Annotated in this window: 105 protein-coding genes and 1 other annotated feature (2 of these 106 running past the window's edge); of the genes, 13 read left to right on the plus strand and 92 right to left on the minus strand. The window is 39.6% G+C overall.

The window, feature by feature from the left end:
* The 3 genes from trkA to QU661_RS04645 all read left to right on the plus strand — a co-directional run.
* Positions 1 to 474: the 3' portion of a Trk system potassium transporter TrkA gene (gene trkA, locus QU661_RS04635; protein WP_304989099.1), read on the plus strand. Its footprint begins 894 nt before the window's first position; the window shows 474 of its 1,368 coding nt (coding positions 895-1,368); its start codon lies beyond the left edge, outside the window; the stop codon is at positions 472 to 474.
* 62 nt (positions 475 to 536) lie between these two features.
* On the plus strand, positions 537 to 1,946 hold the full coding sequence (locus tag QU661_RS04640; RefSeq protein WP_304989100.1) for a TrkH family potassium uptake protein: 1,410 nt from the start codon (positions 537 to 539) through the stop codon (positions 1,944 to 1,946).
* A gap of 12 nt (positions 1,947 to 1,958) precedes the next feature.
* On the plus strand, positions 1,959 to 3,431 hold the full coding sequence (locus tag QU661_RS04645; protein WP_304989101.1) for a TrkH family potassium uptake protein: 1,473 nt from the start codon (positions 1,959 to 1,961) through the stop codon (positions 3,429 to 3,431).
* 93 nt (positions 3,432 to 3,524) lie between these two features.
* On the opposite strand, the gene rnr is transcribed toward QU661_RS04645, so the two are convergent.
* The 8 genes from rnr to nth form a co-directional block, all read right to left on the minus strand.
* Positions 3,525 to 5,489: a ribonuclease R gene (gene rnr / locus QU661_RS04650; RefSeq protein ID WP_304989102.1), complete on the minus strand. Its 1,965-nt coding sequence runs from the start codon at positions 5,487 to 5,489 to the stop codon at positions 3,525 to 3,527.
* A 64-nt stretch (positions 5,490 to 5,553) separates the two neighbouring features.
* Entirely contained in the window at positions 5,554 to 7,527 is a 1,974-nt protein-coding gene (locus QU661_RS04655; RefSeq protein ID WP_304989103.1) for a bifunctional 4-hydroxy-3-methylbut-2-enyl diphosphate reductase/30S ribosomal protein S1, read from the minus strand.
* Positions 7,528 to 7,546: 19 nt separating this feature from the next.
* Positions 7,547 to 8,827: a phosphopyruvate hydratase gene (gene eno, locus QU661_RS04660; protein ID WP_304989104.1), complete on the minus strand. Its 1,281-nt coding sequence runs from the start codon at positions 8,825 to 8,827 to the stop codon at positions 7,547 to 7,549.
* 62 nt (positions 8,828 to 8,889) lie between these two features.
* A complete protein-coding gene (gene tpiA, locus QU661_RS04665) occupies positions 8,890 to 9,651 on the minus strand; it encodes a triose-phosphate isomerase (protein WP_304989105.1) in 762 nt (253 codons plus the stop codon).
* Positions 9,652 to 9,672: 21 nt separating this feature from the next.
* Positions 9,673 to 10,857, minus strand: coding sequence for a phosphoglycerate kinase (locus tag QU661_RS04670; protein WP_304989106.1), 1,185 nt, complete (start codon positions 10,855 to 10,857; stop codon positions 9,673 to 9,675).
* Between the two features lie 71 nt (positions 10,858 to 10,928).
* Entirely contained in the window at positions 10,929 to 11,942 is a 1,014-nt protein-coding gene (gene gap / locus QU661_RS04675; protein WP_304989107.1) for a type I glyceraldehyde-3-phosphate dehydrogenase, read from the minus strand.
* Positions 11,943 to 11,990: 48 nt separating this feature from the next.
* On the minus strand, positions 11,991 to 12,461 hold the full coding sequence (gene trmL / locus QU661_RS04680) for a tRNA (uridine(34)/cytosine(34)/5-carboxymethylaminomethyluridine(34)-2'-O)-methyltransferase TrmL (protein WP_304989108.1): 471 nt from the start codon (positions 12,459 to 12,461) through the stop codon (positions 11,991 to 11,993).
* 81 nt (positions 12,462 to 12,542) lie between these two features.
* Entirely contained in the window at positions 12,543 to 13,208 is a 666-nt protein-coding gene (gene nth / locus QU661_RS04685; protein ID WP_304989109.1) for an endonuclease III, read from the minus strand.
* Between the two features lie 124 nt (positions 13,209 to 13,332).
* Here nth and QU661_RS04690 point away from each other — a divergent pair, with 124 nt between their 5' ends.
* Positions 13,333 to 13,992, plus strand: a complete 660-nt coding sequence (locus tag QU661_RS04690; protein ID WP_304989110.1) for a GntR family transcriptional regulator — start codon at positions 13,333 to 13,335, stop codon at positions 13,990 to 13,992.
* Positions 13,993 to 14,045: 53 nt separating this feature from the next.
* Here QU661_RS04690 and QU661_RS04695 read toward each other — a convergent pair whose 3' ends face one another.
* From QU661_RS04695 to QU661_RS04965, 55 genes are all read right to left on the minus strand, one after another.
* Positions 14,046 to 14,843, minus strand: a complete 798-nt coding sequence (locus QU661_RS04695; RefSeq protein ID WP_304989111.1) for a serine aminopeptidase domain-containing protein — start codon at positions 14,841 to 14,843, stop codon at positions 14,046 to 14,048.
* Between the two features lie 303 nt (positions 14,844 to 15,146).
* Positions 15,147 to 17,672, minus strand: a complete 2,526-nt coding sequence (gene clpB, locus QU661_RS04700) for an ATP-dependent chaperone ClpB (RefSeq protein ID WP_304989112.1) — start codon at positions 17,670 to 17,672, stop codon at positions 15,147 to 15,149.
* A gap of 162 nt (positions 17,673 to 17,834) precedes the next feature.
* Positions 17,835 to 18,572 carry a site-2 protease family protein gene (locus QU661_RS04705; RefSeq protein ID WP_304989113.1) on the minus strand — a complete coding sequence of 246 codons (738 nt, stop codon included), beginning with the start codon at positions 18,570 to 18,572 and terminating at the stop codon, positions 17,835 to 17,837.
* Positions 18,573 to 18,586: 14 nt separating this feature from the next.
* Positions 18,587 to 19,864, minus strand: a complete 1,278-nt coding sequence (gene miaB / locus QU661_RS04710; protein WP_304989114.1) for a tRNA (N6-isopentenyl adenosine(37)-C2)-methylthiotransferase MiaB — start codon at positions 19,862 to 19,864, stop codon at positions 18,587 to 18,589.
* A 39-nt stretch (positions 19,865 to 19,903) separates the two neighbouring features.
* Positions 19,904 to 21,874 (minus strand): glycerol-3-phosphate 1-O-acyltransferase PlsY, encoded by a 1,971-nt coding sequence (gene plsY, locus QU661_RS04715; protein WP_304989115.1) that lies wholly within the window; start codon positions 21,872 to 21,874, stop codon positions 19,904 to 19,906.
* Positions 21,874 to 23,193, minus strand: a complete 1,320-nt coding sequence (der, locus tag QU661_RS04720) for a ribosome biogenesis GTPase Der (RefSeq protein ID WP_304989116.1) — start codon at positions 23,191 to 23,193, stop codon at positions 21,874 to 21,876. The genes plsY and der overlap by 1 nt, the downstream gene beginning before the upstream one ends.
* On the minus strand, positions 23,186 to 24,082 hold the full coding sequence (gene ftsY, locus QU661_RS04725) for a signal recognition particle-docking protein FtsY (RefSeq protein ID WP_304989117.1): 897 nt from the start codon (positions 24,080 to 24,082) through the stop codon (positions 23,186 to 23,188). The genes der and ftsY overlap by 8 nt, the downstream gene beginning before the upstream one ends.
* A gap of 34 nt (positions 24,083 to 24,116) precedes the next feature.
* Complete coding sequence (smc, locus tag QU661_RS04730) at positions 24,117 to 27,683, minus strand: chromosome segregation protein SMC (protein ID WP_304989118.1); 3,567 nt, start codon at positions 27,681 to 27,683, stop codon at positions 24,117 to 24,119.
* A 1-nt stretch (position 27,684) separates the two neighbouring features.
* Positions 27,685 to 28,410, minus strand: coding sequence for a ribonuclease III (rnc, locus tag QU661_RS04735; protein WP_304989119.1), 726 nt, complete (start codon positions 28,408 to 28,410; stop codon positions 27,685 to 27,687).
* A gap of 19 nt (positions 28,411 to 28,429) precedes the next feature.
* Positions 28,430 to 29,464: a phosphate acyltransferase PlsX gene (plsX, locus tag QU661_RS04740; RefSeq protein ID WP_304989120.1), complete on the minus strand. Its 1,035-nt coding sequence runs from the start codon at positions 29,462 to 29,464 to the stop codon at positions 28,430 to 28,432.
* Positions 29,465 to 29,693: 229 nt separating this feature from the next.
* On the minus strand, positions 29,694 to 30,737 hold the full coding sequence (gene rlmN, locus QU661_RS04745; protein WP_304989121.1) for a dual-specificity RNA methyltransferase RlmN: 1,044 nt from the start codon (positions 30,735 to 30,737) through the stop codon (positions 29,694 to 29,696).
* 14 nt (positions 30,738 to 30,751) lie between these two features.
* Positions 30,752 to 33,880 (minus strand): isoleucine--tRNA ligase, encoded by a 3,129-nt coding sequence (gene ileS / locus QU661_RS04750; RefSeq protein WP_304989122.1) that lies wholly within the window; start codon positions 33,878 to 33,880, stop codon positions 30,752 to 30,754.
* Between the two features lie 119 nt (positions 33,881 to 33,999).
* The gene (locus QU661_RS04755) at positions 34,000 to 34,908 is read right to left on the minus strand and encodes a putative ABC transporter permease (protein WP_304989123.1); all 909 of its coding nucleotides are present in this window, start codon (positions 34,906 to 34,908) and stop codon (positions 34,000 to 34,002) included.
* Positions 34,909 to 34,919: 11 nt separating this feature from the next.
* On the minus strand, positions 34,920 to 36,983 hold the full coding sequence (gene ppk1, locus QU661_RS04760; RefSeq protein WP_304989124.1) for a polyphosphate kinase 1: 2,064 nt from the start codon (positions 36,981 to 36,983) through the stop codon (positions 34,920 to 34,922).
* 13 nt (positions 36,984 to 36,996) lie between these two features.
* Complete coding sequence (locus QU661_RS04765; protein WP_304989125.1) at positions 36,997 to 37,911, minus strand: Ppx/GppA phosphatase family protein; 915 nt, start codon at positions 37,909 to 37,911, stop codon at positions 36,997 to 36,999.
* Between the two features lie 163 nt (positions 37,912 to 38,074).
* Positions 38,075 to 38,638, minus strand: coding sequence for a LemA family protein (locus QU661_RS04770; RefSeq protein WP_304989126.1), 564 nt, complete (start codon positions 38,636 to 38,638; stop codon positions 38,075 to 38,077).
* Between the two features lie 122 nt (positions 38,639 to 38,760).
* Positions 38,761 to 40,791: a DUF2207 family protein gene (locus tag QU661_RS04775; RefSeq protein WP_304989127.1), complete on the minus strand. Its 2,031-nt coding sequence runs from the start codon at positions 40,789 to 40,791 to the stop codon at positions 38,761 to 38,763.
* A gap of 127 nt (positions 40,792 to 40,918) precedes the next feature.
* Positions 40,919 to 43,036 carry a polyribonucleotide nucleotidyltransferase gene (locus QU661_RS04780; RefSeq protein WP_304989128.1) on the minus strand — a complete coding sequence of 706 codons (2,118 nt, stop codon included), beginning with the start codon at positions 43,034 to 43,036 and terminating at the stop codon, positions 40,919 to 40,921.
* Positions 43,037 to 43,182: 146 nt separating this feature from the next.
* Positions 43,183 to 43,449: a 30S ribosomal protein S15 gene (gene rpsO, locus QU661_RS04785; protein WP_094234339.1), complete on the minus strand. Its 267-nt coding sequence runs from the start codon at positions 43,447 to 43,449 to the stop codon at positions 43,183 to 43,185.
* A gap of 131 nt (positions 43,450 to 43,580) precedes the next feature.
* Positions 43,581 to 44,264 (minus strand): DNA alkylation repair protein, encoded by a 684-nt coding sequence (locus QU661_RS04790; RefSeq protein ID WP_304989129.1) that lies wholly within the window; start codon positions 44,262 to 44,264, stop codon positions 43,581 to 43,583.
* On the minus strand, positions 44,245 to 44,943 hold the full coding sequence (locus tag QU661_RS04795) for a YoaK family protein (RefSeq protein ID WP_304989130.1): 699 nt from the start codon (positions 44,941 to 44,943) through the stop codon (positions 44,245 to 44,247). The genes QU661_RS04790 and QU661_RS04795 overlap by 20 nt, the downstream gene beginning before the upstream one ends.
* 13 nt (positions 44,944 to 44,956) lie before the next feature.
* The gene (locus tag QU661_RS04800) at positions 44,957 to 45,730 is read right to left on the minus strand and encodes a leucine-rich repeat domain-containing protein (protein WP_304989131.1); all 774 of its coding nucleotides are present in this window, start codon (positions 45,728 to 45,730) and stop codon (positions 44,957 to 44,959) included.
* A gap of 9 nt (positions 45,731 to 45,739) precedes the next feature.
* Positions 45,740 to 47,242, minus strand: a complete 1,503-nt coding sequence (locus tag QU661_RS04805; RefSeq protein ID WP_304989132.1) for an ATP-binding protein — start codon at positions 47,240 to 47,242, stop codon at positions 45,740 to 45,742.
* A 31-nt stretch (positions 47,243 to 47,273) separates the two neighbouring features.
* Entirely contained in the window at positions 47,274 to 48,752 is a 1,479-nt protein-coding gene (locus QU661_RS04810; protein ID WP_304989133.1) for a vWA domain-containing protein, read from the minus strand.
* Entirely contained in the window at positions 48,739 to 49,671 is a 933-nt protein-coding gene (locus QU661_RS04815) for a bifunctional riboflavin kinase/FAD synthetase (protein ID WP_304989134.1), read from the minus strand. Before QU661_RS04815 ends, QU661_RS04810 begins: the two co-directional genes overlap by 14 nt.
* A 1-nt stretch (position 49,672) precedes the next feature.
* Positions 49,673 to 50,662, minus strand: coding sequence for a tRNA pseudouridine(55) synthase TruB (truB, locus tag QU661_RS04820; protein WP_304989135.1), 990 nt, complete (start codon positions 50,660 to 50,662; stop codon positions 49,673 to 49,675).
* Positions 50,652 to 51,644: a DHH family phosphoesterase gene (locus tag QU661_RS04825; RefSeq protein ID WP_304989136.1), complete on the minus strand. Its 993-nt coding sequence runs from the start codon at positions 51,642 to 51,644 to the stop codon at positions 50,652 to 50,654. The genes truB and QU661_RS04825 overlap by 11 nt, the downstream gene beginning before the upstream one ends.
* Positions 51,645 to 51,648: 4 nt before the next feature.
* Positions 51,649 to 52,023, minus strand: coding sequence for a 30S ribosome-binding factor RbfA (gene rbfA / locus QU661_RS04830; RefSeq protein WP_304989137.1), 375 nt, complete (start codon positions 52,021 to 52,023; stop codon positions 51,649 to 51,651).
* 1 nt (position 52,024) lies between these two features.
* The gene (gene infB, locus QU661_RS04835; protein WP_304989138.1) at positions 52,025 to 54,814 is read right to left on the minus strand and encodes a translation initiation factor IF-2; all 2,790 of its coding nucleotides are present in this window, start codon (positions 54,812 to 54,814) and stop codon (positions 52,025 to 52,027) included.
* 3 nt (positions 54,815 to 54,817) lie between these two features.
* A complete protein-coding gene (locus tag QU661_RS04840) occupies positions 54,818 to 55,096 on the minus strand; it encodes a YlxR family protein (RefSeq protein ID WP_304989139.1) in 279 nt (92 codons plus the stop codon).
* A gap of 2 nt (positions 55,097 to 55,098) precedes the next feature.
* Entirely contained in the window at positions 55,099 to 56,280 is a 1,182-nt protein-coding gene (gene nusA / locus QU661_RS04845; RefSeq protein WP_304989140.1) for a transcription termination factor NusA, read from the minus strand.
* Between the two features lie 9 nt (positions 56,281 to 56,289).
* Positions 56,290 to 56,766 carry a ribosome maturation factor RimP gene (locus QU661_RS04850; protein ID WP_304989141.1) on the minus strand — a complete coding sequence of 159 codons (477 nt, stop codon included), beginning with the start codon at positions 56,764 to 56,766 and terminating at the stop codon, positions 56,290 to 56,292.
* A 112-nt stretch (positions 56,767 to 56,878) separates the two neighbouring features.
* Entirely contained in the window at positions 56,879 to 60,340 is a 3,462-nt protein-coding gene (locus QU661_RS04855; RefSeq protein WP_304989142.1) for a PolC-type DNA polymerase III, read from the minus strand.
* 24 nt (positions 60,341 to 60,364) lie between these two features.
* Positions 60,365 to 61,438, minus strand: coding sequence for a flavodoxin-dependent (E)-4-hydroxy-3-methylbut-2-enyl-diphosphate synthase (gene ispG / locus QU661_RS04860; RefSeq protein WP_304989143.1), 1,074 nt, complete (start codon positions 61,436 to 61,438; stop codon positions 60,365 to 60,367).
* A 19-nt stretch (positions 61,439 to 61,457) separates the two neighbouring features.
* Entirely contained in the window at positions 61,458 to 62,468 is a 1,011-nt protein-coding gene (rseP, locus tag QU661_RS04865; RefSeq protein ID WP_304989144.1) for an RIP metalloprotease RseP, read from the minus strand.
* Between the two features lie 10 nt (positions 62,469 to 62,478).
* Complete coding sequence (locus tag QU661_RS04870) at positions 62,479 to 63,627, minus strand: 1-deoxy-D-xylulose-5-phosphate reductoisomerase (RefSeq protein ID WP_304989145.1); 1,149 nt, start codon at positions 63,625 to 63,627, stop codon at positions 62,479 to 62,481.
* Positions 63,628 to 63,642: 15 nt separating this feature from the next.
* Positions 63,643 to 64,425 (minus strand): phosphatidate cytidylyltransferase, encoded by a 783-nt coding sequence (locus QU661_RS04875; protein WP_304989146.1) that lies wholly within the window; start codon positions 64,423 to 64,425, stop codon positions 63,643 to 63,645.
* Positions 64,425 to 65,168 carry an isoprenyl transferase gene (locus QU661_RS04880; protein WP_304989147.1) on the minus strand — a complete coding sequence of 248 codons (744 nt, stop codon included), beginning with the start codon at positions 65,166 to 65,168 and terminating at the stop codon, positions 64,425 to 64,427. Before QU661_RS04880 ends, QU661_RS04875 begins: the two co-directional genes overlap by 1 nt.
* 50 nt (positions 65,169 to 65,218) lie before the next feature.
* Positions 65,219 to 65,767: a ribosome recycling factor gene (frr, locus tag QU661_RS04885; protein WP_304989148.1), complete on the minus strand. Its 549-nt coding sequence runs from the start codon at positions 65,765 to 65,767 to the stop codon at positions 65,219 to 65,221.
* A 60-nt stretch (positions 65,768 to 65,827) separates the two neighbouring features.
* Positions 65,828 to 66,532: a UMP kinase gene (gene pyrH / locus QU661_RS04890; RefSeq protein ID WP_304989149.1), complete on the minus strand. Its 705-nt coding sequence runs from the start codon at positions 66,530 to 66,532 to the stop codon at positions 65,828 to 65,830.
* A gap of 18 nt (positions 66,533 to 66,550) precedes the next feature.
* A complete protein-coding gene (gene sppA, locus QU661_RS04895; protein ID WP_304989150.1) occupies positions 66,551 to 67,579 on the minus strand; it encodes a signal peptide peptidase SppA in 1,029 nt (342 codons plus the stop codon).
* A 78-nt stretch (positions 67,580 to 67,657) separates the two neighbouring features.
* Positions 67,658 to 68,842 (minus strand): tRNA uracil 4-sulfurtransferase ThiI, encoded by a 1,185-nt coding sequence (gene thiI / locus QU661_RS04900; RefSeq protein ID WP_304989151.1) that lies wholly within the window; start codon positions 68,840 to 68,842, stop codon positions 67,658 to 67,660.
* A gap of 8 nt (positions 68,843 to 68,850) precedes the next feature.
* Entirely contained in the window at positions 68,851 to 70,035 is a 1,185-nt protein-coding gene (locus tag QU661_RS04905; RefSeq protein ID WP_304989152.1) for a cysteine desulfurase family protein, read from the minus strand.
* 59 nt (positions 70,036 to 70,094) lie between these two features.
* Positions 70,095 to 71,639: a ribonuclease Y gene (gene rny, locus QU661_RS04910; protein ID WP_304989153.1), complete on the minus strand. Its 1,545-nt coding sequence runs from the start codon at positions 71,637 to 71,639 to the stop codon at positions 70,095 to 70,097.
* A 129-nt stretch (positions 71,640 to 71,768) separates the two neighbouring features.
* Positions 71,769 to 72,497, minus strand: a complete 729-nt coding sequence (locus tag QU661_RS04915; protein ID WP_304989154.1) for an AAA family ATPase — start codon at positions 72,495 to 72,497, stop codon at positions 71,769 to 71,771.
* 17 nt (positions 72,498 to 72,514) lie between these two features.
* A complete protein-coding gene (radC, locus tag QU661_RS04920) occupies positions 72,515 to 73,204 on the minus strand; it encodes a RadC family protein (protein ID WP_304989155.1) in 690 nt (229 codons plus the stop codon).
* A gap of 122 nt (positions 73,205 to 73,326) precedes the next feature.
* Positions 73,327 to 73,743 (minus strand): hypothetical protein, encoded by a 417-nt coding sequence (locus tag QU661_RS04925; protein ID WP_304989156.1) that lies wholly within the window; start codon positions 73,741 to 73,743, stop codon positions 73,327 to 73,329.
* Positions 73,744 to 73,755: 12 nt separating this feature from the next.
* Positions 73,756 to 74,415 (minus strand): (d)CMP kinase, encoded by a 660-nt coding sequence (cmk, locus tag QU661_RS04930; RefSeq protein ID WP_304989157.1) that lies wholly within the window; start codon positions 74,413 to 74,415, stop codon positions 73,756 to 73,758.
* A gap of 9 nt (positions 74,416 to 74,424) precedes the next feature.
* On the minus strand, positions 74,425 to 74,949 hold the full coding sequence (gene nrdR / locus QU661_RS04935; protein WP_330692423.1) for a transcriptional regulator NrdR: 525 nt from the start codon (positions 74,947 to 74,949) through the stop codon (positions 74,425 to 74,427).
* A gap of 124 nt (positions 74,950 to 75,073) precedes the next feature.
* Positions 75,074 to 76,165: a trigger factor gene (gene tig / locus QU661_RS04940; protein ID WP_304989158.1), complete on the minus strand. Its 1,092-nt coding sequence runs from the start codon at positions 76,163 to 76,165 to the stop codon at positions 75,074 to 75,076.
* Positions 76,166 to 76,340: 175 nt separating this feature from the next.
* Positions 76,341 to 76,517, minus strand: coding sequence for a hypothetical protein (locus QU661_RS04945; RefSeq protein ID WP_304989159.1), 177 nt, complete (start codon positions 76,515 to 76,517; stop codon positions 76,341 to 76,343).
* A gap of 2 nt (positions 76,518 to 76,519) precedes the next feature.
* Positions 76,520 to 76,873 (minus strand): 50S ribosomal protein L20, encoded by a 354-nt coding sequence (gene rplT, locus QU661_RS04950; RefSeq protein ID WP_304989160.1) that lies wholly within the window; start codon positions 76,871 to 76,873, stop codon positions 76,520 to 76,522.
* Between the two features lie 19 nt (positions 76,874 to 76,892).
* Positions 76,893 to 77,093, minus strand: a complete 201-nt coding sequence (gene rpmI, locus QU661_RS04955; RefSeq protein ID WP_106057012.1) for a 50S ribosomal protein L35 — start codon at positions 77,091 to 77,093, stop codon at positions 76,893 to 76,895.
* Positions 77,094 to 77,121: 28 nt separating this feature from the next.
* A complete protein-coding gene (gene infC, locus QU661_RS04960) occupies positions 77,122 to 77,586 on the minus strand; it encodes a translation initiation factor IF-3 (RefSeq protein ID WP_245905597.1) in 465 nt (154 codons plus the stop codon).
* A 66-nt stretch (positions 77,587 to 77,652) separates the two neighbouring features.
* Positions 77,653 to 77,770 (minus strand) — a sequence feature (ribosomal protein L20 leader region).
* Positions 77,771 to 77,823: 53 nt separating this feature from the next.
* The gene (locus tag QU661_RS04965) at positions 77,824 to 79,206 is read right to left on the minus strand and encodes a Na+/H+ antiporter NhaC family protein (RefSeq protein ID WP_304989161.1); all 1,383 of its coding nucleotides are present in this window, start codon (positions 79,204 to 79,206) and stop codon (positions 77,824 to 77,826) included.
* A gap of 491 nt (positions 79,207 to 79,697) precedes the next feature.
* Here QU661_RS04965 and thiT point away from each other — a divergent pair, with 491 nt between their 5' ends.
* Positions 79,698 to 80,336 (plus strand): energy-coupled thiamine transporter ThiT, encoded by a 639-nt coding sequence (gene thiT, locus QU661_RS04970; protein WP_304989162.1) that lies wholly within the window; start codon positions 79,698 to 79,700, stop codon positions 80,334 to 80,336.
* Entirely contained in the window at positions 80,326 to 80,949 is a 624-nt protein-coding gene (locus QU661_RS04975; protein WP_304989163.1) for a Maf family protein, read from the plus strand. The genes thiT and QU661_RS04975 overlap by 11 nt, the downstream gene beginning before the upstream one ends.
* 47 nt (positions 80,950 to 80,996) lie before the next feature.
* Here the strand turns inward: QU661_RS04975 and QU661_RS04980 are convergent, their stop codons facing one another.
* The 15 genes from QU661_RS04980 to QU661_RS05050 all read right to left on the minus strand — a co-directional run bounded on the left by QU661_RS04980 (position 80,997) and on the right by QU661_RS05050 (position 92,607).
* Complete coding sequence (locus QU661_RS04980) at positions 80,997 to 81,554, minus strand: thiamine phosphate synthase (protein WP_304989164.1); 558 nt, start codon at positions 81,552 to 81,554, stop codon at positions 80,997 to 80,999.
* On the minus strand, positions 81,541 to 82,764 hold the full coding sequence (gene thiH, locus QU661_RS04985; RefSeq protein ID WP_304989165.1) for a 2-iminoacetate synthase ThiH: 1,224 nt from the start codon (positions 82,762 to 82,764) through the stop codon (positions 81,541 to 81,543). Before thiH ends, QU661_RS04980 begins: the two co-directional genes overlap by 14 nt.
* 3 nt (positions 82,765 to 82,767) lie before the next feature.
* The gene (locus tag QU661_RS04990) at positions 82,768 to 83,532 is read right to left on the minus strand and encodes a thiazole synthase (RefSeq protein WP_304989166.1); all 765 of its coding nucleotides are present in this window, start codon (positions 83,530 to 83,532) and stop codon (positions 82,768 to 82,770) included.
* 102 nt (positions 83,533 to 83,634) lie between these two features.
* Positions 83,635 to 84,297 carry a sulfur carrier protein ThiS adenylyltransferase ThiF gene (gene thiF / locus QU661_RS04995; RefSeq protein WP_304989167.1) on the minus strand — a complete coding sequence of 221 codons (663 nt, stop codon included), beginning with the start codon at positions 84,295 to 84,297 and terminating at the stop codon, positions 83,635 to 83,637.
* A 3-nt stretch (positions 84,298 to 84,300) separates the two neighbouring features.
* Positions 84,301 to 84,498 carry a sulfur carrier protein ThiS gene (thiS, locus tag QU661_RS05000; RefSeq protein ID WP_304989168.1) on the minus strand — a complete coding sequence of 66 codons (198 nt, stop codon included), beginning with the start codon at positions 84,496 to 84,498 and terminating at the stop codon, positions 84,301 to 84,303.
* 638 nt (positions 84,499 to 85,136) lie between these two features.
* Complete coding sequence (locus QU661_RS05005) at positions 85,137 to 86,876, minus strand: proton-conducting transporter transmembrane domain-containing protein (RefSeq protein ID WP_304989169.1); 1,740 nt, start codon at positions 86,874 to 86,876, stop codon at positions 85,137 to 85,139.
* On the minus strand, positions 86,863 to 87,069 hold the full coding sequence (locus QU661_RS05010) for a hypothetical protein (RefSeq protein WP_304989170.1): 207 nt from the start codon (positions 87,067 to 87,069) through the stop codon (positions 86,863 to 86,865). The genes QU661_RS05005 and QU661_RS05010 overlap by 14 nt, the downstream gene beginning before the upstream one ends.
* Positions 87,063 to 88,580: a monovalent cation/H+ antiporter subunit D family protein gene (locus QU661_RS05015; RefSeq protein WP_304989171.1), complete on the minus strand. Its 1,518-nt coding sequence runs from the start codon at positions 88,578 to 88,580 to the stop codon at positions 87,063 to 87,065. The genes QU661_RS05010 and QU661_RS05015 overlap by 7 nt, the downstream gene beginning before the upstream one ends.
* Complete coding sequence (locus QU661_RS05020) at positions 88,577 to 90,052, minus strand: complex I subunit 5 family protein (protein WP_304989172.1); 1,476 nt, start codon at positions 90,050 to 90,052, stop codon at positions 88,577 to 88,579. Before QU661_RS05020 ends, QU661_RS05015 begins: the two co-directional genes overlap by 4 nt.
* Positions 90,049 to 90,432 (minus strand): sodium:proton antiporter, encoded by a 384-nt coding sequence (locus QU661_RS05025; protein ID WP_273138765.1) that lies wholly within the window; start codon positions 90,430 to 90,432, stop codon positions 90,049 to 90,051. The genes QU661_RS05020 and QU661_RS05025 overlap by 4 nt, the downstream gene beginning before the upstream one ends.
* Positions 90,398 to 91,201 (minus strand): hydrogen gas-evolving membrane-bound hydrogenase subunit E, encoded by an 804-nt coding sequence (gene mbhE, locus QU661_RS05030; protein WP_304989173.1) that lies wholly within the window; start codon positions 91,199 to 91,201, stop codon positions 90,398 to 90,400. Before mbhE ends, QU661_RS05025 begins: the two co-directional genes overlap by 35 nt.
* Positions 91,201 to 91,443, minus strand: coding sequence for a Na(+)/H(+) antiporter subunit B (locus tag QU661_RS05035; protein WP_273068191.1), 243 nt, complete (start codon positions 91,441 to 91,443; stop codon positions 91,201 to 91,203). The genes mbhE and QU661_RS05035 overlap by 1 nt, the downstream gene beginning before the upstream one ends.
* Positions 91,444 to 91,800 (minus strand): monovalent cation/H(+) antiporter subunit G, encoded by a 357-nt coding sequence (mnhG, locus tag QU661_RS05040; protein WP_304989174.1) that lies wholly within the window; start codon positions 91,798 to 91,800, stop codon positions 91,444 to 91,446.
* The gene (locus tag QU661_RS05045; RefSeq protein WP_304989175.1) at positions 91,800 to 92,060 is read right to left on the minus strand and encodes an MrpF/PhaF family protein; all 261 of its coding nucleotides are present in this window, start codon (positions 92,058 to 92,060) and stop codon (positions 91,800 to 91,802) included. Before QU661_RS05045 ends, mnhG begins: the two co-directional genes overlap by 1 nt.
* Positions 92,053 to 92,607, minus strand: a complete 555-nt coding sequence (locus QU661_RS05050) for a Na+/H+ antiporter subunit E (RefSeq protein WP_304989176.1) — start codon at positions 92,605 to 92,607, stop codon at positions 92,053 to 92,055. The genes QU661_RS05045 and QU661_RS05050 overlap by 8 nt, the downstream gene beginning before the upstream one ends.
* Before the next feature lie 326 nt (positions 92,608 to 92,933).
* Between QU661_RS05050 and QU661_RS05055 the strand changes: the two genes are divergently transcribed.
* The 4 genes from QU661_RS05055 (at position 92,934) to QU661_RS05070 (ending at position 96,660) form a co-directional block, all read left to right on the plus strand.
* Positions 92,934 to 93,749: a radical SAM protein gene (locus QU661_RS05055; protein ID WP_304989177.1), complete on the plus strand. Its 816-nt coding sequence runs from the start codon at positions 92,934 to 92,936 to the stop codon at positions 93,747 to 93,749.
* 10 nt (positions 93,750 to 93,759) lie between these two features.
* Positions 93,760 to 94,416, plus strand: a complete 657-nt coding sequence (gene lexA, locus QU661_RS05060; protein WP_304989178.1) for a transcriptional repressor LexA — start codon at positions 93,760 to 93,762, stop codon at positions 94,414 to 94,416.
* 33 nt (positions 94,417 to 94,449) lie between these two features.
* Positions 94,450 to 95,766 carry a uracil-xanthine permease family protein gene (locus QU661_RS05065; protein ID WP_304989179.1) on the plus strand — a complete coding sequence of 439 codons (1,317 nt, stop codon included), beginning with the start codon at positions 94,450 to 94,452 and terminating at the stop codon, positions 95,764 to 95,766.
* 81 nt (positions 95,767 to 95,847) lie between these two features.
* Positions 95,848 to 96,660 (plus strand): zinc dependent phospholipase C family protein, encoded by an 813-nt coding sequence (locus QU661_RS05070; protein ID WP_304989180.1) that lies wholly within the window; start codon positions 95,848 to 95,850, stop codon positions 96,658 to 96,660.
* Between the two features lie 5 nt (positions 96,661 to 96,665).
* On the opposite strand, the gene QU661_RS05075 is transcribed toward QU661_RS05070, so the two are convergent.
* A complete protein-coding gene (locus QU661_RS05075) occupies positions 96,666 to 97,112 on the minus strand; it encodes a COG2426 family protein (RefSeq protein ID WP_304989181.1) in 447 nt (148 codons plus the stop codon).
* A gap of 213 nt (positions 97,113 to 97,325) precedes the next feature.
* Between QU661_RS05075 and QU661_RS05080 the strand changes: the two genes are divergently transcribed.
* Positions 97,326 to 98,705: an aminopeptidase gene (locus tag QU661_RS05080; RefSeq protein ID WP_304989182.1), complete on the plus strand. Its 1,380-nt coding sequence runs from the start codon at positions 97,326 to 97,328 to the stop codon at positions 98,703 to 98,705.
* A gap of 146 nt (positions 98,706 to 98,851) precedes the next feature.
* Here the strand turns inward: QU661_RS05080 and QU661_RS05085 are convergent, their stop codons facing one another.
* Genes QU661_RS05085 through QU661_RS05095 form a run of 3 tightly spaced genes read right to left on the minus strand, consistent with a single transcriptional unit; the run spans position 98,852 to position 103,064 of the window.
* Complete coding sequence (locus QU661_RS05085; RefSeq protein ID WP_304989183.1) at positions 98,852 to 100,606, minus strand: NADH-dependent [FeFe] hydrogenase, group A6; 1,755 nt, start codon at positions 100,604 to 100,606, stop codon at positions 98,852 to 98,854.
* A gap of 13 nt (positions 100,607 to 100,619) precedes the next feature.
* Entirely contained in the window at positions 100,620 to 102,521 is a 1,902-nt protein-coding gene (gene nuoF / locus QU661_RS05090) for an NADH-quinone oxidoreductase subunit NuoF (RefSeq protein ID WP_304989184.1), read from the minus strand.
* A gap of 54 nt (positions 102,522 to 102,575) precedes the next feature.
* On the minus strand, positions 102,576 to 103,064 hold the full coding sequence (locus QU661_RS05095; RefSeq protein WP_304989185.1) for an NADH-quinone oxidoreductase subunit NuoE family protein: 489 nt from the start codon (positions 103,062 to 103,064) through the stop codon (positions 102,576 to 102,578).
* A gap of 258 nt (positions 103,065 to 103,322) precedes the next feature.
* On the opposite strand from QU661_RS05095, the gene QU661_RS05100 reads away from it, so the two are divergent.
* Both QU661_RS05100 and QU661_RS05105 read left to right on the plus strand, forming a co-directional pair.
* Positions 103,323 to 103,667: a DRTGG domain-containing protein gene (locus QU661_RS05100; protein ID WP_304989186.1), complete on the plus strand. Its 345-nt coding sequence runs from the start codon at positions 103,323 to 103,325 to the stop codon at positions 103,665 to 103,667.
* Between the two features lie 15 nt (positions 103,668 to 103,682).
* Positions 103,683 to 104,702, plus strand: coding sequence for an LD-carboxypeptidase (locus QU661_RS05105; RefSeq protein WP_304989187.1), 1,020 nt, complete (start codon positions 103,683 to 103,685; stop codon positions 104,700 to 104,702).
* A 136-nt stretch (positions 104,703 to 104,838) separates the two neighbouring features.
* Here the strand turns inward: QU661_RS05105 and QU661_RS05110 are convergent, their stop codons facing one another.
* From QU661_RS05110 to QU661_RS05155, 10 genes are all read right to left on the minus strand, one after another.
* The gene (locus QU661_RS05110; RefSeq protein WP_304989188.1) at positions 104,839 to 105,417 is read right to left on the minus strand and encodes a hypothetical protein; all 579 of its coding nucleotides are present in this window, start codon (positions 105,415 to 105,417) and stop codon (positions 104,839 to 104,841) included.
* Between the two features lie 6 nt (positions 105,418 to 105,423).
* Positions 105,424 to 105,873: a hypothetical protein gene (locus QU661_RS05115; RefSeq protein WP_304989189.1), complete on the minus strand. Its 450-nt coding sequence runs from the start codon at positions 105,871 to 105,873 to the stop codon at positions 105,424 to 105,426.
* Between the two features lie 323 nt (positions 105,874 to 106,196).
* Positions 106,197 to 107,123, minus strand: a complete 927-nt coding sequence (locus QU661_RS05120) for a YitT family protein (protein ID WP_304989190.1) — start codon at positions 107,121 to 107,123, stop codon at positions 106,197 to 106,199.
* A 27-nt stretch (positions 107,124 to 107,150) separates the two neighbouring features.
* A complete protein-coding gene (ppdK, locus tag QU661_RS05125; protein WP_304989191.1) occupies positions 107,151 to 109,775 on the minus strand; it encodes a pyruvate, phosphate dikinase in 2,625 nt (874 codons plus the stop codon).
* A gap of 15 nt (positions 109,776 to 109,790) precedes the next feature.
* Positions 109,791 to 111,221 (minus strand): glycine--tRNA ligase, encoded by a 1,431-nt coding sequence (locus tag QU661_RS05130; RefSeq protein WP_304989192.1) that lies wholly within the window; start codon positions 111,219 to 111,221, stop codon positions 109,791 to 109,793.
* A gap of 60 nt (positions 111,222 to 111,281) precedes the next feature.
* Positions 111,282 to 112,043: a DUF4342 domain-containing protein gene (locus tag QU661_RS05135; protein WP_304989193.1), complete on the minus strand. Its 762-nt coding sequence runs from the start codon at positions 112,041 to 112,043 to the stop codon at positions 111,282 to 111,284.
* Between the two features lie 32 nt (positions 112,044 to 112,075).
* The gene (recO, locus tag QU661_RS05140; RefSeq protein WP_304989194.1) at positions 112,076 to 112,846 is read right to left on the minus strand and encodes a DNA repair protein RecO; all 771 of its coding nucleotides are present in this window, start codon (positions 112,844 to 112,846) and stop codon (positions 112,076 to 112,078) included.
* A 2-nt stretch (positions 112,847 to 112,848) separates the two neighbouring features.
* Positions 112,849 to 113,748 carry a GTPase Era gene (era, locus tag QU661_RS05145; RefSeq protein ID WP_304989195.1) on the minus strand — a complete coding sequence of 300 codons (900 nt, stop codon included), beginning with the start codon at positions 113,746 to 113,748 and terminating at the stop codon, positions 112,849 to 112,851.
* 96 nt (positions 113,749 to 113,844) lie between these two features.
* The gene (gene ybeY, locus QU661_RS05150) at positions 113,845 to 114,372 is read right to left on the minus strand and encodes an rRNA maturation RNase YbeY (protein WP_304989196.1); all 528 of its coding nucleotides are present in this window, start codon (positions 114,370 to 114,372) and stop codon (positions 113,845 to 113,847) included.
* Positions 114,369 to 115,343 carry the 3' portion of a PhoH family protein gene (locus tag QU661_RS05155; protein WP_304989197.1) on the minus strand. It continues 27 nt past the right edge of the window, so the window shows 975 of its 1,002 coding nt (coding positions 28-1,002); its start codon lies off the right edge, out of view — the gene reads right to left on this strand; the stop codon is at positions 114,369 to 114,371. Before QU661_RS05155 ends, ybeY begins: the two co-directional genes overlap by 4 nt.

Raw genomic sequence — 115,343 nt, forward strand, 5'->3', positions numbered from 1 at the left:
TTTGTAACAGCAACAGGTTACGACGAAGAAAACCTCCTGCTCGCGCTCATGGCCAAGACACATGGTATAGAAGACGTAATTTCAAAGGTTAGTCACGACAGCTACACTGATTTGATTTCCAGGCTCGGAATAGATGTAGTTCTTAACCCACTTGATATAAGCTGTTCAACAGTTCTTAGGCTTATACGCGGAGCTAAAAAAGTTATATCATCCGTTCTTCTACAAGGTCAGGCCGAACTCATGGAGGTTTATGCTCAGGAAGGTATGGGTATGATAAATATTCCGCTCAAAAATATGAACCTACCTGATTATATAATCATCGCAGCTATTCATCGTGGGATGAATACCATAATTCCTGATGGAAATACAAAAATTAAACCTGGAGATCGAGTTACAATCGTCTGCATGATCTCAAACATCGGATACGTAGAGAAACTATTTAAGCCAAATATAAGGCTTAATATTTTGAAGTAAGCGCCATGTATAAACGAGTTATTAACATAATTGGAAAACTGCAATTTATTATCGGAGGTAGCATGATGCTACCTCTATTTGTCGCGGTGATTTACAAAGAATATAACTCTGTCGTTGCTTTTACTATAGCATGCACAATTTCTATTGGTTTAGGTATTATCACAACTAGCATTCTAGGTAGAGATGAGCAGGTAGAGTCTCTTCGCTATACGGATAGCTATTTCATCGTTTCCTTTGCGTGGATTATGTCCTCTGTTTTGGCAGCAATACCTTTCGTAATACAGGGGTCTATTCCAAATGTATTCGATGCATTTTTTGAAATGTGCTCTGGCTTCTCAACAACTGGAGCCACTATACTCACAGATGTTGAAGCTCTGCCAAAATCGATGTTACTTTGGCGTTCGGAAACCCAGTGGCTTGGTGGCATGGGAATTATCGTTTTAATGGTTGCACTCGTACCTAACTTAGGAGTAAAAGCTCAAAATGTTGCAAGTGCAGAAACTCCTGGTCCAACCGTGACGAAACTGACTTCTAGGTTCACTGATACGGCTAGAAATCTTTATATAGCGTACGTTATACTTACCGTTATTCTAATAGCTCTGTTGCTTTTTGGTGGTATGAATATGTTTGATGCTGTTGCTCACTCTTTCTCAACTATGGCTACTGGTGGTTTTGGTATATATAACGATAGTATTGCTCACTTCCATAGCTATTACATTACATGGATTATTACGATATTCATGATTATCGCAGGTACGAACTTCAATCTCTTTTTTACGATGATTGGTGGCAAGATTAAGACTGCCCTTGCTGATGAAGAATTGAGACTTTATGTTGCGATTTTGGTAATATCTACATCGCTTATTACAATTTCGCTTTTCTCCCAAGGAGGATATAAGAGCACATTTAAAGCAATTACTGATGCAGCTTTTCAAGTTGCAACGATGATATCCACTACTGGATATGCAACTATTGATTTCAACCTTTGGCCAGCTTTTTGTAAGATGGTCTTGATACTAGTTATGTTTACAGGAGCAATGAGTTCATCAACGGCTGGCGGAATAAAAATTATACGTGTGCTGTCTGTATTTAAGATGTTTAAGCGTGAAGTTAGGGTTAGACTTCATGACAATATTATTGACGATGTTAAATATAATGGCACAAAGATCTCCGGTGAGGTTATGATGTACATGCTATCATTTGTCATTACATTTCTGATGACGCTTGGCATTGGAACAATTTTGGTTTCTCTTCGATCCAACGCAGATTTAGTTACAGATTTTACTGCTGTTTTATCTTGTATAAGCAACGTTGGTCCGGGATTAGCTAAGGTAGGTCCGATAGAAAATTTCCATTTCTATTCCGACTTTTCAACATTTGTGCTTGCGCTAATAATGATAATCGGCAGACTTGAGCTGAGCACTTTCCTAATTATGTTCTCCAGGCATTACTGGAATAGACATAGAGTTTAAAGAGGATATCAAATGGTTAGTAAAGAAAAGAGATTTGTTCTTCATATAGTGTTTGCCTCCCTAATGATATTTGGGGCTTTCACGGTCCCAGCTGTTTTGTTATGCATTAGATATCAGGATTATAACGAACTAGCTCATATTGGGACGATATCAATATCAACATTAATTATAGGCTTTATAGGTCAGAAAGTGTTTTACTATGATGTAAATCGTATGAATTCGAGAATATGCTTTATGACGACTATTTTTACATGGCTCACTATGATCTTCATAACATCGATTTCCTTCTACCTCAGCAGTCTTAACTTATCTTATATAGATTCTTTGTATGAAGCGGTTGCATCTTGGACAACTACTGGTACTTCGGTCGTAAACTCTGATGTTATGCCTGTTGGTCTTCAAATGTTACGCGCTTCGTGTAACTGGATGGGCGCACTCGGAATTATTGTTATTGCTTTAAACTTCCTACCTACATGGCAGTTTGTAGGAAGATCTCTTGTCATCACAGAGATAGCTGGTCCTGGATTTATGAAAATAAATACCACTTTCAGAAAGACTTATCGAAGAGCTCTGGCAATATATATCTCTCTGACAGCAATTCAGTATGTTCTGCTTAGAATCTCGGGTCTGAAGAAAAGTGATTCCCTAATTACTTCCCTGAGCAACATCAGTACTGCCGGTTTAATGAATTTAAATAACGGTAATATTGTTGGTTATGGAATAGCTGTAAAGATAATAATAACAATTTTCGCATTCATAAGTTCACTCAACTTTTCTATTCTATTATTAGCAACTATGAAAAAATTCAAGGAACTATCTGAGGAACCAGAATTAAAATTCCACTCTGGAAGAATTATTATAACTGCTGGTTTTATTACGGCAATATTGTATATCACTTATAATAGAGGTCTTTCATTGCTCAAGGAATTCGGTAATGTACTCATGCAGGTTATTTCTTATTTTACTACTGCAGGATATCAAATTACCGACACTAGCCGATGGCCAGGGGCGGCTTGTGCAATTATATTAGTTCAAATGTTTATCGGGGCATGCGCGATATCTTCTGGTGGTGGAATAAAAGCTGCAAGAACTATAATTGCCGTTAAAACGGCTTCAAGAACGCTTTATCACCACATTCATAAGAATGCCATCAGACCCATTAAATATTCAGGAACACCGCTTAAACTCAACACACTGCTCCGTTGTAATTTGTACATTGTAATGTTTGTTGTAACGTATCTGTTTGGGACGTTAATATTATCTATTGATCTTGATCTTAATAGCGCTCTAAACACTTCTCTTGCAATGCTGACTAATACTGGTACTTATATTAATCAAACCGCAACAAATGGGATTATTGACGACTACTCTATATTGTCCAAGATAGTAATGATGTTTCTGATGCTTGCTGGAAGACTTGAAATCTACCCTGTTTTACTCGTATTCTTCAAAAACTTCTGGAAGAATGATAACGAATTTTTGTAAAAATAAAATGCTTCAGATAAGAATGAGTTCTATGTATCTCATCCTGATCTTAAGCTTATTTTTTAGCATCAACTCTTTTAGTGTTCAGTAATATCACTGCCCAACGAGATCAAAATTAATATATCCGTCTTCTAGACTAGCATCTATTACTATTATCTTAACAGGCTGACCGAGGGTAATTACTCTACCACTAACCTCATCAATAGCAGAGTAAGTCTTTTCATCAAGGATATATCTATTGCCAAGTAAATTGATATTTATAAATCCTTCTATAGTATTGTCTAGCTCAACATAAATACCGTGAGATTTTACACCGCTTACGACACCATTGAACTCTCTGCCAATATGATTACGCATATAGATAACTTGATAGTGCTTTGTGATCTTTCTCTCCAGTTCCATAGCCTTTCGCTCTGTCACTGATACATGTTTACAAGCATAATCCAAGAACGAATTATACTCTCTGTCAATAGAAAAAAATTCACCTAAATGAATTTGATTCTTAATTGTTCTATGTACTAGTAAATCAGCATATCTTCTTATTGGTGATGTAAAATGACAATAGTACTTAAACGCAAGTCCGTAATGTCCTAAGCATTCCGGTGAATAATATGCCTTCTGCATTGTTCTAATCATCACTCGACTTACTAGAGCTTCTTCTGGCTTGCCATCAAGCATACATAGAATATTGCTTAACTCTTTTGTCTTTATCGAATCTGATTTTCCATTGAGGCAAAAGCCTAGGTTCATCAAAACTTCTTTTAGCTCCATCATTTTAAGCGCATCAGGCTTCTCGTGAACTCTGTAAGCAAATGGCACTTTTGCCCAGAAATAGTGCTCTGCAACAGTCTTGTTGGCTACGAGCATAAATTCCTCTATCATGCGATTTGCTACTCTGCGCTCAGACAGCACAACATCTGTCGGCTCACCATCATCATTTAGGATTATCTTTGATTCAGGCAAATCAAATTCCAGACTTCCGTCACGTTTACGTCTTCTAGATAGGACATAATATAAATCAAATGCATCACTAAGCATCGGAAACACATCGCTATACTTTCTGATTAAATCTTCATCATGATCCTCTAGCATATTCGATACATCATCATATATAAGTCTATAGTTAGACTCTATTATAGATTCGCAAATATCGTAATTTACAACGTGCCCCTCATCGTCAATTTCCATTGCACAGGTAAGTGTAAGTCTTTCGACCCTAGGATTTAAACTGCACTCACCATTTGAAAGACGTTCAGGAAGCATAGGTAAAACTCGGTCTGGTAAATATACACTATTTCCTCGATTTAAAGCTTCTTTATCAAGCATACTACCTACACGAACATATTCTGCAACGTCTGCGATATGTACGAGCAATTCATAGTTTCCACTATCCAGCTGGCTAACGCTTATAGCATCGTCAAAATCCTTTGAATCAGCCCCATCAATAGTTACAGTCATGAGTTCTCTATAGTCCTTACGTCCAAGAGAAGGAGCAATTTTAACTTTATTAGCTACCGCATCAGCTTCGTTAATGACTCGATTAAAAAAATGAGGTTTTACGCCATAATCAGCCATTTGACTCAAAATAAATGCATCTCTATCTCCTGCCATAGCTACTACAGTTTTAATCCTACCTTCAGCAATATAATCACCTTTAGGATATCTAATAATCTTTGCTTTAACTACATCTCCAGTTTTTGCTGAGCCAATATTCTTTTTAGATATCATTATGTAGTCTTTGTTATTATTAATCGGATATACAAGATATAAGCCACGTTCCATAATTAAATGTCCGACAACATACTGACAGCTGCGCTCTATGATTTTAATTATATTGCCTTCAAAAGCTCCGCGCCGTCTGTTATTTTCACGTGCTTTCACTCGCACGATATCTCCATTCATAGCACCATTCATATCCCTACCAGATACAAATACATCATCCCCATTATTAGGACACACGAAACCAAACCCACGCTTGTTCTTCATGAGCTTACCTTCTACTATCACATATTTCCTAGTGCTTCTTTTTGGCTTTGTTATCTTTCTTTTTCTAGACATCTCACCCTGCTTGTAAATATAAAAATAGGCCGACAAAAGTCGGCCATGACAATCTATTTATTATTTATTCTTCTGTTGCTTCAGCTTCAGTTTCAGTTTCTTCATCACCAAGCAATGCCTTAATGCTTAGACTGATTCTCTTTCTATCTGCATCGATTTCCATAATCTTAGCAGTTATCGAATCTCCAAGCTCTAACTCGTCAGAAACATTCTCAACTCTTCTGTTAGCAATCTCAGAAATATGGACTAGCCCATCAAGACCAGCTTCTAGCTCAACAAATGCGCCATAGTCTTTAATCTGAACTACTTTACCTTCGATAATCTGTCCAATCTCATACTTGGAACCAACTAATGACCATGGTTCAGGCTGAGTCTGCTTTAGACCGAGTGAAATCTTTCCTTTCTCTTCATTTAATGCAAGAATCTTAACGTTGATAATGTCTCCGATATTAAGAACCTCCTTAGGATGCTTAAGTTTACCCCAAGAAATTTCAGAGATGTGAAGAAGTCCGTCAACACCACCGATGTCTACGAATGCACCGTAGTCAGTGAATCTCATTACTTTACCCTCAACAACATCGCCAACATTTAGGTTTGCCCAAATCTCTGCTACCTGCTTACGCTTTTCGTCAACTAGTACAGCCTTTCTTGAGAAAACTGCTCTGTTACGCTTGTTGTCAACCTTGATAACCTCAACATCTACTGTCTGTCCTAGGAATTCGTCGGCATTTTCAACATATCTATCAGATAGCTGAGAAAGAGGAATAAATCCTGAAATCTCCTTGTATGCTGCAATTACTCCGCTGTTAACAGATTTAACTAGCTTAACTGAAATGATTTCCTTATTAGTCTGTGCGGCAGCAAGTTCCTTGAAGTTCTCATTCATCTCGAGTCTCTTCTTGGAAAGAAGAATTCCACCCTCTCCATCATCTGACTTCATTACCTTGGCCTGGATTTCATCACCTTCCTTGAATAAGTCAGCTAGAGTCTGTCCTGGCTCCAGAGATACCTCATTCTCCAAAAGAATTCCATCCTTCTTGCATCCAATGTTAACGATTACCTCGTTATCCATTACCTGATGCACAGTTCCATCAACAATTTCTCCAGGTCTTGGTAGACGTAAAGAATTCTCAATGTCATCCATATAATCCAACATTGGATTATGATCCACATTAGCTGTGACATTTTCGCTCATACTAGCAATAACCTCCTTAATAATCCATTCGGGTGTTGAAGCACCCGCAGTTATCCCTATTTTATTATAATTGCCCAGTTCTTTCAACTCTAAATCTGAAATGTCCTGTATAAATAATGCATTTTTACAGGTTTTTTTTGCTATTTCATATAGTTTTTTTGAATTTGAGCTATTAGGGTCTCCAATAACAACCATAACGTCTACTTTTTCAGATAGTTTTGCACAGCTCTCTTGTCGATCTCTAGTCGCATTGCAGATGGTATTTTTTATCTCATATTTAAAAGATTTTTCATCGAAAACGCGAAGTATTGAATCCAGTAGTTCTCTTTTTATTGTTGTCTGACATACTATCAAAGGGATTTTGTCAGAATTAAAATTATTGACGAATTGCTCTGCCTTTTCTTCGTTCTCGAGAATTATACCTGCGTAATCACACCAGCCATTAGTAGCCTTAACTTCTTGATGATTTGCACTCCCAATGATTATGACTGGTCTACCGTCTTTATGAGCCGATAAAACCAAATTATGAATCTTAGTAACGAATACGCAAGTAGTGTCTATTAACTCTATATTCTTTAATTCTGCCTGATCGTAAAATTCCTTTGGTTCCCCATGAGAACGTACAATTACCACATCACCTTCTTTTGCTTCATCGAGAGATGAAATCGTTTTTACTCCCATAGATGCAACTTTGTCAATGACAGCGCTATTATGAATTAGATTGCCGCACGTGTATGTAGTGCGGCAATCTTTTTTAGCTCTATCTATTTGTTCAAAGGTCTTATCAATGGCTTTCTCTACGCCAAAACAAAACCCAGAATGATCAGCTCTTATTATTTCCAATTATCCCCCTTACCTGCTCTTAGAAACACTTTTTCCCAGGGAATTTAGCACCAGCGCCAAGTCCATCTTCAATTCTTAGAAGCTGATTATATTTAGCAACTCTATCTGTACGCGCAGGCGCTCCAGTTTTAATCTGTCTAGCATTGATACCAACTACCAAATCGGCAATAGTAGTATCTTCAGTCTCACCAGATCTGTGCGAAACGATAGCATTGTATCCGTTCTTTTTAGCAAGCTCAATCGCCTCTAGTGTCTCAGAGATGCTTCCAATCTGGTTAAGTTTAATTAAAATTGTATTCGCACAGCCTAACTCAATTCCCTTTGCCAATTTTTCTGGATTTGTAACAAATAGATCGTCACCAACAATCTGAACCTTGTTTCCAAGCTTCTCTGTCATAAGCTTCCAACCATCCCAATCATCTTCATCCATTCCATCCTCGATGGAAGCAATTGGGTACTTGTCACAGAATTCAGCCCAGTTTTGAACTAGTTCTGCTGCGCTGAACTCTCTGCCTGACTTTGGCATCTTATAGAACCCGGTCTTGTCAGTCTTCCAGCCGCTTGCCGCAGCATCAATTGCGATGACAAAATCATCGCCTGGTTTATAACCAGCATTCTTGATAGCTGCTAAAATATAGTCTAGCACTTCAAATTCATCTTTAAGATCTGGAGCAAATCCACCTTCATCACCAATTCCTACTGAATATCCTGCCTTTTTTAGATCTTTACCTAATTGGTGATATACTTCAGCACACCATCTTAAGCATTCTCTGAAGGAAGGGGCGCCTACAGGCATAATCATGAATTCCTGTACATCTACTGTATTTGATGCGTGCTCTCCTCCATTTAGGATATTCATCATTGGAACAGGTAGTGTATTGGCATTAATGCCGCCGAAAAATTTAAATAGCGGAATACCTAATGATTTAGCTGCCGCCTTAGAGCAAGCAAGCGAAACTGCAAGAATAGCATTAGCTCCAAAATTACTTTTTTCTTTTGTTCCATCTGCATCAATCATCAGTTTCTCTAATGTATATATATCCTGAGCATCCTTGCCAAGAAGTAAAGTTTTAATCTCATTGTTAACGTGATATACCGCTTTAGAAACGCCCTTGCCACCATATCGAGATTTATCACCATCTCTAAGCTCAAGAGCTTCATATATGCCTGTTGATGCACCACTTGGTGTATCTCCAACTGCAACAGTCCCATCTTCTAGCCATACCTCAGCTTCTACTGTAGGATTTCCTCTTGAATCAAGAATTTCTCTGCCAATTACATTTGTGATTTTAGATGACATACCATACCCTCCGTTTGAAAATAAATTCAATACAATATTATTCGCATAATATTTATCTGTAATTATTGTAGTTTGAAAGCTGCATTTGCAATTTCCATAAATGTACCAACCTCAAGGCTTGCGCCTCCTATCAATCCTCCGTTAATATCAGGCTTTTTTAGAAGTTCATCGGCATTTGAAGGCTTCATACTACCTCCATACTGAATTATTATTGCTTCAGCAGTTTCCCTTCCGTACATACCCTCTACCATTCCTCTGATAAATCCACACATCTCTTCTGCCTGATCTGGATTCGCCGTCTTACCTGTGCCTATTGCCCAAATTGGTTCATATGCTATAACAATCTGTTCTACCTCCGCTGGTGTGAATCCATCTAAATCTTCAGTGATCTGGCTACTAACAAACAGCATTGCATTACCAGCATCCCTAATCTCAAGACTTTCACCAACGCATAAAATAGGTGTGATTTCTTCGGTTAAAAGCGCTTTAAGTTTTCTATTTACCGTACTATCTGTCTCAGCAAAATATTCTCTTCTTTCAGAATGTCCCACTATACAAACGTCTATGTCAAGTTCCTTTAGCATAGGTACGGAGATTTCTCCCGTGTAAGCACCACTCTTCTCAAAATGAACATTCTGTGCACCTACCTTTATACCAGTACCATCAAATGCCCTCTTGAGTGTTTCAAGCTGTGTAAATGGTGCAATGATTGCTAATTGTTCTGGATGTGCAATATTCTCGCCTTTTAATTGATTAGCAAAGCTTTTTGCTTCAGCAATTGATTTATTCATCTTCCAATTACCAGCAATTAAAAATTTTTTCATCTAAACATCCTACCTCTTTTTTTATTTATCACTTAAGCAAGCTATTCCAGGAAGCTTTTTTCCCTCTAGGAATTCGAGACTTGCTCCACCTCCTGTGGAAATATGCGTCATCTTATCAGCTAATCCAAAAGAAGTAACTGCTGCAGCTGAATCTCCACCACCGATTATTGTAGTAGCATTAATTGATGCTAAGCATTCTGCAATAGCTCTTGTTCCAGAGGCAAAAGTTGGCATCTCAAAAACTCCCATCGGTCCATTCCAAACAATAGTCTTGCACTTCTCAAGTTCGCTGCAGTATAACTGCTCAGATTTTGGTCCAATATCCATCCCCATCATATCATCAGGAATCTCCGAAACACTGCAAACTTCATGCTCAGATTCATTTGAAAACTCTTTAGCTGCTACCACATCTACTGGTAGTACAAGCTTTACTCCCTTTGCACCAGCTTCTGCCTTTATCTTGTCTATAAGTTCAAAGCCTTCTTCATCGAAAAGAGATTTTCCAATGCTATAGCCTTCAGCTTTTAAGAATGTATAAACCATCCCTCCGCCTATAAATAAGTAATCTATCTTATCTAATAAGTTAATTATAACCGGGATTTTATCTTTTACTTTTGCACCACCCATTATTGCAGCTAGTGGTCTCTCTGGCTTTTCAATTGCAGCACCTAAAAATTTCAGTTCCTTCTCAATCAAGAATCCTGACACCGCAGGAATATAATCCGCAATACCTGTTGTTGAAGCATGCGCTCTATGCGCTGTTCCAAATGCATCCTGTACAAACACATCACCGAGAGATGCAAGCTCTCGTGCAAAACCAGGATCATTTTTCGTTTCTTCATTTCTATATCTTACATTTTCAAGAAGTGCAACTTCAGAAGGAGAAAGATTTTTCACTTCTTCGAAAACCTTTTCGTCCACCACTGAATCAGATTTTATGAAATTAACATGAGCTTCAAGTCTCTCACTAAGCCTTTCTGCTACTGAAGAGAGCGAGAATTCCTGATTAGGCTCACCTTTTGGTCTACCAAGATGCGATAAAATCACAACTTTTGCGCCATGATCACGTAGATACTTTATCGTAGGTAATGCAGCAACAATTCTAGTATCATCACTAATTCTACCATTTACAAGAGGAACATTGAAGTCACATCTTACAACCGCAGTTTTATCAGTCCAGTCAATATCCCTAATCGTCTTCTTCATGTCGTGTACCTCACTTGTACAAAATAAACGATATGCCGCGCAGAGTGCACGGCATCATATAGCTATAATTCTTATTTATTATCAACTTTTCCCATGTGCTGAATGAGTCTTAAAAGCTGTACGCTATATCCATACTCATTATCATAGAACATAATAAACTTGAAGAACTTGTCATTTAACTCGATTCCTTCTCTTGTATCGAATATGCAGGTGCAAGGATCTCCAATGAAATCACAGGAAACCACTTCATCATCAACGAATTCAATGATTCCCTTGAACTCATTTTCAGAAGCTTCTTTTACCTTAGCGCAAATATCATCGTAAGATGCTGAGTTCTTAAGGATAAGATTTAAATCGATAACCGATACATTAGCTGTCGGTACACGATAAGCTTTGCCAGTTAGTCTTCCTTCCAATTCTGGAATTACAAGAGATACAGCCTTTGCAGCACCTGTCGTTGTAGGAATTATATTGTTAAATACAGATCTCCCAGTTCTCCAATCCTTCATAGATCTTGCATCAACCACTTTCTGCTTAGCTGTCGCCGCATGGATAGTTGACATCAGCCCCTGATCAATTCCCCAGTTATCATTGATAACCTTGCAGAGAGGTGCCAGGCAGTTTGTAGTACAAGATGCATTAGAAACAACATTAAACTTACTGTCGTATTCATCATGATTAACACCATATACATATGTGGGTGTTGCCTTGTCCTTGGCAGGAGCAGAAATAATTACTTTCTTAGCACCAGCATCAAGATGCGCCTGAGCCTTCTCCGTTGTGTTATAAGCACCTGTACCTTCAACTATATATTCAGCTCCGCACTTAGCCCAAGGAATATTCTTAGCATCATCTTCCATAAATACTGGAATCTTCTTGCCATTTACAACGATTCCATCTTCATACTTCTCAACAGTTCCTGGGAATCTGCCGAACGTAGAATCGTATTTAAGCATATAGACGATATAATCCAGATCGGAGTTACGCCAGTTAATACCTACAATTTCGATATCTTCCATATCAAGAGCAGCTCTCATAACAACCCTTGAAATTCTTCCGAATCCGCTAATACCGACTTTAATCATTTTTTCCTCCTTAACATTCGAAAAAGATAGCCATTACATAAAATACTATTATAGAAGCCCGGGGAATCCGTTTTGACGGAGAGCCTCAAATAAAACAATATTGACTGAATTAGCAAGATTAAGAGATCTAAGCCTTGTGTTCTCACTCATAGGTATTCTGATAGCAGTGTCATTATATCTGCTAATCAGCTCCTTTGGAAGACCTCTTGTCTCTCTTCCAAATAAGAACATGTCTCCATCTTCATATTCAAAATCAGTGTAGCAATTCTCACCATGAGTGGTAGCAAGAAATAGTCTCGCATTTCCATATTCGAAGAGAAATTTATCTAAACTGTCGTGAACGATTAAATCTACGTATTTCCAGTAATCAAGTCCAGCTCTTCTAACTGATTTATCATCAATATTAAAACCAAGTGGTTTCACTAGATGAAGCGTAGTATTGGTTGCTGCGCAAGTTCTTGCGATATTACCAGTATTCTGTGGTATTTCTGGTTCAACTAAGACTACATGTAGCAACAATTTTATCTCCTTAAAACTAAAACTTTCAACAAAAATATAATATCAGTTAGATGTTGTATTTTCAATAATGCAATCCTAAATTTATTTTTGATTATTTTGATTATACTTACACACATTCTTTATACAGCATTCATGACATTTAGGATTTCTGGCAGTGCAACACCTTCTTCCATGAAAGATTAATACATGATGCATATGTGACCATCTGTTCTTCGGAATGACTTTCATAAGTGCCTTTTCAGTTTTTAAAACATCATCCTCATCAACTAGACCAATTCGATTAGATACCCGGAACACATGAGTATCAACAGCTATATGGGGTTCCCCAAATCCAACAGACATTACTACATTTGCTGTCTTACGTCCCACTCCTGGAAGTTTCTGAAGTTCCGAAAAATCACGAGGAACCTCCCCATCATATAGATCACAAAGCATTTTGCCTATTCCTACAAGGCTTTTTGCTTTATTTTTATATAGACCGAGAGTTTTAATCAAGGCCTCCACATCTTTACTATTTGCGGTTGCTAACTGGCTTGGATACTCATATGTGCTAAACAAATTGGGTGTTATCTTATTTACACTAGCATCTGTCGTCTGTGCAGATAAAACAACTGCTATAAGCAAATGAAAAATTGAGTCATAGTGAAGTGCGCAACCAGCATCTGGGTACTCTTCTTCTAATTTATCCAATACAGCTTTTACTTCTTCATCAGTTTTAAAATATTTTTTCGTTTTAAGTTTATTCATACTTTTAACCTTATAATTTAATCTTTAATCATTGACTTTATGCATACTTTTAATATAATTGTATACATAACATACATTATATATATTGTATACCTCATGCAATGGTCTAACATAGGAGGCATATATGGTAATTAATCCAGAACTAGAGAGCAATCAGTCTCTATCAAACAGTCTTTTCGTGAAGGTCCAGGAAGACATTCTTAGCGGAAAGATACCAGCTAATTCAAAGCTTACTGAACAGGCGATATGCAAGCGTTTCAACGTTAGCAGAACTCCTGTGCGAGAGGCATTTAGACAATTAGAATCAGATGGACTCATTGAAAATATTCCTAATCGCGGTGCATACGTAATCGGACTATCTAGCCGTGATATCTCAGACCTATTTGATCTTAGGAGCACGTTTGAAGTTCAAGCAGTTGAATGGGCTATCGAGCGAATGAATGATGATGAAGTAAGTACACTTAAAGAAAACATCGAATTTATGGAATTCTATACTCTAAAAAATGATGTCGATAAGGTTTTTCATTTCAATTCTGCATTCCACAATATAATCTACAAAGGGACGAAGAACAGAATGCTTTTTCTTACTCTATCGACCTATCAAACATACCTTAAGCATTCGGCACCTGCGAAAACATTCTCTGATGAATATCTAAAGACAATACTACAGGAGCACAAGAATATTTTTGAAGCCTTCGAAACAAAAAATGCAGCTGCTGGTAAAACTGCTATGGGCTACCATATGAAGCAAAGCAAGCTTCGTAGAATGTCTCATTTATTCTAAATAACATTTCAATGCGATATTTTATAATACTATCGCATTGAAATTGAATTAAACTATTTATTTAACTTGTGCTCTATCCAACCCAATATATCTTTTATAACCTGTTTCTTACATGCATCATGGAGTATATCATGATAACAATCCTTATATAACTTGTACGAAACCTCATTATGGCCTTTTGCGCTAAGCATATTAGCTATTCTCATTACCGAATTTCCGCAGTTTCCTCTCTGGTCTTCCGCACCTGCAAGTATATAGATAGGAATATCTGGCAACCTAACTATGCCATCCTTTCCCTTCAGTTGTTCAATTACATATATCATCTCTCTGTAGGCAGATGCTGCGAGCATAAAACCACAGCCTTCATCGTCTACGTATTTTCTTACCTCTTCTTCATCACTGCTTAACCAGAAGAATTCGTTATAAGGTGGTGCACCTGATGGTTTTCCCGTCTGATACATAGTATTATGAACACTCTCAGATACAGAGTTAAATCCCTTTTTCTTTATATGATTATTAGCATTCAACTTGATTAAACTTAGAGCTGCTGGGATCTCAAGATTTTCCATAGAAATAATCATTGATATGTTTCCATACTTAATCGTATATAGTTCACAAAGCATGGCTCCAAATCCAGCACCAATTAAAATACGCGGAATGTCATCACCAACTTCAGAAACGACTTCGTCGAAAAGTGAATCTATGTCACCGAGTAATCCCTCATATGAATTTTTCTTCAATCCAAAGCATCCTTGATGGCCCTGCTTGCTCATACCATGTCCTATTAGGTCATTTCCACATACGTAAAATCCAGAATCGTTAAGCGCTATAGCTAGTTCCTGATAACGCAAACTATGTTCGCTTATGTCGTGAACTATCTGAACTATTGCACGCGGATTTGCGCATGTGTATTTAAACGAAACAACCTGTCCTTCACCATTTGCTGCACGTCTATATATATATCTCTATATTCTGCCATGTGTCTACCTCACAACATTATAAGTGTACTAAATTATTCCGATGCCAGTAAATATGTGAATTTAATGTAGATCATCAGAATTAACACCGATTTATTAAAGTATAACATAAGAGATAGGTGCAAATAAAACACCTATCTCTATGCATAAATTTATATGAACTTTTGTAGCACTAGCTTAATGAACATCAAACTTTAGACTATCATCTGAAATAGTAATTTCAATAGTTTGACCATCGTTTACTTCGTTTGAAATAATCATCTCTGCAATTTGATTTTCGATGTTCTTCTGCACATACCTCTTAACTGGTCTTGCACCAAATTCTTCATCATAAGATTCTTTAGCGATAAAATGCCTTGCGTCTTCTGTAAGTTCAAGACCTATGCCTCGTTCTTCAAGTCTTTTTACGAGTGATTCAATAATTAAATCGACAATCTTTTCTATTTGTTCAACTGTAAGCGATTTAAATACTACTATATCGTCTATTCTATTGAGAAACTCTGGTCTAAAGAATGTCTTAAGCTGAGATTCGGGTAGATTAGAAGTCATGATAATGATCGTGTTCTTAAAATCCACTGTCCTTCCCTGATTGTCTGTAAGTCTTCCATCGTCTAGCAATTGAAGAAGTATATTAAATACATCTGGATGAGCTTTCTCGATTTCGTCAAACAGTATGACACTGTATGGCTTTCTTCTTACAGCTTCAGTTAGCTGTCCACCTTCATCATATCCTACATATCCTGGAGGAGATCCTACTAATCTTGAGACCGTGTGCTTCTCCATATATTCTGACATGTCAATTCTTATTAAATTCTTTTCAGTGTCAAAAAGTGTCTCTGTAAGCGCCTTAGCGAGCTCCGTCTTACCTACACCAGTAGGTCCTAAGAATATAAATGAGCCAACTGGACGGTTCTCATTCTTAAGCCCTGCACGAGCCCTCAAAATTGCCTCTGAAACAGCTCTTACACCTTCATCCTGACCGATTACCCTCTTATGAAGAATATCCTCTAGGTGAAGTAATTTTTCACGTTCAGATTCAGCGAGCTTACTTACCGGAATACCTGTCCACTCGGAGATTACTGCTTGAATTTCTTCTTCACCAACCTCTTCACGGAGCATTCTGCTCTCATTTGCCTGTTCTGTCTTATTCTTTAAATCTTCAATCTCTTTTTCTAGAGCTGGTAACTCACCATACTTTAACTTAGCAAGCTTCTCTAAATCATATTCACGCTCCGCACTCTCGATTTCATGGCGTAGCTCATCTAGCTTGAGCTTCTTATTTTTAAGCTCTTGAATCATATTTTTCTCATTTGACCATTTAGCCATGAGCTCGTCATTCTCAGTCTTAAGGTTTGCTAGCTCTTCGCTAATTGCATCTAATCTACTCTTGCTAGCCTTATCATCCTCTTTGGAAAGTGCTTGTTTCTCGATTTCAAGCTGCATGATTTTACGAGATATCTGATCAAGATCCGAAGGCATACTATCTATTTCAGTTCTAATTCTAGCAGCTGCTTCGTCCATCAAGTCAATTGCCTTATCTGGTAAATACCTATCACTTATGTATCTATTAGATAATGTTGCACACGCGATCAGTGCATTATCAGTGATTCTAACACCATGATGTATCTCAAACTTTTCTTTGAGCCCCCTTAAAATGGAAATGGTATCCTCAACAGATGGTTCATCGACCATAACCTTTTGGAATCGTCTTTCAAGCGCTGCATCTGTCTCAATATATTTTCTGTACTCATCAAGTGTCGTAGCACCTATGCAGTGCAGCTCACCTCTAGCAAGTTTTGGCTTGAGAAGATTTCCTGCATCCATCGAGCCTTCAGTTTTTCCAGCACCAACGATAGTATGAATCTCATCTATAAAGAGAATAATATTACCATCTGACTTATCTATTTCATTTAAAACAGCCTTCAGACGTTCTTCAAACTCACCTCTATATTTAGCACCAGCAATCAGCGACCCCATATCAAGAGAGAAGATTGTCTTTCCCTTGAGTCCATCAGGAACATCACCATTTACAATACGCTGAGCGAGTCCCTCTACAACAGCAGTCTTACCAACTCCAGGTTGACCAATCAAAACTGGATTATTTTTCGTCCTTCTAGAAATAATCTCTATAGCTCTTCTAATCTCGAGATCTCTTCCTATAACTGGGTCGAGTTTACCTTTTCTTGCAGCATCTACTAAATCTGTACCATATTTATTTAAAGCATCATAAGTATCCTCAGGATTCTGACTTGTAACTCTTTGATTTCCTCTAACCATAGTCAGAGCCTTCATAAATTCATCCTTGTTAATACCATACTTGCTCATTAATCCATTAACTTCTTGATTGTTAGACTCAAGAATTGCAAGATATAAATGCTCAACACTTACATAATCATCCTTAAAATCACTTGCAATTTTTTCGGCTTTAGTAAGCACGTTGTTAAGCTCAGAACTCATATATAATTGAGTGGAGCTGCCACTTACTTTTGGAAGCTTTTCAAGATTTGATTTCAAATCAGCTTTTAGTGACTTGACATCAACATTCATTGCCTCCAAAAGCTTAGGAATCAAACCATCACCGTCACTTATTACTGCATAATGAACATGTGCAATTTCTAATTGCTGGTGTCCATACGAATTAGCTATACTTTGCGAATCGAGAATGGCACCTTGCATTTTCTGAGTATATTTTTCAATATTCATTGCCTTCCTCCTTAATTAATTACTTTATTATAAACAATACATTTGCTTACAGTAATAATTTAGCACTCGTCTGTGACGAGTGCTAATAATTAACGTGATGATTGTGTGAAGATGTAAATCTTATTCTTTAATTTCTGTAGTTTATTCCTCATAGAACGAAGATTAGGCCAAGATAATACCATTGAGTATAGCTGAGTAAATACCACTAGTTAACGGATGAAGTATCTTGTTCACAAGACCGAATAGTAGCATTAACAGTAATATGATGCCACCATACTGATACACCGTACTGTACCAGCTTGTTTTGCGAAGATTAAAGAGTTCTGTAACTAATCCAAATCCATCAAGTGGCGGTACAGGAATAAGGTTAAATACCATCAGTGTTATATTAACCATTACAACATATAGGAATATCTTTGTTATTATCCCTTGCAACGAATCTTCTAGTATGACTTCTTTGCCCCACATATTAATCGAAAATCTCGTTATAAAGGAGAAAACTATCGCTATAAGAAAATTCATAGATACGCCTGCGATAGACACTATAAACTCATTTAATCTAGGATGTTTATAGTAACGATTATCAATCTGAACAGGAATCCCCCAACCAAATCCACAAAATACCAGTGCCGCGAATCCAAATGGATCAATATGTTTTGTAGGATTTACAGTTAATCTACCCTGCAGCCTTGGTGTAGGATCACCAAATGCATTAGATGCAAAAGCATGTGCAAATTCGTGAAAGGAAAGCCCTACTATAATGCCCGGCAAGGTAAGAAGCATGTCAAAGAAGTATTCCTTTGGATTTCTAAGTCCTCCATCTAAGAAATTCGTAACCAATAAAAGAATTAATATAATTCCTGGTCCGGAGCGAAGTAAATTTTTAAAATTATCTTTCATATCATCATCCTATTTTATACAAGTACACCATCGATGCTGAAAGTTTTACAATCAGTGATTTTAACATCTACAAGTTGGCCGGTTATGTTTCTTCCTGAAGAAACATTTACGAGTTTAAATCCATCTGTCCTGCCTGAATATGATTTATCATCTTTGCGGCTAGAACCATCAATAAGCACTTTGACGGTTTTATCTGAAAGTCGTTTATTCATCTCCAGCGAATATTTGTTTGTAACTTCATTTAATCGTTCAAATCTCTCGTGCTTAACATCGTATGGAATCTGCTCTGAAAATCCAGCAGCAGGCGTACCTTCTCGTGGCGAGTAAATAAAAGTAAAGGCAGAATCATATTTAACATATTCAACTAGTGATAATGTGTCCTCAAACTCCTGCTCTGTCTCCCCTGGAAAACCTACGATGATATCTGTAGTAATTGCAATATTTGGACATGTAGCTTTGAGCTTGTTGATAATATCGATATATTTTTCTCTATCGTATCTTCTGTTCATGCGCTTTAAGACTGAGCTACTGCCTGACTGGACAGGCAGATGTATGTGCTTACAAAGCCTTTCACACGTTCTATAACAGTCTATCAATTCGTCTGATAGGTCTTTAGGATTGGAGGTCATAAACCTAATTCGCGCAAGGCCTTCTATGTCATTGATTGCCCTTACGAGAGTAGGGAAAGTATTCCCTTTGTCATCAATAAATGAATTTACATTTTGTCCGAGAAGCATAACTTCAATTACACCATCTGCAACTAGCTCTTTTACTTCATTAACCACATCATCCAGGGAGCGACTCTTCTCTCTTCCACGAGTGTATGGAACTATACAGTATGTGCAGAAGTTGTTACATCCATACGTAATATTAACTAGTGCCTTGTGCTTATGCAGTCTCTTTGAATCCTTTTCGTCTGGTACGATAGAATTATTAGCAGTAATAGAAAACTGCTTTTTACCTGTTGATATTCTGTCGTTTAGAAGCCTTGGAAAATTGCAAATCGTCTGGGTTCCGAACACTACATCAACCCATGAAAAGCTCTTTTTTATCTCTTCTTGGACACGCGGTTGCTGTGGCATACATCCGCATACGCAAACAATTCTCGTATCCTTTTTTTCATCACGCCTTTTTTTAAACTGACCCAGCATTCCGTAAAATCTCTTATCAGCATGTTCACGGACACTGCACGTATTAAGAACGACGACTTCTGCTTCATAAGGGTCATTTGCTAGAACATATCCCATACCTTCTAGCATTCCCGCGATGTTCTCGGAATCATGTTCATTCATTTGACATCCGAAAGTTATAATGTGGTATTTTTTCATCTATTACTTGTTCTCTTGTTTTCTATCTCTATTCATAAGCATTTCAACGGCATCTCGTGGATTGAGTTTTCCATCGATTACTGCTTTAATAGCGTTTGTAATCGGCATATCAACCTTTAGTTTTTTTGCCAATTTACTTGCTGCTTCAACTGTATAAATTCCTTCTACAGTAGTCTTAATCTCCGTTACTGCTTCTTCTGGTGTCATTCCTCCGCCGATTAGTAACCCACATCTTCTATTTCTAGACAAATCAGATGAACATGTTACCATCAAATCACCAATTCCAGAAAGACCGGAAAAGGTCTCACCATTTGCGCCCATAGTTTCGCCGAGTCTTGATATCTCGTGAATTCCTCTGGTCATAAGTGCGGCTTTTGAATTGTCACCAAAATTCATTCCATCCGTAATTCCCGTACCTAAGGCGATTACATTTTTGAGTGCACCACCAAGCTCAACTCCAATAATATCGTTAGTGGTATAAACTCTAAATGTTTTGCTCATCATTATGTTTTGAATTTCTTTAGCAGCCTTCTCATCTTCAGAAGCCGCTACCACTGTAGTTGGATAATTACGAACAATTTCCTCCGCATGAGAAGGGCCAGAAACTGCAACATACTTATTTTTAATAAACTTCTTAGCAATTTGAGACATAGTCTTGAGAGATTTATTCTCTATTCCTTTAGCTAAGTTAACGATGATCGCATTCTTATCTATATACTTTGCATTCTTCTCGAGGAAGGATCCAAATTGCTGTGCAGGAATGGCAAATATAATTATATCTCTCTTTCCAACAGCTGTTCTGATGTTAGATGTGAATCTAATCTTGTCATAGAGCAAAGCTCCTGGTAAATACTTTTCGTTTACCCTGCTTTCTCGCGTATTATTTATGTCTTCTTTATTACGACCGTATATTGTTACACGGTGTCCATTATGTGCTATTACATTAGCAATCGCAGTACCAAAGCTCCCATTACCTATTACAGATACCACCCTCTTATCTTCTGATTTAAGGTGAGGAACTTCAACATCCATATAATAATCAACGGGTTCATCTGAAATCTCAATCTTATTGTGCTCTATAGCAGTTGCTTCATTGACGAGTTCGTTTTTAGAACCTGCAATCATTATATTATCTTTATTATAGCTGTTTTGCTCTTCTGCATTGATTTCGCTATTCGCATTTAATTTAGCTTTAGACTCTTCATGCTTAAGCTTGTTGTCGGCGTCAGATAATTTTAAACTATTTTTGCCGATTATAGACTTATCAGATGTATCGGAGTTTTTGGTATTATTGGTTTTATCACCATATACATCAGGGTTCTTGGTACTAATGGATTTATCAATATTCTCTGATTCATCTAGCTGCTCTCTTAGTTTCTCTTTTATTTTTGAACCGATGCTAAGTTCCTTCTCTTCTCCCTTCATCAGTCTCTTAATATTCCCACGATGAGTGAATAGAATAATAAATGTCATCACTACTGCAATCGGTAATCCTTTTGGATAGTAATAAAGCATCAAAAATGGATATATCATCGCTGCAGTTATTGACCCAAGAGACATCTTCTTTGATGCTACTGCAACAACAACGGCTATTAATGCCGCGGCAAACATGCTTGGCCAATTTAAAGCCATCGCAGCCCCTAGAAAAGTTGCAACTCCTTTGCCACCCCTGAATTTAAATATAATTGGATAGATATGTCCAATAACTACAGAAGCAAAGGCAAGCATTGCTCCAATATTGTTAAATCTTCCTTGCGCAATATAAACTGCTATAAATCCTTTAAACACGTCTATCAGCAAAGTGCAGACTGCTGCGTTAGTCCCCAGAACCCTTAGTACATTAGTTGTTCCAGCATTTCCACTTCCAACCTTCTTGATGTCAATCCCATAAAATCGACCTATTAAAGTTGCTGGTGATATATTACCGATAAGATATGCAAAAATTACAATGATTATAAGCGGTAAATATTTCATTACTGATCTCCCTTTTTCTCATTAAATAGGAACTTTATAGGTGTCCCTTCGAAGTCATAAGCCTCACGAAGCTTATTTTCAAGATATCTCGAATAAGAGAAATGCATGAGCTCACGTGAGTTTATATTGAATGAAAATAGTGGTGGTCTTGAACCTATCTGACTAGCATAATAAATCTTGAGACGTTTGCCCTTATCTGAAGGGGGCTGTCTCATCATTACAGCGTCTTCTATAATGCTGTTTAGCTTTCCTGTCGTTATTCTCCTCGACCTAATTTCCTCAATCTTTGAAGTCTTATCTATGATATCAAATATTCTCTTTTTCTCTAACACAGATGTAAATATTATAGGTGCATAGGATACAAACTGAAGATCCGCTCTGAGCGTGCGTTCATAGTCTTTCATAGTGTTGGTCTCCTTTGCAATGAGATCCCATTTATTAACCACTATCATTAGACCTTTACCCGCTTCATGTGCAAGACCAAGAATTTTCTTATCTTGTTCAGTCAGTCCCTCTGCTGCATCTATCATCATAATACATATATCGCATCGTTCAACAGCTGTGACGGCTCTTATAACACTGAAGTGCTCAATTGAATCGTTAATTTTGCTCTTACGTCTTAATCCCGCAGTATCGATAAGTGTGTATTCTCGACCCTTATATGTAAATGGTGTATCGATAGAGTCACGAGTAGTTCCGGCAATCGGTGAAACAATAACACGCTTCTCGCTGGTAAGTGCATTTACTAGGGATGATTTTCCTACATTTGGTTTTCCAATGATTGCAATCTTAGTCGATTCCTCATAACCATATATTTCATCTGGAAAACCCGCAACTATGGCATCTAGAAGATCTCCAATATTGAGCATGTTAACAGAACTGATTGCAATAGGCTCTCCTAATCCTAACTCATAGAAATCATAGATATTATCACCGAACTTATTTGGATTATCGACCTTGTTGACTACAAGTATAATCTCCTTGCCAGTTCTCCTGAGTATATTGGCAACGTCGTGATCTGCCGTAGTTAGTCCTTCTTTGCCATCTACCATAAAGACAATAACATCTGCAAGCTCCATAGCGGTCACAGCCTGTTCTCTCATCTGAGATAGGATTACGTCACTAGTATTTGCCTCTATTCCACCTGTATCAATAATAGCGAACTCTCTACCGTTCCATTCAGTCTCTGCATATATTCTGTCTCGTGTAACTCCTGGGGTATCTTGAACGATGGCCTTTCTCTCTCCGATTATTCTGTTAAAGAATGTGGATTTTCCAACGTTAGGTCTACCTACGACTGCAAGTATAGGTTTACTCATCGAAAATACCTCCTGCAAATTCCTTTGGGTCAAACTCTTTAAGGTCATGTATACCTTCACCAACGCCGATAAACTTAATTGGAAGATCGTATTCGTCAGTTACAGTGATTGAAATTCCTCCTCTAGCGGTGCCATCAAGCTTTGTAAGCACTATGCCCGTGATATCAGCAATCTCAGAGAATTCCTTCGCCTGGCTGATTGCGTTCTTACCAGTTGTCGAGTCGAGTACTATCAATGTCTCTCTTGATGCCTCTGGATACTCACGGCTGATGATTCTATCCATCTTTTCAAGTTCCTTCATAAGATTAGTCTTATTCTGAAGTCTGCCTGCGGTATCGCAGATTAGTACATCTATATCATTTGCTTTTGCAGACTGAACGGCATCATATATAACCGCAGCTGGATCTGTCCCTTCATCATGACGAATAACCCTTACACCAGAGCGATTCCCCCATTCTACAAGCTGATCTGCAGCTGCTGCACGGAATGTATCCGCAGCAGCAAGCAGAACGCTCTGACCGCGCTCTTTGAAGAGGTTTGCAAGTTTACCGATAGATGTAGTCTTGCCTCCACCATTAATACCTATCATCAGAATCACAAGTGGATAATCTGTCGAAATCTTGTTGCGCTCGCCTTTATCAACGATTTCAGCAATTACATCTGTAAGCGCCTTCTTAATATCTTCCGGCTTGGTAAGATACTTTGCGTTAATACGCTTCTTCAGCATATTCATTATCTTATCAGTTGTCTCAATACCGATATCAGATATTACGAGTGACTCCTCGAGTTCCTCATAAAATGACTCATCGATATTGGGGTTGCCAACGATTACATTGGTAACCTTTTCTGTAAATTTTTTGAATGTGCTTTTATCCTTAAAAAGTCCCATCTTTATCCTTTCCAGCTAGAGCTGTATAAGTTATCTATTCGTTTGAGTACTCATTTGGGTCAAATCCGTCTTCAAACTTGAGCGAAAGCACTCTGGAGATTCCTTGCTCCGGCATCGTTACTCCGTATAGAACATCCGCATGCTCCATAGTTGCTTTGTGGTGAGTAATAAGCGCAAACTGCACGTCTTCAAAGCGTTTAAGATAATTTGAGAATCTCTCAATATTCGCTTCATCAAGCGCTGCCTCTACCTCATCGAGAATGCAGAAAGGCGTTGGTTTTGCTTTAATTACAGCAAACATAAGCGCAATAGCTGTAAGGGTCTTCTCTCCACCTGACATCAAATTGATGTTCTTGAGCTTTTTGCCAGGAGGCTGTGCGATAATCTCAATTCCTGATGACAGCGGATTTGATTCATCCTCAAGTCTTAGCTCAGCGTGACCGCCTCCAAATAATTCTCTGAAGCTATGCTCAAAGTTTATAACCACCTTGTCGAAATTTTCTTTGAACTTATTCCTTATATTGCGCTCCATATTGGTAATAATAGATCTAAGCTCCTTCATCGCTGTAGATATATCGCTTTCCTGTGCTGTCATAAACTCGTATCTCTTACTAACCGACTTATACTCCTCAATGGAAGATATATTTACGTCGCCTAGTTCAGCCATACGAAGCTTGATTTCTTTGGCTTCTTTATTACCAGCAGTGATACCGAAATCATCATCTCTGAGGTCCTGTGCTTCTGCGAATGAAACTTCGAATTCATCCCATAACTTATCCTTCTGTGTATCGAGCAGCGTTTCGCTCTTAGCGCTCTTAACCTCCAGTTTATATTTATCATCCTGAAGTTCATTTAGCTCATGAGTGAGTTTCTTTTGATCTCTGATAGCCTCTTCGTAAGCTGCTTTATTTTCGTCGATAGATTCACCCAGAACCTTGATGCGATCTTCGAGCCCTTGCTTAAGTTCCGTAAGCTGTGCAATTTTCTCGCTCGATTCAGCATCACTGCTAGTAAGCATATGATGCTTCTCCTTAAGTTCTTTATAAGCTTCTGTAGATTCCTCCATCTCATTCTCAAGATCTGTAATATAGTCTCTAACACGTTCAATTAACTCGTTTAGCCCTAGAATCCTCGCATCCTGCTCACTTAGCTGAAGCTTATTTTCTAGTGTTATCTCACGAAGCTTATTTACACGAGCATCGTACTTCTCAGCCTCGCCCATGAGTTCTTCAATATGCTCATTGAGTCTGGTTATTTGTACTTCAGCATCAGCTATTTCATTTTTATGTTTCACGACCATCTCGGTTGCTCTATCGATATCTCCATCAAGCGTCTCAAGTTCACTTGCATACTGATCTTTATGTGCACCAGCATCGTCCGTAAGCTTTTTGATTCTCTCAAGTTCGCTACCGATTACACCCTTATCAACTTCTATCTGCTGAAGCTCATCATATGCCTTACCTCTGGACTCTTTAAGCTCTGAAATTTTAGTATTAGCCGATGTAATTTCTTCTCTAAGCGCGGCTATCTGATTCTTGTACTTCTCGGATGCATCGCTCAGTTCCTTGATTTCATTCTTTCGCTCTAAAATATTTGCAGATTTATTCTTAAATCTTCCACCTGTAATTGCACCACTAGCATTTATTACTTCACCATCTGTTGTAACAATTCTGTAACCCCTGCTGATCATCTTGGAAATCTTTACCGCATCATCCATGTTGCTAGTAAATATAACTCTCCCTAGCAAATACTCGAGAATACCATGGTATTTATCTTCTGTTTTAACAATTTCAGAGGCTACCCCAAGATACCCAGGAACATTCTCAATTTCACGCTCCGGATAATGCTTGTTATATCTTATAGATGAAAGTGGAAGAAATGTTGCTCTACCAGCTTTATTTTCCTTTAGCCATCTTACTGCAGACTTTGCCGAAGAATCATCATCGCAGATGATATTCTGCATCGCTGACCCCAGTGCAGTTTCGGTTGCAACTTCGTAACCTGATGGAACCTTTATTAAATCTGAAACTGTACCAATAATGCCGCTAGTATGTTGCTTCATAAGGAGTCTGACAGCATTGTTATACCCCTCGTAATTACTCTCCATCTCTTCGATGGTGTTTTTACGAGCAAGGGTTCTGTTGTACCTATTGCTTAGATCTTCTATCTGTTTAGCACTATCGCTTGTCTGCTCTTCTAGCGACTTGACGCTTGCGATAATCTCATTAATATGACTAGCTACACTGCTCTGCCTACTCTCTGCTTCTCTATACTGTTCTTCTAGCTGCTTAAGCTGACGATTATTCTCTGCATCGATCTCATCCTTTCCGCTATACTCTTCGCTCAATTTTTCTTTTCGCTCATTAAGCGTTGTTACATAATTCTCCAAAGTTGAGATATCTGCTTTTCTAGTGATATTCTTGTTGCTCAGGCTGATAATATCATCCTTACTGGTATCTATCTCAGAATTAATAGCTTCCAGCTTTCTCTTGCTCTCATTGAAATCAGCTTCTGCATCCTGTAGTGCAGCTTGAGCTTGTTCTTTCTCAGCTCTATATGATTTTTCATTTGACTCGAGTTCAGCAAAATTGTTATTTTCTATCTCAAGTTTATTTTTCGTCTCTTCGATAACAGATTCGAGTCTTGATAACTCACGTTCAATACCCTGAATCTTTTCTTCATTTACCTGCCCGCGACTCGTAATAGTATTGAGCTCCTCGATTTTATTTAAAAGCTCAGTATTTGCATCCTCATATGATTGGTCAAGCTCAGAAGATTTATCTCTAATTCTCTCTATCTGAAAGTCGAGCTCAGAAGATTTTTTATCCATAGCTCTAAGCTTCTCTTCCATATCGATAAGCTCATTGCGAGAATTTTCAACCGTACGAATTAAACCATCAATATTGTGTATAATGATGTTAATACCTACGTATTTGTATCTGTCACGGAGAACGATATATTCACTTGCTCTTTCTGACTCATCCTTAAGAGTTTCGATACGGCCTTCAATCTCAGATATGATGTCCTTAACACGTTCGAGATTGTCAGATGCAGCTGACAGCTTCCTTTCCGCCTCTGCTTTCCTGCTCTTATATAACACTACTCCGGCCGCTTCTTCAAATATTTCTCTGCGATTCTCCGGTTTTGTACTTACAATCTCTTGAATCTTTCCTTGCCCAATAATTGAGTATCCGTCAACACCTATTCCGGTGTCCATGAATAGCTCTTTAATATCTTTCAACCTACACTGATTGCCATTTATCAGATATTCACTCTCACCAGATCTATACATACGGCGTGTAACCTGTACTTCGCTATACTCGAGAGGCAAGATGAATAGTGAATTATCTATAACAAGAGAAACTTCGGCCATACCCTTAGGTTTTCTGGTCGCAGTTCCGGCAAATATAACATCGTCCATCTTACCGCCTCGAAGCGACTTTGGACTCTGTTCACCAAGCACCCAACGTAGCGCATCGCTGATGTTGCTCTTGCCACTTCCGTTAGGTCCAACAATGCATGTTATTCCGTCATTTAAGTCGATGGTTACGGGATCTGCAAATGACTTGAATCCCTGTAGCTCTATTCGTTTAAAATACAAGCTATATATCTCCCTTCGTAAGCGCATTATATGCTGCTGCCTGTTCTGATTCTTTCTTGCTTTTTCCTATGCCACGCCCGTGTTCTTCACCATTCACAAAAACAGCAGTGACGAATTCCTTTCTGTGATCAGGGCCGTCTTCACGTATTAGCCTATATTCTATGTGAACACCTTTTATGTGCTCCTGCAATTTCTCCTGAAGTTTAGTCTTATGGTCCTTATGCAGTTCCCCTTTGATTGCGAGCCTAATCTTATCCGAGAACAAATCTAGAACTATTCTCTCAGCCCTTTCATATCCACCATCAATTATCATCGCACCTATCAATGCTTCTACTGCATCTCCGACAATAGATGGTTTCTGCCTTCCACCACCGTTTTCCTCGCCTTTGCCGAGTCTGAGATAGTCGCCTAAATCTAAAGTTTGCGCTACATCAGCGAGAGATTTTTCACACACTACGTCAGCTCTCGTTTTAGACAGAACACCTTCATTAGCCTCTTGCATGATAACAAACACTTTTTTACCGACAATGGCATCGAGAAATGCATCTCCGAGAAACTCAAGTCGTTCGTTGTTGAACTCATAGCTTTTTCCATGCTCGGATGCATAGGAGCTATGAGTAAGTGCTATCTCAAGAAGCTTTCTATTATTAAATTTATACCCTAGTTTCTTTTCTAAGCTCTCCATAAACCTAACATCCATATTCTGAAGAATTAAAATCTTGCCCATTCCAAACTTTTGCTATTTTTTACGCTTCTGCTTTTGCTTTATCATCGCTGCCAATCTCGTCGCTTTCAGCAATTGCTTTCTCAATCTGTCCAGTTACATCAGACTCAACGTAAGCTCTAGCCTTTAGAATAGCGTTATATACAGCATATGCTTTTGAGCTACCATGAATTTTGAGAACTGGCCCTCTTAAGCCAAGAATAGGAGCTCCTCCTTCTTCGGAGTAATCGAAGTCCTTCTTCATACCTTTTAGCTGCTTTGCAAGCAGCAGTGCTGCAATCTTGGAGATAGTTCCGCCCATAAGAACGTCCTTAAGTCTCCCCATTATTGATAGAGCAAGTCCCTCAGAGCTCTTAAGAAATATATTTCCAGAAAACCCATCAGTTACTACAACGTCGCACACACCCGATACTACCTCACGGCCTTCGATATTACCCTGGAAATTAATCGAGCTATTTGCTAGTAGTTCGTAAGCTTCCTTATGAAGCTCATCGCCTTTCTCAGCCTCAGCACCGACGTTTAGAAGTCTAACATCTGGGCATTCCTTGCCTTTGACGTTCTGTACGAAAATACTTCCCATCACACCGAATTGATATAAAAATTCAGGTTTACAATCCACATTTGCTCCGCAGTCCAGTAGAAGAGTTGTATCATCTTTTCCTATCTGTGGGAAAAATGCTGCTATTGCAGGTCTCTTTATGCCCTTGATGCGTCCTAGTCCAAGGAGTCCAGCTGCTAGAAGTGCACCTGTACTTCCTCCAGAGATGAATACATCTACTTCACCTTCCTTAACCATCTTCATTCCACGATTTATGGTTGAATCCTTTTTCTTACGAACCGCCATTGCTGGAGATTCGTTGTTAGTAATAACTTCTGTCGCATTCACGACATCTATGTTATTTCCGCTCCATTTCTGAGCACTCAGTTCTTCTTTTATTAAATCTTCGGCTCCAATGATTACGACTGTATCGTCAATCTCTCTTGCAGCCTGAATTACACCCTTTACTATTTCTTGAGGAGCGTGATCCCCGCCCATACCATCAATTAGTATTCTCATAGTTCCTCCATGATTCGTAAATTACGCAAGCTAGATCCTGCATGGTTTTAAGCTTATTACTGCAGCTTATAAACGCATTATGTAATAGGCTTTTAAGACGAGCCTCGAATTAGCATGTTATTATACCATAAAACGCCAAAACATGCGATATTTAAAGCTATCTAAGATATTTCATTAATAAAAAAGCGCTGCCCTATTATAAAGCAGCACTATACAGTTCATGTTGTCATTACCTAAGCCTTAACTGCCCGCACGCAGCATCAATATCTGTGCCAAGAGTCCGCCTAACAGATACTGCTATCCCTTGTTCCTCAAGGAGAGAGGCGAAATTTCTAATATTTGCCTTTAACGATGTCTTGTACCCCGTCCCATCCACTTCATTTAGAGGTATTAGATTGACATGTGTAAGCCAACCTTTCAAATGACTAGCGAGTTCTCGGGCATGTGCAGGCTGATCGTTCACACCGTCGATTAGCGCATATTCAAATGTAATTCGTCTCTTTGTAGACTCTGTATAACTCCTGCATGCTTTCATAAGTTCTGAATACTCAAAACTCCTCGCCACTGGCATTGTCTGGCAGCGAATTTCATCGTTAGGCGCATGAAGAGAAATAGCAAGGTTCACCTGCGGAAAATCTTCACCAAACTTTTTAATAAAAGGAATCAGACCACATGTAGAAACAGTAATGTTTCTCATGCCGAGATTGTATCCTTGTTTATCATTAATAAGACTTATGAACTTTGATATATTATCATAGTTATCAAAAGGCTCACCGATTCCCATAATCACAACGTGTCCAATATCCTCACCGGTAATATTACGCATTTCAAGCACCTGCGCAAGCATTTCACCACCAGTAAGTGATCTTTCTAATCCATTACGGGTAGATGCACAGAAAGTACATCCCATACGGCAGCCAACCTGAGAACTAATACAGATTGAGTTTCCGTAATTATATTTCATGAACACTGATTCAACACGAGCTCCATCTTGAAATTCAAATAAGCACTTCCTAGTACCATCCTGCTTAGACTCTTGAACCAAAACAGCCTCTGGAAGCCCAATATAATATCTCTCAGATAAAGCATTCCTAAGCTTTGCAGGAATATTAGTCATTTCATCGAAGTATTCTACCCCTTTAGAAATCCAGCCAAATATTTGCTTTGCTCTAAATCGCTTATCTCCGAATGAAGAAACGATCCCGGCTAGTTCGTCGGGATCACAATCTACGATATTGAGCTTAGAAATTGCAATATAATTTTCTTCACTCATAATATTTAAGTCTCTTAGCACTTTGCAACTGCAAGACCAGTCTTATGACCGTTGATATCAAATTTCTCTAGACCTTCAGCTTCAACGACGGAATCAGCAAGCGTCTCCTCCTTGATGTGTTCAACTGCACCAAGAACCGCTGCCTTTACATCGTCATCTGCCTCAAAGCTGATGGTGATGTGGTCTAGCATCTCAAAATCATTTTGCTTACGTAGCTGCTGAACCTTGGATATAACCTCACGAACATATCCTTCGTTAACAAGCTCTGGGGTTAGTGTTGTATCAAGAATAGTAAACACATTGTTTTCCATTCCGACTACGAAACCATCCTTTGCAGAGATTCTTACATCTAAGAAATCATCTGTGATGTCATAATCTTTTCCGCCTAATTCAAGCTTTACAGGACCATCTGCAACGTTAGCGATGAGTTTCTTCGCATCGAGCTGAGCTAACTTACCTGCGAACTCCTTTATATCCTTGCCAAGCACCGGACCTGCGACCTTGAAATCAGGCTTTACAGCAAAGTTCATATACTTATCAAGATCCTTTTCAAACACGACGTTCTTAACGTTGAGCTCCTCTGTGATTAGAGGTACCAGATCACCAATTAGGGATTCATACTTACCGTCAACGATCACTTCGTTTAATGGCTGTCTGACCTTTAATCTCTCCTTTTCTCTAGTTCCTCTTCCAAGGTTAACAAGCGTCTTAACTAGTCCCATTCTCTCTTCAGTCTTCTCATCGATTAAATCGCTATTTGAAGTTGGGAAGTGAGCGATATGAACTGTCTTTTCACCAGTTAGCTTAACGTACATCTCATCTGAAATGAATGGAGCAATTGGAGCAATCATCTTGATTACACCTAGAAGGACTTCGTAAGTTGTAGCATAAACGCTCTTCTTATCATCAGTCATATCATCAGCATAGAATCTTCTTCTAGCTCTTCTGATATACCAGTTTGAGAAGTCTTCAACAACAAAATCGTTGATAGTTCTCACTGTTTTCATGTGATCATACTCATCCATGTAATTAATTACATTAGAAACGAGTCTGTTGTATCTTGAAATAATCCATCTATCGAGTTCCGGTCTATTCTCGTATGGAACATCAAGATTTGCTGGATCTAAGTCATCCATGTTGGAGTACAGTACGAAGAAATTATATATATTTTTAAGTGTTCCGAAGAACTTGCTCTGTACGTCCTTAACACCTTCTTCATCGAACTTTGTTGGCGTCCAAGCTGGCGAAACCGACACGAGGTACCAGCGGATAACGTCTGCACCATACTTGTTCATCATATCGAATGGATCTACAGTATTTCCTACGTGCTTAGACATCTTCTTGCCCTTTGCATCGAGGATGAGGTCATTTACAAGTACATTCTTATATGGCGCTCTGTCCATAATGAATGTTGAAATAGCCATCAGCGAATAGAACCATCCTCTCGTCTGGTCAATACCTTCACAGATAAAGTCTGCTGGGAACAGTTCTTTCTCGAATCTATCTGCATTCTCGAATGGATAATGCCACTGTGCAAATGGCATAGCGCCTGAGTCAAACCAGCAGTCCATAACTTCAGGAATCCTCTCCATAGTCTTGCCACAGCATGGGCACTTGAAGTGTATATCGTCCACATAAGGTCTATGCAGCTCTATAGTATCAGGATTTACATCTTCGATGGCCTTCTCAGCGAGCTCTGCACGGCTTCCTGCACTCTCAAGGTGTCCGCACTCACATCTCCATATTGGAATAGGTGTTCCCCAATATCTAGATCTAGAGATATTCCAATCTTTAACATCGGCGATCCAGTTACCAAAACGTTTCTCTCCAACGTATGGAGGGTACCAATTTACAGTGTTGTTATTAGCAACTAAATTATCTCTAAGCTTGGTCATCTCAATATACCAACCTGGCTTAGAATAGTAAACTAGTGGTGTATCACATCTCCAACAATGTGGATAATTGTGAATCATCTTTTGCTTTGCAAACACCTTATCCTCTGCAGCGAAATACTTGAGTATCTCAACATCAAGACCTTCCTCCATTACAAAACGACCTTCCCATGGAGTCGTTGTAAAACAGCCCTTCTCATCTACAGGCTCTGCAAAGTCTACACCATACTTACGGCAAGTATTATAGTCGTCCTCACCAAATGCGTAAGCAGTATGCACGAGACCCGTACCATCTTCAACAGTAACATAATCTGCAGTTGCAACATAAAAGCCCTTTACTTTATCTAAATCTCCTCCGTAAACAAACGTTGAAAGTGGTTCATAAGGTACGTACTCGAGTTCCTTACCGGTCATCTCTTCAAGGATTTCATATTTTCCTTCTCCAAGAACCTTATCCGCAAGATTCTTAGCAACGTAGAAAATATTCCCCTCTTCTGTACCCTCGAGCATCTTAGCTCTTACATAGACCACCTCTGGACCGACTGTAATTAAAATGTTAGAAGGAAGTGTCCATGGTGTTGTGGTCCAAGCGAGGAAATACTCATTTTCCCTATCTCTTCGCTTAAACTTACAAGTTACAGTAAGAACGGGATCCTCTTTGTATCCCTGTGCTACTTCATGGGAAGCAAGACCTGTTCCACATCTTGCACAGTAAGGGAGAACCTTATGCCCTTCATAGATGAGACCAGCATCAAAAAACTTCTTAATTATCCACCAAGCGGATTCAATATAATTGTTGTCATAAGTGATATACGGGTCATCCATATCAGCAAGGTACGCCATCTTCTCTGACATCTCACGCCAAAGGCTCGTGTATTTAAATACAGACTCACGACATTTTTCGTTAAATTCCTTGATTCCGTACTTCTCGATGTCATTCTTTCCAGACATTCCAAGCTGCTTTTCTACCTCAATTTCGACAGGAAGACCATGAGTATCCCAACCAGCCTTACGCTTAACCTGAAATCCCTGCATCGTCTTGTACCTATTGATTGAATCCTTTAATGTTCTAGCCATTACATGATGTATACCTGGCTTTCCATTAGCTGTTGGAGGGCCTTCATAGAATACGAAGCTAGGATCTCCCTCCCTTTCCTTTACGCAGAGATGCAGAAGATCTATGTCAGACCAATGCTGAACCTGTTCTTCTTGAACATCTGCTACTGATTTCTCAGATAAGTTTTCAAACATTTTTTATCCCTTCCTCTAACATCAATTATTATTAATATAAACAAAATATTTACTAATTTTACTATTCAAACCACAAATTGTCAACAAATGAGAACTATGTATATAGCCAAAAACATATACTATGATTTAGTCTTATACTTGAGATTTTCTTTGATTTTATCAACGATTTTGCTGTGATCAACTATCCTTAGATCAGGGTAAGATTTAAGAATTCTACCAGTCCCGAGGAATTTAGTCTTACGCATCTTCTTGTAAAATTCTTCTCTTGCAAGCTCATAGTCTCTCTTCATATCTGCAAGTTCCTTTGCAACCTCAGCTCTTCTGTCTGCAGCTACATCCCTAATTTCAGCTTCAAAGGATGTACTTTCGGCTCTATATGCGTCAACCTTTTCCTTAGCATTTATGACATCATCACCTATTCTATTACTAAGTGAGTCACTGAATTCAGTCATTGATTTTTTCATATCGTCAAGCATTTTGATTCTCTTATTTAACCCAAGTATAATAAGTACAGATACTGCAAAGTCTGAAATAAATGCAATATACGCTATAACAAGTAATATGATTCCAACTGTAGATGTTGCTAAACCACCAAAAACTGTCTCTACAAATGGCTGTATGCGTCTTACGACAATCAGAATCCCAAATCCCCATATAATGCTAAATTCAAGACATATATATCCGTGATAATTAAATGGTTTTGAACTGTAATCCCACCATCTTGCATGAAAGATTTTTAAAAGCGCAAATCCACCGATTAATTCAAGCATTGTGGATAACATCATACCCAGAAGGAATACTTGTGAATCTGCCGTAACCGAACTGTGATCTAATCCGAGCGCTTTTACAAGAAGAATTACAAATAACGAACCAAAGCCATATATTGGACAAATAGGTCCATTTAAAAAGCCTCTATTTACAACAATTCCCTTACTAACTGCCTGGTACACAACCTCTGTAATCCAGCCTATCACCGCATATACTAGAAAAAATAAGGCAATATCCGTAAGCATATATCCAACTATCATAAACACTCCTTTTATTTAAAATCCCCAAATTCCGATAAAAGTCTCTCTTGACTGTCGAACATTATATCATTAGATGCGATATTGACATACCTACCATCTGAAAGTAAGAACTTAGCCCTCGTATTATCCTTCATATTCATACGCATAATCAATTTTATCTTCTCGATACAGGTTTCTTCTGTTACAGGGAAAGCTAGTTCAAAACGTTTATCCATATTTCTGTTCATGATGTCAGCCGATGAAATATACACACGTTCATCAGATTCACTTCCGAATATGTATACGCGAGAATGCTCCAGGAACCTCCCCACAATGCTTATTATTTCAATATTTTCTGTATATCCGTCAACTCCCGGCAGAATAGTACAAATCCCTCTAACTATCATGCGCACTTTAACGCCAGCCTGTGATGCTTCTGATAACTTTTCAATAATTTGACGGTCTGAAAGAGAGTTTACCTTAATGAATATTCTTCCTTTATTCCCCTTCACACGCTCACGATCAATAAGTTCAATTAACTTCGTTCTCATACATGATGGTGATGTAATAATATATCTAAATTTATTATCTATAATCCCATCAATGGCATTATCAAACAATTTTGAAACCTCATTACCGAGTTTACGGTTTGATGTGATAAGCGAAAAATCAGTGTATTGGCGTGCAGTAGCTTCGTTGTAATTACCAGTACCAACTTGAGTAATTAATTCCTGTTCTCCTATTTCACTAAAAGACTTTTTAAAAACAACCTGACATATCTTGAAATGTGATTTAAATCGTTTAGTTCCATAATATACTTCACAGCCAGAGTCTTTGAGTCTTGCAGCCCAGTCTACGTTATTTGCTTCATCAAACCTAGCCCTAAGCTCGATAAGAACTTTAACACGCTTACCGTTTCCCGCGGCTTTTATCAAATATTCGATAATTCTAGGATGACTGGTCATTCTGTATATACTTATTTTTATTTCTTTGACCTTGCTGTGGTTAGCGGCTTCTCTTAGAATCTCGAGCAAGTTATCCATCGAATCATAAGGATACGCATCAAGCAAATCTCTATTCATTATCTGATTTATAAGATTATTTCTATTATTCTTCGAGGAATTTGATTTATGTAATTCAGGAAATGAGTTTTTCAAAACAACATGTTCAGGCAAGTAATCTTTTAAGGAATTTAGATGGCTTAAAGAAGGAATACTAGAGCAAAGCACTACTTCTTCATCTGAAAGCTTAAGTATGTCTATAAGTTCCTCATAAAGGGTATTATCAACACACTCGGAATAAGCAAACGCCCCTACAAAACCTGAATTCCCACGTTTATCTAACATCTTCTTTACTCGTTCTATTGCGCTCACTCCAAGATCAAAATCGTCATATTCAAAGTCTATATCAGCATTTCTAAAAGCTGTAAACGCTATAAAGCCTTTTGGTATAAAAGGAAAGCAGATATTATTTAAATATAATCTAATGAGATTTAAAGGAAGTAATAAACTGACGCCCACTGAATTTCGAACAGTTACACCTTTAAGGAGCAACTCTGGAATTTCCATCAGCATGAGTTTCCTAGTATTATCTACATAAGTATCAATGAGAATATAATGACGACCATCCTTGATATTTTCCGAAATATCACTGCGATCAGCAAATTGTGGCTTAAAACCTGATGAAAACTTCATTATAAATTGACCGTCAATGTAATCATAATCAGCCTCCGTTAACTCCTTGTACGAACCACAAAATACACCTATATCACGAAGGTCTTTGTAAAGTTGGTCCGTTATCATTTCTGCATTTTCATTGATGCGGCATATCTCTTGCCATATATAATGAATTTGCTCATCTGAAGTAAGACCAGACATGGAGTCTCGCGTTAACGAATCAATCTTTCTTAGGTTATTTAGACTACCAACACGCACCCGTATAAACTCTGCTAGATTTTTCTGATAAATCAATCCAAATTTCACTCTTTCAAGAATAGGATTATATTCATTTGCAGCTTCATGTAATACTCTCTCGTTAAATTTTAGCCACGAGAGCTCGCGATTCTGCGTAAATCCTTCAAGATAAAGCTCACTCATTTATATGCCTCACTTAACTATTCTTCAAGTCTTCAAGCTTTTTCATAAGAAATCCTTCTCTTACTCCCGATTCTGAAACAGTAAGTTCATCGTAACCAAGTTTATCCATAATCGTCTTCTGTATACACATACCAGTGACAAGTGACTGAAGACGCTCTGGTTTTACTTTGAGTAATGTTCTGATAAATTCTCTTTGTTTAGTAAAATATAAATTAAACAGCTCATCATACTCTCTTGCAGAAAGTGTAGCCGTACTTTTGCTCCTGTCAAAAAGTTTATTGGCGAGTTTACATGTAGCTCGCACAGTTCCTCCAATCGCATATACATGGCCTGTCGAAGCTTTAACACCTTTAGGAATGCACAGCTTGAAAAGCAACTTCTCCGTTTCCTCCTTAATTGATGACAACTCTTCTTCCGTTGGAAATATTCCATCCACATGACGATGATATGCATTAAGCGATCCTATAGGCATGGTATCAGCAAAAAATATCTCATTCCCTCTAAATAAAGATATTTCTGTACTGCCTCCACCACAGTCTGTAAGCATACCTGTAGCATCGCCGATATCCTTCACTATACCGTAATAGTCGTATATAGCCTCATCCTGCCCAGATATTACATCTACCTCAAACCCAACTTCGACCCTGATTCGGTCGACAATTTCTTCTTTATTCTTAAGCTCTCTGATGCTTGCAGTCGCAATTGTAAACACCTTAACATCAGACATGCCATCAACTGCAATTCTGAACTGCTTGAGCGCATCAATCATTACTTCTATTCCTTCTGCACTCATTTCATTATCGTTTATATATACAGCAATTCCGCAAGAAACCTTGTTGCTCATAATCTGACTGAATGAATTATCAGTCTCTATGTTGTAGACTGCCATTCTTATCGTGTTAGAACCAATATCAATTATTACGTACATAATACATTATCCTTCGTATTTTTATTAGTCGTAGTCATTCTAACAAAATTTATAGTATTTATAAATAAAAACCACAATTTTTAATATATTTTTTGTTTAATAATATTAAAACAAGGTGTACATTCACGTACACCCTGTATCCAATGATATTAGTTTTAGTTATCTACTTGCTTGTCCCAAAGTCCACCTTCACATTTTCACGTTCAGCTTCTGATGAAACTTCGAACATTGGCTTCGCTTCATATCCGAATACTCTTGCAATAATTGCTGAAGGAAATACTCTGCACTTTACGTTGAACTTCTTTACAACGGCATTATAGTACTTACGAGAATTAGCGATATCATTCTCAACTGACTTTAATTGATCCATAAGCTCGATGAAGTTAGCATTCGCCTTAAGGTCCGGATATGATTCTGCAACGGCAAACAAGCTTCTTAGAGTGCCAGAAAGGATATTCTCATTCTCAAGCTTTTCAGCAGTTGTAGAGGAATTACCAACAGCAGATCTAGCTTCTGTTACGGCCTTTAGTGTCTCTGATTCGTGGGCAGCATATCCCTTTACAGTCTCAACAAGATTAGGAATGAGATCAAATCTCTTTTTTAGATATACATCCATTGTTGAGAAAGCTTCATCACAGCTTACTGCTAGCTTTACAAAGCCATTATATGTAGCAATAACCCATAGTAGTAAGAGTACGACTACCGCTATAACTATCCAAATTACCATTTTTACACCTCTTCTTTATTAAAAAGCAATAACTATTAATATCTATTGATTCGTTATATTAGCACATCAATGTACTTACTTCAATATTTGAATTTTAGTGAATAAATCTAGTGGTACAGCAACTACCAAGCGCCGCCACCACCACCACCAGAACCTCCTCCAGAGAATCCACCACCGCTAAATCCTCCGATTCCGCCGCCACTGTCTGCATGTGCAGCTGCAATTCCAGAATACGTGCTATGTTGAATGCTATTCATCATCATGTTCATCCTCATATAATCAAACGTAGTTGTGTTATACGAGCTAAATCCGTCATGTTCTGGAATCTTGATGGTATTAAATTTACGTATCCACTTATCGGTCAGTCCTAATACATATGCATAAGGCAGAATATTGTAAAAATAAGAAGGTTCGCTTTCTACAAGCTCATTGATTCTGTCTAATTCAGCAGTCTCTATAAATTCTTTGAAACCTAGTATCTCACCGTATACCTTGCGATTGTATTCAGTTCTGCTCTGCATGTTTGATAGCAGGAACGGAATAGCGATTGTATAAGCTATGAGCAGTATCAGTACGTACGTCGCACTTTCACCCTTGCCGACAAAATACAATGTACTTATCAGTGTACTCATATACACGAAATAAATTAATAGCCATATGACGACTCTAACAGTTAAATTTCCAGCCCCTAAAGTTTTGCGATAGAAGAACGCATTATTTAACTTGCGGAGTATCAGAAGCCATATCGACGCCCATACAATCAACAAGACCATTATTCCGAATATTGCCGTTATGCCTCCACCGCCAAAAGCTGAATTAAACACACCATCAATGGAACCAGCTCTATATAAACTGAATATAATGCTAACTATATAACCCATCGCAGCGATGAAAGTAGCCAGCAAGCTTTTAGCATCTGAAGCTGTAGAAACGATTGCCTTATCTCCAGTGTATCTATCCTTAAGTTGAGATTTTATCGTGTCATATGACTCCCCGATTGATTTTCCAGACTCTTTAATACTGATCATGCTTCCTATTTTGGGAGAGGATTTTTCATCAAATATAGCATTATACATCTTCTTAACAAAAGCCGGTTCATTGCTAGGTGCAGCTAATGCCTTTATGGTTATTTTTTTCTTCGGCCCTTCTATAATCTGAATGAATCCTTTTGATGCTAGATATAGATATAATGATGTAATATCCTTTTTGTCAACTACCCCATCTGCTAGGTATCCTAGCTCAGCAGGAGTTATGCCTTCAGGTGGGTTGAACATTATAGGCATGACAATATCTGCATCTTTTTTTCTTGTAATCTTGATGAAAATTAATAATATTAAGCTGATAATGAGCGCCGCAGCATTTGCAGCATTACTCCACGCTTTACTTGGTGCGCCTGTCCAATAATTATCTGGTGTCTTTACCATCAGTGTTATTCCGGAATTTGAACTTATAGAGGAGCCCTCGTATGACAAGGTGTTAGTTGCTTTGTCATACGACCACTTGCTGTCATCTTCAGTAGACGAACCATATGATCCTGCGTATCCCTTCATCTCGGTGTATTTGAAATCACTTGGTAACGAGACTTTGATTTCTGAAGAAGCAATAGATGTTTCCCATTCCGAAGGGAGAACATCTACATAGATGTTATTTTCTTGACCACTGTGTACATAGTTATAAATTTTGTATCTTATAACATATGTTTTCTCACCTGTAACATAAGAATTGGGACTGCCAATTCTTATGTTAACGTTGTTATCCTTAGTTACCTTAACATCCCCACCTTCAACGCTGATATCCTTGATCTTATAGTTGCTAGCAATTGGAATTTTTCTAACAATTCCATGCTTTGCATATTTAAAATCAACCTTTATCGTCTCGGTGAATTCATATGAGTAATCCTTATTAACCTTTACATCTACATTAAACACCTTTGTCGTATATCCCGACGTAGCGTAATCCTGCGCAGCTAATGGCGAGCTCTGGTTTTGATCGTAATAATTCGAGTATGAGTTAGAGTAAGAATTAGAATAGGAACTATAAGAAGAACTCCCATACACTTTACTCTCTGCAGTCATACCTATTGTAAGTCCAAATATCACAATCAAAATCAGAGTTATTTTACTCAGTATACTCTTGAATGCATTATGATACATAGCATTAACCCCTTTAGTTTCAATCTTATAGATTGATGTTATACCAATAATATATATCTTTAATAATAACAAAAAAAGCATAGTGGCATAACCCACTATGCTCATCTTAATACTTATTTAAGAAGAATTAGTCTTCTACAAGCTCTTTTCTAGAAAGATTAATCCTGTTCTGGTTATCAATCTCTGTAACCTTAACAACAACCTTGTCACCTATGTTCATTACATCTTCAACCTTGTCAACTCTGTGGTTAGCAATCTTGGAGATGTGTAGCAATCCTTCCTTACCAGGTAGAATCTCGATAAATGCACCGAAGTTCATTATTCTCTTAACTTCTCCCTCATAGGTCTTTCCAACTTCTACATCAGCTGTAAGATACTCAATCATAGACTTAGCCTTAGTAGCACTTGCTTCATCGGAGCTGTAGATACTGATTAGACCTACATCGTCATCAGAGATATCTACCTTGCAACCTGTCTCTTCCACAATCTTATTGACATTCTTACCACCAGGTCCGATTACTAGTCGCACCTTATCAGGATGCACTCTCATCGAAATGCATCTTGGTGCATAAGGCGATAGCTCTGCTCTTGGCTCTGCAATCTCCTCTAGCATATTCTCAAGTATATGTGCCCTACCAATTCTAGCCTGCTCAAGCGCCTGCTCAAGAATCTCTCTCGATAGACCGTGAACCTTGATATCCATCTGAATAGCAGTGATTCCATCAGGAGTACCGGTTACCTTGAAGTCCATGTCACCTAGGAAATCTTCCATACCCTGGATATCAGATAGAATAGCATACCTGCTGCTTCCGTCTTCTTCTACTCTCTCGATGAGACCCATAGCTATTCCTGATACAGGCTTCTTGATTGGAACACCAGCATCCATAAGAGCTAAGCAAGATCCACAAGTTGAACCCATCGAGGAAGAACCGTTTGACGAAAGAACCTCAGATACGACTCTGATTGCGTATGGAAATTCTTCTTCACTTGGAATTACAGGAAGAAGCGCTCTCTCCGCAAGTGCTCCGTGCCCAATCTCTCTTCTGCCCGGGCTGCGAGGCGGCTTTGGCTCACCTGTTGAATAGCCAGGGAAGTTATACTGATGCATGTATCTCTTAGTGGTTCTATCGATATCGATGCTATCTAAATCCTGTGCCTCAGATAGAGGTGCAAGTGTAGCAATTGAAAGAACCTGAGTCTGTCCTCTCTTGAATAGACCGGTACCATGTGCTCTTGGCAGGAATCCAGTCTCTGAGAACAAAGGTCTAATCTCATTTAGTTTTCTGTTATCTGGTCTTACGCCTTCATCAAGAATCATCGATCTAACCTGTTCCTTCTTGATAGCGTACAGAACTTCATCTACTTCCTTATCTCTATCTTCGAAAATCTCGGTAAAGTGTTCATGAGTTTCAGCCTCGACTTTTTCCATATTTTCAAGACGTTCAAGCTTATCAAATGTCTTTATTGCTTCAACCATCTTGTCTGTAGCGTAAGCACGAACTGCCTCATCAACGTCATCATCAGCCTTGAAGACTACGTATTCCATCTTCTCCTTGCCAACTTCATTAGCAATTTCCTCGATAAATACGCATAACTGCTTAATCTCTTCGTGAGCAAACATGATTGCATCAAGCATATCACTTTCAGAAACTTCATTTGCACCAGCTTCAACCATCATGATAGCTTCTTTAGTGCCCGCTACAGTTAGGTCAATATCAGACTTCATTCTCTGTTCATATGTAGGGTTAATGATGAGCTCTCCATCAACTCTACCCACTTTTACAGAACCTGTAGGACCATCCCATGGAATGTCTGATGTAGCCAGTGCAACAGATGAACCGATCATAGCTGCAACCTCAGGTGAACAGTCATGATCAACACTCATAGCTACGGCAACAACTGAAACGTCATTCCTAAATCCCTTTGGAAATAATGGTCTAAGCGGTCTATCCATAAGTCTAGAAGTTAGAATTCCGTGCTCTCCAGGTCTTCCTTCTCTCTTGATATATCCGCCAGGGATCTTTCCTACAGCATACATCTTCTCTTCATAGTCGCAGCTAAGAGGAAAAAAATCAATGTCCTGTCTTGGCTGCTTTGAAGCAGTAGCTGTACAGTTTACAACGGTATCTCCATATCTAACTGTAACTTGGCCGTTTGCCTGTTCACAAACCTTTCCAATTTCAAGCTGTAACAGTCTACCGCCTAGTGCTGTTCTAAATGTGTGATAATCAGTGAATCTTCCCATAATTAACAACTCCTTCCTGTTAATCGTACTATTTTACTATTAAGATTCGCATTGCAAGCCAGTCATTAGATTGGCTTCGGGATTATATCCCTCCTATATACAAATAAGCGGGATACATATCCCGCTTATATTGTCAGATAATATTACTACTTTCTGAGACCGAGTCTAGCAATAAGCGCTCTGTATCTCTCGATATCAGTATCCTTAAGATACTTGAGCAGGTTTCTTCTCTGTCCTACCATCTTAAGAAGACCTCTTCTTGAATGATAATCCTTAGCGTGCTCCTTGAGGTGTCCGTTAAGGTCATTGATTCTGTAAGTTAGAATTGCAACCTGAACCTCTGGGGAACCAGTATCGCCTTCCTTAGTAGCATACTCTTTGATGATTTCCTGCTTCTTTTCTTTTGTAAGCATCGTTTCTCCTCCTATTTGTCATTCACCCTCACATCGCTACCGTTCGGAGTAACGTATAGCCGAAGCAAGGGTATAAAAATTACTTCGTTATACTATCACACATACGAGTATCTGTCTAGCTTTTAGGCAAATTACTTTAACGTGTTTAAATATGCTTTCGTGTCATCACTAACTCTGAAACTCTCCTTTGCCTTTTGAATGGTTTTGCGATGCACCCATTCTTCTAGCCTATGATTCTCGATATACGGAATCGCTTCATCATATTGCTTGGCTAGCGCAGTTGCAAAATACCATGCCTTCATCATCCTAATGTAATATTCATCAGATTCAACTCTTGCAACCCATTCCAGATATTTTAAATCAAATGCATCATCGAGATAGAATTCTAGCAACACCCCAATTCCAAATCTTACGGTATAAGTGTCGCCAGACGATATCCATCGTTTAACATCAGTTTCAAGCTTATCGAGATTGTCCTTGAAGGCTTTTTTACAGCTTAGCAGATCACATGTCGCCCAGTTATCTACATAAGGAAGTAGCTTGTTCACTTCGTGTATAGCCTCGTCATAATCGCTGACCATACAGATTATCATACCATGGAGATTGACCTCTTCATAGTACTCATGAGGGAGGTCTCTTATAAACTCTTCATAATCATCGGATTTAAAAATTTCCTTTGCAAGTTTCCTTAATAGTGGAGTTCTAACTCCTATTACTGTATCTGAATTAACTCCTGGAATTAGCTTGCATTGGAATTTCTTAAATTCTATGTCCTGCATATCAAAAAGCCTGCTTCTAATCTCTTCTTTCTTCACTGTATTTCCTTTCAATACTCTTGTTGTTGAAAAACATCATAATATTAGCGATAAGCAGCAGAAGTACAACTATAAAAGCTGCTGATTCATGAATTCTTCTAGTAAAGAAGTCCCCGATAATTGCCCCACATATAAAAAACATTATGCATCCATAATAATGAAGGCTCTTTCGAATATAGCTTAAATCCTTCGTCGCCATATACATATTTATATTCATTGTTCCTGTCTTGAGGTTTCCCGTACACATGGTAGTGGAAACAGTGTAACCACGTACCTTCGCAAAAGTCACAACTTGAATACCACACGTCAACGATATAAGCGAATTTGCAAGTAGATTATACTCCTGGGGTAAAAAACCCGCTACAAACATAGCAATTATTTCGAAACAAATGGTGACTTGGCGCCAATGGAGTCTAGTTGGTCTGTTTTTACGAATGATTTTTACATGCTGGGAGATCATTACTCCCCCTGCAAATGAAACTATTGGAATTAAGTAATGAAATACGTTTCGTAGGTTGTGATTACCTAGGCTTATTGCAAGCAGTACTATGTTTCCTGTTGCGGCGTTTGCAAAAACCCCACCTCTACAAGTATATGAATACGCATCCATAAATCCACCACATATTGCAAGCAATATCCCTATCCTCATTGATTCAGAAGTTTCAAACTCCTTTTTCATCTTTCCCCCTACTCTAAGCAAATGGATCCCACGATTCTTGAGTTTGCTCAGACTCCTCTCTACGAATTTTATTCATTTCATCGATAAGAAGTGCAACAATTTCCGAGTTTCGTTGACCTGCTGCTAGCTCTACAAGTTCATTGACGAGCTCTAACTGCACCATCCCTCTTCTAACTATATAGCGTATCGCAAGCGTTCTAGAATCAGTAATAGCTCTTCTAGTAAGCCTATCGCCATATTCTTCAAAATACTTAAGTACTACAGCTGTTTCGATTGACTTTTCCTGACCTACATCATCACTGTTATGTTCCTCCATATATGAAAGAATTGCAATATCCCTAATGCCCTCCGGAAGTATATAAAGCTTCTCGGGACTAATATGTAGAATCGTCAATCCAGGAACTTTGCTAAATGCATGTTCATCGATAACTTCAATGCTGTTAGGTAAAAAAATCTCGCTTAGAGAATTACAATCAACGAACATCTCGTCATCAACGATTTTGGTTCCTTCTGGAAGTGACACCCTTTCAAGAGCCCAGCAATTTTCAAACACACCCTTACCAAACTCTTCTATAGTCTGTGGTAGGATTATCTCCTTCATGCTGTAGCACATCCTAAAAGCATAATTTCCTATGCTCTTGACTGATTCTCCCATTTCAATCGTCTTAATCTGTCCTCTTTCGCTAAATGCCCTATCTGCTATCGAAAACACAAATTTAGGTATCACGACGCGCGACACATTTTCGTCATAATTGATAAGTGTATGTCCTGCTATAAGCTTTGGCATACAACCTCCTTACTGCTTAAGTTCTTCAATCTCGGTGGTAAGCTCCTGCTCCCTGTCACTCATAATGAGACCTTTGCTCCAACGAGAGTATTCCTCACTTCCATGATTTGCGAGAAACCCAGCACTGTATTTATCCTCCGATAGAGTTCTTACAAATATCATCATCTCATTATCACCTTCAAAACTCTTCTCTATAAAAGAAAAAGAATTCTTAAGTTGATGTTGTATAGATTTTATGAGGTTATTTCGCTCATCATTAAGCTTACTCATTTCTCCAGTGATAATCGATGAAGGCTCCCCGATACCTCCCATAACGTTGTGCATGATATCCCTAATTGTCTGAATAGACTTCCTAACTACTCTCTCATTCATCCTAGATATTGAATGTGCCTTCTTACGTTCACGAAGATCGTCTTCCATATCGGACGAGATTGACTTTAAAATATGGGCTGCTTTATCAAGCTTTGCACCGAGAAATTCATCCTTTTGCAACTTTATGCGCTTCATTACCTCATCTATAACTTTTGATTTCACAAACTCACGTCTAAATTCTGAACTAAGAGCATCGTTGATCAACCTAACAACAGTTATACGTTCATCAAAAGGCGCATTTAATAACTTTTCTATAGCTTGCTCACCAACTGTACCCGCTAGAATACCAGCAATATCGTATTCTCTCCTGTAGCGATAGAACAAATCATAGTATGAAGTAAAATCACGTGCGATTCTCTCATCCTGAATATACTGGCTCACTAGCTCAAGATTAACTTCAATATCATTTTGTTCATATAAGTAAATCATCTCAGACAGGTCAACCCATCCTCTAGCTGTGACAAACAGCTTGCCATCAACTGTTAATCTCACACTATAGAAGTCGTCTTTTTTGATGCTCAAGTAATTTAACACTGCAGCATGAACTGCATTACTTCTAGCATATACGAGCCATGGCCCAAGTTCTGGCTCAACGTCAATTCTCTTAAGTCTATCGAGCGTCGCAAGGTCAAACTCCCTTGCCGAGTTATTGTACTCCAGAGGATTTCCTGCTGTGATCACGACCCAACCTTCAGGCAGTCTATGGCGGCCGAATATCTTCATCTGAAGAAACTGCAGCATTGCAGGCGCAAGGGTTTCAGATACACAGTTGATTTCATCTAGGAAAAGCATCCCCTCTCTCTTGCCAGTTTCTTCCATCTTGTCATACACGCTAGCAATTATTTCACTCATCGTGTACTCGGTAGTCCTATAACTCTCCCCGCAGTATTGATGTTCAGAAATAAAAGGCAACCCTATCGCACTCTGCCTAGTGTGGTGTGTCATTGAATACGACACTAGGGCGATATCCATCTCCTCTGCAACCTGAGACATAATCTCCGTCTTCCCAACTCCTGGTGGTCCTACGAGGAATATAGGTCTCTGCCTCTCTACCTGAATCTTATATTCTCCAAATTCATCCTTTGACAGGTAAGAAATAACTGCATATTTCACCTGATTCTTTGCTTCTTGAATATTCAAATTGTCTCCATTCCACATATCTAGATATGTTTCACTCGTCAAAATACACCTTCATTGCCCATGTCGGAACATCATCGTCACATGCGTCATCATCTACGAATATAAATGCCGTATCATATACCGGTTTTCGTTTCGGGTAAATACCCTTTCCATCAGTAAAATATAATAAACCTCTTAGATTTCTTAGTTCTTTCCTTCGTATGAGTTCATTTATATAATGGAACACTGGGCGAAAATCAGTTCCGCCAAATCCCTTAATTTCTAAATTCTTCAGAAACACATCTGCATCTTCCCTGTTTTTAAGCACTGTGTCATCCTGAATCTCTGCATCACATTGTACCACATGAATATTAAATTTAGCTCCTAGAACATCGTTGTTGCTGAGAATTTCAAAACTTTTGTCAATGAACTTCTTCACCAGCTCACCGTCGGTTGAGCCGGAGGTATCGATTGCGATAACGAGATCACGAATATGCTTCTCATCTTTGTACTCAAGTGGCTCGATGAGTGGCATATCTCTATATCTGTTTAGACCGTATGTATACATGATATAGTCGAATGACTCATCATCGACCTTAAGTGTCTCATGATTTGCGGCGAATTTCCTAAGAAATGTGCTGTAATCTATTCGATTCTCCTCAGCATACTGCAGCTCCCGCTGCATCGTTCCACCGGTATCACCGAAACTATTATCATCCATTTCGAGTGCGGTTTTTACCATCTCACGTATCTTATCCCAGTCCTGATCAGAAAAAAGCGATGCACCATCGCATTCTTCATTACCGTCTGACTTCTCTATGCTCGATACATCAAATTTAGTGATAGTATTATCATCAGGTATTTCCTGCTTATTCTCGTCATAATCCTGCGGACGAGAATCATCTTGCTTTCCATCTTCATCTATTTCTGACATAGACTCAGAGTAATTAACACCATCATCAGCTCTATACCATAGCGAATGATCATCTACAGTGAATAGTTCTCGCATTATACTCACTTCAGCTTCAATCGGTGGATCAGTCACAAAAGACTTATATAGCCGATCTACTGAAAGCCTTCCTCGCTTAGCCCTAATTTTTTTTATTTCATCGCGCCTTTCACTACTCTCAGGTGTATTGAAACAGTAGGCTCCAAGCGACTCTATCATTTCTTCAACAGCTATATCAGACGCCATATCCCAGTACAGCCTATTCACTTTTTTCGTAATATAGTAATGCTTAAAAATGCAATGGAGCAGTACATGCATGTAATCATGTGTAAATGAGGAAAGACCGCGTTTCATTCTATCAAAGACTGCATCAGTGCTGTAGTAGAGCGTTGTCCCATCAATCATAAAAACGCCATGTTTGTCATGCGCACAAGCTGTTTTAAGCGCAAAAACAGCAGAGTCCATAAACCGCATACTTGCGACAATCTTGTCCTGCGCTGCGGCAATTATCTTCTCTGCTAAAATTCCATCTTTATTAAATTCTATATCTTTATGTTCATTATTAAAGCTATTTGACACCATGAAATCTCCTCGCTGATTCTATATCATCAGCAATGTGTTCAGTGAGTAGCTCTAAACTTTCAAATTTAAACTCTGGTCTATGGAGCTTGAGAAATTCAATTTTAATGTATCCTCCGTATAGCTCCTCATTTATACCGAATATGTGCGTCTCAATAGATTTATTATAATTACCTATAGTCGGTTTATTACCGACATTAGAAACGCTATTATAAGTAGAACCATTCACTAAAGTGCGTGTAAAATACACTCCATTCATAGGCGATACCTTGGTAAAGCTAAGTTCAATATTAGCCGTCGGAAAACCTATCTTTGAACCGATATGATTTCCACGACCTACAGTACCATCTATACTAAATGGTCTACCTAGATATTCATTAGCCTTTATAATATCCCCAGTTTCAATATATTTTCGTATAGCTGTTGAACTAACTATTTCAGAACCGACTTTTACCGGCTGAATAACACTAGTCTCATATCCGTATCTACTGCCAAGTTCAATAAGAAGCTTGTCATCACCACTAGCCCTTGTGCCAAATCGATAATTAAAACCACAAGATACGCCCTTGACCTTTAGCTTATCACATAGAATATCTTTAATGAATATCTCTGGCAACATATTCATCGTAACTTCATCAAAAGGTACATCGAATACCACTTCAATACCTGCTTCTTCGAAAAGCTGCAATTTCTCATCATCGTTTGTGATAAAAAGAATACCACGATCGGATTTACCCCCAAATAGCTCACGCGGATGATTCGAAAACGTAAAACAAGCTGGCTTTCCCCCAAGCTTTGTTGCCATCTGAACAGCAGATTTTAAAATCTTCTGATGTCCGATATGAACACCATCAAAATTCCCCAGTGCAACCGAGGTTTCAAAATCTGTATTGATATCTGGAAGTGACCTGTACACCTTCATATTAATTTCTACTACCCATTACTTTCTCTGGTTTCAAGTTGCCGTCATTATTCAAGCGGCAAGTTCCGAGGAATTCTCCATCTTCACTGTATAGTCTATATATATCGCCGAAGTAGTTTAGTTCATCCTCTGTAATATCAAAAAGCTCCTTGTTAGCTAATTTACTTTTGTACGATTTAATACCGCAATCATCCTCATCAGTCATATAGTACTTGCGTTCTATTATTCTTCCATTAAGATAAAATGATTCACTACCACTTCTAAGCACAAGCTTTCTGAGATTTACAATAGTAGATTCTCCGCTAAGAATAATCGAATCTAGTTCTGCTTCGCTCATCTCGAGCACATTTTCAAGGTCATATGCGGATTTTACGCTGAAAACTCCGTTTTTTGTTCTCTTAAGTTTAGTCATAGTTGCACCTACTCCCAGAAGATCTCCAATCTCTGAGCAAATGCTCCTAATATAGGTGCCCTTAGAGCAAGTTACGGTAAACGATACTTTTTTTAATGAAATGTCGATAGATATAAATTCAAAATGTCTTATGTCTACCTCACGCTTTTTCGATTCAATATCAATTTCCTGCCCTTCACGAGCATACTTATACAGTGGACGTCCATTAACCTTGAGTGCCGAGTATTTGGGTGGTATCTGCGTAATCGTCCCTCTATACCTGCTAGCAAGCGACTCGATATCTTCTGCTGTAATATTTATTACTTCGCACTCTTCAAGGACTTCGCCGGTAATATCCATCGTGTCTGTGACCTTTCCGAGTTCAAGTTCCGCTTCATACGTCTTCCAATCGTGATCGTAATACTCAATCAGTCTTGTGTCCTTACCGAAACAAACAGGAAGAACTCCCGTCGCCATCGGATCGAGAGTCCCTGTGTGCCCAACTCGCTTTATTCCGAGCTTACGCCTGAGCCTAGCTACTACATCGTGAGACGTATACCCCTCAGGTTTATTAATGTTTATAACACCACTATTTTTCATCATTCGACCTAACAAGTTCAGCTTCGAGAGCTTTCGCAATCTCAGCCTTTGCTTCGCCTATAGTTCCTTCAAAAGTTAGACCAGCTGCACGCATATGTCCGCCTCCACCGTATTTCTGGGCAACACGCGCCACATTCGCATATGATTTTGCCCTCAGACTTACTCTAGCAGTCTTATCGTCGATTTCTTTTAGAATGCAGCCTATTTCAACACCGTCGATACTCATTAGTTTCTGGATTATTCCATCTGATTCATTCATTAAAGTGCCAGTTTCAGCCAGGTGAGCCTGAGTTACAGCGCTCAACACAACCTTACCACCGCAACATACTTCCATTTCAGAGACAATACGACCCTCAAGCTGTATTGCACCTAGCGACTTTCTATTATATATAAGCTGCACAATCCTATTACCATCAAAGCCAGGAATTCCGTATATCTCACTTGCGATTTTGTGGGTTCTAGCAGTGGTATTTGAATGCTGGAAACTACCAGTATCCGTATTTATAGCAGCAAATATACATTCTGCAATAGGTAGAGTAAACTCTGCACCCATCTCACTCGCAATCAGATAGACAAGTTCAGCGGTTGCAGCAGAGCTAGACTCGATGATTCCAAAGTTGAATTCCGCATCATTTTCCATCACTCCATGGTGATCTATTACAGCTCTTTCTCTAGCTCTGTCAAAAACAGAGGCTCTTTCACCTATTCTGCTTCTGCTGCCGCAGTCCACAAGAACCGCAAGGTCATATTCATCAAACACATCGTAATCTCTAGTAACTACACCGCTCTCTAGAAAATCTAAATTGTGGGGAGTCACATCATCGGCAAGGACATACGCCTCTTTACCAAAGCCGCGAAGCACGTGGCATAACGCAGCTGAGGAACCAAGGCAATCTCCATCCATATTTACATGAGGAAAGATTAAAATCTTGCTGTAATTATGAAGCTTTAAAGCAATTTTCTTATAAATATTATCCGTCATTATACTATCTTTCCAGCTTATTTATCTCATCGATAATCCCATCGATATGCCTGCCGTATTTCATGGATGAGTCTAGCTTAAAATTAAGTTCTGGAGTATGTCTAAGCTTTATGTCGTGAGATATTTTAGTTCTAAATAGTCCCTTTGCGTTATTGAATGCGTTTAGAACCTCTTTACTAACCTCGTTACTATCTTCTCCGCTCAACGTTAGAGGTGTAAAGAATACGGTCGCATAGCTACCATCACTCGACACCTCAACAGCTGATATGGTTATTATCCTAGTAGAGAGTCTAGGATCCTTGATGCCATTAAGAAGATATCCTGAGATACTCTTCTTAATTTCCTCACCCAGTCTCCCTTGTCTATAATTCTTTCCCATATTACCTCTCTATTTCCACCATATGGAAGCACTCGATAATATCCATAGGCTTGATATCATTGTATGCTTCGATTCCGATACCACACTCATAGCCCTGGGCTACTTCCTTAGCATCGTCCTTAAATCTACGTAGTGAGGAAATCATACCTTCGTGAATTACGATACCATCTCTTACGAGGCGGATCTGCGCATTTCTCTTAACCTTACCCTCAACGATGTAGGCACCGCCAATGATTCCAATATTAGGAACCTTAAACGTCTCTCTTATCTCAGCTTTACCGAGGATTTCTTCTTTATACTCAGGATCGAGCATGCCCTTCATAGCGTTCTGTACATCATCGATGATGTCATATATTACGCGGTACGTTCTGATCTCAATCTCGGCATCATCCGCTCTCGACTGAACCGCAGTAGTTGGCCTTACATTAAATCCAATTATAATAGCTCCTGACGTTTCAGCCAGCATTACATCAGACTCTGTAACTGTACCTACTCCTGAGTGAATTAAGTTTACTCGCACATCATCAGTATCTAATTTCTCAAGCGACGAAATTATTGCACCAACAGAACCTTGTACATCTCCTTTTATGATGAGGTTCAGTTCCTTTGTCTCGCCTTCCTGAATCTGTGAGAATAACTTTTCGAGTGTAGTGCTTGCATTTTTTGCAAGTACGTCTTCTCTCATCTTTTCCTGTCTGCTCTCTGCAATCTCCCTAGCCACCTTGTCATCCTTAACAGCATTGAACGAATCACCTGCCATAGGAACATCAGAAAGTCCAAGGATTTCAACTGGTGTCGCAGGAAGAGCCTTTCTGATTGCTTCTCCCTTAAAATTAGTCATAACTCTAATTTTACCAGATGTTGTACCAGCAACGACACTCTGTCCAGCTTTGAGAGTTCCATTTGTAACAAGTAGTGTAGCAATCGGACCTTTGCTCTTGTCGAGTCTTGCTTCAATCACAGTTCCCATAGCAAGCCTATCAGGATTTGCACGAAGCTCGAGAACTTCTGCCTGTAATAGAATCATTTCTAAGAGGTCCGTAATTCCCTCACCCTGCTTTGCGGATACAGGAACGCTTATTACGTCTCCGCCCCAATCCTCAACTAGTACTCCATGGTCTGCAAGGTCTTTTTTAACTCTGTCAATATTTGCACCTGGTTTATCGATCTTATTTATAGCAACAATCATAGGTACATTTGCGGCCTTTGCGTGGCTAATAGATTCTATTGTCTGTGGCTTAACGCTATCATCTGCTGCAACTACTAGTACAGCGATATCCGTTACCTGAGCACCACGAGCACGCATTGTAGTAAACGCTTCGTGACCTGGTGTATCGAGGAACACTATCTTTTTACCGTTAATCTTGACCTCAGAAGCACCGATATGCTGCGTGATACCACCAGATTCACCAGCAGTTACGTTAGTATTTCTAATAGCATCGAGTAATGAAGTCTTACCGTGGTCAACGTGACCCATTACAGTGATGATTGGTGCACGAGGCTTCAGCTCATTTTCCTTATCCTCGCGTAGATCCAAGCCTTCTTCAAAAACCTCTTCTTTCTCTTCAGTTACTACAACTTGCATACCGAGATCTTCACCAAGCATCTCAACAGTATCTTTATCAAGCGTCTGGTTTACTGTAGCCATTATCCCAAGCTTCATTAGCGACATGATAATTTTGCTAACGGAAATCTCTGCCTGTTCAGCTAGACCGGCAACTGTGATTGGAACAGTTACAGCCACTGCACCTTCTGGTAGTAGCTCTTCAATTTCGATTTCAGGCTCAGTAACCTTAGGAGTCTTTTTCTTTCTGTGTTTAACCTGCTTTTCAAGGTTTCTCTCATCAAAGAAACGCGACTTGCTATTTTTCCCCTCGCTGCGCTTCTCGTGTTTGAACTTATCTCTATCTTTATCCTTGTCAAAAAACTTCTTGCTCTTCCCCTTTGACTGCGGCTTATCAGTCATAGGAGTATTTACCACAACCGTTCCCTGAGTTCTCGATGAACTTCTGCTTTGCTTAGAATCATTATTTCTACTGTTCTGTCCATCCCTCTTATCATTCTTTCTGCCACCACGGTCATCCTTCTTTCCGTCCTTACGACCGTCTTTATCAGAAGACTTCTTGCGAGCATGTTTTAGCTTTTCCTTTGGGGCAGATGAAGCATCAAAAATCTTCTTGAAGCGCATCGGCTTGTTAGGAGCATTTTCATATGTCTCCTCTTTCTTTTCTACCTTCTTCTCTGATTCCTTCGATGCCTCTTTGCCTTTCTCAGGCTTTTCATCATTTTTAGCAGTTTTTCCTTTAAGCTCTATTACCTTTTCTTTCTTACCTGCCTTAGTCTCTTTAACTTCATCAGTAGCTGCATCCTTAGTAGCAGTTTTCTTTTTAGTGGACTTCGCCTTATGTTCTGTAGTTTCTGTCTTAACCTTAGTTTTTACATCTGTATCTACCGGCTTCTTTACTTCTAGATTGGCCTTCGCTTCAGCAGCCTCAGCATCTACAGATTCTGCCTTACGAGGCAGTGGCTTTCCTGCTGGTGCCTTAGGTTTATGTGCAAAATCCTTACTAATAATTGGAACAGCCTTAATCTTAGGCTTCTTAGTATTCTTATCGGATTTTGAATCCAATCCCTTCAGTTTGCTAATCGTGTCATTCAATCTATCAGCGTCCTTCTGATCAAGATTCGTGCGTTCTGACTTAACCTCGATGCCCATCGTATCAGCTGCTTTCTTAATATCCTGATATGACACACCGAGCTCTGCCATCAGCTCATTTACCTTTTTCGTCATCCGCTACCTCCTTGTTTTCTCCAGCATCTTGCCTAGTAGCTCACCCAAGCTCTTTTCATCAATCGCTCTCTTGTAAGCTCTGTTAAATGATCTATTCTTACGGGCAGACTCTATACAAGGCTCACTTTTACATAAGTACACGCCTCTGCCTTCGCCATTTCCCGTTATATCTTCATAAATTTGCATGCTGCGGCATGTGAACCTAAACATTTCTCCCTTTGGATGTGAAATTCTACATCCAATGCATCTTCGCATTGGCTCTCTATTCTCATTAAGAGCCATACTTATGCTTCCTCTTCTATTTCATTATCTACTTCATTATCTTCCTGCTCAAGCAGCGCCTCTGCAGGCACACCTTCATCTATAAGCACTTCTACTCTAGGTTCATCCTGGTCTTCGTACTCATCAAAATCAAAGCCGCTGTCCTCTAGCTGTGACTTGCTCTTGATATCAATCTTCCAACCACTTACTCTGGCTGCGAGCCTTACATTCTGTCCTTCCCTGCCGATTGCAAGAGAAAGCTGCTGCTCTGGGACCACTGCTGTTGCCATCTTTTCCTTTTCGCTAACATAGTTTATATATACACCTTCAACCTCAGCCGGTTTCAGTACATTGCTGATTAGAACAGCAGGATCCTCGTCCCATACAATGATGTCAATTTTCTCACCGAAGAGCTCATCGACAATATTCTGCACTCTAATACCTCTGTTGCCAACACATGCTCCAACTGGATCAACATTATCATCGTGTGAATATACGGCAATCTTGGTTCTTGATCCTGCCTCACGAGCTATTCCCTTAATCTCAACTGTTCCATCAGCAATTTCAGGAACTTCTAGTTCAAACAATCTTCTTACTAAACCTGGATGAGATCTCGATAGAAATATCTGAGGTCCTTTTGTAGCCTTCTTAACATCGATAACATAAACCTTTATTCTGTCACCTACGTTGAAAGACTCAGTTTTAACCTGCTCAGATAGTGGCAATATCCCCTCAGAGTTACCAACCGAAAGGAACATCGTCCCATTGTTGATTCTTTCAATCTTAGCAGTAACAATCTCTCCTTGTTTATTAACGAACTCATCATAAGAGTTGCGTCTCTCCGCCTCTCTGATTCTCTGCACTACTACCTGCTTTGCAGTCTGGGCAGCTATACGACCGAAGTCTTTTGGGTCAACCTGGTATTCGATGACATCGCCAACCTCGTATCTTTCGTCATACGATCTAGCCTCTTCAAGAGAAACTTCCATCATATCGTCTTCAACTTCTGAAACAACTTCCTTGCTCATTAGAACAAGTACTTCACCATCCTCACGATCAACCAAAACTCTTACATTTGGATAGTTACCGTAGTTTTTCTTATAAGCAAGTTCTACCGCATCTTCAATCGCAGTGATAATGTCTTCTTTTGAAATATTTTTCTCACGCTCTAGTTCAGTGAGAGCATCCAAAAAATCTTTATTCATCGAATCCTCCTAAAAAATTACCGCTAAATTAATCTTAGAAATTTGTTCTGCCAGAATCACGACCTTACGTTCTCCTATATCTATCGTAACTTCATCAGCCGATTTGCCAATCAATGTGCCAGTGAATTCCTTCTTGCCATCGATTGACTTATACAGCTTGACCTCAACCTCTCTGCCTGCAAATCGATCAAAATCAGATGGTTTAATCAATTCTCTATCAAGCCCCGGTGAGGAAACCTCTAAAGTGTAGCTTCTCTCAATAAAATCTTCTTCATCTAGCTTATCACTCAAAAAGCGAGTAACGTCTTCGCACTCATTGATGTCAACATATTCTGTATAACAGTCAAATGGCTTATCAAGGTATACTCGAAGCTTCCAGTCTTTACCTTCCTTCTTATATTCAATATTGTATATCTCAAGCTCTTTACCTGTAAGATACTCATTTAGCAAGTCTTCAATCCTTGCAGTAACATCTTGTTTGGCCATAATTCATCCCGGAAAAAGTCATAACATAAGTGAAAGAGTGGGTCGCCCCACTCTTTCGCTCTCTAACGTTCATGCATATGATATCATAATTCTTTCTGGATAGCAAACTTTTCTACATATCAAAGATTGATACCTGTGCACTATCTGGGAGCTCATTAAACACTCCGCAAGCTTTTAGATCTTCGATATTAGTACTTGATAGTTTAGTTTTTCTTTGCACCTCGTCTGTGGATAAAAACGGTCCATCATTGTAGGCCTCTGCAAGTGAAATTGCTGCACTTCGCCCTACTCCCGATACTGCCATAAATGGTATCTTAATCTTGTCATCGACAACGTTAAACATGCACGGATCTGATACACCTAGCTCTGGTAACGAGAATTCACAGCCTCGAGAGAGCAGTTCGTATATAACTTCATATACTACCTTTAGTTCTTTTTTCTTTGCAGCACTTGTATCATCGTCTTCGGAGTTTAGTGCATTTAGGGCAGCCTTTGCCGCCTCAACACCGCCTCTAGCTACATTTACATCAAAGTTATCAATCTTTGTTGATAACCACGCGCAGTAAAAAGCACTTGGATAGTAAACCTTAAACCATGCCATTCTGAGTGCCATCATTACATATGCTGCGGCATGTGCTCTAGGGAATAGGTACTTGAGTGTCCTACATGATTCCACATACCAATCAGGTACACCGTGCTCTTTCATGATAGCGAGTTCCTCTTGCTTCAGCTCTTTATTTTTACGTACAGCCTCCATGATTTTGAAGGCATTACCCTTATCTACACCTTTGATCATAAGATAGTTCATGATGTCATCTCGGCACGATATCAGTTCATCGATAGTTGCAACGCCGTTTTTAATGAGGTCTTCAGCATTATTCGTCCATACATCAGTACCATGAGAAAAACCAGAAATCTTTATAAGAGCAGAGATAGTTTTTGGCTTAATGGCATCAAGCATTCCTCTTGTAAAGTTTGTACCGAATTCAGGTATACCGTAAGTACCATGTTTGAACTCATACTCTTCTGGATTGACTATATTTAACGCATCGATTGATGTAAATATGCTGAGTGTCTTCTTGTCAGCAATATCTATTCCCAGCGGATCAACACCCGTCATGTCCTGAAGGTGTCTAATCATCTGCGGTACATCATGACCAAGTATATCGAGTTTGAGCAGGTTCTTGTCAATCTTATGGTAGTCAAAATGGGTTGTTATGAACTCAGCATCCCTGTTATTTGCAGGTTTCTGAACTGGGCAGAATTCAAATATCTCTCTATCAGCAGGAACTACAATGATACCACCTGGATGCTGACCTGTGGTTCTCTTTGTCCCCGTACAGCCATTTGCGAGTACAAGTTCCTCTGAATTGGAGAATCTCTTGCCAGTATTTTCTTCGTATTTCTTTACATATCCAAAAGCGGTCTTTTCAGCGATTGTAGCAACCGTCCCAGCTTTGAAGATATTCTCCTCACCGAATATTTCACCTACGAATTTATGAGCAATAGGTTGATATTCACCTGCAAAATTAAGATCGATATCGGGCTCTTTATCACCATTGAATCCAAGAAATGTCGCAAATGGGATGTTCAGACCGTTCTTTTCCATATCTGCTCCACATTTTTCACATACCCTATCAGGCATATCAAAGCCGGTATCATACTTATCTAGTTGATCTGTAAACTTTAAATTATGGCACTTAGGACATATATAATGTGGCTCAAGCGGATTTACTTCAGTTATTCCTGCCATTGTAGCCGCAAATGAAGAACCTACCGAACCTCGACTACCTACGAGGTAACCGTCTTTGTTTGATTTTTCAACGAGGAGCTGCGCTGCCACATACATAACAGCGTACCCATTACTTATGATGGAGTTGAGCTCTGTATCAAGCCTCTCCAAAACTTCCTTAGGAAGTGGATCGCCGTATATGCTTTTAGCTCTCGCATAGCACGATTCTCTTAGGGTTTCATCTGCTCCTTCGATACTCGGTGGACACTTCTCATCTGGAACAGGCTCGAACTCTTCGGTCATGGAAGCAATAAAGTTAGTATTATCTATGACTATTTCCTTAGCTCTATCGCCTAGGTACTCAAATTCCTTAAGCATTTCAGCTGTTGTTCTCAAATAGAGAGAATTTGAATTCGTATCATTAAAGCCAACCATTGACATTACGATGTTGCGGTAAATTGCGGATTCTTTATCTGGATAGTGTGAATCTGTAGTTGCAACAACACGTTTTCCAAGTTTATCTCCAAGCTCAACTATCTTCATATTCATGTCGATAAGATCCTGCTTGCTCGTCACATGAGGATATCTGTCGTTATTTATTAAGAAGTGATTATTCCCAAGTGGCTGAATCTCTAGGTAATCATAATATGACGCGATCTTTAGCAGTTCTTCATCTGAAGCACCCTTTAATACAGCTTGAAAGACCTCTCCCGCCTCGCATGCACTTCCTATGATCAGCCCCTCCCGATACTTATCTAGAACCTTTCTAGGAAGCTGTGGTCTTCTATAAAAATAGTCAATATGGGTAAATGAAACTATCTTGTAGAGGTTCTTAAGACCAGTAAGGTTCTTGGCGATTAGGATAATATGATATGTGTTTCTTTTTTTGCTCAGATTGATTTTGCCATTCTCATCATATGCGTCATCATCTGGGTAGAGATAACCTTCCATCCCATACAGAATCTTAATATTCTTTCCCTTTTTTGCGAGTTTCTTTGCTGTATTTGCAGCATCTGGAAATGACTGCACAACACCATGGTCGGTGATTGCAATAGCAGGCTGCCCCCAGTCGGCAGCTTGCTTAACCATTTCTTCGACATCATTAAAACCATCATTTTCACTCATTCTAGTGTGAGCGTGGAGCTCAACTCGCTTTTGCCCATTATAAGCTTCTATCCTGGTGCGCTTTATCGCTTTATTGATGCTGTTAGCAATCATGACGTTCTCATGAATATACTCGTCATATCGAATATCACCCTGTGCAATTATCTCGTCACCTTTTGATAATAATTCATTAGCTGCATCAAATTCCTGCTTGCTCTTAATAAATGTCTTTACAGCAACAGCCTTTGGTCCTCTGTTAATCCTAAGAGTCATAACCCAGAAGTTCTTCTTCTTAGTATCCTTAATCTCTATTTCAAATACCGTACCTGATACAGCTACATTTGTTCGAGCACCAGAAATCTCGGCAAGATTCTCATACGCAGTTTCAGCCATAGTAATTCTCTTGCCAAGTATTATCCCATTATTAATCGCTTTTGGTTTCTCAGTAGGTTTAATGTTTGCTCCAAATACTTGCTGCTTGCTTTCCCCATAGCTCTCATCGTAGAAATAATTAAACATAACGTCATTTATATTTCCGAGTGACTTTATAAGCCTTTCTCTCATGATGCGCTCTAGTCTTGGTTTAACGTCAAAATTTACGAGCACATCAAGTTCAAGCACTAATCCAGCGCTATCGAGAGATATGTTCTTAAAAGACAGCGTAAGCTCATCTACATGTCTTCCCGCAGATTCACTAACCTCTTCAGGAGTAAGTATTCCATTCGGTACTTCAATCATCGATTAATTTTCTCCATCAATGTATTATTTCTTAGTTGTATCATTTGAAACTATGTCAATGAGAGTAGGAATCAACTCATCTTCAGACACCTTTGCGATTATTTCACCATGTGCAAACACAAGGCCGTCCTTATTGCCACCAGCAATTCCGTAGTCTGCTTCCCTTGATTCTCCAGGTCCATTTACCACGCACCCCATGACCGCTATTTTAAGGGGCTTTAAACCGAGTCGTGCCCTTCTATTACCAATCTCTCTGAGTCTCTCTTCTGCCTCATTTGCCATTTCAATTAGGTTGACCTCAGTTCTACCGCAAGTCGGACATGATACAATCTCTATACTCTTCTCCCTAAGACCGACAGCCTCAAGGATTCTACGCCCGAATATAACTTCATTTACTGGATCGTCTGTAAGTGATACACGGAGAGTATCTCCAACGCCAGCCAGAAGCAAGGATCCAATTCCTACAGCTGATTTAAGTCGCCCATTTTCAGGTGTACCCGATTCAGTTATACCGATATGAAGAGTATGGTCAGTCAACTCCTTTACCAGCATATGGGCATCATAGTTCATCTTTACATTAGATGATTTAATAGATAGAACCAAGTCGTCAAATCCCATACGCTCAATCTTGCCCAATGTATTTATCGCACTCTCTGCAAGCGCAGCAGCAGTTACACTGCCATGCTTAGTCAGTAGCTTTTTATCAAGCGAACCAGAATTCACTCCTACGCGGATAGGAATCCCCTTGTTGCCAGCAGCTTCAACAACCTTTGCCACTCTATCATCGCTACCGATATTACCTGGATTGATTCTAATCTTATCTGCCCCAGCCTCAATTGCTGCAAGAGCTAGCTTATAGTTAAAATGAATATCTGCTACGAGCGGCATCTCCGTTTCCTGACGAACTTTCGCAAATGATTTCACCGCAGCTTCATCGGGAATCGCAACTCTCACTATGTCACAACCAGCATTTTCAAGCTCGTTAATCTGTGCAAGAAGTTTCTCGCTATCTCTTGTATCTACATTTGTCATCGACTGAATTGATACAGGTGCACCTCCACCAATAAGAATTCTGCCGCATCTAACCTGTTTAGTCATGCCAATACCTACCTATATGTTAATGTCCAAATACTTTTGCTAAGTCCTGCCATGTGATAAATACAAAAAGTGCCATTAGAACAGCAAATCCAACTAAGTGCATATATCCTTCCACTTTACTAGAAACCATATTTCCAGTAACTTTACTGATCAAAACAAATATAATTCTGCCACCATCGAGCGCAGGAAAAGGCAAAAGATTTATAATAGCCATATTTAGACTGATTAGAGCTACTAGATACAAATACGATAATGTTCCTGCATGAGCTGTTTTGTTCACAAGCCCTGCCATTCCAACAGGACCTGTCACGCTATCCTTATTTATACCCTTATGCAACATCTGTTTAAGTGCACTTAGCATCTGGCTGTTAAGATTCCACGTCATTTTCGCGCCTTGACCTGTGCATACAAACACATTGTGCGTCGACTTAGACACTATTCCGATTACTAGCCTGCCATCCTTATCCCTCTCAGGTGTAATGGTGTACGTATGAACCTTTCCATCACGAACGACTACTGCCTTCATAGCTCTACCGTCAGTATTCTTCGAAATTGTTGTCACGATATCTAACCATGATGACGATTTTTTCCCATCTATAGAAGTTATTTTATCACCAGCGACAAGACCTGATTGAGCTGCCGGTGAATCGGTAACCACCTCATCGAGTGTATTAGTCGGTACACCAACATATATTGTGATTATAATCATCAAAATTAATGCGACAAGCACATTAACAGCCGCACCAGAAACGAGCACAATTAACCTCTGCCAAGCTGGCTTATTGTTGAATGCCCTCTCCTCGTCACTTTCTTCATTCTCTGCTTCCATCGCACAAAAACCGCCTATAGGAATAGCCCTGAGTGAGTACTTAGTTTCACCCCTATCTTTACTTGCAATAAGCGGTCCCATTCCAATTGCAAACTCATTCACCTTAATATGAAAGAGCTTAGCAGTTACAAGATGTCCAAACTCATGAGGAACTGTGATTATCATGAGCATCAATATTGTAAGAATTATCGTTAAAATCATATAAATCACTTTACCTAAAGAGCTCTCTTACCCTGGCTCTCGCTTCCTTATCAATCTCTAAAATATCTTCAATCGTATTTGACTTAACCAATTTATGTTCATCCATCAATCTACGTAACGATCTCTGTATATCTAAAAATTCTATCTTTCCCTCGATGATCATCGATACAAGCTCCTCATTTGCACCGTTTAATAGTATTGGATAGCTGCCTCCATTTTCAATAGCTTCATATGCCATGGATAAACATTCAAATACATTGGTATCTGGTTTTTCAAAGTGAAGGCTTGAACCCTCCTCAAACAGGTTTAGACTATCACCTGAATAATGAAGCCTACTTGGATATCCAAGTGCAAGACTTATCGGAATTCGCATATCTGGAAGACCAAGCTGTGCAATAATCGACGTATCATCAAACTCGACCATAGAATGAACTATACTCTCCGGATGCACATGAACATCAATTTTATCTGGCTCGATATCAAAAAGCCATTTCGCCTCAATAACTTCTAGCCCTTTGTTCATCATCGTAGCTGAGTCGATAGTAATTTTACGTCCCATACTCCACTTCGGATGATTTAACGCTTCCTGTAGAGAAACTCGCTCGAGCTTCTCAATATTATATCCTCTAAATGGTCCACCAGAAGCGGTAAGCAGAATCCTTCTTACCTTTCTTCCCCTATTTCCTTCTAGACACTGAAAGATTGCACTATGTTCACTGTCTACAGGGAGTATCTTTACTTCTTTTTCTGCAGCCAGCTGCATAATCAAACTACCACCTGCAACAAGGGTCTCTTTGTTAGCAAGCGCAATATCCTTACCTGTCAAAATCGCCTCATAAGTAGGCGCTAGACCGCTTATTCCCATCAAGGCATTGAGTACGATATCAGCATCAACTTTAGCGATTTCTCTTAAACCAGCATCTCCTATATTCACTTCAATAGCAGGAAAAGCCGCACTCACTCGTGCGGCTGCTTCTTTATTTCCAACGCATACAGCCTCAGGCTTAAATTCCTGAATCTGTTTTATAAGATCATCTATCCTATTTTTGCAAGTTAGCGCCACAACCTTGAACTTATCGGGATTTTCTCTGACTATGTCCAAGGTTTGAGTTCCAATTGAACCTGTGCTACCGAGTAATATTATTCTCTTTATTCCCATTTTTCCTATCCAACCTTAACGAATGAAAAATACTGAAAAATAATATACGAACGGTGCGACGAAAAGCACACTATCGAATCTATCCAGTATCCCACCATGACCAGGTATTATTTTACCGTAATCTTTAATTCCCATCTGTCGCTTAAAAGCAGAAGCGGTTAAATCACCAGCCATCGATACCGCTCCACCGAGAACACCTATTATCGAACACTGCACCACGATGTTTGGCATAAAGAAGTACCCGAATAAGGCTGAAAAAATTGATGCCCCTACTAGTCCGCCAATTGCTCCTTCAACAGTTTTTTTAGGACTAAGATTAGGTGCCATCTTATGCTTTCCAAAAAACATACCTGAAAAGTACGCCATAATATCCGCCCCAAAAGCAGCTATTATAACAAGCCAAGTAAAGTGTCTATATCTTGATGCATCGATAAGCACTATGAAATACGGAAATAGTACAACATATACTATACCTGCAAGTGTGGCTATTGAATCGCTAATTCCACGGTTCTTGATATCCCAACCATAGACTAGACTCGCCATAACTGATATAACAAGCCAAACTCCAACAAAATCTGACATGTTCCCAAGTATCAGATATCCAGCATATAAGATGACCGCCATCGCAATCGCTATTTTTCGCGATGGTCTGATATCACATGCATTAAATCCATCAAAGAATTCTTTTACTCCAATAACGGATATTAGAAGTGCAGCTCCAACAAGCCAGATACCTCCAAAATACAACACCACAAGCAATGGTAGCATCACTAATGCCGAGATAATTCTAGTTTTCATTACTTATCTTCCTTCTCTCTCCCGCCAAATCTCCTCTTACGATGCGAGAATTTCTTAATCATCGCTGTAAACTCTTCCGGTGAATAGTCTGGCCACAGGGTATCTGTAAACATCATCTCACTGTAGGCTGCTTGCCATATTAAAAAATTTGACAGCCGTTCTTCACCGCTCGTCCTTATGATTAAATCCGGGTCTGGGATATTCTTATGCAAGACTCCAGTATATAGATGATTTGATACCTCATCCTCTGTCACGTCAACTGATATCCCTTCATCGGCTAGTGCCTGTCTATCAATAATAATTTCATTGATAGCTTTGACAATTTCATCTCTTCCACCGTAATTCAGTGCAATATTAAATACTAGCCCATCGTTATCCTTTGTCTTATCAAGGAGTTCATCTATTGCTCTTACCGAATCACTTGGCAGCATGTTATAGTCACCTAGTATATTGATGCGAACATTATTCTTAATAAGCTCCTTTAGCTCCGAATCCACGTATTTGATTATAAGCTTAAATATGCCCGAAACCTCTTCTGTGCTGCGTTTCCAGTTTTCTGTAGAGAAAGCATACACTGTTAAATACTCGATTCCAAGATTCGAAGCGGTGATAACTATTTGTTTCATCGCTTGCATACCCGCATTATGACCGAATAAACGAGGTCTATTCTTGCTTTTAGCCCATCGCCCATTGCCATCCATAATGACCGCTACATGCTTAGGTATTTTACCAATCTCTATCATCCTATAACCTCATAAAAAGCAAACGTGACCTAGGCCACGTTTGCTAAGAATTACACTTCCATTACTTCCTTGTTTTTGCTTTCAATGATAGCATCGATTTCCTTAACGGCCTTATCTATCTTTTTCTGAACATTATCCAGTTCACTCTTGCAGTCATCTTCAGTAATCTCGTGAGCTTTTTCTTGCTTCTTAAGTTCCTCGTTCTCCTCACGTCTAATATTACGGACTGCAACCTTTGCTTCTTCTCCGAATTTCTTGACATGTTTAATCAGTTCCTTACGTCTCTCTTCAGTTAACTGAGGAATAGTAAGTCTAATTACCTTTCCATCATTGGATGGGTTGAGTCCAAGGTTTGCCTCATTGATCGCATGTTCAATATCCCCAATGGAGCTTGCATCAAAAGGTGAAATCATGAGTGTACGTGGATCTGGTGTTGTGATGTTGGAAAGCGACTTTAGAGGAGTCGGTACTCCATAATAACTTACCATAACCTTATCGAGAAGTGCTGGGTTTGCTCTTCCGGCTCTCACTGTATTCAGATTCTCTTTAAGAACGTTTTTAGTAACTTCAATCTTCTCTTCTAAGCTCTTCTTAGCCATGATTTCCTCCGTAATAGTTAATATAAATTTTTGAATACTGATTAACAAAGTGATGAGCAACTACTCTACTAAAGTACCTATATTCTCACCATTTATTACCTTCATAAGTCCGTTTTCCTCTGCAAGTGCGAATACATATAGCTTAATAGAATTATCCTTGCAAAGCGTTGCAGCCGTTAAATCCATAACCTTTAAATTTTTTTCAACGATGTCCATATACGTTAGGCGTTCATATCTAACAGCATCAGGGTCTAGCTTTGGATCTGCAGAATATACAGCATCGATAGCCTTAGCCATGAGTATAACCTCGGCGTTCATCTCAGCTGCTCTCAGAGCTGCAGTCGTATCCGTTGAGAAGAATGGACTACCAGTACCTCCACCGAATATCACAACCTTCCCTGCCTCTAAATAGTCGAGTGATTTGCGCCTCGAATATCCTTCAGCCATATCTCTAATCTCAATAGCTGTCATAACCTTTGCTTCGCAACCTATTGAAAGAAGTGAATCCTGCAAGGCCAAGGCATTCATAACCGTGGCTAGCATCCCCATATAATCGGCTGTAGCCCTATCGATATTTCCACCTGTACGGCCACGGAAGAAATTGCCTCCACCGACGACAACAGCTACATCTACACCATTAGCTCTGATTTCCTTTATCTGCTCAGCAGTCTTGAGAGTCACATCCGGATTAACCCCAAATTTATCCTCTCCTGCAAGTGCTTCGCCACTCAGTTTAATCAAAACTCTTTTGTACTTAATGCCCATGATAACTCCTTATGATATCTATTTCTTGATGTCTGCTAGGTACATAACCGTAAACTTATTACCGTCTTCTGACAGCTCAATGAGTTTCTGATATTCTGCTGCTTTCCCGCTGCTGCTCTTTGACTGTATAAATTGCTGCAGCAAATCGTATACACTATCTTCCTTTTCTGGTTCCATATAATCGAACGACACATCCTTCATTCCTTTGAATGTTCTCACGGTCTTGAAGAAGGTTTCCTCATTACACACGCCATCGATTAGTCCGAGCTCCTTAGCCTGATTAGCTGAATAAACACGACCATCAGCGATCTCTCTTACCCTACTCTCGGACATATTACGGCCCTTAGCAACAATCCTAACAAATTGGTTATATGCTTCATCTATCAGGCTCTGAAGGATTTCACGTTGCTCATCTGTGAGTTTGTTTGTCATGCTACCCATAGCTTTATTCCGGCCACTAGTAATCGTATTGGTCTTAATACCGAGCTTATCTAGCAAGCCTCTGACATCATAAATAGTGCCAGTCTTAACTCCTATTGATCCCGTCCATGTATTTCGATTAGCATAAATCTTATCGCCGGCCATCGCTATATAGTATCCACCAGATGCAGCCTGATCTTGGAAATAGAAATAAACTGGCCTCTTTGTCTTACTCTTATACTTCATGAGTTCCTCATACAATTCGTCGGATGTATAGACACTACCACCTGGCGAATTAACACGGATGACAATTCCTTTATTAGACGAATCATCAATCAATTCATTGATTGTATGCATCGTCCAATTGTGATCATATGTAGCCCTAGCACTGACATCACCAATCTCACCCTTTACATCCATAACGGCAACAGAATTACCTCCAAATGAACTTCTTCCAGAGGATGGACTTAGCCTAGCACCACCAATATATGCGAGAGTTGTGACCACTATCCCTATCGTAAGCATAAGAACAAGGACTACTATCACAGCTATAAGCCATGAATTTTGGCGCTTAGCAGCTTGGTTACTCTTACCGCTACCATTATCCTTGATATTATTATCTCTCATATTTTAATCCCTATATCCTACATATTAATTGATCGCAAAAACGTATAACTATCCATATGTTAGCAAATATCTCAATTATTATCTAGGTGTTATATCAATAACTTCTGCCGAATCCACCGCCGCACTAACGAGATCCTCTACATCTAGTGCTTCTTCGGACTTCTCAATCTTACTTAACTTAGGCTTTGTGACAGGATGTTTAGGCAGGAACACTGTGCAGCAGTCTTCATATGGCTGAATCGAGATGTCGTAGGTTCCAATTTCCTTAGCTTTATCCATGATATCCACTTTATCCATAGCTATCAGAGGTCTCATAACCGGCATCTTAACTACACTGTCTGTAACTACAAGAGCTTCCGCCGTCTGGCTAGCAACCTGACCGAGGTCCTCTCCAGTTATGAGCATCATATCCTTCTTCTTAATCGCAATACTCTCGGCAATACGCATCATGAAACGTCTCACGAGAAGTGTAGTCTCTTCTTCAGGACAGTTTTTTACAATTTCTTCCTGAATCGGCAGAAGATTTACAACATGCATTCTAATTGTCCCCATATAACCAGCAAGTGTCGCACAGAGATCCTCAACCTTCTGCTGAGCGCGAGGGCTTGTATATGGGTATGAGTGAAAATGGATAGCCTCAATTCTCATGCCACGTTTCGCCATCATAAATGCCGCAACAGGACTGTCTATTCCTCCAGACATCAGGATTAATCCTTTTCCATTCGTCCCGAGAGGTAGACCACCGAAGCCTTTAATTTTATCCCTAAATATATATGTACCTTCACGGCGAACATCTACGTATAGCTCACAATCGGGATCATGAACATCTACTGACAGAACCTTGCAAGTCTTGAGTATTTTAGCACCTACAATTCTGCCAATCTCTGGTGACTGAATTGGAAATGTCTTGTCGGCTCTCTTACCTTTAACTTTGAAGGTCTTGATACTTTCTCTCTCCATCAGCTCCATCATGAATTCTGCTGCAGATTCACCAATCTGTTCGATATCCTTCTCAGCTTCGACAGCTGGACTTACTGAAGCAACCCCAAAGACATTTGAAACCTTCTTAATAATATCTTCTCCATCAATTTCCTTAGGAACCTTCAAGATCATAAGTCCGTCATTCCACTTTGATTCCGTATTTTCATACGAATTGAGAACACCTCTAACTCTCTCGAGGAGTACCCTCTCAAAATACGGCTTATTCATGCCCTTAAGCGCAACTTCTCCGCACCTAACAATATAAATATTTTTCTCGTTCATCATAACACCTATCTGAAGCTACCTAATCTTCTAAATCTTTTAACAGCCGCTGAAACCTTAGCAGCAACCATATCCATCTCCTCCAGTGTATTAAACTCAGAAAAGCTGAATCTAATAGCACCTTCAATTTCCTTGTGTCCTAATCCCATCGCAGATAGCACATGGCTGTCGTTATTTTTATGAGATGAACATGCCGAACCTGTTGATACGAATATATCATCCTGTTCTAGTGTATGAAGAATGACTTCACCTCTAGTGCCTAGAAATGAAATATTGAGAACAGATGGGCATCGCTTACCATAATCAGAAATCTCAAATCCCATATCAGTAGATCCATTAACTATTATATCATCAAGTTCCGATATTATTCCCTCACGCAGTCGATTATTTAAATTGGTAATTAAATCTTGCTTTTCAGCCAAATTATCATAAGCAAGTTCAGTAGCCAACCCAATCCCTGCTATCCCCTGCGTATTCTCCGTACCAGAACGATATCCGTTCTCCTGCCCACCTCCAGTGATAAGCGCCGGAATCTTGAGTCCTGATTTTACATACATCGCCCCAATTCCCTTGGGTGCGTGGAATTTGTGACCACTGATGGTAATTAAATCAAAAGGTACCGATCTTAGACTCATCTTACCAAATGCCTGAACCGCATCGGTGTGAAATATTATATTTGTACCATGAGCCTTATTGTAGGCCTTAACTAGGTCATATGCTGCTAAAACCGGCTGAATCATACCTATCTCATTGTTAACCATCATTAAAGTGACCAGTATAACATTATCGCCCAAAGCTTCTTGAAGCGATTCTAATTTTATTGTTCCAGTCTTATCTACATCCAGGTAGCATACCTCGAAACCATCCTCAGCTAGTCTCTTGCATGTTTCTAAAACTGCAGGATGCTCAATCTTAGATGTAATAATCTTATTTCCTCTTCTTCTCAGCTTCCTCACAGCGCTCAGTATGGCGGCATTATCACCTTCGGTGCCACCAGAATTGAATATAATCTCGCCATTTGCCGGGAAGGCTTTAGAAACCCGACCTCTTGCTTCGCGAATCAAATCGGCACCTCTTAGGCCGAGCATATGGAGCGATGAGGGGTTTCCAAAGGCTTCCTTGCTGAGTTTATAGATAAGCTCTGTCACTTCATTGTATTGACTAGTTGTTGCACTGTTATCTAGGTATATCATTATTTCTCCAATACCATTAATTGCTTTTAAAAAGCTCTCCGCAAGCGGAGAGCTTAAATTTACTTTGCATAATCTATTGCGCGAGTCTCTCTGACTACATTAACCTTGATGTTCCCCGGATACTCGAGCTCAGCTTCAATCTTCTTAGCAATCTCTCTAGCCAGCATCGGAATTTCATCATCCTTAACTTGGTTAGGTTTAACTGCAACTCTGATTTCACGACCAGCTTGAATAGCATAAGATTTATCAACGCCTTTAGTAGTATTTGCAATATTCTCTAGGCTCTGAAGTCTCTTTATATAAGCTTCAAGAGTTTCTCTTCTTGAACCTGGTCTAGCAGCTGACAGAGCATCCGCTGCCCCTACAAGAACGGCCTCAAGTGTTGTTGCTTCAACATCTCCGTGGTGAGCCTCAACTCCATTGATAACTTTCCAAGACTCTTTATACTTCTTACAGATATTTACACCTATCTCCACATGTGTTCCTTCAACCTCATGATCGATAGACTTTCCAATATCGTGGAGTAATCCTGCTCGTTTTGCTAATCTTGGATCAAGACCTAGTTCCGAAGCCATCATGCCAGCGAGGAGTGCAACCTCTACAGAATGCTTAAGTACATTCTGTCCATATGATGTCCTGTATTTTAGTCTACCTAAAAGCTTAACCATCTCAGGATGTAGGTTGTGCACACCTGTCTCAAAGCAAGCCTGTTCTCCCTCTTCCTTGATTATGTTATTAACTTCCTTTGTAGCCTTTTGCACCATCTCCTCGATACGTGCTGGATGAATTCTTCCGTCTGAAATTAACTTCTCGAGTGCTCTCTTGGCAATCTCTCTTCTTACAGGATCAAATCCTGATAGAATTACAGCCTCTGGTGTGTCATCGATTATTAAATCAACTCCAGTTAGAGTCTCAATGGCTCTGATATTTCTTCCTTCTCTTCCGATTATACGACCCTTCATATCATCGTTAGGAAGCGCTACTACCGAAACTGTGGTTTCGGCAACCTGATCAGCTGCACATCTCTGAATTGCCAAAGTAATTATCTCTCTAGCCTTCTTGTCAGCCTCATCCTTTGTTTCTTCTTCAACTCTAGTTATAATGGCCGAGGCATCTTTTCTAACATCCTTCTCTATTTCTTCAAGCAGAAGGTGTTTTGCCTCATCCTTTGAGTATCCAGAAATCTTCTCAAGTTCAGCAATCTGCTTCTCAATATACTGATCGATTTCCTTATGCTTCTCATCCATCGAGCGTTCGCGTTTTGATAAACCCTCTTCTCTACGCTCGATACTTTCTAGTTTCTTTTCAATGTTTTCTTCCTTCTGAAGAATACGTCTTTCAGCCCTTGTAACTTCATTACGTCTGTCGCGAATTTCGTTCTCGAGATTTTCCTTGATTTGGTGCGCCTCTTCTTTGGCTTCAAGAACCTTTTCCTTCTTGAGGTTTTCAGCGGAACTTTCCGCATCAAGAATTATGTTCTGAGCCTTTTGCTCTGCACTTCCAATTTCTTTCTCTCCGACACGCTTACGCACACTGTAGCCAAGCAGCAATCCAACAATTAGGAATACTACGCCTGCTACCATTGTTATTAATAGCGGTGTCATGTTCAACTCCTTATTTAGTTATTTGTTAGTAATACAGTATATTTTTACTTATTAGTTATTAAAAATAAGCATCTCGTGTATATAATCATACTGATTAATTATATATTTTAATGAAAACATAGTCAACTATTAGAGAATCTCTCTAATCACGCGTTCCGCTATTTTATTGAAATTTCTGGAGATATATGTGTCTCTTTTTGCTACTATTGGTATTCCAATATTGCAAGAGGCACGAATATTCTCATCCTCCATAATCACACCTAGCAGCTGCGATTTAAAACGCAAATCAATCTCAACCAAGCTCGGGCCACAGCCGAGATCATCGCTCACAGGCATAACTCTATTTACGACATAATGTCTATTCATAATCTCATTCTTGATCAGTCTATCCTCTATGGCATCCGCATCTCTAATGGCAGAATAATCAGGTGTTGTAACTATGATGACCTCATCAGCAGAGCTATGACATAGATCAACAGCACGATTTATACCAGGCGCGCCATCCAGAATCACAACATCATACTCATTTTTGAGGTGTTCTATAAGTTCATCGATATCCGCCATTGATATGTCTATCCAGTTTCCACCTTGATGTGCAGGAATTATTGCAAGCCTATCCGTAAAATTTGAATTTATGATTGCATCCCTAGGCTCACAAGTCCTCATAATTACGTCGCAAACATCAAATATTGCTTCATTTTGAACACCTAGATAAAGGTCTAAATCTCTCATCCCCATGTTCATATCAAGCAAAATAACACGCTTGCCCATGTATGCAAGCGTTAATCCGATGTTCGCAGCAAATGTAGATTTTCCCGTTCCACCTTTTCCAGATGTGATGTAAATTGTCTTGGACACCTTGTAACACTCTCCATTTAAGAATCTTGTTCAATAATCCCTTCGCTTCTTAGGCTAACATAGCTGTCATAACCTACTATGATGTGATCAAGCAGCTTAATCCCAACTATCTTGCCAACTGCTTCGAGTCTTTTTGTTGCTGCAATATCTAGATTGCTAGGCGTGGGATCACCGCTGGGATGATTATGCGCAATTATAATAGCTGCAGCACTGCGTCTTATAGCAATGCTATAAACCTCTCTAGGATGGATATCTGCAGAGTTTAATTCGCCAATAGATACTGTATATTCCGATTCAATTTTACACTTTGTATTAAGTGTAAACATCTGAACATGCTCGCGCTTTGCCCCGCGCATGCGATCCATGTAAATCTCAGCTATATCCTCAGCAGTTGTAATAGTCTTACCATGTTGCAGACTTGATCTTCTAACTCGCCTTGCAAGTTCCATGCTAGCCACAATCGAGCAAGCTTTGCTAACCCCTATACCATCAACATTTAGTAGTTCTCTCGCATCTACACTATAGATATTCTGCGATAACTTTTCAGTGTAGCAAATCACTTCTTCCGCTAGCTGGATAACCTTTTTTTCGGATGTTCCTGTCCTTAAAATCAACGCCAATAATTCGACATCAGAAAGTGATGATGCGCCAGAATACATTAGTTTTTCCTGTGGCAATTTGTATAGGTTTGTATTTTCATTATTCATATATAACCCTCTCTCGAGAGCAACACACTAGAATTATATCAAAACACCCTGTCTGCAACAAGCACAGACAGGGCTCAAAATTTCTTATTTCAGAATATTTATTTTCATTTATTATATTGATTCTAATATCTGCCGCGTTGTAGTATTGTCAGATTTTTAAGTGATAGTAAAAGCATCATCACCAGCATCATAATCAACGCCTTTTCAACATATAAATTTTCAGAAACTGCATAATTACATACAATTCCAGCGAGTAATACCAGCATAGCCATAAAGCAGTACCTTAGACGAGCAGCGTACATTATAATTTCTTTACGATCCTTATCTTTTTGACTAACAGTAGTCACATACTTCACCACATATAGGATACTAAGTACAGCCTGAAATAATATTATCGCTGTAAAACCATACAGAATCTTTTTATCAGTTGTTCCAAAAAATCCAGCTATTTCAGAATGAAACAGTAGAAGTATATCGAACAAAAATATTAGATAACAATATCCTCTAACTTTGCCAAGTGCAATCGCACCTTCTTTCATACATGACCTCCATTACTCTCTGCATGATACTCTTGTAGCCATCGATACAATTGTATTTACGACCTCATCAATAGTCATATCAGAAGTATCTACCATAGCCGCATCTTCAGCTTGAACCAGTGGGTTAAGCTTCCTATTCATGTCCTGATAATCTCTATCTTTGATTTCCTCGTAGATATCATCAAGAATCGTCTTGACTCCTTTTGCCGTAAGTTCATCATATCTACGGCGTGCCCTAACCATGGGATCAGCGGTTAAAAATATCTTGAGTTCTGCATCCGTCAATACGTTTGTACCTATATCTCGCCCATCCATGATTACGCCTTTACCTGTGGCAATTCTTCGCTGGATGTCAATAAGCTTACTTCTAACTTCAGGTACTTGAGAGTAAATCGAAGCAAGTTTAGAAATTTCCTGAGTTCTTATAACATCACTAACATCAACCCCATCGAGAATAATCCTACCATTCACAAAATCAATAGCCGTCTCTTCTAACATATTGCGAATTGATATTATGTCATCGGGTTTAATTCCCTCGCGATCAAGTTTCAGTCCAATAGCACGGTACATAGCACCAGTATCGATATACTCGAGACCTAGCTTGTTACCTACAAGCTTTGCGATAGTACTTTTGCCGGCACCACCAGGTCCATCAATAGCAATCCTTATCATTTGCACACCTTAATCCTCATCAGCGGAATCTTCTTCTCCTGTCGACTCCTTTACATATCTCTCTGCATCGTGACCATTTCTATCCTTCTCAAGTAGATTATTAATCTCCTTTACAAATGTATCAATATCTGTAAATCTATGATATACAGATGCAAATCTAACGTATGCAACCTGATCCAAATCACGGAGCTCATCCATGATAAGAGCACCTATCATCTTACTATCTATCTCTTTTTCCATAGTGTTATTCAGCCCACGTTCGATGTTGTCAGCAATTCTCTGCACATCATCGTACTTAACCTTAGTTTTCTCGCAAGCCTTAAGAACACCATTTATCAGTTTGTTGCGGTCAAAACTCTCTCTAGTACCGTCACTTTTTATTACCACGAGCAACGAGTTTTCAATCTTCTCAAATGTTGTAAAGCGCTTATGACACTTGTCGCACTCACGACGACGCCTAATAGCAAGACCTTCTTCAACGGGTCTAGAATCAACAACCTTGGTATCGGGATTACCGCAATAAGGGCACTTCATTTCGTTCCTCCATGTTTAATTATAATAAAAATTTCGTAGCTTATCTTCTATCAAACGTATGTACGCTTTATTTAAATCATGCATACATAATAGTTGGAATTAAGAACAAGCTCTACAATGCTAGCTATTTTGCAATGCTATCCTTAAGAACTTTTGCCATAACCTTTTCGTAAACCATAGTATCGTAAAGATTATTCTGATCAGCATATTTTTCAATGGACATACCCGCAGCCTTTTCATACTGAGAGCGTGTATAACCTGCGTCCTTAAGCAGTTTGTCTAAATACTCCTTGTATTCCTTGTCAGATACTTTGATATCATATTGCTTAGCGAGCGCAAAGAGCACAAGTTCTTGCTTAACTGTATTCTTCGCTGCAACTTTTGCTTCTTTCTCAAAAGCTTTCTTAGACATCCCCATCGAGCTCTTTAAATACTTCTCATACGACATATCATTTTTCTTAGCAAGAGCCTTGTAAGTATCAATCATCTTCTTCTGAGCATCTTTAAGTTCCTTATCAGGGTATTTCTTAATCTTGCTTGAATTTAATATCTTCTGGAATAACTCCTGCTTCTCAGAGCTTGCTGCCTGAGCTTTCTTATCCTTTAGAAGCTGTTCTTTGAGATTTTTCTCATATTCAGCTTTATTCTTGAATTTTGTATTCTTTTTTACAAATTCATCATTATACTCAGGTGTAACAGTCTTAACAAGAGAGTTAAGCTTAATTGTAAACGTCGCTTTCTTACCTGAAAGTTCGGTGTTATTAGAATAATTGGCTGGGAACGTAACGGTTATATCAAAAGTCTCTCCCACTTTGTGTCCGACTATCTGCTTAGCAAATCCACTGATAAAATTGCTATCTCCAAGATTCAATTCATATCCTGTAGCTGATCCACCATCAAACTTCTTGCCATTAATTTTACCAGTATAATCGATGTTAACTATACTGTCTGCTGCAGCAGTTCCTTCTTTAACCTGTTCCTTAGTTTTCGCCTGTTCCAGCGTAGTATTAATCGCGTTCTGAACTTCAGCATCACTCACTGAAGCATCAGCCTTGGTATACTCAAGATTCTTATACTTGCCTAGTTTCACATATTTACTGAAATCATCATAGTTGTACTTATCTGGTATAGATGCTCCACCGCACGAAGTAAACATGAATGCACCGGCTACCATAACCGCCACAATTGTCAACTTGCATATTTTGTTACGTGACATATTAAAACCCCTTATATATTGTGTTTTAAGTTGGTTATACTTATAAACCTTTTAATATATGTTATCATAGCAAAATCGAGGGTTCAACGAGTTTCACAGTAACCACACGAGTATTCCAATTAATAGTTCTAAATTTTGCAATAATAAAGACAGGGTTACTGCCCTGTCCTTTATGCTAATTATTCTCTTCTTGTTCTTTACGCTTCGCAAGCGCAGCCTCTTTACGTGCCTTTGCCCTCTCTCGCTTAAGAACTTCATTTCTCGCCGTTAACCCCCACCAAGCAACCGCGCAAACAGCAACGATTAGGCCGGCGATAAATATAACGCCAATGTGGCTTAGAAAATATTCCATTATTAGTTAGCCTTCTTTGCTAGTTTGCATAGCTCAGCGAAACCTGCAGCATCATAGATAGCCATCTCTGAGAGCATCTTTCTGTTTAGCTCGATTCCGGACTTCTTGAGACCGTTCATTAGGTTGCTGTAATTAATGCCGTTAGCTCTTGCAGCAGCATTAATTCTTGCGATCCAGAGTCTTCTGTACTCTCTCTTCTTGTTCTTTCTTCCAACGAAGGCAGATCTTAGAGCTCTCATTACAGCTGGGTTAGCAGCTCTGAAGTTCTTGCTTCTCTGTCCGTAGAAGCCCTTTGCCTGCTTTAAAATCTTCTTATGTCTCTTATGAGCGTTTACGCCCTTCTTTACTCTTGCCATATCTTTAAACCTCCCTAAACTACTTTGCCATTGATCTAAGCATACGCTTTGTATCTGCACTAGTAAGCACTGTGGACTTACGAAGACCTCTCTTTCTCTTTGCAGTCTTCTTTGTCAGAATATGGCTCTTAAATGCCTTGTTTCTCTTAATCTTACCTGAACCAGTAAGCTTCATTCTCTTGCTTGCGCCTCTATGAGACTTCATCTTGTTCTTTGCCATAATGATTTCCTCCTAAGTTGTTAATTCATTACTTACTATTCTTTGGTGATAGGAACATAGTAAGGCTTCGTCCCTCAAACTTTGGCTTCTTGTCTATGATGCCGTATTCAGAAACCAGCTCTGCAAAGCTGTTCATAACATCGAAGCCTTTCGCTGTGTAATCACGTTCTCTTCCTCTGAATCTAAGGCTAACCTTAACCTTATCTCCATCCTTTAGGAACTTGATTGCTGTATTCGCCTTTACATTTACATCGTGCTCCTCGATAAATGTGCTGAGACGGACCTCCTTAACCTGCATGGTCTTCTGATTCTTCTTAGCCATCTTATCCTTCTTCTGGAGCTCATAGCGATATTTCCCGAAGTCTAGGATCTTGCAAACTGGCGGTTCAGCATTCGGAGAAACATTCACGAGGTCTAGATTAGCCTCTTCTGCAATTGCAAGAGCTTCTCTTATGCCCATAACTCCGCGCATATCTCCATTTTCATCTATCAAACGGACTTCCTTTGCACGAATATCTCCGTTGATCTGTTGTTTATCCTTGCTAATTGGTCTACCTCCATATAATAAAAAAAGCGGATACAGAAGTATCCGCGAATTAACTGAAATAAATCAAGTTATTGATAACCCGTACGCCTGTGCCCACAAGGTGAGAAGCGGATAACTTCTTCTTTGACTAGATGATTATAGACTATTGCTTAGCTTGTGTCAATACTAAATAATACCTGTCATCTACTGTTTTTCAACTTCGTGTTCTGGCTTCATATGCTCCCAGTTCCATTCTCCTTTACACACAATCCTATTATACGCAGGAACCATTACTGAGATTAGCGACATGATGCCTAGAACTATCAGATACCAGTTGTATGGAATCATACTTGTCGGATTTACTGCATTCTTGGTCAAGCTGGCGATTAGAAGGAACTGTGCCCCGTACGGAATGAAACCCTGCATTATACATGAGAATATATCGAGAAACGAGGCTGTTCTTCTAGGATCAATCTTATACTTCTCGGCAATTTCTCTGGCAATCTCACCAGTAACGATAATCGCTACTGTATTGTTAGCTGTTGCAGCATCTGTTAAAGCTGTTAGTGCCGCGATTCCTACAGATGCAGATTTAGGGCCTTTGAAAAGCTTGCTCGTCTTATCTATAATCCACTTAAGACCACCGTAATGCTTAGTAAGTTCTGCAAGACCACCTACAAACATGGATAGAATAAACACTTCAATCATACCCTGATATCCAGCCCAGATTTTAGCTGCAACTTCCATAAGACCGATAGCACCAGTTCCAACACCTACTGCTGAAGCGCTGAGAATTCCGATAATCAGTACAGCGAACACATTGAGTCCTAATAACGCTAGTCCGAGAACAAGAACGTATGGTACTACCTTTATCAAGTTATAATCTAGATTTTCAGTTACAGTACCACCCTTGCTAAAGATAATCATGAGCACGAGTGAAATAAACGCTGAAGGTATAGAAATCCAAGCATTAGTTCTAAACTTGTCCTTAAGGTCTACTCCCTGAGTCCTTGTAGCAGCAATTGTCGTGTCGGAAATCATAGATAGATTATCTCCAAACATCGCACCTGTGAGAACAGCAGCGACAACGAATGACATATTAAGGTCTGCTGTCTTAGCCATCTGATATGCGATTGGCACTATAGCTCCAACGGTACCCATTGAAGTGCCAGTAGCAGTGGATAGGAACGCTGCTATTACGAAAATTCCTGGAACAATGAACCTAGGAGGGATAATCGTTAGTCCAAGATTTGCTGTAGAGGAAACTCCTCCCATTGCACCCGCAACAGAAGAAAATGCTCCAGCTAAGAGGAATATCATGAGCATCGTCATAATATTTTCATCACCAGCACCTCTTGCAAATAGCTTAAAATTATTGTCGATTCCCGTCTTGTGATACATTAAAAAAGCCAGTATAACGGCAATTGTCATAGCGACTACAGAAGGAAACTGGTAAAATGCCATCTCTACACCCTTGGAATGCAGGACAATTCCAACACCCAGGTAGATAACAATAAAGAAAAGAAGTGGAATTAACGCCAAGCCACTTGCTTCTCTTTCCCTATGAAGTTTAACTTGTTCTTTCATTAAAATACCTCAGTAACTAGTTCATTATAAAAGTAACATATTAAAGCTTTTACTCATCTAATAAAAACGTTATCTTTTATTTTACACAAAATCACACTTTCTTACACAGTTTATTTGTATTTTTCTTTGTATTTTAAGTACTTTATATATAGCTTTGTAAGTGTATCATTAAATTTAAAACATCAATTGCATCACTCAAATGTTACAATCATAGTAATTAATATTTCAGTTCATACAATAATGAAGAAACGAAAACAAGTAACACATATAAAATTTATCGTATTGCAATATCATTTGTTGCAATATACAATGAGTAAATAAACAAAATATTGCTGGGGGAGCGATAGCTGAGAGTTGCTTCACTTACGTATAAAATCGGTCATTTTATACACTAAGATGAAGCGAGACCCTTCTACCCTGCGGATAATGCCGTAGCGGGAAGCTGGCTAGAATACAAAAGCACCCCCTCCTGCATTATAGGAGGCTTTTTTATGACTTTACAGAGTTTTGTTGAATCAAGAGTTGGTCAGGTATTGATTGTATTTATAATCATCCTATTACTATGCTTAATAACAGTTAGCGGGAAATCAAAGAGTGATAACAAAAAAATCGACGTTAAAGCACTCACTGTTTCATCTCTACTAATTGCGATTGCGATGGTGCTATCTAACATCAAGATATTTACAATGCCACAAGGGGGATCGATCACACTGTTCTCCCTACTACCAATATCTGTTATCACTTACCTATACGGCACTAAACGTGGTGTAACTGCAGGTGTTGCTCTAGGCCTTGTAAATCTAATATTCGGGCCTTACGTAATTCACCCTCTTCAGCTACTGCTCGACTATCCAATTGCTTTCGGTGCACTCGGTCTCGGCGGTGCACTACGTGACAGCAAAAATGGCCTGACTAAAGTATATCTTACAGGTGTATTTGCAAGATATTTCTGCGCAGTTGCATCAGGTATCATCTTCTTCGGATCATATGCACCATCTGAATTTAACGCTGTCACTTGGTCTATCTGGTACAATCTCACATACCTAGCAGCAGAAGCAGCTATTACGGTTGTTGTAATCAATATGCCACCGGTTAAAGCTATTTTTGAGAAGATGAAGAATGATAACTAAAGAGAATAATCCGCTATTAGATCGATATGATAGAGTCATTCTCGCATCAAAGTCCCCACGCAGATTGGACATACTGAGAGAGCATGGCGTTGAACCAATTATAAAGTATGGAAATGCTGACGAATCACTACCAAAGGGTATATCATTTACAGATGCAGTGACGATGCTTTCCGAGAGAAAAGCTATGGCAGCACTAGAACTTCCAGATATATTAGGACTTAAAGGCAAATCGATACTTATAGCTTCGGACACTATCGTCTATAAAGACATTATCATGGGCAAGCCGCACGATAACGAGGATGCTTTTAATATGCTGGCATCTCTACGAAATGATACCCATTACGTGGCTACTGGTGTCACACTCATCGACATTATTGACGGAGCTCCTCAGATCGATGACATATGCTCGTTTGCCGAAGTTACGGAGATCATCTGCTGTGATTATGCAGATGAAGATATATGGGCATATATAAAGACTGGTGAACCTGCTGATAAGGCTGGTGCATACGCTATCCAAGGTGGTTTTAGAAAATATATCAGAGAGTTTAGAGGCGATTACGAGAATGTCGTTGGACTACCTTATAATAGGATAATCAGCGAGCTTAATAAATAACATCAACGTAAATGGGGCTACACATTTCATATGCTAGCCCCACTTTTTTATAGCTTCATATAAAACGACATCTGACATGCCCCACTTGCTCCAGCAGAGGCAACCTCCTCTATATTGAACTCATCGATTCCACCTATCGCATATACTGGTACATCAACTTGCTCTACTATACTTGTCAAGAAGTCTATACCACGTCCCGGAAGCCCTTTCTTGCATTCAGTATCATAGATATGACCAGCAATTATTGCATCTACATCAGAGTTGTTTATTCTAATCGCCTCATTTATGGAATGAACTGAAACCCAGACCGATAAACCGTACAATTCCCCAACATTAGACTCGTAATAAGGGGACGATAATTGAACTGGTATACCGAGTTCGCGCGCAACCCCATAATACTTGTTCACTATCAATCTCACAGAATGCATATCACAGAGTAATTTAACTTTATATGCTAGTTCTCTATATTCGGCTTCAGAAAGATCTTTTTCTCTAAGTATCAAGAAATTCGGCTTCGAAATTGTAAAAACTATCTTAAGCTGTTCATAAAGCGACCTATCTGTTAAGTGGCGATTCGTTACACAGATTTTTTTAAACGTACACATAATCATTCATGACCGGCTGCATGCCGTGCTCCTTAAGAGCCTTACAGATTTCATCGACGGATCTTCCGTCTGCAATTTCAAACTGATTATCACCAGAACTCGTTTCATCGTCGCTATGGCTACCGATTCCAGTATCCACACCTGCTGAGATTTTTGTAGCAGTTATACCCATGACATTATCTCTGAATCCTGCCCTCTCACGAGTTGAAATGGTCATCGCTGCAAACGGAAGAAAAAGCCTATACGCGGAGATAACTTGAAGCAGTTGGCGCTCCCCCACCTTCTCATTATTCTGGTTCGGAGTGAACATCGCTCCTTCATCGTTATTGCTAATGATAGGTCTCAGTCTTGGACATGACAGCGAAATCTCTGCCCATGGATACTTGCGCTGAATTAGATATGCATGAAGACCAGTAGCTAAAGCATCTTTTCTAAAATTATCAAGTCCTAGAAGTGCCGCAAATCCCACACCCCTCATACCGCCCATAAGAGCTCTTTCCTGGGCATTAAACCTATATGGAAAAACCCTCTTGTGTCCAGCTAGGTGAAGCCTCTCATATTCATCGGAATTATACGTCTCTTGAAAGACAGTTACGTAGTCAGCTCCGCACGACTTTAGATACGCATACTCATCCGAGTTCATCGGATATACCTCAACACCGATATTCTTAAAGTATTTTCGTCCTATTTTGCACGCCTCACCGATATATTCGATATCTGATTTACTCCTGCTCTCACCTGTTAAAAGCAGTATCTCTTCCAGCCCAGTTTTTGCGATAGCCTTCATCTCCTTTTCTATCTCATCCGAGCATAGCCTTGCCCTATGAATTTTATTATGGCAATTGAAACCACAGTATACGCAGTAATTCTCGCAGTAATTCGATATGTATAACGGGGTAAAGAGATTTACGACATTACCGAAGTGTTTTCTCCTCTCGAGGTGTGCCTTCTCGGCGATTTGTTCTAGGTATTTATCAGCTGCGGGAGATAGCAGTGCTTTGAAATTCTCGATAGTGCAGATATCAGACTTAATAGCGCGCACTACATCCGCTTCGCTGTAATCTAAAGGGTTATACGAATTCATCTCGGCAATAACCCTGTCAAAAATATCATGAGGAATAATCTCCATTCCGTCCATATACGCCATGCAATCGGTGCGTGTTCTCACCTCTTCACCACAGTATGTATTCATGTACTTATCATCATTCATGCTCTATTCCTCCAAAAATCCAGTGAGAGGAGACGAGGCAACTCCACCGTCCTTTACGATGCGCCCAAGACCAGCAAGATAAGCCGCCCTGCCTGCCTTAATGGCATTTCCAAATGCTCCTGCCATTCCCGCTACATCCTTTGCTGTCGCAATTGCCGTATTAGCCATAATCGCACTTACCCCCATCTCCATAGCTTCACAAGCCTGAGACGGTGAACCTATACCTGCATCTACGATGATTGGGATGTCAATCTCATCAACGAGAATCTTAATCATATCCTTAGTTACTAATCCTCTATTTGAACCAATTGGTGCAGCCAGTGGCATAATAGTCGCAGCACCCGCATTTACAAGATCTCTTGCAACATTGAGATCTGGATACATGTATGGCATCGCAATAAATCCTTCTTTTGCCAAAACTTCCGTAGCTCGTATGGTCTCATAATTATCCGGGAACAGATACTTTGAATCCTTGATGACTTCAATCTTAATGAAGTCACCGCATCCCAGCTCCCTAGCGAGCCTTGCTATTCTGACCGCCTCTTCAGAATTTCTTGCTCCAGACGTGTTAGGAAGCAGTGTTACATGGTCTGGAATATACTCAAGGATATTCTGAACATCGGTATTAGCTCTTCTGACCGAGAGAGTAATCATCTCTGCCCCCGCCTGTTCAACGGCAGCTTGTATCAACTCCACATCGTATTTGCCAGAACCAAGTATGAATCTGGAATCAAATTCATAACCACCAATCACTAATTTATCATTCATTATGTGCTCCTTTTATTTTTAAAGCTCCTACTTATACGTATAATCAAAATCCCTTTATCCTAATTACATCTCAATGTATCTCAATTCCACATTAAATCTCTATTAAATATTATCCACTCCTAGAATCTGCCCTATTACGATATTCGCCTGATGACCTGCACAGATAGAAACCCTTGGTGCCATTAGTCCAATGCCACTATCGACATCGGTGCATTCATCTCCACAAATGAATAACCTGTCCATGATACGTCTGGACTTTATTTCATTTGCGCTGTCATATCCAGCCATTCCAGATCCTGATATCACGATTGGGCCATAGTCAATTGACAGTAGTGAATCGATAAGCATCGCTTTTGACTCCGCCCCATCAAATGCCTCGCACACGATGTCATAACTTCCTAATATCTCATCGCAGTTATCCGCTACTACACGAACACAGTCGGTGGTTACTTTCATGTAAGGGTTTATCTCCATGAGGATTTCTTTTATAGCATCAACTTTTCGCGAACCAATATGCTTAACGGTATATGCCTGCCTGTTCAGATTAGTTATATCTACGATATCGAAATCAACAATATGAAGGTGTCCAATTCCGCTCCTAGCGAGCATAACTGCGATATTTGAACCGAGACCACCTGCACCTGCAATTGCTACGCTTGCAAGCTTTAGATTCTGATGGATATCCGGTGAAAATCTATCGTCCTTAGCTTTTTCAAGCTCATTTACACTTGGCACCTTCGGAGTATACGGTTTCAAAATCCCCATTGTTTAACCTCCTCCCATAAAACAAACTATTTCTATCTTGTCACCGTCATTAATTAGAGTATCTGCATAATTTTTCTTAGGTACAATCTCACCGAGCCTCTCTACTGCAATACGCGATGTGTTGTATGAGAGCGATATCACGAGATTTTGTATGGTCATACCGGAAAAGTATTCAATTTCCTTGCCGTTTACCTTAATCAAAGTCTCACCACCTTTCATAGTAGATTTTATAATTCACCTGATTCCTTGGCCTTTTAATTAGCTACCGTCATAAGTTATGTAACCATATGGCAACAAAAAAAGGTCATACGAAGCTTTACACCCAAGGTGGTGTACCCCCTCGTATGACCTTGCATACTCTACCTTTAATTATAAGTGACAGAGTTTTATTGTCAATAAAAAACTAGGATTTAAACTATTTTAATTACTAATAGGTCATCCTTTATTGATTAAAATAAAGTCTAAGATATGCCCCATACAATATGATAATATTTAGTTAAATATAAATAATCTAATTAATATCTAAGAAAGGGAAATCATGCGTAATGACAATTTAAAGTTAATTTTAGGACTTGTATGCATTTGCTTGCTTTCTACACCAATAAGCACCTTTATCTCAGACCATATTAACGTGACAACTGATGAATTCTCTATAAGTAGAATTACAAATTTTGCATGGAGTATCCGAATTGCTTGCCTTATTTTGGCAATGTATTTCTTATTCAATGATAATAATAAGAAATAACTTACATATTGGATAAAACATTCTATTATCATTCAGCATCAAAGACAAAAACCAGTTGCTATGCAAAGCAACTGGTTTGTACTATACAATTAATCTAGTTGATGTAAATCATCGCAATCATCAGAATCAGCGCAAACATCGAAACCGATATCTCAATTACGACTCCGATATCGCGATCTTCATTCTCGAACGAAATATTTCTAATAGCACTATTTCTTGAGTTCTCTGTCCATTTATACGGATTCCCTAGTCTCTCGCCAAGGAAATGCACGAAGTTCAGCGATTTACTGTCTGCCCATGCCGTGAACCTATTAAGACCAACTGAAACGCAATTAACGAACTTTGCCAGTGGCTTTCTGAAGAACCAGTCAAAATCTAATGAAAGCTCATCGTGCGGAAGCATCTTAACTCTGAAAATCCAGAACACTAGTGTAGCCCCAGCAAATAGTATCATGTACTCTAGGATATGACCAATGTTAAACGGATTTACATCTATCTTGTACGGCATAATCCTAAAGAGAAGAGACGGATATACACCCAGAATTATACATCCTGAAGCTCCTAGAACCATACCTATCTTCATACACATAGGTATCGGCTTTACCTCGAATTCACTTCTAGCCTTACCGAAGAACACGAACCAGTTCACCTTTAATGCTACAGAGAGCCAGGTTCCAATTGATGTCACGGTAAGTAAAAGTGCTGCCGTCTCATGTCCACCAAGGTTGACTGCGTGCATAATAATACTTTTGGAAGCAAATCCATTCAAAAATGGTATACCTGCAATGGATAGAGATGCAATGAGGAAAGTCCATGCTGTAATCGGCATTTTCTTACTTAGTCCACCTAATTCTGTAATTTTTCTCTTCCCCGTCGCCATTATAACTGCACCTGAGCACATCATAAGTACACCTTTGTATAAGATATTATTGAACGCATGAGATACGGCTCCATCGATTCCCCATGCTCCGCCTATAGCAAGTGCTGCAACCATATAGCCGAGCTGCGACATAATATGATAGCTGAACAGTCTGCGAAGATCATTTTCTAGGAAAGCCATCAACACGCCGTATAGCGCCATAAACACACCAACGTACACAAGCGCTTCAGTGCCAGAAAAAATCCTTATCATGGCATATATGCCTAGCTTGGTAGTATATCCGCACATGTATACTGTTCCTGCAATAGTAGACTCAGGATAGGAGTCGGAAATCCACGAATTAAACGGTGGAACTACTGCATTTACACCAACTCCTATTAGTATGAACCAGAATGCTGCCGAGCCACCTAAGGCAGTAAATCTAGGAATTTCAAGGGAATTCGTCTGTGCTGCATGTAGCAAGAACCCCACTAGGAGCATGTTCCCTCCAAAGGCATGCATCAGTAGATATCTAAGCGCCGACCTTGATGAACGCCTCGTATGCCTTGCATATATTAGATATGCTGCACTGAATGCAGCAACCTCCCAGAACACGATCATACTGATTACGTCACCTGCCAAAGTCGCAGATATAATGCTGCCTCCATATATAACCGAAACTCCCTTTTCCCACTTGTCCTGTATGTCAAATGAATAAATGGCGTTGATAACTGTAATTATGCCGAAGATGATTACGAACATCATTGATAATCCATCAACATGAATCATCTCTAGCTTGATACCTGGCGTAATCTGATACACCAAATTGCTACTACTATTGAGCGTGAATAATCCAAGAATTCCCGATGCTGCTGCAATAATTGAACACGGTTTTTTAAACCTATCTTGCAGAACGAGAATTAGCATCCCAATTAGAATCATAAGGAGTCCTGGGTGAAAACTATTTATCATCATCAGTCCTCCCTTCCAAATGAGATGTATCTAAAGAGGCAGTCTGGAGAAGCTCTATCTCTTCGTGTATTTCTACTCTCTCGTAATAATTTACATCTCGGCGTAAAAGTTTATTTAAAACAACCTTACTCGTAAACACTAGTACCAACGAGCCTACAAGAGCGAGGATGATGTAATGTAATATCTCATTTAACATAATACACCTCCTGCAGGGGCAAACACTGCCTCACCCGTACTCATCGCAAGGTCTAGCAGATGAAGTCCGAAGTTTGGTGCCACACCTAGTAGCACTGATACAGTCGCTGTAATCAGTAATGGAACTAGCATCATTTTGCTGGATTCGCCGTACGTGCTGAACTCTGGATTCACTGGTTCTCTCTTAAAAGCGATAAGCACAACTGGCATCAGATATGTGAGCGCCAAGATTGCACTTACAATAAGTGTTGCGCCAAAGAGCAGCTGTCCTGTCTGAAGTGCACCCATTATGATGTTCGCTTTGCTGACAAATCCAATGAAAAATGGGAATCCTGCAATACCGAGCGAAGCTAATGTAAATGCGCTCATCGTAATTGGCATTCTTCTTCCAAGCCCAGCCATCTCACTTATATTCTTCTTGTGAGTAGTTACAAATATAGCACCTGCACACATAAAGAGTGTGATCTTCATAAATGCATGCGCAACAAGATGATATAGTGCCCCCGTGGTGCTTATCGGAGATAAAATAGCTATTCCGAGCACGATATATGAGAGCTGTCCTATAGTTGAAAAAGCAAGCCTAGCCTTTAGATTATCTTTCTTAAGCGCTATCAGTGATGATATTAAAATTGTTAATACTGCCATCCATGCCAGTATGGTTGCTCCACCACACTCTCTAGCTAGTTTAGGTCCAAATACATATAGCACCACCCTGAGTGTTGCAAACGCACCTGCCTTTACGACTACTACCGCATGTAGAAGAGCACTTACAGGTGTAGGCGCAACCATGGCCGCTGGAAGCCAGCTATGAAGTGGCATAACACCAGCCTTGACGATTCCAGCTCCTATCATCATCATAAATACAACTAGTGCCCAAGGTGCTGGTAACATATTTTTATCTAGAAACCCACCTGGCTTAAAATCCATCGTCCCCGATACAGAGTACACGATTACCATAGCCGCAAAGAATATCTGTCCACTTATTAGAGTATATGCGAGATACTTTCTTCCAGATCTAGTGCCTTCAGCATCACGATAATGAACGACTAATGGATAAGTTGCAATAGTTAGTACTTCGAAGAAGATGAAGAATGTTATCATGTTTGCCGCAAAGCATATCCCCATTGCAGCTGACAGGCACATTGCAAAAGATGCATAATATCCAGTCTGATTTTTCTCGCCATGACCTCGCATGTATCCAACAGAGTATATCGATGTCAGGAGCCATAGCGTCGATGCACTACATGCAAAAACGATTCCTGCTGTATCCACATTAAAAGCAAAAACTACATCATCTACTATTCTAAATAAATTTAACTTTATGGTATGACCGGCCAGAACAGCTGGAACCATTGAGTATACGAGAGCAATTTTAGTAATTGCAGCTATGAAGGTAATAGCCTCTCTTGCGTTTTCTTTGATATGATCTCCTAGCACATATATTAGTCCAGAATCACATAACGAGACTAGTATCGCAAGAAGCGGGCGGACATTTAAATCAATCAAATTCATATCCCTATCCCCTTCACAGTCATCATAATCACATCAATAATGCTTACGTTAAGTATTCCTATAGCAATTATTGCTACAAAACAAGTTACAATCGCAATAAGCATAGATATAGGAAGTTCACGCACTTCTCCTCCTCGTCTATCATTAAGCTCTGTCGGTTTATTAATAAAGATCCTCTCAATTAGCTTGAAGAAGTAAATTGCATTTAGCAAACTGCTAAGTACGAGCACCGCTAAATACACAAATTGATGATTCTGTACTGCCCCTAGCGCAATGTACCATTTACTGAAGAAACCAGCGGTAGGTGGTATTCCAATCATCGAGAGTGATGCTAAAACGATAAGAGCAGATGTAATAGGCATCTTCTTGTAAATCCTACCGAAGCTCGAAATCTCAAAGTTTCCGAATCTGTATCTGATTGCCGCGGAGCTGAAGAAAAGTCCACTCTTCATAAACACATGTCCAATCAAATGTAAGAATGCTCCAGCAAGTGCATAGGAATTCCCTATTGAAAAGCCGAGTGTAATATACCCGATCTGAGCAATGGATGAATATGCGAATATCTTTCTAATATCCTCCTGTGCCATAGCTCTAATCGACCCATATATAATACCAATGCAAGAGAGCACACCGATTATAGTTAGAAACAAATTAAAATACTTGAAATCTGTACCGTAGATAATATACAGATACCTAAACAAAGCCAGCGCTGGAATCTTTCCCATTATACCGACGATCAGTGGTCTAGAACCTGGTTCAGCGTGTGCGTAAGCCGATGGCTGCCAGCCGTGGAACGGGAACATCGGCATCTTGATACCAAAAGCGCCGATAAAGAGGCACATGGAGACAGTCATTTGAACTGTATAGTCCTGAGAGTCCAAAATGCTTCTCATATCGGTCATATTCAGTGTCCCAGTTGATGCATATAGTATTCCAACACCGAGCAAGTACATGGTAGCTGCAACTGTGCCCACCAGAAGGTATCTAAAAGATGCTACTATTCCCCTGCTGCCACCTAGAGCAATCAAACAATAACCAGAAAGTGAAGTAATCTCTAGAAATACGTATAGATTAAATACGTCGCCAGTTAGCGTCATACCACACATTCCGACTATTAACAAACCTATAAGAGCATATGCCCCACCTATGACCTTACGTTCATTAGTAACTTCAAAATTCATGGCATAGAGCACTGTAACAAATCCGAGGAGCAGAATTATCAAAACAATAATTGCACCGATTGAGTCGATATAAAATTCGATACCGTACGGTGCTTTATAGCCTCCAAATGTATAGCGAATCACGCCATGATTTATAACACTTGATAGTAGCTTTATTGAGCAAATAAATGCAGCAAATATCGAAATTGCAACCGCATTTCTTCCTAAGTGCTTATGTATCTTAGATAGTGGGAGCGACAATAGCGCACTTATTAGTGGCAGTAAAATAATAATTATTGGAAGATCATTCATTTGAAACGGTTCTCCCTCCTTATTATATCGTCCTCTTCTATGCTACCATACTTTTCTTTAATTCTAGTTAATAACGCAAGTCCAACACCAGTAGTACCTAAGCTTACAACGATTGCTGTTAGCATTAGTCCGTGGGGAATTGGGTTAACATATTTATCAGCATTAACTATTGTATCTAGGGCAACAGGAATAGTTCCACCTTTCTTCTGCGCAAAGCATAGGTAGAAAAATATTACCGCCACCTGCATGATATTCATACAAATGAGTTTCTTCATGTAGTTCTTACACGAAATCATTCCGTAAACTCCAAGTAACAAAAGTAGTAGAGTTAAAAAATAAATTCCTTTACTTGCCAGAAGTCCATTTATCTGTGTCATCATCAAATCTTACCCTCTTCATAATCGCATTGAGAATCGTGATAATAGTGCCCATTACTCCGATTGTTACGCCTATCTCAACAAGCAGAATCCCAATCGCATGTCGTTCTGCAGCATGTACTGGAATTGGTAGATATGTGTAATCCATGAATGAGCCTCCGTTGAACATCGGAACAACTCCTGTCATCACATATATCAAAACACCAATGCCAGCAATACTAGCCGAATTTTTACCTGTCATCATGAATAAATTCTTCTTATCGGGAATTACTAGAATATCAATGATATACGTCAATGCAATGAGCGCCCCAGATTGGAATCCTCCACCGAGGCTGATTTCTCCATGAAATAGCACATAAAATGCATATATCAATATGAGTGGTTCAATGAGTGTAATCATGACATCCTTATTGATAGTCTTATATGCGGGAGCTCCGAGCTTGTAACGGTGGCCAAAATATCTCTTCGGTTCTACAATCCTATTCTTTGCCTTTGGTCTACTCGCCAGAATCATAATTACCCCGATTCCGGCTAAAAACATAACCGTCGTCTCGAACATAGTATCAAAGGCACGGTAGTCCACAATCATAGCAGTAACCATGTTGGGAGAGTTTGTGTCCTGTACTGAATGCTCTATGTAGTATTTTGAAACGTGGAGCGCAGGCGCAGAATCTATATCCCCAATATCTGGTAACACATCAATCTTAGAAACGAGCACAAAGAGTAGCAGTATCGATGCAATCAAAAAAGTCACATTAATATATTTGCGCATTACTTACACCGCCTATCTATGCTCTTCAGTGTCATTATAAAGTAAATAGTTGATATGACACCGATTACAGCCTCTGTAAATGCTACATCAGGTGCACCCATTATAATGTATAGGAACATCGTTACAAAGCTGAATGCGCAGTACACTACAACCACTGACACTAGATCTTTATCAAATATAATCACTAGAGTAATAGATATTAAAGTCAGTAGTAGAAGTGCCTCTACAAGAAATGAACTCATCTATCTACCCTCCTTTTCCGCTATGTTATTGTCGTCATTCACTCCAATATGTCTCTTATGGTTGTAATCATGATAATTCTTGGCATGAATCGATGTAAGCATAATCAAATTTGTTCCGAGAGGATTCGTAAGAAGTAATAAAAAGAATATGATAAATACCTTTAATGACAGCAATGTCCATCCGGTATACACCATTATTCCGATTGTCATCATCAACGCTCCGAAGGTCTCTCCTACGCCAGAAGCATGAAGCCTAGTAAAAAAGTCTGGAAACCTTATTACACCAACTGCAGCTGTAGCCATAAGCACAAAGCCGAAGGAGATAATGGCAATTGCCATGATATTTTGTATACTCATTACCTTCTACCTCCTATGAATTTAGCGAGAATTACGGTTGTAACGAACCCTAAAATCGCATAGCTAAGTGCTATATCTATGTGCATATCCATTCTGTTGTCAATTAAGCCAACGACTAAAATCAGCATAACGATATTCGTATTTATAACGAATAAAGCATTTAGCTTATCGTATACAGTCTTCCCTATTAACATCGTTATAACCATCACTATAACGATTGCGAGAAGACCTGCAAGTAGAGCTATAAAAAAGTTATGCATTATACTTCTTTCTCCTTCTCTTGAATCGTTTAGATGTCAGTTCAACGACTTCCTTCTCGGTGAAATCGTAATCAGTAACCACATCGATTGCCTTGTAATCGATAGTCTCTCCATAGAGTTTTGCAATACGCTTCTGCATAGATCCATCTAGTAACCCATCGGCAAACTCGCGGTTGAGAGCGTGAACAGAAAAAACACCGCTATCATAGATATCGATGGTTACAGTTCCAGGTGTCAATGTGATTGAATTTGCGAGAATTGCCCTTGCTGCCGGATTGTCGTAATCCGCCTTAAACCAAACCACAAGCGGATCAATTTTCATGTTAGGAGATAATACGATTTTAGAAACATCTATCGCACTCTTAACCACCTCTTTGATAAGCCATAGGAAATAGATTATCAGTTTTGGATAATTAGCATGCAAAATAAAATATGTTCGATTAGATTTAAGCCCTCCGATGCGCAGAGAACCTACTACGAAACATGAAATCAAAAACGAGGAAACACATCCATAAATTATAAATTTAACTGTAAATATTCCTGACATCACGATCCACAGGAGTAATAACAAGCCATAGACCTCGAAAAAATTGAGGTATGGGTTGCTAGCCAGATGCCGGTCGCGAAAGAATTCCCTCATCTTTGCTTTAACCTTTCATTTGTAAAATTGATTGAATTGATAAGACATATTTTAGTATACATGATTATTGATAACCTTTAAAGGCTTTTGGTCTATTAACCATACATTATTGTATTATTTATCTTTTCGAGCTTAAAAATGTTCATAACCCGGTATTTCATCATCATTTCAATTGCAAACAACTGTTCGAAATGGTATAATGTAATGATTTTAGTATAGGGGGATAAACTAAAATGAAAGATTTTATCAAAGAGGGTCCAACGGTTACTATGTTCGTTCCATATGACTGTAACAATTGCTGCCCTTTCTGTGTAAATAAAGATGACTATAGAGACACATCATCGTTCAACCTAGATAGATGTTATAGGTCTCTCGACTTGCTGGACAAGATATTGCCACATAACGATATAGTGCTTACCGGAGGTGAACCTCTTGCAGACCTTGATGCGCTTCAGGACATCCTAGACCACATAAAAGATGGTCACCATATATATATAAATACAACACTACCAACCAATGAGGATCAGGATATCCATAAAGTCGCAGCTGTGCTTAATAAAAACAAAGATAAGATCAGCTGCATTAATGTATCTAGACACCTTAAGCATTACGTCAAGGAATGCTCCGATAAGATCTTCAATCTTCTTGAAGTCCCTCATCGCATTAACTGTGTGATCTTCCAGGATGCAACTGAAGCAGACACAAAGGAAAAGCTTCTCAAAGTACTGGATAGATTCTCTGGACATGAAATACAGCTACGAGCTAACTACTCCAAGCTGACGCTTGACAATGTGTTCGACACAGAACATGACGATTTATTCAAGCTAATCGATTCCATCGCTGAATATAAGGGACAACTCGAGAAAGAACTGTTCCGTACTGGCTTCCTATTTCAGCTTGGAGATAGCAGAATCACTTATCACAAAACACTTCCATACAGCAAAATCAATTGTAAGGTTGGTGATATTATCATCAGACAAACTGGTGAAATATATGATGATTGGAATAATTACGGCGAAGAGATGACACTTAACTCACTTACTTTATAGAGGATTTGACATGACAAAGGTTAAAAAAAGCGAAAAACGTCAGCAGCAAGTGCTCGCGTACATGAAGGAAACTATAAAGCTAAAGGGATTTCCCCCAACCGTTAGAGAGATTTGTGACGCTATAGGTATCAAATCAACTTCAACGGTATATAGCGATATCAAAGCACTAGAGGTCCAAGGGTTCATCAAAAAAGACCCTAGCAAACCTCGTGCACTGGCAATTGTTGATTCAATTAGCAAAGATACGAAGGAGCCTATGTTTGAGTCAGATGACATCAACATGGTGCAACTTCCTGTAATAGGAAACGTTGCAGCAGGTGTTCCGATTCTCTCCGAGCAAAATATTGAGGATAACATCCCATTCCCTGCTAGATTTATCGGTAATGGGAATAACTTCTTGCTGGTAGTACATGGTGACAGTATGGTTAATGTCGGAATAAATGATGGCGATTACTTAATCGTACAAGAAGGTCAGACCGCATCTAACGGCGATATTGTTGTTGCAATGGTAGACGGAGCATTTGAGACTGAGGCGACAGTTAAGAGGTTCTATAAAGAAAAGGGACATATAAGGCTGCAGCCTGAAAACGATTTCATGGAGCCTATAATTGTCGATTACTGTAAGATTGTCGGCAAGGTTAAGGGAGTCTTCAGATATTTTAACTAATATTTCACTTTATACGTACCCAAGGAGGAAACGATGACACAGAGTAACGAACATCACTACTCTAACGGCATAACTGATGCAAGAACACTCGGTTGGCCGAAAACTATTCTATTAGGACTTCAGCACACATTTGCCATGTTCGGCGCAACCGTGCTGGTTCCACTTCTCACAGGTTTAAGCATATCCACTACCCTTTTAATGGCAGGTCTTGGAACGCTGTTATTTCACCTTTTGACAAAAGGAAAGGTTCCAGCATTTCTCGGTTCTTCATTCGCATTTCTAGGTGGTTACGCAGCTGTGGCACCGCTTCAGAATGGTCACCCCAATACAGAAATGCTCCCATATGCTTGCGGAGGAGTAATTGTTGCAGGCTTAGTATATGTAATACTCGCTACACTTATAAAGCTATTTACGATTGAGAGGGTCATGAAATTCTTTCCTCCTGTAGTTACTGGACCAATCATCATCTCAATCGGTCTAATACTCGCACCATCTGCTATCAAGAATGCACAAACGAACTGGCTTCTAGCCATTGTTGCCCTCGCATCTATCATATTCTTCAATATGTGGGGACGTGGCATGGCAAAGATTGTACCAATAATCTTGGGTGTAATGATTTCATATTTAGTAGCACTAGCGATGGGACAGATTGATTTCTCGGGTATAAGCAAAGAGTCAATCGTTGCATTCCCTCCTATCATGATGGCTAAGTTTAATATAAGCGCTATTATCACAATCACTCCAATTGCTCTAGCGACAATGATGGAGCATATCGGAGATATATCCGCAATCAGTGCAACAACTGGTTATAACTACATTAAAGATCCAGGTCTACACCGCACGCTTCTCGGCGACGGACTTGCTACTATGCTCGCCTCTCTATTTGGCGGACCTGCTAATACAACATACGGTGAAAACACCGGTGTGCTTGCACTCACTAAGGTATACGATCCATTAGTAATAAGAATCGCCGCTTGTTTCGCGATAATACTCTCGTTCATACCAAAGTTTGCATTCATCATAGAAACCATTCCAGTAGCAATAATCGGCGGTGTTTCACTGATACTATATGGTATGATTTCTGCAGTCGGAATCAGAAACCTCGTTGAAAACCATGTTAATTACAAAAACACCAGAAACACAATAATCACTGCTCTCATTCTCGTATGCTCTCTAGGCTTCAACCAGATTGGCGGTATAACATTTACAGTTCTCAGTGTGAAAATCAATCTTTCAGGACTTGCTATTGCGGCTATAGTCGGCATTGTAGCTAATATGTTACTCCCTGGAAAAGATTATGAGTTTGACGAGGATAACGAAGACGATAAATTTCAAACATTTAAAGTTTAGTATTTTACCGACTTAAGATTTTTTATTAGCCGTGAGCTTTGTAATAGCCCACGGCTAATTTATATGATATAGGAGGTCATTATGCCTGCACATAACGCACACTATTTATTTGGAAGAACTGTTCTAAGCATGCTTCCTTCTGATACACAACGTGTAATCAATACAAACGCTGATTCATATGCGGCATTTATTTTCGGACTTCAAGGACCTGATATCCTTGCTTTTTATAGGCCGATATTTCCAAGCATTCTCAATAAAGAAGGTTCAACTATTCATCATAGTCCTGGTTCATTCTTTTTCGAGCATGCTATTAATGTTGTTAAGGATTCTCCTACTCTAGAGAAAACAAGCTACTTGTACGGTGCAATGTGCCACTATATACTCGATTCTCTCTGTCATCCAGTAATTAACAGTTATGTAAAAACTGCAGGCATGTCACACAGCTTGGTCGAGAGAGAATTTGACCACTATGTACTCGAGCAACACGGCCTCACGCCTTTTATAATTGATTTAAAGCTCGTTGCTCCAGTGAGGAAAAATCTCGGTGCCATAATGGCACCATTTTACGAAACCCCTACCACTAGCCAGATGCAGCTAGCAACTAGAGATATGAGGCGTTCAATTCTAATACTTGGTACAAAGAACGACTTCCTTCGCAAAAGACTACTCTCTCTTCTCTCTTCAACGAAGGCAACTAGAAAACAATGCGATATGGTCGCATCTCACGACTACGATCCTCGTTCGATGGATAGCAATGCGGAAATTTGGAAGAAATATGAAATAGCCATAGACAAGGCTGTTTCTGAAATCGATTACATAAGAAAAAGTCTGATTGATAATGATCAACCAGACATTAGTCGCTATGAATTAGATTATCTAGGCAAGAAGCACTAGACTTTTTATAAAAACGTAGACGCACCGTATGTTACCCATGTAACTATGAATGCGGCAGCAACTACACCGAGGGCAATTGCAGGGAAAGCTCTCTTGAGCTGCATGTCCATCATCGCAGCCACTAGAGCTCCTGTCCATGCTCCAGTTCCTGGAAGTGGAATTGCTACGAGGATCATAAGCCCCCAGAACTCATACCTTAGGACGACGTCCTTATTTCTATCAGCTTTTCGTTCCATCATCTGGACGATATTGTTGAGCTTATCAGACTTCTTTCGCATCCAAGAAAATATATCCCTAGTAAAGACAACGAGGAAAGGAACTGGTAGCAGATTGCCGAGCACCGCAATTAATGTAGCTTGCCAGATTGGTAATCCTGCAATTCCAGCGCCATATGGTATTGCTCCACGCAGCTCTATAATAGGCACCATAGCCATCACAAATGTTTTAAGCATCTACCCTTCCTTTCTCACAATTGTAATATATCTAAAAATAGTATCACTTAAATCCATAGACTATTGATTTAATCTATAATTATGTTTTTTATCCACTTAACCTATTTATTGTAGCATACGCTTATAACCCTATCAATTCATAATACCTTCACATTGATTGATTGTACTTTAATACCTTTTGTGCTACCATTTACATACTATAGGAGGTAAATTATGAAAGATAAAAACGCATGGAATAACTACTCTCCAGAGGAGCTTAAAGCTCTCGAGAATTTAAACAAAGGATACATAGATTTTATTTCAGAAGGAAAGACGGAGCGGGAGTGCACAGAGCTCCTCGTCGAAATGGCAGAGTCTCACGGATATCGCGACCTAAATGAAGTGATAAAGAATGATGAAATTTTAGGCTTGGGAAGCAAGGTATACGCCGTTAATATGAACAAATGCCTTATTACATTTAATATCGGCGAAGATATCGTAAACCGCGGTATGAACATTCTCGGTGCGCACATCGACTCACCTAGAATCGACCTTAAGCAGAACCCACTATATGAGACAGATGAATTCGCTTATCTAGATACACAGTACTACGGTGGCATCAAGAAGTACCAATGGGTTACCATGCCTCTAGCACTTCACGGTGTAATAGCTAAGAAAGATGGAACAGTTATTAAGGTAAATATCGGAGAAGATCCATCTGACCCGGTTTTCTTCATCAGCGATCTGTTAATCCACCTCGCTCAGGATCAGATGCAGCTCACAGCAACTAAGCTGATTGACGGTGAGAATATGGATATAGTATTCGGCACTCAGCCACTTGATAACGAGAGTGAATCAGCAGTTAAAGCTAATGTGCTTAAGCTACTCAAAGATAAGTATGATGTTGAAGAGGACGACTTCTGGTCAGCTGAGATTGAGGCTGTTCCTGCAGGAAGAGCGAGAGAAGCTGGACTTGATAGAAGCCTTATCCTGGGATATGGACATGACGATAGATCTTGTGCATATGCTTCTGCAATTGCACTCTTTGAAGTTGAAAACCCTAAGACCACTACTTGCGGACTCTTTGTAGACAAGGAGGAAATCGGAAGCTATGGTGCTACAGGTATGCAATCTCACTTCTTCGAGGATATTGTTAGAGAACTGCTAGATAGATTAGGAATTTACACTGAGCTAAATGCTGCACGGGCTCTAAGAAACTCTCGCATGCTCTCATCCGACGTAAGTGCTACTTACGATCCTATGTATGCAGACAAGTTCAGCAAAAGAAACGCTGCCCTCTTCGGCCGAGGAATTGTATTCAACAAGTACACTGGAAGCAGAGGTAAAGGTGGCTCTAATGACGCTAATGCTGAATATCTCGGCAAGCTCAGAGCAATTATGCATAAGCACGATGTAATGTTCCAGTCGGCCGAACTTGGAAAGGTAGATGTCGGTGGTGGTGGAACTATAGCATACATTTTGGCACTTTACGGAATGGAGGTTGTAGACAGCGGAATCGCAGTGCTCAACATGCATGCTCCATATGAAGCAGTTAGCAAGTCTGATGTGTACGAAGCATATAAAGGATATAAGGCGTTTATAATCGAGGCATAGTCTAATAAATGCTGTGCAATAAAGCAAAGCTGTGTTCTAAAGAGGTACAACATTCAGCCATAGAACGATCAATATATAATATATTATAGTAATCACGGAAAAGCCACGTCTCAATTGAGACGTGGCTTTCTGATTTAAGTTGACGGTTAGTCAGCCTGCTTATTCACACCTCTATTTACATAGGAAGTATGTAGCAAGTGATGAGCCTTCTCTCCTCCTGGTACACCGAGGTAGTCATCGTACATCTTGATGATTACTGGGTTCTCATGAGCTTTACGGATTGGAGCGTTTTTATCCAATGTGTACAGACCTTTTGCACGCTCTGCTCTAACGTCGAGGAAGTTTCTAATCTGAGAATCCACGTGTGGCTGTCCACCACCATTTACGCAGCCTCCAGGACACCCCATGATTTCGATGAAGGTATAGTCGGCTTCTCCAGCCTTTACCTTATCCATAATTATTCTTGCGTTGGCTAGACCGCTAGCGACAGCAACCTTAACTTTCTTGCCCTGTAGGTCGTATTCAGCCTCTTTTACGCCCTTAACACCACGAACGTCTACGAAGTCTAGGTCTATTAGTTCTTCACCTGTAAGCTTCTCTACAGCCGTTCTAAGTGCCGCTTCCATTACACCACCAGTAGCACCAAAAATTACTCCAGCTCCGGTATATTCACCTAGTGGATTATCGTACGGTTCGTCTTCAAGCTTCATGAACTCTATACCTGCCATCTTGATCATCTTTGCAAGTTCACGAGTTGTGATTGAATAATCGACATCCTGATAACCATCATTGCCCTGGTCATCTCTTCCGAGCTCGTGCTTCTTAGCTGTACATGGCATGACACTTACAGATACTATTTTGTCTACAGGAATTCCCATAACATCAGCATAGTAAGACTTAGTTACCGCACCAAACATCTGTTGCGGTGACTTACATGTCGATAGATTAGGAATTAGTTCTGGATAGTAGTGCTCACAGAACTTAACCCATCCTGGTGAGCATGATGAAATCATAGGGAGAACACCACCGTTAGTCACTCTCTCAACAAGCTCATTTGCTTCCTCAACTATCGTGAGGTCAGCCGAGAAGTTAGTATCGAAAACTCTGTCAAATCCCAGTCTGTGAAGAGCTGCTGACATCTTTCCTTCCACTTCCGTACCTATCGGTTGATCAAAACACTCAGCGAGTGCAACTCTAGTTGAAGGAGCAGCCTGTACAACTACGAACTTATCTGGGTCTTCAATCGCTTCCCTAACCTGAGTGATAGAATCCTTCTCATACAGAGCACCTACAGGACAAGCAACGATGCATTGTCCACAATTTACGCAGCTAGTCTCAGCGAGAGGGATGTTGAATGTTGTTCCAACATACGAATCAAACCCTCTATTATTGGCACCGATAACTCCGATGCTCTGAAGATTATTACATGCGCCTATGCAACGACGGCATAGTACACACTTACTGTTATCGCGAACAATGGACTTTGAGCTATCCTCAATCACGGAATGATTCTTTGCACCCTTATAGTACTCAGTATCGTCTACTCCGTACCTTCTGCATAGCTTGAGAAGCTCACAGTTACCGCTTCTAAAACATCCGAGGCAATCCATGTTATGATCTGATAGAAGTAGCTTTAAATTCTTTCTTCTATACTCAACAAGCTTTGGTGTATTTGTACGTGCAACCATTCCGTCAAATACAGGGAATACACATGCTGCCGCAAGTGCACGAGCACCCTCTACTTCACATAAGCACATCCTACATGCACCGATTTCATTTACATCCTTAAGATAACATAACGTAGGGATATCAACTCCTGCGATGTGCGCTGCTTCGAGTAGCGTAGAACCTTCAGGGACATTAACCTCTATGTTATCAATTGTTACTTTAACATCTGACATATCGTTTCCTCCACTACTTTCTGATTATTGCACCGAATCTGCAGTTATCCATACATGCACCACACTTGATACACTTTACAGTATCAATTACGTGAGGCATTTTAACTGCACCAGAGATAGCATCAACTGGGCAGTTTCTAGCGCACAGAGTACATCCTTTACACTTCTCTTCGATGATGCTGTACTTAAGCAGCTTTTTGCAGACACCAGCAGGACAAGTCTTTTCCTTGATATGTGCAACGTACTCGTCTCTAAAGAATCTCAGTGTCGAAAGAACTGGGTTTGGAGCTGTCTGACCAAGTCCACACAGTGAGTTGGTCTGAATGAATTTAGCTAATTCTTCAAGTTTGTCAAGATCTTCTATTTCACCCTTACCCTCAGAGATTCTTGTTAGGATTTCAAGCATTCTCTTAGTTCCAACTCTGCAAGGTGTACATTTGCCACATGACTCACTAACTGTAAATTCTAGGAAGAACTTTGCTATGTCAACCATACAGCTATCCTCATCCATTACGATGAGTCCGCCAGATCCCATCATACATCCAATACTCTTTAGGTTCTCGAAGTCTATTGGGATATCGTAGTATGTACTAGGGATACATCCGCCAGAAGGACCACCAGTCTGTGCAGCCTTAAACTTCTTGCCATTTGGAACTCCACCGCCGATATTTTCAACAACATCGCGCAGAGTTGTACCCATAGGAACTTCTACAAGTCCGGTATTGTTAATCTTACCCCCAAGGGCGAAAACTTTAGTACCTGGTGATAGTTCTGTTCCGAGAGAGCTAAACCACTCTGGCCCCTTGTTAAATATCACTGGAATGTTAGCGTATGTTTCAACGTTATTTAGAATTGTTGGACATCCAAATAGGCCTTTTACAGCAGGGAACGGAGGACGAGGATGTGGTTCACCTCTATTACCTTCGATAGAAGTTAGAAGAGCAGTTTCCTCACCACACACGAATGCTCCTGCACCGAGTCTTAAATCGATATCGAAATCAAAACCTGTGCCAAATATGTCCTTACCAATCAGTCCATATTCCCTAGCCTGCTTAAGAGCAATCTCTAGTCTATTAACAGCTATAGGATACTCAGCACGAACATAGATATATCCCTGGTCAGCTCCAATTGCATATCCAGCAATAGCCATAGCCTCAAAAACTGAATGTGGATCTCCCTCTAATATTGAACGATCCATGAATGCACCTGGGTCACCTTCGTCTGCATTACAACATACATATTTCTGAACTTTTCCTCTATTACCAGATGCGAACTTCCACTTCTTTCCTGTTGGGAATCCTGCACCACCACGTCCTCTAATGCCGCTATCGAGAACGGTCTGAATAACTTCATCTGGGTTCATCTCAGTTAAGCATCTTCCAAGAGCCTCATATCCACCTGTGGCAATATATTCATCGATGTTCTCTGGATCGATAACTCCGCAATTTCTAAGTGCTATTCTCTCCTGCTTAGTGTAGAAGTCAGACTCTGTCATCGTCTTTGCAGGACTTCCATCGGTAGTCTCCTCTTTGAGCAGGTATTTGTCAGCAGGAACACCACCAACGATATGCTCATTTACAATTGCCTCTACCTTCTCTGGATCTACTTCTTCATAGTAAACAGATCCCGGATGAACTACAACTACAGGTCCTTTAGCACATAGACCAAGACATCCGGTCTGAATGATCTTCACATCATTCTGAAGACCATGCTCTTTGAGATGAGTTTCAAAAGCTTCAACCACATCTAAGCTGTGGTTAGATGTACATCCTGTACCGCCGCAAACCAGTATATAATTCTTATGAACCTGTGCACCTTCAGCCTCTACTGAGATAGCTGATTCGCTACCTAGTCTGAGGCTTACTTGGCACATCATCTTATTCTTGATGGCTCTAAGTTCATTAAGCGATTTCATAATAACCTCCATAGTCTACAAAACGCTGCTAAGCGTATCATTTACAACCGAAAACTACTTGTATTTAGCAAGAACTTCAGGAATCTTATCCGCAGTCATTTTGCCATATACGTCTCCGCCAACAATAACCACCGGAGCTAGTCCACAAGCTCCAACGCAGCGGCATGAATCTAAGGAGAACTTTCCGTCTGGTGTGCATTCTCCATCACCAATCTTTAACTCCTCCACGCACTTATCGAATATATCTCCCGCACCTTTAACGTAACATGCAGTACCGAGACAGACTGAAACTTCATGTTCACCCTTAGGCGACATGGAGAACTGAGCATAGAATGTAGCCACACCGTATACTTTCTCCATCGGAAAACCTGTTCCATCAGAAATGATTTTCTGAACCTGATATGGAAGATACCCATATATCTCCTGTGCATGTTGCATAATTGGCATCAAGCAACCCTTATCACCTTTGAGCTCGTCAATAACCTTCAGTAATTGCTGTTCTTGCTCAGGTGTGCCCTTGAATGGGACATTCGAAACCTTCATACCTAGAACCTCCTTCAACCAAATCAGTTAGTGATATTTAATAAAATTAAATCATATATTAAATTTATTATATATATTAAATAAATTTATTTCAATGATAGTTATGAATCTGTCTATATACTGAAAACATTCAATTAGCTGTAACTTTCGTATCAATTATCCACAGTTATTTTGACAAATCCACTCGCAATTGATAATTGTGTAACGTATAATATAAGTATAATTATGACTGTATATGCGTTGACTAGGGAGGACAAAATGACACTACTTGAAATTAATTCTATTATAGAGGGAAAGATCCTAACCAAGGATCCTGACCTAAATCTCGAGCTAGTTAATGCCTTTTCATCTGACGTAATAAGTCACATCGTAACATATGCTAGCGATAAATCGATATTGATTACGGCAGTATATAATCCGCAAATCCTTAAAACTGCTGAGATGAAAGGCGTTCAGTGTGTTATTTTAATTGGAATCTATGAACCAGAGCCATCGCTCATCGCTCTTGCCAATTCATTAGGAATCACTCTACTACGTTCTACTTTTTCTATGTACGTTACCTGTGGAAAACTTTATAGCAATGGTCTGCAGGGTGCATTCTAATACAAGGAGGACTTTATGATATATCCTAAATTTCCCGAAAAAGGTTCTGCTCTTGGTATCTGTGCACCGAGCGCTGGAGTTGGTCACAAAATTAAATCGTTTGACAAATCATTAGCAGCCTTAAAATCATCGGATTTCGATATTATAGAGACTGCCAGTGTTAGAAATGATAACATACGATCTGCTGATGCTAAGACTCGTAGCGAAGAATTCAATTTCCTTGTTCACAATCCTGATGTAGATATGATTATCTCCGCAGCTGGTGGCAATTATAACATCGAGATACTTCCCTACCTAGATATGGAAACACTGTCTAACTACCCTAAGTGGATTGCCGGTGCAAGTGATCCAACGAACATCACATACTATGTAACGACCAAACTCGACATAGCCACAATGTACGGCTTTAATGCAGGTAGCTTTGACTGGGATATACTTCACGAGTTCCAGAAGAATTCGCTTGAGTTTATGCGTGGCAACATTATAAAACAATATTCATTCGATAAGTATGACTCTAACACCGACTTTAACATTCAGGATGTGGTTCTTGATGAAGACGTAAATTGGCAGCTATCAATGCCAGGTACAGATGAGATAATAGATAAATCGTCCGCTACTGATTCACCAAGACTAATAGCTGAGGGACGGCTTATCGGGGGATGCATAGATTGCATCGCAAAGCTGATAGGAACACCTTTTGATGACACTAAATCATTTGTTAAAAAATATCCTCGAAAGATATGGTTCCTAGACAACTTTGCGATGACCTCATTCGATCTATACCTTACGATGATGCAGATGAAGTATTGTGGGTACTTTAAGGGAACTAAAGCGATTGTATTTGGCAGGACTATGTTCCCCGACAAATCGGACGAAGAATATATCGCGCAGCTACGCCAAGCGATTCCAAATATTCCATTTATTTGGAATGCAGATATCGGTCATGTTAAGCCATGCTTTACAGTAATAAATGGCGCGTATGGTAGGGTTACCTGTGTACAGGGCAAAGGAACGCTTGAGCAAGCATTGATTTAATACCGCAAAGGCGAAAGAAATAAAAAAGGTAGATGTGGGCTAAAGTATAGCCAAAAAGTTAGTTTGATGTCCAACTTTTTGGGTGCTTGCATCTACCTTTTTACTATTTAGAACTAATAAACGCTAAGCTCAATGTCTATAGCACATCATTATGAATTAGAACGCTCATGTAAGCACCCTTCTTAAATAATGATGTACTTACGCCCCATGCGATGGCTGAACAAGCTAGCTCGTCAGCATTCTTTGATTTAATGGTTCTAGAAGTTAGAACGATTCCCTTTGGATAGAGTTCAGCATCTAGATACTGATGTAAGCTATCTGCAGAACCTGACTCAACGGCCTTGATTGAGCGACCAGGATTTGTATCCCACCATTCGTTTGGCTTTGAGAATGAACCATCAGCTCTCATCTCACCAGAAGAAAGATTCTGAGCACAAACTTCTCTAAGTTTCTCTAGAGTCTCCTCATCTATTACACCATCGGTAATCGAATATGCATACATTGCACACGCAACACCATCATCATCTAGTTCCTTGAGAAGGTATAGATTCGAGACACCTCTCTCCTTGAACTTCTTCCACTTAGCGGACACTTTCTTAAGGCTTGCATCATTGTAGACAGATGAGTTTCCATCCTCAAGAGCACGTCTTAGTTCTTCTAGATTAACATCCTTCTTCTCCCAGTTGTCGATAAAATTGATTCTTAGATCACTCATGTAACTTTACTCCTTTAAATCTTCTTGCCAACTAGCTAATGTATCATTATCAAATACGATTATCGTATCAATAAACGGTTTCACTACGATCTTCGTGTAAAAAGGTCCTTTTTTCTTGTAATATACCGTTGCCCCAGAGCGACTTTTTACTGAGAACTTTATCTCATACTCTCCGGACGGCATCAAGATAGAAGGCGTTAGAAACTCATCTGAAAACAAAACTCCGGACGACCAATTCTCCCCATCAACGGAAAATGACATATCATAGAATTCGCCATAACCGTTATCGATTCTAAGGTATACCTTGGATAGTTCCTTATTGCGCTTCATGGTCTTAATCGTGTTAAATGCCTTCTTTCTTTTAGTATGCTGATAATATAATATTCCAACACTTATGTAGAACAGTACGGACATCGCCACGATTAATATCCAGGGTCTTTCAATTAAAAAACTCATGATTAGTTCTCACTTTTCTTATTGGTTGCAATGTACAGTTTGCAACAATTATCTATTAATACCAATCCTGTAAGTTCCGCAGACTTTGTGTAATCTGCCGAGTAAACGCAATTCGCTTACAAGGCTCGTAGGCCACATATGGACAATCATCACAGCGAGGGAGCTGAAGGTGAATACAAAAGGCTGCGAGGTTTTGACAAGTTTAAAGGTTTACGAAGTTACGAATTAACGAATGCGAGTATTATTACATCACATCAAGTTACACAATATTCGTATAATTCATCAAGTAAGCGAAACTATTTGCCGAGGCTCGCAGTATTTTTCTATTCGCCGACCCCTATGTGTCTCTTAAAATTACCCACTATATTTTCACCCTCTGACATCATGAGAAATGCATGAGAATCAATATCGTTAACTATTCCTTTGAGATGTTCTATTTCATACTTTGAGACGAGCGTTAGAATTATATTTACCTCATCTCCTGTGTAAGCACCTGTTCCCTTCCAACTTGTAACGCCTCTGTTTAATTCTTCAGTAAGAATTTTTTCTATACCCTCTTTCTTAGTAATAATCAGAACTTCTGTCTTGATGTTTTGGGTGTGCATCCTGTCGATAAACATCGCCTTGACAGCCGAGTAGATGAAGGAGTAAACTGCTATCTTTACATTAAATAACAGTAGGCAGCAACCATATACAGCAAAATTCACAACATTATTAAGCATTCCGACGCTAATGTTTGGATTCTTCTTTGCCATGCACACTGCTATGATATCTGGACCGCCAGTTGAACTTCCACCTCTTAAAATCATGCCCGTTCCGATTCCTCCGATAACACCTGCGACTACACACGCGGTTAGGTAGTCATCAATATAAGGAATCTTTGGTACTGGAACAAGGGTAAGGCAAACCGATGATATGCCAATTGAAATCAGTGTCTTAGTCGCAAATTTAAATCCAGCTGATGAGTATGCATACAAAAATAAAGGAATATTTATCAAGAAGTAGATAATACCAGTAAAGTCAAGACCATATATCGTTGCAACTCCAGTATTCACGACAATTAAATGTCTAACAATCTGGGATATTCCGAGGAATCCACCGTTATACAGGTGCATCGGTGTGATTAGGAGGTTTATGCTAAATGCATAAATTAAGTTTCCTAGAATCATCAATATTGTACTTGATAATCCATTCCATTTATCTTCAAATTTATTAAACCAGTTCATTTCAAAAAATTTATGGTTAAGCATCCGCTACGGATGCTTAACCTTTAGATACTATTTATGATTCTTGATTGTCGCCTGTGCAGCAGCAAGTCTTGCAATTGGTACTCTGAACGGTGAGCAAGATACATATTGGAGTCCAGTCTTATACATAAACTCAATAGTATCCGGATCTCCACCGTGCTCTCCGCAAACACCTAACTTAATGTTTGGTCTAGTCTCTTTTCCGCCTTCACAAGCCATCTTAACCAGCTTTCCAATACCCTTCTGATCTAGAGATTGGAATGGATCTCTCTCAAGAATACCATCATTAATATATTCTTTAATGATGTTACCAGTGTCATCACGAGAGAATCCAAATCCCATCTGAGTTAGGTCGTTTGTTCCGAATGAGAAGAACTCAGCTTCTTCAGCAATCTCATCTGCAGTGAGAGCAGCTCTTGGAATCTCAATCATTGTACCTACCATGTACTCAAGTTCCATTCCTGCCTTCTCAAAGCACTTCTTAGCTGTCTCATCAATTGTATTCTTAACGAAACGCAGTTCCTTAACATTTCCTACTAGCGGAACCATAATCTCAGGCTTAATCTTATATCCTTTCTCCTTAGATACTTCAAGTGCAGCTGTTAGAATAGCCTCTGTCTGCATTTCAGCTATTTCAGGATAGGTAACTGCTAGACGGCAACCTCTGTGACCAAGCATAGGATTGAACTCGTGAAGCTCAACAGTCTTCTTCTCTATAGCTTCCTTAGAGATTCCGAACTGCTCTGAAAGCTGATTAATGTCAGTCTCAGTCTTAGGAAGGAATTCATGTAGAGGTGGATCTAAAAGTCTAATAGTAACTGGTCTCTCACCCATTACCTCGTATAGACCTTTGAAGTCCCCTTTCTGATATGGAAGAAGTCCTGCAAGAGCTTCTCTTCTCTCAGTCTCGGAGTCTGCAAGTATCATTCTTCTAATCTTAGGGATTCTCTCATCCTCAAAGAACATGTGCTCAGTTCTGCAAAGACCAATTCCTTCAGCTCCAAACTCTAGTGCCTGTCTAGCATCTCTAGGGTTATCCGCATTAGCTCTAACTCCGAGATTTCTAACATCATCAGCCCACTTCATAATAGTTCCGAAGTCACCAGATAGTTCAGGTGAAACAGTCTTAATAGCTACGTCATAAACACTTCCGTCAGTTCCATTGATAGAAATCACGTCTCCTTCGTGGTATTCTTTACCGTTTACAACCATTTTCTTCGCAGACTCATGTACTGTAACTGCACTGCAACCAGCAACGCAGCACTTACCCATTCCACGAGCAACTACAGCAGCGTGAGAGGTCATACCACCTCTTGCAGTTAGGATACCCTGAGCAGCTACCATACCTGCAAGGTCCTCTGGGGAAGTTTCTTCTCTAACAAGAACAACCTTCTTACCTAATGCAGCCGCCTCTGCAGCGTCATCTGCGCTGAATACAATTTCACCACAAGCAGCGCCCGGGGAAGCTGGAAGTCCCTTAGCAACAGCTGTTGCAGTTGCAAGTTCTGAACTATCAAATGTAGGATGAAGTAGCTGGTTAATCTGATCTGGCTCTATACGTAATATAGCAGTCTCCTTGTCAATTAGCCCTTCTTCTACCATGTCAACTGCAATCTTAACAGCAGCAGTAGCAGTTCTCTTACCATTCCTTGTCTGAAGCATGAACAGTTTGTTATCCTCGACAGTAAACTCCATGTCCTGCATATCCTTGTAGTGCTTCTCTAGAATCTCAGCTACAGATTCAAACTTTGCATATACTTCTGGGAAAGCCTGCTCCATCTCTGCGATTGGCTGAGGTGTTCTGATTCCAGCAACAACATCTTCGCCCTGGGCATTTACGAGGAACTCACCAAAGATTTTGTTCTCGCCGTTTACAGGACTTCTTGTAAATGCAACTCCAGTACCGGAAGTCTCCCCGGTATTTCCGAATACCATAGACTGTACATTAACAGCAGTTCCGAGTGATGTAGAAATGTTGTTTAACTGTCTATATAGGATAGCTCTATCGTTATTCCAAGAACGGAATACCGCCTGTATAGCTTCCATCAGCTGATCTTTAGGATTCTGTGGAAAATCTCTTCCCAGCTCCTCTTTAACGAGAACTTTATAGGCTTCGATAATAGCCTTAAGGTCTTCTGGTGAGAGATCAACGTCAAACTCAGCACCAACTGCTTCTTTCTTACCATCGAAGATAAAGTCGAACCTAGCTTTTGGAATCTCGAGAACTACATCTCCGAACATCTGAATAAATCTTCTATAACTGTCGTATGCAAATCTTTCGTTGCCAGTCTTTGCAGCAAGACCTTTTACAGACTCGTCATTAAGACCTAGGTTTAGAATTGTATCCATCATACCAGGCATCGAAACAGGAGCTCCCGATCTAACAGATACGAGAAGTGGGTTCTCTACATCTCCAAAAGTCTTTCCCATCACGTGCTCAAGCTCAGCAAGATGGTAATAAACTTCTTTGACAATTTCCTCGGACAAAACTCCTCCTTTGTCAAGATAGTCTTTACAAGCATCAGTTGAAATAGTGAACCCAAATGGTACCGGTAGACCTATCTTAGTCATCTCCGCAAGGTTTGCACCCTTACCACCTAAAAGACTCCTCATATCCTTAGAGCCTTCATTAAAAGAATAAACAAATTTTCCCATGGCATTTCTCCTTAGTTAAAACTGCAATTTGTTTTCTATATATTCCCTAACGTCAGACAGAGGTAGACGAATCTGCTCCATCGTATCTCTATCGCGTATAGTGACTGATTTATCGGTTTCTGTGTCAAAATCCACACAGATTGAGAAAGGTGTTCCTATCTCGTCTTCTCTTCTATATCTCTTGCCTATTGAACCAGCAGCATCGTATTCAACATTGAAATACTTGCTAAGTTCCTCATAAATAGGCAAAGCTACATCCTCTAATTTCTTAGATAGAGGAAGAACTGCAACTGTATAAGGCGCAAGAGCAGGATGGAGTCTCAGAACAACTCTAGTATCTTCTTTACCTTTTCCATCCACCACAGTTTCCTCATCGTATGCATCGATTAGGAATGCGAGTGCTACTCTGTCTGCTCCAAGAGATGGCTCTATACAATATGGAACGTATCTCTCGTTAGTTTCAGGGTCAAGATAACTCATATCCTGTCCAGAATGTTCTTGATGTCTCATAAGATCAAAATCTGTCCTATCCGCTATTCCCCATAGTTCTCCCCATCCGAACGGGAATAAATATTCTAGGTCCGAAGTTGCATTGCTATAGTGCGATAGTTCCTCTTTCTCATGATCTCTAACACGAATATTTTCCATGTTCATACCGAGATTTTTGAGAAAATCAATCGAATACTGTTTCCAATACTCGAACCATTCTAGATCGGTTCCTGGCTTACAGAAGAATTCTAACTCCATCTGTTCAAACTCTCTAGTTCTGAAAGTGAAGTTTCCAGGTGTAATTTCGTTACGAAACGACTTACCTATCTGCGCTATACCAAACGGTATCTTTTTGCGAGAAGTCCTCTGAACATTTTTAAAATTAACGAATATCCCCTGTGCCGTCTCAGGTCTTAGAAATATTTCTGATTTTGAATCTTCAGTTACGCCCTGAAAAGTCTTAAACATAAGGTTAAACTTTCGAATCCCTGTAAAATCAGATTTACCACACTCTGGGCACAGAATATGGTTCTCGGCGATGTAATTCTCCATCTCCGCGTTACTCCAGCCATCGCAGGAAATCTGCTTGCCTTCAGTTTCAACCAGATAGTCTTCAATAATCTTATCAGCTCTAAACCTTGCTTTACAGCTCTTGCAATCGATAAGAGGGTCTGAAAAACCACCAACGTGTCCAGATGCAACCCATGTTTCTGGGTTCATCAGAATAGCAGCATCAATTCCAACATTGTACTTTGACTGTTGAACAAACTTGCTCCACCAAACCTTCTTAACATTGTTCTTGAATGCAACTCCCAGAGGTCCGTAATCCCATGTATTGGCTAATCCACCGTAAATCTCTGATCCGGGAAAAATATAACCTCTATTCTTTGCCAGAGCAGTAATCTTATCCATAGTTACAACTCTATCCGGCTGAACTACATTCTTATCAATTGCCATACATCTATACCTGTCCTATCTAAAAAAATTCTTACATTTCACGCAAATTAGCGTCAGTTTTTATTTTTCTTCTGTATCTGCTTTTTGAGTTTCCTCATTGTCCACAAATACGTTTCCCGGCTGATCTGGACCTAGATTCTCGATATCTAAATCATAATATCCATCAGCAACATCAGCTATATCGTTTTTAGAAAAGTCAAAGTTATCGTCCTTGTTACGTTTCTTAAGAATCTCGCTACCCTTGCGCTTTAAATCTGAGAGATTAACATTGTTCTTGACATGGTCAAACTTATCGAGACCCTTATCCCTTAAATCTTCAAATTTATCCTGCCCTTTAAGTCTAATATCGTTATATAGCTCGCTGTCTTTAATCTTATCTACAGTCTCACTTCCAGCACTCTTTGCACGGCTATACTGTGCTTTAACCTTACCGTTAACGTCTGTAACTTCACCCTTGTCATTTACAAATTCAACGTTACAGTTAAATCCTGCGGCAGCAACTAAGCCTAATATCATTCCCCAAGGTGCGATAACAACACCTAAAATACCAACTGTAAGCGGTAGATTAACGAGCACTTCATCGCCCTTCTTAATGATGATACGTGACATATTCCCTTTTTCAGCAGTCTTTTTAAGACGAGCGAAAAGTTCATTACCGTATAGATTATCAGCATCTGAATCTTCGGTCCCAATATTTTCCTCGATGAAAATAATCGCATCAACCACGCTTCCATTAGCTTCTTCAAGAGCACTCTTTGCTTCCCTATAGCTAACTCCCGTCCTGTCTTTAACTAATTCAATCTTTTCCAATGTGATTTCCATAGCATCCTCCTTTTTTAACTTTGCAACAAAATCTATAAGCTAATGTCATTATCGAAAATATCAACATCTAGATAGTACTTGAGGTATTCTGATAGAATTCTCTGTAATCCGTCTGACACTGCGGATTTTAAAGCTACTTTTTCAAAACTTGAGAGCGGCTTCTTTGCAAAGTAATCTAATACCTCAACTATATCAAAATCAGGTTTGAAAATCAACGAAACATCGCGTGTATCAAGCCTTGTGTAGCAATCCTCACACAGAATTCCTCCACCATTAACAGAAAAGTATTTTACCTTTCCATCTCCCTCTTTTCTAATATCAGAAAGTGACTTTCCACAGCTCACACACTGCTTTATTTCAGGCATTACTCCGTTGAGTGATAACGATTTTACAATAAACGCATAAAAGAGCGTCATGTAGTTACCTTTTGCATTGATAATAGACTCCATGAACTCAATTGATAGATCAAAAAGCCTTGGCCTTATCTGTTCCTCTTCGGTTGTTTTATCTATGTATTCTAGAAGCTGTGAGGCAACCATATACCTATCGATATCTTCACCGATTGAGTAGTAACTTTTCTTTACCTCTGCATTGTTTATATTGAAATAGTTCCGTCCCTTAAATATGTCATATTCTGCATATGTAAAAGGTCTTATAGCAAGAGCTGCCCTTCCTTTGGCACGTTCGTTAATACTCGTCCCTGCAGTTATTTTCCCGTAGCGCCGTGTGAAAAGCGTAATAATCCGTCTATTATTGGCAATCTTATTCTGTCGCAGCACTATCCCTTCTGTATTAATAAGCATTCTTACTCTTCCCTATATCCGAGATTCCTAATGACCCTGTCAGAATCACGCCAGCGCTCCTTCACTTTAACCCAAAGCGACAGAAATACCTTAGTCCCAAGAAGCAATTCTATCTCTTCCCTTGCACTCTTTCCAATCCCTTTGAGTTTGCGTCCCCCTTTTCCTATAATAATGCTCTTATGTGATGTGCGCTCGCAGCAAATTACTGCACCAATCTTGGTGATGTGCGGCTTTTCTTCATATGACTCAATTTCAACGAAGATACCGTGGGGAACCTCTTGATCCAAATATTGCAACAGCTTCTCTCTAATTATCTCACTTACTATAAATCGTTCCGGATGATCAGTCGCCATATCCTCTGGATAGTACATCGGTCCTTTAGTCATATAACTCGATAGGCACTTCATCAGTTTATCTACATTAGTGTCTTGAAGTGCCGAAATTCCGAAAATCTCATCAAACAGTCCACATTTATCGTATTCATTATAAAGCTCGAGATATTCCTCAGGCCCAATTGAATCCATCTTATTGATTGCGAGCACTTTCTTGATATCCGATTGAGCGAGCATATCTAAAATATACTGGTCACCTTTTCCAAACTTCTTAGTACCATCTACAATAAGCAAAACCACATCTACTCCACCCATGGTGTTAATAGCGGTCTCGTTTATCGCTGCCCCTAGTTTATTTTTAGGCTTATGAATTCCCGGTGTATCCAGAAATACCATCTGAATCCCCTCACCGCCGTCGTGTTCTAAGTCCGTGTAGATGCCGGTAATACGATTTCTCGTCGTCTGCGGTTTATCCGATGTGATAGCTATCTTCTCACCCAATACATTGTTAAGAAGCGTGGATTTACCCGCGTTAGGCCTTCCAATTATTCCAATAAAACCTGATTTCATTAGTTCTCCATTCATCTTAATAACAATAATTCTAGTTCTCTTATATATTTAGAGAACACTAAAACTTGTAGCTTAGTAACTTAATTAAAGAATCACCTATCTTAAGATATCGAGTGTAGCCATAACTCGCTCCTCATGCGCTCTCATATAGGCCTTTTCGTCATCCTCCATGTGATCATATCCGAGCAAGTGAAGTATGCTATGAACAAAGAGATATGTAACCTCGCGTCTAATAGATGTTCCATACTCCTTCGATTGGCGTTCTGCCTGGTCAAGACAAATAACAACATCTCCAAGCGGAATATCTACGAGTGCTTCGTCACCCTCTATTTCATCAAGTAGTTCATCAACACTCTCGAACTGAGGGAATGATAACACATCAGTAACCTTATCTATCCCACGAAACTCTCTATTAATGTCTTTTATTTCATCCTCTGACACAAGAGATACGCCAATGTATATAGGTAGCTCGGTCGCTCTCTTTAGTACTTCATCATTAAACTCATCAAAGATTTCTGAGGATATGAGGTAAACTGCAGCCTCACGAATCAGCTCATTATCTATACGTTCATCAATACAAGTATCTCCATAAATGGTATCGCTATAATTGATATCTAAAATCATCGCTTACTCCCACCACGTCTGACATTTGCATTAGAATTATTTGAGTCCTCATAATCGCTATATGCCTTGATTATCTTCTTAACCAAATCGTGTCTCACTACGTCAACCTCTGTCAAATAGCTGAATTCTACACCCTCTACATCGCTGAGAACTCTCCTCGCTTCGACAAGTCCAGACCCTGACCCTTTCGGAAGATCTATCTGCGTGATGTCACCTGTTACAACGACTTTAGAATTAAAGCCCATTCTAGTAAGAAACATCTTCATCTGTTCACGCGTTGTATTCTGCGCTTCATCAAGTATGATAAATGAATTGTCGAGTGTACGGCCTCTCATGTAAGCTAACGGTACAACTTCTATAACTCCAGTCTCCTTAAGCCTTGCTGCTGTCTCTTGTCCTATAATCTCAAATATTGCATCGTATAGAGGTCTTAGATACGGATCAACCTTATCTTGGAGATCCCCTGGCAAGAAGCCTAGGCTTTCGCCCGCCTCTACAGCCGGCCTAGCCAGTATGACTCTCTCAACCTCCTTGTTCTTAAGGGCATTAGCAGCCAATGCGCAGGCTAGGTACGTCTTACCTGTTCCTGCTGGACCTATTCCAAATACCATGTCATTCTTACGAATAATATCGACGTATCGTTTCTGACCTTTTGTTTTTGGTCTTAGTGGCTTCCCCCTATATGTATAGCAGATTACATCACTTGTCTGCTCTCTTGCATCAAAGCTTTCGCCCCTATATTCCATATCGATTAAATAGTTAACTCTGCGCGCATCGATTTCTGGCTCAACTCGTAAGTTTTCAACCATCCTATTTATTATATTTGCAGCTCTCAGGTTCTCCGTTCCTTTAATAAAAAGCCCGTCATCTCGCATTACGATTGACGTGCCCGTAGCCTTTTCGACCTGCTTGATATTAGCATCAAGGGTGCCAAAAAGCTGCTCTCTATTAATGTCCTCTGGAATCTCAAA

Source organism: Mogibacterium neglectum (assembly GCF_030644205.1).
Classification (GTDB): domain Bacteria; phylum Bacillota; class Clostridia; order Peptostreptococcales; family Anaerovoracaceae; genus Mogibacterium; species Mogibacterium neglectum.

Coding starts and splice junctions, on each gene's coding strand:
- QU661_RS04640 (WP_304989100.1), top strand. CDS start 537: ATGATGCTACCTCTATTTGTCGCGGTGATTTACAAAGAATATAACTCT.
- QU661_RS04645 (WP_304989101.1), top strand. CDS start 1,959: ATGGTTAGTAAAGAAAAGAGATTTGTTCTTCATATAGTGTTTGCCTCC.
- rnr (WP_304989102.1), bottom strand. CDS start 5,489: ATGTCTAGAAAAAGAAAGATAACAAAGCCAAAAAGAAGCACTAGGAAA.
- eno (WP_304989104.1), bottom strand. CDS start 8,827: ATGTCATCTAAAATCACAAATGTAATTGGCAGAGAAATTCTTGATTCA.
- tpiA (WP_304989105.1), bottom strand. CDS start 9,651: ATGAAAAAATTTTTAATTGCTGGTAATTGGAAGATGAATAAATCAATT.
- QU661_RS04670 (WP_304989106.1), bottom strand. CDS start 10,857: ATGAAGAAGACGATTAGGGATATTGACTGGACTGATAAAACTGCGGTT.
- gap (WP_304989107.1), bottom strand. CDS start 11,942: ATGATTAAAGTCGGTATTAGCGGATTCGGAAGAATTTCAAGGGTTGTT.
- nth (WP_304989109.1), bottom strand. CDS start 13,208: ATGAATAAACTTAAAACGAAAAAATATTTTAAAACTGATGAAGAAGTA.
- QU661_RS04690 (WP_304989110.1), top strand. CDS start 13,333: ATGGTAATTAATCCAGAACTAGAGAGCAATCAGTCTCTATCAAACAGT.
- clpB (WP_304989112.1), bottom strand. CDS start 17,672: ATGAATATTGAAAAATATACTCAGAAAATGCAAGGTGCCATTCTCGAT.
- QU661_RS04705 (WP_304989113.1), bottom strand. CDS start 18,572: ATGAAAGATAATTTTAAAAATTTACTTCGCTCCGGACCAGGAATTATA.
- miaB (WP_304989114.1), bottom strand. CDS start 19,864: ATGAATGAACATGATTCCGAGAACATCGCGGGAATGCTAGAAGGTATG.
- plsY (WP_304989115.1), bottom strand. CDS start 21,874: ATGAAATATTTACCGCTTATAATCATTGTAATTTTTGCATATCTTATC.
- der (WP_304989116.1), bottom strand. CDS start 23,193: ATGAGTAAACCTATACTTGCAGTCGTAGGTAGACCTAACGTTGGAAAA.
- ftsY (WP_304989117.1), bottom strand. CDS start 24,082: ATGGGACTTTTTAAGGATAAAAGCACATTCAAAAAATTTACAGAAAAG.
- rnc (WP_304989119.1), bottom strand. CDS start 28,410: ATGGGCAAGATTTTAATTCTTCAGAATATGGATGTTAGGTTTATGGAG.
- plsX (WP_304989120.1), bottom strand. CDS start 29,464: ATGAGAATACTAATTGATGGTATGGGCGGGGATCACGCTCCTCAAGAA.
- rlmN (WP_304989121.1), bottom strand. CDS start 30,737: ATGAGTGAAGAAAATTATATTGCAATTTCTAAGCTCAATATCGTAGAT.
- ileS (WP_304989122.1), bottom strand. CDS start 33,880: ATGTTTGAAAACTTATCTGAGAAATCAGTAGCAGATGTTCAAGAAGAA.
- QU661_RS04755 (WP_304989123.1), bottom strand. CDS start 34,908: ATGATAGTTGGATATATGCTTACGGATATTGCCTTATTTTTTCTAGTA.
- ppk1 (WP_304989124.1), bottom strand. CDS start 36,983: ATGAGTGAGCTTTATCTTGAAGGATTTACGCAGAATCGCGAGCTCTCG.
- QU661_RS04765 (WP_304989125.1), bottom strand. CDS start 37,911: ATGTACGTAATAATTGATATTGGTTCTAACACGATAAGAATGGCAGTC.
- QU661_RS04770 (WP_304989126.1), bottom strand. CDS start 38,638: ATGGTAATTTGGATAGTTATAGCGGTAGTCGTACTCTTACTACTATGG.
- QU661_RS04775 (WP_304989127.1), bottom strand. CDS start 40,791: ATGTATCATAATGCATTCAAGAGTATACTGAGTAAAATAACTCTGATT.
- QU661_RS04780 (WP_304989128.1), bottom strand. CDS start 43,036: ATGGGAAGATTCACTGATTATCACACATTTAGAACAGCACTAGGCGGT.
- rpsO (WP_094234339.1), bottom strand. CDS start 43,449: ATGCTTACAAAAGAAAAGAAGCAGGAAATCATCAAAGAGTATGCTACT.
- QU661_RS04795 (WP_304989130.1), bottom strand. CDS start 44,943: ATGAAAAAGGAGTTTGAAACTTCTGAATCAATGAGGATAGGGATATTG.
- QU661_RS04800 (WP_304989131.1), bottom strand. CDS start 45,730: ATGCCAAAGCTTATAGCAGGACATACACTTATCAATTATGACGAAAAT.
- QU661_RS04810 (WP_304989133.1), bottom strand. CDS start 48,752: ATGGTGTCAAATAGCTTTAATAATGAACATAAAGATATAGAATTTAAT.
- QU661_RS04815 (WP_304989134.1), bottom strand. CDS start 49,671: ATGAAGGTGTACAGGTCACTTCCAGATATCAATACAGATTTTGAAACC.
- truB (WP_304989135.1), bottom strand. CDS start 50,662: ATGAAAAATAGTGGTGTTATAAACATTAATAAACCTGAGGGGTATACG.
- QU661_RS04825 (WP_304989136.1), bottom strand. CDS start 51,644: ATGACGGATAATATTTATAAGAAAATTGCTTTAAAGCTTCATAATTAC.
- rbfA (WP_304989137.1), bottom strand. CDS start 52,023: ATGGGAAAGAATTATAGACAAGGGAGACTGGGTGAGGAAATTAAGAAG.
- infB (WP_304989138.1), bottom strand. CDS start 54,814: ATGACGAAAAAGGTAAATGAGCTGATGGCAGAGCTCGGTGTGTCATAT.
- QU661_RS04840 (WP_304989139.1), bottom strand. CDS start 55,096: ATGGCTCTTAATGAGAATAGAGAGCCAATGCGAAGATGCATTGGATGT.
- nusA (WP_304989140.1), bottom strand. CDS start 56,280: ATGAATAAAGATTTTTTGGATGCTCTCACTGAACTAGAGCGTGAGAAA.
- QU661_RS04850 (WP_304989141.1), bottom strand. CDS start 56,766: ATGGCCAAACAAGATGTTACTGCAAGGATTGAAGACTTGCTAAATGAG.
- QU661_RS04855 (WP_304989142.1), bottom strand. CDS start 60,340: ATGATTGAAGTACCGAATGGAATACTTACTCCTGAAGAGGTTAGTGAA.
- ispG (WP_304989143.1), bottom strand. CDS start 61,438: ATGACTAAACAGGTTAGATGCGGCAGAATTCTTATTGGTGGAGGTGCA.
- rseP (WP_304989144.1), bottom strand. CDS start 62,468: ATGATTTTAACGATAATTCTTACAATATTGATGCTCATGATAATCACA.
- QU661_RS04870 (WP_304989145.1), bottom strand. CDS start 63,627: ATGGGAATAAAGAGAATAATATTACTCGGTAGCACAGGTTCAATTGGA.
- QU661_RS04875 (WP_304989146.1), bottom strand. CDS start 64,425: ATGAAAACTAGAATTATCTCGGCATTAGTGATGCTACCATTGCTTGTG.
- QU661_RS04880 (WP_304989147.1), bottom strand. CDS start 65,168: ATGATAGAGATTGGTAAAATACCTAAGCATGTAGCGGTCATTATGGAT.
- frr (WP_304989148.1), bottom strand. CDS start 65,767: ATGGCTAAGAAGAGCTTAGAAGAGAAGATTGAAGTTACTAAAAACGTT.
- pyrH (WP_304989149.1), bottom strand. CDS start 66,532: ATGGGCATTAAGTACAAAAGAGTTTTGATTAAACTGAGTGGCGAAGCA.
- sppA (WP_304989150.1), bottom strand. CDS start 67,579: ATGAGAGATAATAATATCAAGGATAATGGTAGCGGTAAGAGTAACCAA.
- thiI (WP_304989151.1), bottom strand. CDS start 68,842: ATGAACGAGAAAAATATTTATATTGTTAGGTGCGGAGAAGTTGCGCTT.
- QU661_RS04905 (WP_304989152.1), bottom strand. CDS start 70,035: ATGATATACCTAGATAACAGTGCAACAACTAGTCAATACAATGAAGTG.
- rny (WP_304989153.1), bottom strand. CDS start 71,639: ATGACACCGCTATTAATAACAATGGTAGCAGGCGTAGTATTCCTAATT.
- radC (WP_304989155.1), bottom strand. CDS start 73,204: ATGAATAATGAAAATACAAACCTATACAAATTGCCACAGGAAAAACTA.
- QU661_RS04925 (WP_304989156.1), bottom strand. CDS start 73,743: ATGAAAGAAGGTGCGATTGCACTTGGCAAAGTTAGAGGATATTGTTAT.
- cmk (WP_304989157.1), bottom strand. CDS start 74,415: ATGATAAGGATTGCTATTGATGGACCTGGTGGTGCCGGCAAAAGTACT.
- nrdR (WP_330692423.1), bottom strand. CDS start 74,949: ATGAAGTGCCCTTATTGCGGTAATCCCGATACCAAGGTTGTTGATTCT.
- tig (WP_304989158.1), bottom strand. CDS start 76,165: ATGTCACGTAACAAAATATGCAAGTTGACAATTGTGGCGGTTATGGTA.
- QU661_RS04945 (WP_304989159.1), bottom strand. CDS start 76,517: ATGGAATATTTTCTAAGCCACATTGGCGTTATATTTATCGCCGGCCTA.
- rplT (WP_304989160.1), bottom strand. CDS start 76,873: ATGGCAAGAGTAAAGAAGGGCGTAAACGCTCATAAGAGACATAAGAAG.
- rpmI (WP_106057012.1), bottom strand. CDS start 77,093: ATGGCAAAGAACAAGATGAAGTCTCATAGAGGCGCAAGCAAGAGAATG.
- QU661_RS04965 (WP_304989161.1), bottom strand. CDS start 79,206: ATGAAAGAACAAGTTAAACTTCATAGGGAAAGAGAAGCAAGTGGCTTG.
- thiT (WP_304989162.1), top strand. CDS start 79,698: ATGACTTTACAGAGTTTTGTTGAATCAAGAGTTGGTCAGGTATTGATT.
- QU661_RS04975 (WP_304989163.1), top strand. CDS start 80,326: ATGATAACTAAAGAGAATAATCCGCTATTAGATCGATATGATAGAGTC.
- QU661_RS04980 (WP_304989164.1), bottom strand. CDS start 81,554: ATGTGTACGTTTAAAAAAATCTGTGTAACGAATCGCCACTTAACAGAT.
- thiH (WP_304989165.1), bottom strand. CDS start 82,764: ATGAATGATGATAAGTACATGAATACATACTGTGGTGAAGAGGTGAGA.
- QU661_RS04990 (WP_304989166.1), bottom strand. CDS start 83,532: ATGAATGATAAATTAGTGATTGGTGGTTATGAATTTGATTCCAGATTC.
- thiF (WP_304989167.1), bottom strand. CDS start 84,297: ATGGGGATTTTGAAACCGTATACTCCGAAGGTGCCAAGTGTAAATGAG.
- QU661_RS05005 (WP_304989169.1), bottom strand. CDS start 86,876: ATGATGATAAATAGTTTTCACCCAGGACTCCTTATGATTCTAATTGGG.
- QU661_RS05010 (WP_304989170.1), bottom strand. CDS start 87,069: ATGTTAAATGAGATATTACATTACATCATCCTCGCTCTTGTAGGCTCG.
- QU661_RS05015 (WP_304989171.1), bottom strand. CDS start 88,580: ATGAATTTGATTGATTTAAATGTCCGCCCGCTTCTTGCGATACTAGTC.
- QU661_RS05020 (WP_304989172.1), bottom strand. CDS start 90,052: ATGAATGATCTTCCAATAATTATTATTTTACTGCCACTAATAAGTGCG.
- QU661_RS05025 (WP_273138765.1), bottom strand. CDS start 90,432: ATGATGACACAGATAAATGGACTTCTGGCAAGTAAAGGAATTTATTTT.
- mbhE (WP_304989173.1), bottom strand. CDS start 91,201: ATGCGCAAATATATTAATGTGACTTTTTTGATTGCATCGATACTGCTA.
- QU661_RS05035 (WP_273068191.1), bottom strand. CDS start 91,443: ATGAGTTCATTTCTTGTAGAGGCACTTCTACTACTGACTTTAATATCT.
- mnhG (WP_304989174.1), bottom strand. CDS start 91,800: ATGAGTATACAAAATATCATGGCAATTGCCATTATCTCCTTCGGCTTT.
- QU661_RS05045 (WP_304989175.1), bottom strand. CDS start 92,060: ATGCATAACTTTTTTATAGCTCTACTTGCAGGTCTTCTCGCAATCGTT.
- QU661_RS05050 (WP_304989176.1), bottom strand. CDS start 92,607: ATGTCAGGAATATTTACAGTTAAATTTATAATTTATGGATGTGTTTCC.
- QU661_RS05055 (WP_304989177.1), top strand. CDS start 92,934: ATGAAAGATTTTATCAAAGAGGGTCCAACGGTTACTATGTTCGTTCCA.
- lexA (WP_304989178.1), top strand. CDS start 93,760: ATGACAAAGGTTAAAAAAAGCGAAAAACGTCAGCAGCAAGTGCTCGCG.
- QU661_RS05065 (WP_304989179.1), top strand. CDS start 94,450: ATGACACAGAGTAACGAACATCACTACTCTAACGGCATAACTGATGCA.
- QU661_RS05070 (WP_304989180.1), top strand. CDS start 95,848: ATGCCTGCACATAACGCACACTATTTATTTGGAAGAACTGTTCTAAGC.
- QU661_RS05075 (WP_304989181.1), bottom strand. CDS start 97,112: ATGCTTAAAACATTTGTGATGGCTATGGTGCCTATTATAGAGCTGCGT.
- QU661_RS05080 (WP_304989182.1), top strand. CDS start 97,326: ATGAAAGATAAAAACGCATGGAATAACTACTCTCCAGAGGAGCTTAAA.
- QU661_RS05085 (WP_304989183.1), bottom strand. CDS start 100,606: ATGTCAGATGTTAAAGTAACAATTGATAACATAGAGGTTAATGTCCCT.
- nuoF (WP_304989184.1), bottom strand. CDS start 102,521: ATGAAATCGCTTAATGAACTTAGAGCCATCAAGAATAAGATGATGTGC.
- QU661_RS05095 (WP_304989185.1), bottom strand. CDS start 103,064: ATGAAGGTTTCGAATGTCCCATTCAAGGGCACACCTGAGCAAGAACAG.
- QU661_RS05100 (WP_304989186.1), top strand. CDS start 103,323: ATGACACTACTTGAAATTAATTCTATTATAGAGGGAAAGATCCTAACC.
- QU661_RS05105 (WP_304989187.1), top strand. CDS start 103,683: ATGATATATCCTAAATTTCCCGAAAAAGGTTCTGCTCTTGGTATCTGT.
- QU661_RS05110 (WP_304989188.1), bottom strand. CDS start 105,417: ATGAGTGATCTAAGAATCAATTTTATCGACAACTGGGAGAAGAAGGAT.
- QU661_RS05115 (WP_304989189.1), bottom strand. CDS start 105,873: ATGAGTTTTTTAATTGAAAGACCCTGGATATTAATCGTGGCGATGTCC.
- QU661_RS05120 (WP_304989190.1), bottom strand. CDS start 107,123: ATGCTTAACCATAAATTTTTTGAAATGAACTGGTTTAATAAATTTGAA.
- ppdK (WP_304989191.1), bottom strand. CDS start 109,775: ATGGGAAAATTTGTTTATTCTTTTAATGAAGGCTCTAAGGATATGAGG.
- QU661_RS05130 (WP_304989192.1), bottom strand. CDS start 111,221: ATGGCAATTGATAAGAATGTAGTTCAGCCGGATAGAGTTGTAACTATG.
- QU661_RS05135 (WP_304989193.1), bottom strand. CDS start 112,043: ATGGAAATCACATTGGAAAAGATTGAATTAGTTAAAGACAGGACGGGA.
- recO (WP_304989194.1), bottom strand. CDS start 112,846: ATGCTTATTAATACAGAAGGGATAGTGCTGCGACAGAATAAGATTGCC.
- era (WP_304989195.1), bottom strand. CDS start 113,748: ATGAAATCAGGTTTTATTGGAATAATTGGAAGGCCTAACGCGGGTAAA.
- ybeY (WP_304989196.1), bottom strand. CDS start 114,372: ATGATTTTAGATATCAATTATAGCGATACCATTTATGGAGATACTTGT.